Here is a 115343-nt window from a genome sequence, read left to right on the forward strand (position 1 = left end):
GGTTCCAACTCCGCACGCACCTCGTCCGGGACGTTGGCCAGGGTCTGGGAGATCGCCCGAGCCTGAGCCAGATCGATGCGCCCGGCCGCGAAGGCTTCCAGAGTGGCCGGACAGCGGTTGTTCAGATCCAGACCGAGATTGATCAGCAGATCCGCCGAACGCTGCGACATCTTCAGCGCGATCCCGATCTCGGTGGCGGCATCCTCCCCGGCGTGCAGGTAGGCGACGCCGAGGTCGAGCTGTTCCTCGCGGCGCAGGGTGTAGAGCGCGGTCATCAACGCCATCTGCTTGGCTTCCAACACAGCTATTTCCGAGTGCACGACACGCAGCTCCTCGATCACCGCACGGGCGGCGAACAGGTCAGCTGCGGTTTCGGTCATACATTCGATCATAGTTTCGAATCAAGCGACACGACAGCATGATCGAAGCAACACGCCTGGAAAACTATTGGCAAATCTAGTAATTCGCTCTCCAATGCCTATGCTTCGCGACATGGGTGGACTGGATCATTCGGATATCGCTGACCTCCCGCCGATTCCGGCACTGGAGCAGCCGCACGCGGTGTTCGTCGCGCGCCCCGGGACGGCCGAGGCGATCGGTGCGGCGGTTGCGCGGAGGTCGGTGCGGAACCGGTGGCTGTGGATGAAGCTGGTCGCGATCTGGATCCCGTTCGTAGCGTTCATGGGGTTCCTGCTGGGCGGGTTCGGAATCGGGGTCGGGGCGGTCACGATCGCGGTGACCGTAGGGGTAAGGCTGCTGGGGCGAGGAGCTGTCGCGCGAAACATGAGCGCGCAGGCCGCGATGTATGCCGGGCCAGGGATGGTGATGGCTTCGCGGTTCGGTCCGGATGCGCTGGATATCGCGCAGTTCGACGGACACACCCGGCTCGCGTACGACCAGGTGCGCGGCGTCTACCCGGAACCGTCGGGTGTTGTGGTGCTGTTCTACAGCGGCATGTTCGTGGGCTTCCCCCGAGAGCTGTTTCCCGACTGGGCAATCGAGATCCTGCGGTCCGCCGCTGATAAGCGGCCGTGGGATGCCTCGAATCTCCCACCCCTGCCGCCCATTCCACGCCTGGAACAGCCGACTGTGGTCATGGTGGCGGATGCCGGTACCGCGGCAGCGATGGCTCGGGCGATTTCCCGGCAGATGCTGATTGTCCTGGTGCCGGTAATGGCTGTACTCGCAGTGGTGGGCATCCTCCAGGCCTGGGTCACACAAGGAATCCCGGGCCTGGTCACGGCTCTGGTCATCGCCACCGCGCTGTTCGGCATCGTGCTGAACGGAGCCGCACGCGGAAAGCGGCTCACGCGGGAGAAATACGCACGTCTCATGCCGCCGGGTGAGCCACTGGCGGTTCGCTTCGGTACCTACACGGTGGAGTTGCAGACCGCGACGTTCCGAGTTCGGCACCCGTACAACGTGATCCGCTCATTGCGCTTACGTGGTCCGGCGGCGCTGTTGGGTACCACCTTCGTCGCCGCCTATCCGCGTGAGCTGTTCCCAGAACATGCCATCACCCACATGCTGGGCATGAACCCTCGAATCCGCCTGAAGCGCTGAGCTTTCGGCTAGTTGCAAGCGGCGATGCGTTGGAGTAGGTGGAGGTCTGCCACTGTGCCGAGGTCGCGGAATTTGCCGCTGGCGAGGGCGCGGGTGTGGAGGGGCTCGTTGTCGGCGATCGCCAGCAGTCCGCCGCCTGCGATCCAGTGGACCCAGTCGTCGTAGGCGTCGCCTGCCGCGGCAGCATCCGGAATGCTGAGCAGCAGCAGGCGCACCGGGCTCCGCCAGGTTCGGACCATGTCCCGATAACCGTTGGAATCCGCCGTGTCGAGCCCGGTGGCGACTTCCAGCACGAGTCCGTCGCCAATGTATGGCCGTGCTGTTTCCGCTATTTGCTCTCCGAGTGCCGGCAATTCGCGCACAGCGGCGGACAGCACCGGAGTCGTCATTCGAAAGCCTTTCTCACGCGCCTTCATTCATGCGGTTCGCGTATACCGCGAGTTGCTCGGCGGGCCGAGTCATAGTAGCATCCGGACACGTGTCTGATCCCGTTTCTGCCCGCTCAGCGGTGAGCATGGAGGCCACTCGGCGGCGGCTCACCGAGAAGCAGGCCGATACCGTGGAGAAGCTGACGCGGGCTGCCTTGGACGTGCTGCGGCGCGAGGGGTTCGCCGGGCTCACCGTCCGTATGGTGGCGGCGCAGGCCGGGGTGGGTACGGCTACCGCGTACACCTACTTCAGCTCGAAGGAACACCTGGTCGCGGAGATGTTCTGGCGACGCCTGGCGGCGACCGAGGCCCCCGGGGACGGCGAACCGGATTCCACGAAGCGGGTGCTGGCGGTGCTGCGCCAGATCGCCATGCTGGTCGCCGACGAGCCCACGCTCGCGGGCGCGGTGACCTCCGCGCTGCTCGGCACCGATCCCGATGTGGCGCATCTGCGTTTGCGGATCGGCAGCGAGATCCGGACCCGGTTGATCGACGCCCTCGGCGCCGACAACGATCTCGAACTCGTGGAAACGCTCGAAATGATCTACGCGGGCGCATTGGTCCGCGCGGGCATGGGCTATGCGTCCTATGCCGAGGTTGCCGAGCGTATGGAGAAAGCCGCGCTGCAAGTCCTGCGCGGCTGATATTCCGCTTTCGAGCAACCATTCTCGAAATTTCTCGCGATCCGCGAGATCCCTTGCCGTGCAATCGCTTCCGTAGTACCGTCTGGACAGGTGTCTACCCGGGAGGTCACAGATGACCCTGGTCAAACCGCGCGCGGTATCCGGTGGCGAGCATGAGCACGGCCACCTCGAGGAGTTCCGCACCGATCCCATCGCCCTGATGGCACGGGTTCGCGAGGAATGCGGTGATATCGGCTCGTTCCGATTGGCGGATCGCGACGTCATCCTGCTGACCGGCGCGCAGGCCAACGAGTTCTTCTTCCGAGCGAGCGACGACGAGCTGGATCAGGCCGCCGCGTATCCGTTCATGAAGCCCATCTTCGGCGAGGGCGTGGTCTTCGACGCACCGCCCGAGCGCCGCAAGGAGATGCTGCACAACACCGCCCTGCGCGCCGAGCAGATGCGCGGCCACGCCACCACGATCGCCCGCGAGGTCGATCGCATGCTGGCCCGCTGGGGCGACGAAGGCGAGATCGATCTGCTCGAATTCTTCGCCGAACTCACCATTTACACGTCCTCGGCGTGCCTGATCGGCACCAAGTTCCGCGAGGAACTCGACGACCGCTTCGCGCACCTGTACCACGAACTGGAGCGCGGCACCGACGCCTACTGCTACGTCGACCCGTACGCGCCCATCGAGAGCTTCCGGCGTCGCGACGAGGCGCGGTGGGAACTGGTGAAATTGGTGCGGCACATCATGGCCGGACGGCTCGCGAATCCGCCGACGGGCAAGGACGATCGCGACATGCTGGACGTGCTGGTGTCGGTCCAGGACGAGCAGGGGCGGCCACGCTTCTCGGCCAGCGAGATCACCGGGATCTTCATCTCGATGATGTTCGCGGGGCACCATACGACCTCGGGCACGGCGGCGTGGACGATCATCGAATTGCTCAGGCACCCCGAGGTTCTGGAGCAGGTGGTCACCGAGCTGGATACCCTGTACGCCGACGGCTCGGACGTGAGTTTCCATGCCCTGCGCCAGATTCCGCATCTGGAGGCGGTGCTCAAGGAAGCCCTGCGCCTGCACCCGCCGCTGATCATTCTCATGCGGGTGGCCCGCGAGGAGTTCGAGGTGTGCGGCCACCGCATCGATCCCGGCGACCTGGTGGCCGCGAGTCCCGCTGTCTCCAACCGGATTCCGGAGTCGTTCCCCGATCCCGAGCGCTTCGACCCGAGCCGCTATCTCGATCCGAACCAGGAGGATCTGGCCAACCGCTGGACCTGGATCCCCTTCGGCGCGGGCCGCCACCGCTGCGTGGGCGCGGCGTTCGCGCTGATGCAGCTCAAGGCTATTTTCTCGATTTTGTTGCGGGACTGGGAATTCGAGCTGGCGCAGCCGTCGGACAGCTACCGCAACGACCATTCGAAGATGGTGGTGCAGCTGCAGCAGCCGTGTGCGGTGCGGTATCGCAGGCGCACACGGCCGGCAAGCAGCTGATTTACAGTGCGGCCTCGATCGCGGCGGTAACCGCCGGATCCTTCGGCTCGGTCCGCGGGCGGAAACGACCCAGGACCGAGCCATCCCGCCCGATCAGGAACTTCTCGAAGTTCCACTGGATGTCTCCGGCTTCGCCGGAGGCATCGGGCGTGGCCGCCAGCTCCGTGTACAGCGGAATCCGGCCCTCGCCGTTCACGTCGCTCTTCTCCAGCAGCGGGAAGTCCACTCCGTAAGTGGTGGAACAGAATTCGGCGATTTCCTCCGCCGTGCCCGGCTCCTGCCCCATGAACTGGTTGCACGGCACGCCGACCACGGTGAATCCCTGCGGCCCGTAGGTCTGCTGCAGTTCGACCAGGCCGGAGTACTGCGGGGTGAGCCCGCACTTGGAGGCGACGTTGACCAGCAGCACGACCTTGTCGCCGGCCAGTTCGGCCAGCGTCGTCGGCTTGTCGGTCAGAGTGCGCAGCGAAATCTCGCGAAGATTGGTCACAAACACGAATCCTAGAACGGGTTCGAGGGGCTCACCGGTTCAGGAGTAGCTCACCTGCCAGTGTTTGATCCCGTTGATCCACCCCGACCGCAGCCGCTGCGGCGGCGCGACCTCGGCGATGTCGGGCATGGCATCGGCAATGGCGTTGAAGATGAGATCGATCTCGAGCCGCGCCAGATTCGCGCCGACGCAGAAGTGGTTCCCGGTACCGCCGAATCCGACATGCGGATTGGGATCGCGCAGGACATTGAAAGAGAACGGGTCGTCGAACACTTCCTCGTCGAAATTGGCGGAGCTGTAGAACAATCCGACGCGCTGACCCTCCCGAATCGACTGCCCGCCGATTTCGGTGTCGCGCATGGCGGTGCGCTGAAACGCCACCACCGGCGTCGCCCACCGCACGATTTCGTCGGGTGCGGTGCGCGGCCGCAGTTCCCGGTACAGCTTCCACTGGTCCGGATTGTCGACGAGCGCCTTCATGCCGTGGCTGATGGCATTGCGCGTGGTCTCGTTGCCCGCCACCGACAAGAGGATGACGAAGAATCCGAACTCGTCGGAACCCAGCGCCTCGCCATCCACATCGGCGTTCACCAGCTGGCTGACGATATCGTCGGCCGGGCATGCTCGCCGTTGCTCGGCCATGTTGTAGGCGTATCCGAGCAATTCGGCGTTGGCGGTCATATTGTTGCCCGCGAATTCCGGATCGTCGTAGTTCAAGAGCTGATTCGACCAGGTGAACAGCTTGTGCCGGTCCTGCTGCGGGACGCCGAGCAGTTCCGCGATGGCCTGCAGCGGCAATTCGCACGCCACCTGTTCGACGAAATCTCCACCACCGGTGGCCTTCGCCTCGCGCACAATCTTCGCCGCGCGGTCGGTGAGTGCCGCGCGCAATCCCTCGATGGCCCGCGGGGTGAAGCCCTTGGAGACGATGCGCCGAATCTTGGTGTGCTTGGGCGGGTCCATATTCACCAGCAGCGCTTCACGGCCGAGTTCGATCTGTTCGGGCGCGGAGTCGGCGGGCATTTTGATGATGGAGCCCTTGCGATTCGAGGACCAGAGTTCCGGTTTTCGGGATATCTCCTTCACGTCCTCGTGCCGGGTAATGACCCAATAGCCGTCGTCGTCCATGGGCGCCGCCTGCGCGGGAGTTTGAGCATTCCACCAGACCGGCGCGGTGCGGCGGAGCAGCGCGAACTCCTCGGTCGGGCTATGGTCGGCCCAGAGCGCGGGATCGGTGAAATCGAAGCCGGCCGGTAATGACGGAACAGACACTGTTCCTCCTCGGGCAAGGTGCCGCTATGATCACGAAATTGGAACGTGTTTCATGCCGATTCAACCATGTCGACCTGCGGCTCGCAGGGTTTCCAGCCACTTGATCTTGAGACTGGACATGATGTCCACTGTGTCGGCAGACTAGAACTTGTTCTACAGTGATGCCAGGCACACTCGAAGATGAGGTAACTGATATGACCGCTTCCCCGGGCTCCGCGAACGAGGCCGATTACGTCGTCGTAGGCGCGGGTAGCGCCGGTGCCGTGCTGGCCGGGCGGCTGGCGCAGGCCGGCGCGAGCGTGATCCTGTTGGAGGCCGGACGCAAGGACAACACCCAGCTGGTCACCCGCCCCGGCATGATCTCGGTGGTCCACACGGTCCCGCAGCTGAAGAAGCTGGTGACCTGGAAGCAGTACTCGGTCCCGCAGAAGCACGCCAACAACCGCGAGATCCCCTTCACCCGCGGCAAGGTGCTCGGCGGATCCAGCTCCGTCAACGGCATGCTCTACGTGCGCGGCAACCGCGCCAACTTCGACTCCTGGGCCGCCGAGGGCAACAAGGGCTGGAGCTACGACGAGATCCTGCCCGCCTACAAGCGGCTGGAGAACTGGGTCGACGGCGCGGACGACTACCGCGGCACCGGCGGCCCGATCGAGGTGACCCGCCCGCGCGAGATCACCCCGATCGCCGAGGAATTCATGACCGCCGCGTCCGAGACCCTCGGCGCGCCGATCATCAAGGACTACAACGGCGAGTCGCAGGAAGGTCTCTCGGTCTTCCAGCAGAGCGTGAAGGACGGGCTGCGGTACAGCTCTTCGCGCGGGTTCATCACGAACATGCCGAACTCGCACCTGACCGTGCTGACGCATGTGCACGCGACGCGGGTCGTCATCGAGAACGGGCGCGCGATCGGTGTCGAGATCGCGGAGAAGAACGGGTCGCGCCGGATCGTGCGCGCGGCCAAGGAGGTCATCGTCTCCGGTGGCGTGATCGGTTCGCCGCAGCTGCTCATGCTGTCCGGTATCGGTCCGGCCGGCCAGCTGCGTGAGCACGGCATCGAGGTGGTCGCGGACCTGCCGGTCGGCCAGAACCTGCACGACCACCTGTTCGTGCCGATGACCTTCGTGTCCAAGAAGGCCATCCACCGCGGCATTCCGACCTACTTCGCGCGCGGCATCCTCAAGGAGATGCGCAACCCGGGCAGCTCGTTCATGGGCCGCACCGTCTTCGAGGCCGCGGGCTTCGTCAAGACCAAGTTCGCCGAGGGCGACCACCCGGACATGCAGATCCACACCCTGCCGTGGAGCTACCCGACCCCCAACCAGGACGAGGACAAGCTGCACCTGGTGGACCGTCGTCCGGCGCTGACCGTCATGCCGTCGCTCATCTACCCGAAGAGCCGCGGCGAGGTGAAGCTGGCCTCGGCGGACCCGTTCGCCGCGCCGCTCATCGACCCGGCCTACCTGACCGATCCGTGGGACACCGAGTTCCTGATCGAGGGCATCAAGATGATCCGGGAAGTCATGTCGCACAAGAGCATCGCGGGCGACATCACCGAGAACTTCTTCCCCGGCCAGGAGTGGGCCGACGAGACCGCGCTGCGGCGCGAACTGCCCAACCGCGTGCACTCGATCTACCACCCGGTCGGCACCTGCCGCATGGGTGTGGACGAGCGCGCGGTCGTCGACCCGGAGCTGAAGGTGCGCGGCATCGAGGGGCTGCGCGTCGCGGACGCCTCGATCATGCCGAGCATCACCGGCGGCAACACCAACGCGCCGAGCTACATGATCGGCGAGAAGGCCGCGGAGCTCATCAACGGATAGGCCCCACTCTCGGGGGCTCCGGCCTCCGAACCCTCAATACGACGGAGCGTGCAGCTACTTCCCTGGTGGCGCCTCCGTGCGGGTCGGCGGCTACGACCACCGCCGATCCGGAACAGCCCCGGGCCTACTACCTCTCGGCCCGGGGCTGTTGTATCTCTACCCGGAGGAGATCAAGTGGCCCTGCCCGTCGATATCTGGCTGAACGCGCCGCTGGCCGAATCCGCTTCTCGTGCGGCGGAATTGCGTGCGCTCGGCGTGGACGGCGTCTTCACCTTCGAAGGTGCGCACGATGTGTTCATGCCTTTGACGCTGGCCGCGACGGCCGACGTCGACCTCATGACCAATGTGGCCATGGCGTTCCCGCGCAGTCCGATGCATCTCGCGCACACGGCGTGGGATCTGCAGTCGTTGTCCGGCGGGCGATTCCGGCTCGGGCTCGGGAGCCAGATCCGGCCGCACATCGAGCGTCGGTACGGCAGTGTCTGGTCGGAGCCGGTCGAGCGGATGCGGGACACCGTGCTGGCGGTGCAGGCGATCCTGCGGGCGTGGCAGCACGGGGAGCGACTGGATTATCGGGGCAGGTTCTGGCAGCACACGCTGATGACGCCGCAGTTCGATCCGGGGCCGAATCCCTGTGGCGTGCCGCCGGTTCTGGTCGGGGCGCTGGGACCGCGGATGACCGAGATGGCGGCTGAGGTGGCGGACGGACTGCTGGTCATGCCGTTCAATACCGAGCGGCACTTCCGGGAGCGGACGCTGGCGGCGGTGGACAAAGGGCTCGCGGGGTCGGAACGGCCGTTCGAGATCATCGTGGAAGCGATTGTGGCCATGGGCGATTCGGAGGAGAGGGTGGCCGGCGCGCGGCTCGCCGTGCGAAACCTGTTGGCGTTCTACGGTTCCACGCCTGCCTATCGCCCGGTGCTGGAGGTCGAGGGGTGGGCGGATCTGCAGCCCGAGCTCAACTCGTTGTCCAAACAGGGGCGCTGGCGGGACATGGCCGGGCTGATCGACGACTCCATGGTCGATGCGCTGACCGTCAGCGGCTCGCCCGCGGACTGCGCCCGCCGGATCCGAACCCGGTTCGGCGACAGCGTCTCTCGCGTCTGCTGCTATTTCCCGGGCTACCAGGTCGCCGATGCCGAGATCGCCGGCCTGGTAGCCGCGCTGCACTCCTGACTCAGCCGACCGTGATCGGACGGTCGAGTTCGAACAGGCTCTGATGGCCGGTCATATCGGTGACCACCAGTCGCGGCAGGTTCGGGCCGCGGTCGTTGTAGGCGTGGGAGGTCGAGCTGTCGGTGGTGGTCTCGTGCGAGCCGTCGCCGAAGTACCAGTCGTACTGGCGGATCGCGCTGCCCGCCTTGGCGGCGTCGAACGCGATCGGGGTGCCCTGATGCGTGGTCGTCCGGGAGGCGGTGAAACCCTCGCCGGTCGGTTCGCCGCCGCCGAACCATTCGGCGATGCGGCCGTTCATCAGGAAAGCCTCGACGTACTTGCGGGCGCCGTCGAGATCGGCCTGGGCCGCCACCGGGACGGTCAGGCACTGCGGCAGGGCGCCGGGCTGGGCGCAGGCCAGCTGGCGCAGTGAAACCGCCTCGTCGCCCAGGGGATTCATGGCCGGTCTGCGATCACCGGTCGGCATGGCGTCCTGGGTGAACAAACCGTCCGCGGCGGCGGCGAAGACCTCGCCCGCGGCGGCGTTGGCGTCGGTGGCGGCCTGCCGGAACGCCTCCGAGGACAGCCGCACGAATTCCGACCAGCGCTGGGTCAGACCCTGCGGCACGCGGCCGGCGTCGTAGCCGTGGAAGTAGTCGCCCACCAGCACCTTCGGCGCACCGGGCAGATCGTGGGCGGCCTGCATGGCCTCGCGGATACCGCGGCCGCCGTAGCCGAGCTTGGCGCCGCTGAAGTAGGGGACGTCGGCAGCCGGATTCACCGATTCGGCACCCACGCCGCCACATTCGCGGCGGACGGCCGCGGCCAGGTCCTGGGTGCCGGGGGTGACGCCGACCGGAATGCCGAAGAAGGGGTCCAGGTCGTTGAGACAGCCGTCCAGCAGGACCAGATCGATCCGGTAGCCGTTCGCGGTGGCGTCGGCGGCGGCCTGCTCGAGCTGACAGAAGACATCGAGGGTGGTGTCGTCGGAGTTCGGGCAGTTCGGGTGCAGAGACGGAGAGTCCAAGGTCGCGCCAGAGGCGGTGTAGTCGTGCAGTTTCGCCCCCCGCCCGGTCCGGGTTCCGAGCGTCTCGGCGAACAGGTCCGCGAAGGTGCGGTTCTTTTCCAGGCTCTGGCCCCACAGCACCGAGTCGCCGACCGAGACCACGTGCAGGGGGCGGCATTCCCGGCTCACCCGGAAGTTCCACGGTTTGCCGTAGTCGCCGATGTCGCCGCCGGGGACGCGGGCGCGGGCGTCCACGCGTAGGAGTCCGTCCGGGGGTAGCTCATCGCGGCGGATATCGAAACCGACGGTCATCACGTCGTTCTGCACCACCGTGATACCGCTGCGAATCGGCTGGCCACCGCCCAGGATTCGCCATTCCACCTCGGCGTGGGCAGGCACGCCCGGCGGGAAGTAGACGGCGGTGGTGCCGTGTAGCGGGCCGTTGCAGGGCCCGTCGTGCGGAGTGCTGACATCGAGAATCAGAGGTAGGTCTGCCAGTGGGTCGGCCTGGGCCTCGGCCATGGTTCCGGCCACCGCGATCACACCCGCCAAGGTCGGCAGCAACGCCGCCCGACACTGCCGGGATCGCCACAACTTCACATGCTCCTCCTGGGAGTTCCGCAATCTGACAGCAGACATGGTGCGGAACGGACGGCAGGGGTCCGCGAGGCGCGCCGAAATGGCCGAATTTAGTCCGTTCTACCTGCGTATCTGTTAGACAAAGGGGATGAACGCGAGAAATCTAACACTCGCTACACTCGCCTTCGCCCTCACCTTCTGGGCGTGGAATCTGATTGGTCCGCTATCGAGCAGCTATACCAAGCAGCTGCACCTGTCGCCGGGCCAACAGTCCCTACTGGTCGCCACCCCCGTGCTCGTCGGATCGCTGGGGCGGATCCCGGTCGGCGTGCTCACCGACAAGATCGGCGGGCGGCTCATGTTCACCATCATCGCCTTCGTCTCGATCATCCCGGTGCTCCTGGTCGGCTGGTCGAACTCCTTTGCGGCGCTGATCATCTGGGGATTCTTCCTGGGCATCCCCGGCACCTCCTTCGCCGTCGGCATCCCGTTCGTGAACGCCTGGTTCGAACCGGCCCGGCGCGGATTCGCCACCGGCATGTTCGGTCTCGGCATGGGCGGCACGGCGCTCTCGGCCCTGTTCACCCCGCGCCTGGTCGACCATCTCGGCCGCGCGCAGACGCATGTGCTGATGGCCGTCGCGCTGGCCGTGCTGGGCGTGGTCATGTGGCTGTTCAGCCGCGATTCCCCGCAGTGGAAGCCGGCCACCGAACCGGCGCTGCCGCGGATCATGGACGCGCTCAAGCTCAAGGCGACCTGGGAGGGCGCGATCCTGTACGCGCTGGCCTTCGGCGGATTCGTCGCGTTCTCCACCTACCTGCCGACCGTGCTCAAGAACGTCTACGAGTTCTCCCAGTCCGACGCCGGACTGCGCACCGCGGGCTTCTCCATCGCGGGCGTGCTGGCCCGCCCGCTGGGCGGCACTCTGTCCGACAAGCTGGGGCCGATCAAGGTGCTGATCATTTCCTTCGCGGGCGCGGCGATCATGGCGGTGGTGCTGGCCTTCGAGCCGGCGCCCGAGATTCCGGCCGGAGCGAGCCTGGTGCTCATGGCCTTCTTCCTCGGCCTCGGTACCGGCGGTGTCTTCGCTCTCATCGCCAAGCTGGTGGAACCCGCGCGGGTCGGCACGGTGACGGGTCTGGTCGGCGCGGCGGGCGGGCTCGGCGGCTACTTCCCGCCGTTGGTCATGGGCGTGGTCTACAGCGCGACCGATGAATACACCATCGGTTACATCCTGCTGGCTCTGACCGCGGTGGCGGTGCTGCTCTACACCCTGAGGATCGGCCGCGAGCTGCGGCCCGCGACACCGGATGACGCGCCGATATCGCAACGCTCGCAGAACATTTCGTGAAGGTGCTCGGCTGATCTCGGAATGCCGGACGCCGGTGCGTGTTTCCGCACCGGCGTCCGTTCTGCGTCAGTGCCGCCGCCGATGCGGCGACCGCTCGAAAATAGGGCGCTGCCAGCGACTTTCACTATTACAAGATCTTGTTAAGGCCGTGCCAAGCGCGGCTGGGCATCGTTTGTGTCAACGCCGGAACATCCGGTGGAACCAACGAGCCACCATCCGGGGGTGGGGACGCTGGGGCCGGCCCGTCTACGAGGGGTGGCGGGTCGGCCACAGCAAACCAACCAATCGGTACTCGTAATGAGCCCTGGCCTGCCGCGAAGGGGGTGGTAGGCCAGCGCAGAACCCGCTCTATCCATCCACGAGGGGTGTTGGGTAGAGCGGGTTTTCTGTGTTCCAGGTTACCGTTCAGCGATCTTGTTGCCCGATATGTGGCCTCCCACGCCCGGCGCACGGCATCATGGAAGGCAAGAGCGCCAAGAAGATTGGGATTGACGATGGAAACCGTGGTCGTCTTCGTGCTGGCCTGCCTGATCTATTGGTGGGGCCTACTCTGACGTGGAGGTTTGCGCGACCGCGTACAGCGCGCCGGCGATTCGGCGGCTGAAGTGGTCGGCATCCTCGGTGCCGTGCGTGAGGGCGCGCATGAGGGTCGCGCCGCGCAGGAATTCGAAGATCGCCTCGACATCGCAATCGGGCGCCGCCTGGCCGGATTCGGCCGCGTCGGTGAGCAGTTCGCGCAACGCCTGAATCGTCGGACGCTCACCGCCGTCGAGCAGGCGGCGGTAGCTCTCCCGATCGTCGTGATACTCCGAGAGCAGGCCGGGGATGGCCGAACGGGCCGCGGGGTGCGCGGCCGCGGCCAGGAACAGGCGCGTCCAGGCCAGTAGGTCGGCGCGCAGGTCGCCGGTTCGCGCCGGATGGTTCTGGGTGTCGAGGGCGAAGACGGCGTCCTCGACCAGGGCCCGTTTGCCGGGCCAGCGGCGGTAGATCGACGTGGTGACGACGCCGGCGCGACGGGCCACCGCGGCAATGGTGGTGGCCTGATAGCCGTCACGGACCAGGAGTTCCTGGGTGGCCTTCAGCACCTGGGCATCCAGCTGCGGATCGCGTGGGCGGCCGGGGCCGGGGCGGGCGGTGTCTGCCGCTGCGGTCACGGGGCTCCCTCTCACTCGGGTCGGTGGCAATTTCTGAAACAGGTTACATCGTGGCCCGATTTGAAATACGCTGCGGCCCGTATTCTAATTCAGGAGGCACCCATGCTGACCCCGCAGGACGAACTGCTCGCCCACCAGCTCGCCACCACCTTCGACCATGTGCAGCAGAGCGATCTGCGCTGGACCGAGCGCGTCGTCATGTACGGCTTCGACACCACCGGCGAGATCAGCGTCATGACCGGAATGGCCCGCTACCCCAACCGGAACGTGCTCGACGCCTACGCCATGGTCACCATCGGCAACAAGACCGCCCACGTGGTCCGGCTCTCCCGCGAGATCGGGGGCCGGTACGACGGCATCGCGGACTGGACCGTCGGACCGTTCACCTACGAGATCGTCGAACCGCTGCGCAAGGTGCGCGCCACCCTCGGCGACAACGAGCACGGTGTGCGACTGCACCTCGACTTCGACGGCCGATTCCCCGCCTACGAACAGGAACCCGCGTTCTTCCGCAGCCGCGGGCGGGTCCGCGAGGACGCCCGGCGGTACTACCAGAACGGGCGCATCAGCGGCTGGCTCGAGGTCGAGGGCAAACGCATCGAGATCGACCCGGAGACCTGGTGGTTCGGGCGCGATCACTCCTGGGGCACCCGGCACGGCGGGGGCGGCGGCAGCCTCGGCGAGGGCGACGGGCTGCAGCCGGGCGAGATCCCGGACGGCGTCCTCTACTACATGGGCATCTTCCAATTCGAGGACGAGCTGGTGCATTTCGCGCAGCGCGAGACCGCCGACGGACAACGCTGGCACTTCGAGGGGACGGTGCTGCCACCGCTGGGCTCCGGGCGGCAGCCGGTGCCGATCGTCACCACCGAGCACGCGCTGACCTTCCGCGACGACTTCCGGATCGTCAGCGGCGGGAGCTTCACGGTGCGTTCGGCCGACGGCCGCGACCGTGAATTCACCATCACCCCGGTCTCCGACTTCTGGCCCGGGATAGCCGGATACGACCATTACCGCGGGTACGCCTCCGGACTGTGGAAGGGCCCGGACTGGAGTGACGGATTCACCGCCGACCTCACCGACACCGCGGATCTGCGGCAGGCCAGCATGCTCAGCGAGACCTTCTGCCGCATCGAGACCGACGGCAAGGTCGGCTATGGGCTGGTCGAAATGGTGTTCATGGGCCGCAATGCGCGGTACGGGTACGAAGGGTTCTGAGCTTGAGCACCACCCGAATTCCCGCCGAGGACCTCGGAGCGGCACTGGAACCGGCGGTGCGCGAGCACCTACCGGGCTCCGGAAAGGCGAAGGTGCGCAATCTTTTACGCACCGAGCGCGGATTCGCCACCGAGACCTACCTTTTCGAGGTCGAAGACGACTACGGCAGCGTCCCACTCGTCGTGCGGCGACCACCGGACATGTCGCTGTTCCCGGACTACGACCTGCTCCGTCAGGTGCTGGTCATGAAGCGGCTGGCCGGGACCGGTCTCCCCGTGCCCACCGTGACCTGGCTCGAGCGCGGCGACAACCCGCTCGGCAGTCCATATTTCGTCATGAACCGGCTGGAGGGCCGAGCGCCGAGCGACTATCCGTCGTATCACACCGCCGGGAACTACTTCGAGGCCACGCCCGAGGGACGGGCCCGCATGTGGTGGGGGTGCGTCGACACCATCGCCGAGATCAATCAGCTGGACTGGCGGGCACTGCGATTGGACTTCCTGGCCTTCCCGCAGCACGGCGACGGCGTGATCGAGCAGGGGGTGAACTATCTCGAGGCCGCGCTGAACTGGGCCTGCGAGGGCGATCCGCCCGAGACCTACCGGCGGGCCGTCGCGCATCTGCGGGAGCACCGCTACGAGCCGGAACGGATCAGCCTCTGCTGGGGCGACGCTCGGATGTCGAACATCCTGTACGACGAGGACTTCCGGGTTCGCGGCGTACTGGATTGGGAGATAGCCCATCTCGGCGCACCGGAGTCGGATCTGGCGTGGATGTTGTTCCTGGACTGGGCGTGCAGTGAATACGAAGGCCATGCTCCACTGCCGGGGACGCCGTCGCGCGAGGAGACCGTCTCCTATTACGAGAAGCGCACCGGGCACGAGGTTCGCCACCTCGAGTATCAGGAGATCTTCTCGGCCGCGCTCTTGTCGATTCCCTTGCTGCGCATGACACATCGCGTGCGGCTCCCGCCGGACATGAACATCACGGGATTCTGTACCGCGCGCATCGAACAGCTGCTCGGCTGAACGACGAAGTCCGCCCCGGCGTGATGCCGGGGCGGACTTCCGATTCGGCGGTGACTACTTGGCCTCGACCAATTCGGCCTCGGCCGGAATCCCCTCCGGCGCGGCCGCCTTCGCACCTTTCATGAGGAAGAAGGCGATCACCGTGGCGGCGAGGACCGCCGCGCCGCCCGCCAGGAAGGTGTTCGACATGGCGTGGGTGAAAGCGTCACGGGCAGCGCCGATCAGCTCGGTCCGGCCGCTGGCGAAGGCGCCGGCGATACCCTCGCGGGCCGCGGCCGGAGCCGAGGCCGGCATGCGATCGGTGTAGGTGCCGGCCAGCACCGCGCCGAGCACCGCGACACCCAGCGCACCACCGGTCTGCTGAATGGTGTCGTTCAGCGCCGAACCGACACCGGCCTGCTCCGGCGGGATCGCGCCCATCAGCGCACCGATCGCGGCCGGCATCGCCAGACCCGCACCGGCGCCGACCAGCGACATGGCCGCGGCGGGCAGCCAGAAGCCGGAGTCCGCGGTCAGCGCGGCCAGAGCGCCGAAACCACCGGCCAGCACCAGCATTCCGATCAGGGCGACGGGACGCACGCCCAGCTTCTGCACCAGTCCGGCACCCATGCCGTTGAACACCAGGGCGGTCAGCGCGAACGGGGTGAAGGCGAGCGCGGTCTTGATGGGCGAGTAGCCGAGCACGAACTGCAGGTACTGGGTCAGCACCAGGGTCAGACCGGCATTGGCGAAGGTGACCAGCACCAGCGAGAAGCTGGATCCGGTGAACACACGATTGCGGAACAGGTGCAGCGGAACCATCGGGTGCTCGGCCTTCAGCTCGCGAATCACGAAGGCCACCAACACGACCGCGGCCAGGATCATGGTCGGCCAGGTGCCGTCGAGGCCCTTGCTCGGGAACTCGATGATGGACCACACCAGCAACACCATGCCGATGATCGACAGCGCCATGCCCGGCAGATCGATCGGGCGGGCCGGGCCCTTGGACTCCGGCATCAGGACGAAGGCGGCGGCCACGGCCAGCGCCGCGATCGGCACGTTCAGCAGGAACACCGAGCCCCACCAGAAGTGGTTGAGCAGCACGCCACCCAGTACCGGGCCACCGACCATGCCCAGCACCGACACACCGGTCCAGGCGGCGATCGCCTTGGGCCGCTCCTGCTCGTCGAACACGTTGATCAGGATGGACAGCGTGCTCGGCATGATGAGCGCGCCGCCGATACCCATGACCACGCGACCGGAGATCAGCATGCCCGCACTGGTCGCGTAGGCGGCGATCAGTGAGGCCGCCCCGAAGAGCGCCAGACCGAGCACCATGATCAGGCGGCGGCCGAAGCGGTCGGACAGGCTGCCGGTGGTGAGCAGCAGGCCCGCGAAAACCAGGATGTAGGAGTCGATCACCCACTGCAGGGCCTGGGACCCGGCGCGCAGGTCGATCGCGATCTGCGGCAGGGCGACGGTGAGGACCATGTTGTCGATCACCAGCACCAGCGTGGACAGGCAGAGCACGGTCAGGATCAGCCAGCGTTTCGGATTGCGCTGGGAGACAGAAGCACTCAGCGCTTCGGTCACATCTTTGGCAGTAATTTCGGTTCCCCTTCGAGAAGCTCGTCCGCACACTGTGCGGCGTTGTCGAACACTGTACGGTCTCCGTACACTGTTCGCAATAGGGAACGGTGTACGGCCAAACGAACGGCGTTCTAGCTGGAGTTATGCTGTTCCACGGACGAAGGAGGAAAGCCATGGCGGCCAAGACGCAGGAGTTCTCGTCGGTGTGGACCCGACCGGAACGACAGCGGCGCGATCAGCCCGCACTGAGCCGGGAACAGATCGTGGCCGAGGCGCTCGCCCTGCTCGATACCGAGGGTTACGAAGCTCTGAGCATGCGCAAGCTCGGCACCCGCCTCAATGCCGGAGCCACCTCGCTGTACACGCACGTCACCAACAAGGACGAGATCCTCGAGCTGGCGATCGACGAAGCCTTCCGCGACATCCGGATGCCCGACGCCGACACGCCGGAGAACTGGCGCGACGAGCTGCTCAGGCTGGGCACAGATGTGCGCTCGGCCATCCTGTCACACCCGTGGATCAGCACCGCCATGACCGGAGCCGGCTTGGCCTACCTCGGCCCCAATCTCATGCGCATCTCGAATGCCATGCTCGGCCTGCTCGACGCGGCCGGCTTCGACGACAGGACCGCGGACCGCGGGGCGAATGTGTTCTGGTCCTACATTATTGGCGCCACCAGCGGCGAAACCGCCATGCTCATCACCATCGCCCGTAGCGGTGCGACCGAGAAGGAATGGTTCACCCAGTTCATGGCGACGGCCGACCAGGCGACACGGCCCTATCCGCACGTCGCCAAACGCCATGACGTGTACCGGAATCTGGACACCACGCAGTCGAGGGAAGACTTCTTCGGCGACGAGCTCCGGCTCATCCTGGACGGGCTGGAACTGCGACGCAGTCGCGCGGCCGGGAAATAGCCTGCGGGAGAAGGCGACTCAGCCCATTTCCGCCGAGCGGCGGCGCTGGGCGGGAGTCTCCGCGACGACCGAGCCGATCACCAGCACGGCCAGCACGGTGAGCAGCGCGGCCACCGGAATGCGCGTGGCCACCGGCAGCAGGGCCGCCACCGGCACGGCGGTGACCAGGCGGATCACCACGACGTGCTCGCGAAGACCGGTGAAAGCGGCCCGAACCAGGGCCAGCGACACCAGATAGACGATGACGCCACCGACGATGCACGCCGCGGCGGTGGCGTCGAGGTGCGAGCCGCCGCCGGTCACCGCCATACCCATCGACGCACCGGTCAATGCCAGGGCCAGCAGCATGGGCAGATGCCCGAACGTGTAGGCGTGCAACAGTTTTCCAGGGCGCGCGAGCTCGGTGTGCGAGCCCGCGCGCATGCCGCTGCCGTTGAAGTACGACCACCACAGACCCACGGTGAGCGCGAAGGCGGCAGCCGCGGTCACCGCCGCCCAACCCGCTGTGCGCGCGGCGGCCAATCCATTGGTGAAGCCGAGGACCGACTCGCCGAGGATGACGATCGTGAAGAGCCCGAAGCGTTCTCGCAGATGCTCGGTCTCCTGGGTGACCCCGTCCAGGCGGCGGCCGACCACCAGCGGCAACGCCAACTCCACGAGCATCGCGATCGCCCAGCAGCCGTAGCGAATCGGGCCCGACTCGAAGGCCAGACCGCCGAGCCAGAAGACCGCGCCGGCGGCCGAACCCGTTGTGAACGAACGGAATACGCTCCGGAGCGCCGGATTCCGCCGGGAATCCCAGGCGTAGAGGGCCGCCACGCCGGCCCGCGCCACCAGATAGCCGATCACGAATCCGGCGTCGACGCCGCGATCATGCCCGACCCCACCCGCGAAGACGGCCATGCCGACGATGCCGACCAGCCCGAAACTGGTCAGCAGCCGGTGCGCGGTCGTATCCCGATCGGCCCGATTGGCATGCACCGCGTAGAGCACCCAGGCCCACCACAGCGGCACGAACAGTCCGGCGACCGCGGCCACCGAGCCCGCATCGGGGTGCGCGCCCACCCGATGCGTGATCTGCCCGACGGCGGCGGTGAACACCAGGTCCCCGAACAGCTCGAACCAGGTGGCTCGGCGCGGTGTGGTCGATTCCGGTGCGGTGGCGGAGCTTTCGAGCATGCCCACCAAACTACTGCCTGGTCAACGGCCCGTCGCCAGGCTGGTGCCGCCGTTGGCGTCCAGCACCACGCCGGTGATGAAGCCATTGGTGGCCAGCATGTGGATGGCGCGGGCGATGTCCTCGGGACGGCCGACGCGGCCGACCGGGGTGGTGGCGACCAGGCCGTCGAACAGGGCGGTGCGCTGTTCGGCGGGAACCCGGTCCCACCAAGGGGTGTCGATGACGCCCGGGGAGACGGCATTGATCCGCAGCGGGGCGAGTTCGACGGCCAGCGGCGGGACCATGGCGTCGAGCGCGCCGTTGATGGCGGCCAGGCCCGCGGTGCCGGGGAAGGCGGAGCGGGACGAGCCCGCGGTCACCAGGGTGACCGAACCCTGCGAATCCAGGTGCGGCAGTGCGGCTTGCAGGATGCGCACCTGCGGCCAGAACTTGCCGTCGAAGCCGGCCGCCAGCTGGTCCAGGTCGAGTTCGGCGAAGGGGCCGCTGCCGGCCGAGCCGCTCACCGAGATGATCAGGTGGTCGATGGTTCCGGACTGCGCGAAGAACGCGGCGATCTCGTCCTTGCTGGTGGCATCGAGCGCGTAGCCGGTGGTCTTGCCGCCGATGCGCGCGATGGCCGCGTCCAGCTTGTCCTGCGAGCGCCCGGTGATGACGACCTCGGCGCCGTCGGCCGCGAAGGCGGTGGCGGTGGCCTCGCCGATGCCGGAGCTGCCACCCATGACGACGACGCGCGGTGTTGTGGTCATTGTCGAAAACCTCTCTGTCGCTGTCCGTCTATTCTTACGGAACTGACAGTCTCGACAACGCTGTAATCGAGACTTTTAGTCTCGACAAATCGGTGATGTGCGACACAGGAGGCGGCGGTGACACCCGAACGACCCCATACCGGACGCAGACGCAACGAAGCGACCCACCAGGCCATCCTGGACACGGCCCTGCGGCTGCTCGGCACCTCCGAGGGGGCGGCCGTCACCATCGACGCCATCGCCCGCGCCGCCGGGGTCGGCAAGCAGACCGTCTACCGGTGGTGGCCGTCCAAGGGCGCGCTGCTGCTCGACGCGCTCACCGAGCGGTCGTCACTGCAGGTGCCCACACCCGACACCGGCTCGGTGCGGACCGACCTGCGGACCATCGTCGAGTCGACTTTCCGTGGCGCACAGGATCCTTTGACCGCGCCCGCACTGCGCACCCTGGTACGCGAGTCCGCGCAGGATCCGCATCTCGCCGACCTGCTGCGGACCTTCACCGCACGGCGGCGCGACGCTCTCCACGCGGTGCTCACCCGCGGGCAGCAGCGCGGCGAAATCCCGGCCGACGCCGATCTGAATCTCATGGTCGACGAGTTCTACGGGGTGTTCTGGTACCGCTTCATCCTGGGCCACGCACCCCTCGACGACACCGTAGCCGCGCGCCTCACCGATTCGATCCTGGCTCGGCACTGAAGAATTCGGCCGAGCGATCGGTCTGCGCGAGATGACGCAGCGCGCTGATCAATTCGTCCCCGAGCACGTTTCCGACCACGACGGTCTCGGCCATGCTGTCGATGTCGGGGCGCGAGGCCAGCACGGCCATATCCAATTCGGCGACCGGTTTCAGGGCGCGGGCGTAGTCCTCGAGGCGGTCGGCGATGTCCCCATGTCCGAGTTGGCGTAGCGCGCCGACCACCTCGGCGGCGGCGTGCACAGCCGGATTGTCGGGTCCGACCCGCCAGCCCAGGCGCTCCAGCATGGCACGCACCTCCGTCAGGGCCACCCGCTTCGACTCCTCGTCGCAGAACGCGATGCCGCGGGCGGCGGTGTGCTGGGCGACGCCGAGGATCTTGTGCGTGCCGAGATTCGAATCGTCCAGGGCCGCAATCACATCGCGAGCCGAGGCGATGGAGAGGCCGCCGACCTCGATGAGCGCGCGGATCAGCCGGAGCCGGCGCAGGTGCGAATCGTCGTACTGGGCCTGGTTGTGGCCGGTCGCCTCACCCTTGGGCAGCAGGCCCTCGCGCAGGTAGAACTTGATCGACGGGGTCGATACGCCACTGGCCTTGCTCAGCTCGCCGATTCGCATCGAACCTCCTTGTCGCCGGTCCCCCATCATAGATAGCCGCGTTATCCGCTGGAGATGCGACAAGGCCCGCACCATGGAACATGGTGCGGGCCTTGGATGATCGTGTTACTTGGCGAGCTGCTCGCGCACGCCCACCTCGATGCGCTTGCCGAGATCGGCGTCGACGCTCTTCCAGTAGTCGAACACGCGGCTCAGGATCGGCTCGCGGACGCCGCCGAGGATGTGGCCGACGACGTTGGAGACCAGGCGGTCCCGCTGGGCGTCGTCCATGACCTCGCGGACCAGGGTGCCGGCCTGCGCGAAGTCATTGTCCTCGCGGTGCTGGATGTAGCCGGCCCGGACCATGGTCGGGTCGAACGCCCAGGCGCCGTCGTCGATGGCGCGCTCGGGGTCGGCGTGCGGGCCGCCGAAGGAGTTGGGCGCGTACACCGGAACGCTGGAGGCGTTGTGCTGAAACCGCATCGCGCCGTCCTGCGAGTACGAGTTCACCTGCGCGGCCTTGGCGCGGTTCGGCGGCAGCTGCGCGTAGTTGGCGCCGATCCGGTAGCGGTGCGCGTCGGCGTAGGCGAACACGCGGCCCAGCAGCATCTTGTCCGGCGAGAAGGCAACGCCCGGAACCGTGTTCGAGGGCTCGAAGGCGGCCTGCTCGATATCCACGAAGTAGTTCGCGGGGTTGCGGTTCAGGGTCCAGCGGCCGACCTCGATGAGCGGGTAGTCCTGCTGCGACCAGACCTTGGTCAGGTCGAACGGGTTGAAGCGGTAGTTGTCCGCCTCGGCGACCGGCATGATCTGGACCTTCAGGGTCCAGCTCGGGTGGTCGCCACGCTCGATGGCCTCGTACAGGTCGCGACGGTGGTAGTCGGCGTCCTTACCGGCGATCTCGTCGGCCTCGGCCTGGGTCAGGCACTGGATGCCCTGATCGGTCTTGAAGTGGTACTTCACCCAGAAGCGTTCGCCCGCTTCGTTGATCCACTGGTAGGTGTGCGAGCCGAAGCCGTCCATGTGGCGCAGGGTGGCCGGGATGCCGCGGTCGCCCATGAGCCAGGTGACCTGGTGGGCGGTCTCCGGACGCAGGGTCCAGAAGTCCCACTGCATGTTGGCGTCGCGCAGGCCCGAGCCCGGCAGGCGCTTCTGCGAGTGGATGAAGTCGGGGAACTTGATCGGGTCCTTGATGAAGAACACCGGGGTGTTGTTGCCGACGATGTCGAGGTTGCCCTCGGTGGTGTAGAACTTCACCGCGAAACCGCGGGGGTCGCGCCAGGTGTCGGGCGAGCCCTGCTCACCGGCGACGGTGGAGAAGCGCACCAGCGACTCGGTGCGGGTGCCCGGCTGGAACACCGCGGCCTTGGTGTAGCGGCTCACATCGCCGGTGACGACGAGCTCACCGAACGCGCCCGCGCCCTTGGCGTGCACCACACGCTCCGGCACCCGCTCACGGTTGAACTGGGCCAGCTTCTCGATCAGGTAGTGGTCGTGGAGCAGGATCGGGCCCTGGGTACCCGCGGTGAGCGACTCGTTGTCGCTGGGCACAGGGGCGCCGGTGTTGGTGGTGGTCGCCTTGGTCATGGGTCCGAGCCTGCCGAGTTTTCTGGAACTAGTCAAGAAAAGGGGGCCGGGTAGCGAGTAAACAAAGGTGTATACAGTCGGCGCCGGACGCCGTTGCCCAGATCACATCGTCGGAGCCGGAATAGATCCGGCGCGACCCCCGTTGATGACCATTGCTGGCGTCGGAACAGCCCCGGGCCGCACCCTTCGTCGCTACGAGCGACCACTCGCCGAGAGGCGCTTGTTGGGCGTCAGCGTCAACTTCCCCGGTTCTGCCGGGGGTCCGCGTTAGCCTCGGGCCATGGTGCGCATGCGCAGGGGGTTGGCCGTCGCGATCGCGACGGCCCTGGTGGCGGGCAGCGTGATCATCGGAAGCGGGGTCGCCACGGCGGCACCGCTTCCGGCGCGTTGCGCCGAACCCACCGGGCGGGAATTCCAGCGGGCCGCCGCCGAGGACACGGGACTCGACTCCGGGCGGCTGGCAGCGGCACTGGATTTCGCGGCTTCCCGAAATCGCTTGAACATCCAGGTCTTCCGGCACAACTGCCTGGTCGGCGAGGGGCCGCTCAATGCCGAAACCGGCGGGGTGCCGTGGAATGTCTGGAGCGTGACCAAGAGCGTCGTCTCGCTGATCGCCGGAATAGCCTGGGATCGAGGGAAACTCGACATCGATGCGCCGCTGGACCGTTATCTGCCACCAGGGGTCGGCGATTCGGCGCATCGCGCGATCACCGTGGAGAATCTGCTCCAGGAAACCTCCGGGCTACGCGTGGGCGCGGCCACCGAGGGGATCACCGGCATCGTGCCCATCGATCCGTTCAGCGCGGTGCAGGCGCTGGGCGTGCCGTTCGACGATCCGCCGGGCAGCGCGTTTCAATACAGCCAGCGCAATGTGGATCTGCTGTCCTATGTCGTGGAATTGGCGGTGGGCGAACCCCTGCAGCAATTCGCCCAGCGAGAGCTGTTCGGCCCCATCGGAATTCAGGACTCCGACTACTACTGGGCACGCGACCGTTCCGGCCACGCCTACGGCTACGCGCATCTGTTCATCCCGCCCGACGATCTCGCGCGGCTCGGCATGCTGGTGGCCGAACACGGGAAATGGAACGGGCGCAGCATCGTTTCCGCCGACTACCTGAAACGCGCCACTACCGAATCCGACACCAACCATTGTTACGGCTACCTGTTCTGGACCGGACCCGGCTGCGCGGAGAATCCCGAATTCCTGCCCGCCGACAGCTATTCCATGTCGGGTTTCGGCCTGCAGCACGTATTCATCGTGCCCAGTCTGGATCTGATGGTGATGTGGACCGGCTTCTTCGGCGTCCACACCACGAAGGGTCCGAGCGGCCTGCTCCAATACTGGAACGAGCCACCGCACGAATTCTTCCGCCGCCTGCTGGCCGCGTTCTCCGACAACCCGATCCCGGATCCGGGCCCCTATGTGGAGGCCCCGCCGTCGGTCGACATTCGCGGATATTTCGACCCCGACATCACGCTCGCGGTCTTCGGCGTAGGCCCCGACTCCTACCCCGGCTGTACTCTGACGTCCTGTCTGAACCTCCCCCTGCGCGCACCGTTCAGCGACGCGCCACCGGGCTGCCTGCTGCTGGCATGCGTCGGGCCGGACCCGCGCACACCGGGTATTCGCTGACCGGCCGTGCCCCTACGGGGTGACCGCGGCGCGGCCCGCCAGCTCCCGTAGTTCGTCGGCCGGTCTGCGACCGGCGAACTGCAGCAGATCGCGCACCACTTCGCGGGCGCGATGATCGGTGTGCACCAGTTCGGGCGTTAGTCGCTCGGCATTGAGCAACGCGTCCAAGGCTTCCGCCGCCTGCCGCCGTTGCGCGTGCGCGCGGGCGACGTCGACCAGGAAGCGGGCCTGCCGCTCCGGGGACAGCACGGAGGCGTCCACGGTGCGCGCGGTATCGAGCGCCTCGCCGGCATCACCCAGTTCGACCGCCACCGCCACCGCGTGCACGGCGACGCCGGTCGGACCGAACTCGGTGTCGAAATCGTTGCGGCCCTCGCCCAGCCGGTCGGCCGCGGTGCGTGCTGCGGCCAGCCCGCTGCGGGCCGCCGTGCGATTTCCGTCCGTCGCCGCGATCACCGCCAGCATGAGCTGCAGAGATCCGTAGAGCGACAAGACTTCCGGCTTCGGATGCTCCGACGCCGCCTGGGCGGCCAGCGCCGCCACCGACACCCGCGCCGCCTGTTCGGCCTGTTCCAGCCGTTGCAGTCGCAGGAACGCCTGTGCCATGCGGTAGGTCCCGGCCACCACGCTGAGCGCGTCGCCGGATTCCTCGGCCGCGGACAGCGCGCGGTCGGCCGCGACCCAGGCCGCGTCGACTTCTTCCTGACGGGTGAACGCGGTCGCGGCCACCTGGTAGGCGCGCGAGAGCAGGGTCAGCACCTCGGGCCGCTGCGTGGTGGTCGACCGCGCGGCGTGCTCGAGATCCGGAATGAGTTCCAGCAGACTGCTGCCCACTTCGATCAGTCGTGATTCGTGTGCCAGCTGCCAGGCCAGGTCCACACGTTCTTGTAGCTTCGAGAGCTCGAGCGCCGCAGTGTTGGCTCCAAGACTGCGATCGTCCTCGTCTCCGAAGAGTTGTTCCAGTGCGGGATGTCCGGTGAGCAGCAGCCGCAGTTGCTCGAAAACCGCGGATCCGGGCCGATGCCCGTCGCCGCGATCGGCGGCCATGGGTTCGGCCGCCTCGGGTCTCAGGTCGCGTACCGCCACGCCGAGCACGTCCGCCAGTCTTTGCAGAACGGACAGTCGCTCAACAGGCAGGACGTCTCGCTCGACCTGCGATACCCAGCTTTCCGAGCGACGTATGGCCGCTCCCAACTCTTTTTGCGATAGCCCCCGCCTCCGGCGCAACTCCGCTACCCGTGCCCCAAGGGTACTTTCGGCCACCGGGTCAAACTCCTTCTGCCTGATCGGCTTTCCCGGCCGTCACCGCCCGCTTGTTTCGCCGATGTCTACCATGCCCTTCTCCTTCCGCCCTTTCCGTCCAGACGGGATCTGCCGACAAGGATTCCAGACCGGGCGAGCTTACGGCGCACAGTATGGAACATGGATTTTTCTTATTGCACCGCAATTTTTCTGTGTTTAACGTTTGAAGAGGACCCGTCGAACCAAACGGACGACAAGAGGTGGTCATGCCCGGCGAACTGTTCTTCTTCCTACTCGGAGCCGGAATCGGCGGCGCGGCAATGTGGTTCGCGGCGTGCGCCCTTGCGGCCACCAAGTATTCCTCCACTGCCGACGGGGCGACGGTGCAATCCATCACCGCACGCCTCGAACGCGAGGGTATCCGGAACTCGCGCGCGATGAAAGGTCAACCAGCAGCGCACCGGGCACACTCGAGATGACCGCCGCGCCCCGCACCGACGAAGTCCATGTACGGCTGAGGTTTCCCGGAGGAATGATCTTGGATTACCGCGCCGAGCGCGCAATTGCCGAACGCCTCGCAGCGCATTTGCGACCCCACCGCATAGAAGTCACCATCGACGTTCAGCCGACCGGCCTACTCCCGCCGCTCCCGTGTGCCGAACTGTGGACAGATTGACCAACTTTCGCCGGATATGACCGGGGGACCCTCGCCAATATTCGAAAACGGACCGTGCACTTTGTCGTGCACGGTCCGTTACGTATATATCTGATCAGTTGTTCAGAAGAACTTCGGCGATCTGAATCGTGTTGAGCGCCGCGCCCTTCCGAAGATTGTCACCGGAGATGAACAGCGCCAGACCACGGCCGTCCGGCACACCCGGATCCTGGCGGATGCGGCCGACCAGCGACTCGTCGATGCCGGCGGCGGCCAGCGGGGTGGGGACGTCGGTGAGCTTCACGCCCGGGGCCTTGGCCAGCAGTTCCTCGGCCCGCTCCACCGAAAGCGGCTGCGCGAACTCGGCATTGATGGACAGCGAGTGGCCGGTGAAGACCGGCACGCGCACGCAGGTGCCACTGACCAGCAGATCCGGCAGACCCAGGATCTTGCGGGACTCGTTGCGCAGCTTCTGGTCCTCGTCGGTCTCGCCGCTGCCGTCGTCCACCAGCGAACCCGCCAGCGGGATCACGTCGAAGGCGATGGGGGCCACGTACTTGTTCGGGGCCGGGAACTCCACGGCCGAACCGTCGTGCACCAGCTTCTCGGCGTCGCCGATGACGGCGCGCACCTGGCTCGCGAGTTCCTCGACCCCGGCCAGACCCGAGCCCGAAACCGCCTGGTAGCTGGACACGATCAGGCGCTGGAGGCCCGCCTCGTCGTGCAGCACCTTCAACACCGGCATGGCGGCCATGGTGGTGCAGTTCGGGTTGGCGATGATGCCCTTGACCAGGTTGCGGGTCGCCTCCGGGTTCACCTCGGAGACCACCAGCGGCACCTCGGGATCCTTGCGCCAGGCCGAGGAGTTGTCGATGACCGTGACACCGGCGGCCGCGAAACGCGGAGCCTGGACCCGGGACATGGTGGCGCCGGCCGAGAACAGCGCGATGTCCAGGCCGCTCGGGTCGGCGATCTCGGTGTCCTCGACCACGATGTCCTTGCCGCGGAACGGCAGCGTCTTGCCCGCCGAGCGCGCGGACGCGAAGAAGCGCACCTCGTCAGCCGGGAAGTTGCGCTCCTCGAGCAGCTTTCGCATGACCGCGCCGACCTGACCGGTCGCGCCGACGACGCCTACACGCACGCCCATCGCCTTACCGCCCCGTTCCGCCGTGGACCACGGCCACTTCGTCGCCGCCCAGATCGAACGCCGAGTGCAGCACCTTCACGGCCTCGTCCAGGTCGGTGTCCTTGACCAGCACCGAGATCCGGATCTCGGAGGTGGAGATGAGGTCGATGTTGATGCCGGCTTCCGCGAGCGACTCACAGAAGGTGGCGGTCACGCCCGGGTGCGACTTCATGCCCGCGCCGACCAGCGACACCTTGCCGATGTGGTCGTCGTACACGACCTGGGAGAAGCCGATCTCGCCCTGCCGCTTGGTGAGCAGCTCGACGGCGCGCGGGCCCTCCAGCTTGGGCAGGGTGAAGGTGATGTCGGTCTTGCCCGTCTCCACCTTCGAGATGTTCTGCAGCACCATGTCGATATTGATCTCGGCATCGGCGACCGCGCGGAACACCTTGGCGGCGTAGCCCGGCTCGTCCGGAATGCCGACCACGGTCACCTTGGCCTCGCTGCGGTCGTGCGCGACGCCCGTGAGGATTGCTTGCTCCAAGGGGATGTCCTCCATCGATCCGGTAATCATGGTGCCCGTCTTGTCGGTGTACGAGGACCGCACGTGGACGGGCACGTTGTAGCGGCGCGCGTACTCGACGCAGCGCAGCATGAGAACTTTCGAGCCGCAGGCGGCCATCTCCAGCATTTCCTCGTAGGAGACGGTGTCCAGCTTCTGGGCGTCGGAGACGATGCGCGGGTCGGCGGAGAAGACGCCGTCCACATCGGTGTAGATCTCGCAGACATCGGCATTGAGCGCGGCGGCCAGCGCGACGGCGGTGGTGTCGGAACCGCCGCGGCCCAGCGTGGTCACGTCCTTGCTGTCCTGACTGACGCCCTGGAAGCCCGCGACCAGCACGATGGTGCCCTCGCCGAGCGCCTGCTGCACCCGGCCCGGGGCCACGTCGATGATCTTGGCGTTGCCGTGCGTGCCGGTGGTGATGACACCGGCCTGCGAACCGGTGAATGAGCGGGCCTCGGCGCCGAGCGAATGAATGGCCATGGCGACCAGCGCATTGGAGATGCGCTCACCGGAGGTGAGGAGCATGTCCATCTCGCGGGCCGGGGCGGCGGGTGCGACCTGCTGGGCCAGATCGAGGAGTTCGTCGGTGGTGTCGCCCATGGCGGAGCACACGACGACCACATCGTGGCCCTGCTTCTTGGTCTCGATGATCCGCTCGGCGACCCGACGGATGCGCTCGGCGGTGGCGACCGAGGATCCTCCGTACTTCTGGACGACTAGAGCCACGGCGGAAATCCTCCAAGATCGACAAACTGCTGCTACCGACCCACAAGACTACCGACCGAGGTCCACGGGATTTCGGTTGCCTCCTACTGCCTGGCAAACAGAGCGTTGAACAGCCAGTGGTACTTGGTGTTCTGGAACGCGGCGACCGACCAGTCCCCATCGCGGCGGACCACCACGTAGAGGACCATCTTGGTGTTGAAGCGATTGCGCTTCTTTCTTCCCCTCACCACCGCGCCCCGCCCGTGCACCAGCGCGACATCCGGCGTCACGAAACGCACCGAGGTGATCTCGCCGTCGGTCCGGGTGCCCTTCAGATATTTCGCGAACAGCGGCGCGTGCGCGGAGTCGATGGCCTCCCGTCCGGAAAGTCGCTGGCCGAACCAGGTGACGTAATCGGCGTCGGGCGCGAAGACGGCCGCGAAGGCCGTGGCGTCGCCCGCTTCCCACGCACCGTCGGCCCGGGCCAGGAGTTCGCGGACCGCTTCCTCGTCGGTGAGCTGCTGTGTGGTCATGACATCCCCCTCGGATATCTGCTCTGATCATCAACTGAATCAGTAAGTAGTTGAATGAGTAAGATATTGTCCGAGTAAGACTAAGCTGTCAAGGGATGAGCAAGAAACACGACGAGCTGGGGGCCGCACTCACCTTCGCCGCCCAGCGCAGCGCGACCGATGCCGTGATGCTGCACGGCGCGATGGCCGACAAGCTCGGCCTGCACGTCACCGACCTGCGGTGCCTGACCATGCTGCGGGCCAGCGGACCCGCCACCGCGGGCGAACTCGCCCAGCGCACCGGCCTGACCACCGGGGCCATCACCCGGATGATCGACCGGTTACTGAAGGGCGGATTCGTTCGGCGCGAACATGATTCGACAGATCGGCGGCGGGTGATCATCACCGCGGAAGAGGACCGGATCGCCGAAATCGCGCCGCACTACGAGGTGCTGGCACGCGAATTCGGCAAGATCGCGGCCGACTATTCGAACGAACAGCTGGAACTGCTGCTCGAGATCTTCAATCGCCTGCACGAGACCTCGGTGCACGTCACCGCGCTACTGCGTGCAGGCGATTGAGCCGTACTCAGATCCGATCGAACCAGGTCACCTGGGTGCCGTTGGCGAACTCCCGGCGCTGGGCGACCTTGAAGAGGGTCGGGTCGAAGTTGCCGACGATCATCGGCTGCCCCGCGCCCGCGAGGACCGGATAGCTCTTGATGATCAGCTGATCGATCTCACCGAGCAGCTGACCGGCCAGGTCCGCACCGCCGCAGAGCCAGATGTCCAGGCCCTCTTCCTTCTTCAACCGCCGGACCAGCTCGACAGCGTCACCGGAGACGACCTCCACCTGCGGATTCTCGACGGGTGCGAGAGTGCGCGAGAAGACGTACTGCTTCAGATGGTTGAACGGGCTGTCCGTTCCGGCGGCGAGGCCGGGTTCGTAGCTGCCACGACCCATGAGCACCGTGTCGAAGTGCCGATTCGGCGTATCGATCGGCATGCCGATCATTTCCCGAACGTGGGTCGGGACGGTGTCCGGCATGGCCTCGCCGAACCAGCCCATCATGTCCTCGCCGATCGGATAGAACTCCACCTCGTCCTGCGGACCGGCGATGTAACCGTCGAGAGAGACCGCCACGTAGTAGACAAGCTTTCGCACGATTTACCGCCTTGTTCATAGTACTATGTCCGTAGTGATTACTAACGTAGTACTACACATGGAGTGGTGTCAATGGCCCGGACGAATCCGGAACGACGAAACGCGTTGATCGACGCCGGGATCGAGGTCCTGGCCCGCGACGGCGCGCGCGGACTGACCTTCCGCGCGGTCGACAAGGAGGCCGGGGTACCCGCCGGCACGGCCTCCAACTACTTCCCGAATCGGGACGAGCTGCTGATCCAGGCCGGGCATCGGTTCTACGAACGGCTGCAGCCCAGCGCCGAGACGATGGACCACCTGTTCACCGGCCCGCGCACCCGCGAGACCATCGCGGAGCTGATGACCGAGGTCGTCACGCGGATCAGCGGCTTCCGCACCGGCTACCTGGCCCTGCTGGAACTGCGGCTGGAGGCCACCCGCCGCCCCGACCTGCAGGCCATCCTCACCGAGCGGGTGCGCGCCGACATCGACTTCAACGTGCGCAACCACCTGGACTCCGGGCTGCCCGGCGACGCCGACTCGGTGCTGCTGCTCTACCTGGCCCTGAACTGGCTCATTCTCGAAAGACTCACGCTGCCCGGCGTTTTCGACGACGCGGAGGCGACGCGCCTGATCGAGATGGCGGTGCAACGCGCCATCCCGGCCTTGTGACGAGCATCACCTCGGGCGAATAATCCGAAGTATGCGAGCAAGTGTCGGTGACCACCTGGTCATTCATGGGCGCAGGGTCGACCTCCCCGACCACACCGCGGAAATCGTCGAAGTGCGCGGGGCCGACGGCGAACCGCCGTACGTCGTGCGCTTCCCCGACGGCCGGACGAGTCTGGTGTTCCCGGGCCCGGACTCGGTGGTCCGGCCCGGGTAGCCCCCGCCGGATTACGGCGATTCAGCCTGTGCCGCTCCGTTTTTCGCGACCTCGGTCTCGGCCCACGCCTGCATCACCAGCCGTTTGCGCTGGATCACCAGGCGGGTGATCAGCGCGACGACCAGCACCCGGGCGATCGCCGAGATCAGCGCGTTGACATCGACGGCGGGCCGCCAGTCGACCTTGCCGTCCTTGAGCACATAAGCCCCGACCGGTTTCGCGCCGAATCCGAATCCGACGCCCTCACCCTGCTCCCCCTCGGACGGACCACCGCCGCCCCCGCCTCCGCCACCGCCGACCGAGGCGACGGGAATCACTGTGACGCCGCCGGATTCGGTGGGCTCGCCGAAGACGCGCTTGGCGGTCATGGCGTCACGGTTCTGGGCCAGAATCTCCGCGTATTTCATCGCGGCCTCCCAAGTATTTGCGACCGCGTTCCAGTCTAGGTGGATTCCCATGTCAGGCAGGGAAAATCGGTCCAACAAGACTGACCAGTCGGTAGAAAGCGGCAGGAGGCACAGTTGACTCTCCGAGCGACGCTGGTCACAATCGGTCCCCGAATGGAAGGGTAGATATGCGCACGAAGACTGATCACCGGTTCGTCATCGACATCGATCCCGGACAGGTGATGGATGCGTTGCTCATGGTCGAGCAGATGCCCGACTGGTCCCCCTCCCATCAGGACGTCCGGGTCGCCACCCGGGACAAGGCCGGCCGTCCCAAACGCGTCTACATCTCGGCCAATCTCATGGGCCGCCCCGACCGGCAGGTCGTCGAGTACAAGTGCAGCGAGAACCGCGTCGAATGGCAGGTCTCCGAATCCAGCGCCGGCGCCGGCGGCAAGGGCTGGTTCGACCTCACCGAGACCGAGGACGGCGCCACCGAAGTCTGGTACCACTCCGAGCTCTACCTGCCGATTCCCGCGCCCGGCATGCTGCTCAAGCGCAGCGCCCGCCGCGAGGGCGACGCCATGATCAGCAACTTCGTCGCCTTCGTCGAAGCCGTCACCGGCATCGAGGGACTCGCCGAGGTGGAGGAGGCGCCCTACACCGAAGCCGCGCCCACCGAGTTCGAGCAGTCCGGCGGCAGCTATGTCCAGCCCGGCTACGCCCAGCCCGGATACGCGCAGCGTATCGACTACGGCCGTAATTTCGAGCCGGGCTTCGGTACCGCGTAGATAATTTCCGGGCAGTATGTCTCCCATGCCCGGTTCCCCACGCACCCGCATGATGCCGGTCGCCGAGGACGCTTCGGTGACCCAGCTGGAACTGTTCTTCGACCTGGTGATCGTCTTCGCCTTCACCATGGTCACCGACTTCGCCGCGCACGAGACCACCGCGGTCAATCTGCTGCGCGCCCTGCTGATCCTGACCATGCTGTGGTGGGCCTGGATCGGCTACTCCTGGCTCGGCAATGTGATCAAGGCCGACGAGGGCATAGCGCGGGTGGCCATGTTCGTGGCCATGGGCGCGGTCTTCCTCATCGCGCTCACCATTCCCGAGGCCTTCCACGATCTGCCCGGCGGCTGGTACGGGCCGCTGGTCTTCGTCATCGCGTATCTGGCCGTGCGCTTCATCCACCTGAGCGTGTTCTGGCTGGCCAGCACCCACGACGCGCAGCTGCGCCGCCAGGTGATCCGCTGGGCCGCGGGCTCTCTCAGCGTGGCCAGCGTGCTGCTGGTCATCGGCGCGATGACCTCCGGCACCGCGCAACTGGCGCTGTGGCTGGCCGCCCTGGCCTGGGACATGGGCTGGACCTTCTTCGCGGGCAACGAGTGGCGGCTCTACTCCGCCTCGCATTTCGCCGAACGGTACGGGCTGATCGTCATCATCGCGCTGGGGGAATCCATCGTGGAGATCGGCGTCGGCGTGGCCGGGCTGCCGATCTCCTGGTCCATCACCGTGGGGTCGATGCTGGGTCTGGCGGTGGCGGGCCTGCTGTGGTGGGCCTACTTCGACGTGGCCGCGCTGGTGGTGGAGCATGCGATGCATCGGGCCCAAGGCGAGCGCCGGATCCAGATCGCCCGCAACTGCTACACCTTCTGGCACTACCCGATGATCGCCGGAATCGTGGCCATGGCACTGGGTTTGAAGAAGGTGCTCAGCTACGTCGGTGGGGCGCAGGGGCATTCGCTCAGCGACGCGCTGCACGGCATCCCGCTGTTCGCGCTGTACGGCGGCGTCATCGCGTATCTGATCGCGCTGGTCGGGTTCCGGCACTACGCGACCGGCAAGCTGCTGACGCCGCGAGTGGTGGCGGTGGTGGCGCTGCTCGCCCTGATTCCGGTCGCGTGGGTGCTGCCCGCCCTGGCCGCGCTGGGCGTGCTGTGCGCGGTGCTGCTGGCGCTGATCGTGTTCGAGGTGGTGGTGTACGCCCAGCCGCGCGACGCCATCCGGCACGGGCTGAACTGAGGCTCAGGGAATGCGTGGCGCCGTGCGGTGGTCGATCGCCTCGGGCACCCGCTCCCCCGCGTGCACGGCCTCCCGGATCTGATTGATGTTCTCGCGCAGCGCGTCCGCCACCAGCTCGTCGGTGCGCGGGTCGGCCAGTACCTGGAAGACGACGCGGAAACTGGCGTCGGCGATGCCGCGGATCATCTCCTCGTGGAACGGGACGTAGCGCACCCGGCCCAATTGCGGGTCCTGCCGGATGATCTCGAGGATCATCTGGTCGATCTCGGTGCGATTCTCCTCGAGCGCGCTGGCGATGTTCCGGGTGTAGTGGCCGGTGCGCAACACCTCGGCGACCTCCTCGAGCACCGCCACGGTCACCGGGCGTTTGATCGCGTCGACGATCGCGCCCACCGAACGGTTGACCACGGCCGCGGTGATGCGGTCGCCGAAGGCGCGGTCGGCGACCCGGCCCAGCCGGACCACGATCACCACTATCCGCAGCAGCCGGAAGCCGCGGAAGAAGGGGCTGGTCACCGGGATCATGCCGAGGACCTCGTACCAGTAGACGAAGGGGAAGGTCCAGCCCCAGCCCTCGTGCCGCCAGCGCCACAGGAATTCGGCGAGGAAGACGCCGCAGATGCTGTAGTCGACGACGCGGATGATCCGGTAGTGCTGATCCGAGACCGGGAAGAACGTCACCCAGGTGACCAGCACGACCGAGACCACCGCGAGGGCCAGCATGACGAAATCGGTCCACAGCGCCGGTGGCTTGTGCGGGAATTCGTCCGCTTCCGGTGCCCCCGGCACTCCGCCGATCGCTTCGAGCGCGGCCACGGCAACCCCTTCCTCATCGAACGGTCCTGCCAGGGTAATGGGCGCGAATGACCGGCGAGGCGGCGTGGCACCGCGGTCGGGCTACCTCCCGGCGCGGAGGATGGCCTCGATATTGCGTTCGGCCACAGCGGTGATCGTGAGCGACGGGTTCACCGTGGCGGTGCTGCCGGGAATGGCCGCGCCGTCCATGACGTACAGACCGGGATGCCCGATGACGCGCCCGTTGCCGTCGGTGGCCCGCCCCAGCACCGCGCCGCCGAGCGGGTGCGCGGTGAAGAAGCCTTGCGCGTCATAGCCGATCGGCGTGTAGTCCATCATCGAGCCGCCGGCCTGGGCGACCTTGTGATCCACGGCCCGGCAGGCCGCCACCACCTGATCCTGGGCCGCCTTGGGCCAGCTCAGTCCGACGCCGTTGCTCGCGCGGTCGTAGCCGAAGCGGGCGCGGGTCGGATCCAGCACGATGCCCAGCGAGGCGATCGCGCCGGTGTCGACCGGAATGCCCGGCACATACCAGCTTTCGAGCTGCAGCGGCATGCCCGACTCGTCGAGGATGCGGCTGGCGCTGGGCACGCCGCCGCCGGTCATGGACGGGGAGCTGATGCTGCGGGCCAGCACCACATCACCGTTGGTGCCCCAGCCGTCGCCGACGTGCTCGTTGAGGTTGGGCAGGGTGCCGGTGGCCTGTGCGCGCACCAGCAGTTCGGAGGTGCCCACCGAGCCCGCGCCCAGGAACAGGCGGTCGCAGGTCAGGGTGCGGGTGCCGAGCACCTGGCCGGTGGGCGCCAGCTTGGACACCGAGACCACGTATTTGCCGCCGCCGTCCTGGCCGATCGAGTCGACCCGGTGGCCCGGGAAGATGGCCGAGCGGCCGGTGCCCTCGGCGTAGCGCAGGTAGTTCTGATTCAGGTCGAACTTGGCGCCGTTGGAGTTTCCGAGATTGCTGCGCGACGCGGTCGCCGACGCGCGGCTGCCGCCCGCCAGCTCGGAACGGATGACATCCCAGTTGAAGATCGAATCATTGGCCTGCGGGTCGTATCCCGCCGCTCGCACCTGCTGATCCCACACCCGGGAGTGGGTGAAGGGCGCGGAGTTGTACACATCAGCGGGCATGGTGGACAGCCGCAGCATCTGCCGGACCCGCGGGTAGTAGACCGAGTCCAGTTCGTCGTAGTTCACCACGCCCTGAAAGACCTGGTCGAACAGATGCTTCGGCGGCGCGACCATGGCCCCGGTGAACACGATGGAGCCGCCGCCGACGGCCGCGGCCCGCCATACGTCGATGCCCGGATACTCCGTGACGTCCAGTACGCCACCGAAATCCGAGCACGGCATGGGGACCTTGGTGACGCCGGTGAAGCTGGTGCGATGCCAGAAGCCGCGCCCGTCGGGCAGGTCGTCGCCGGTGAAGATCTCGCGCCACGGATCGTTGGGCCAGCGCGAGCCGCGCTCCAGCACCGTGTTCTGCACGCCCGCCTCGGCCAGCCGCAGCGCCGTCACCGCGGCCCCGAAACCGGAGCCGATGACAATGGCCTCGCTGTGTTCGGGCGGATCCGGTAGCGGCGCAAAGATTTCCGGTACCCACGCCTGGAACAGCGCGTCCCACAGCGGATTGGCCGACGCGGTCCCGGCGCCGCGCGTGGCGGCCCCCGTCCCGACGCCCGCCAGCAGAGCCGCCATCCCGGCAGCCTTGAGCACGGCGCGTCTACGCAACCGGCCACCTCCCTCTGTGTCCGTGACCGCGCGCGAGATTACCGGTCGGTCGGCAGTGTCTCAACAGGTTCGTCGCCCATCACAACGATCAGCCGACCCGTCTGGCGGAAATACCCGATTCGCTCAGGCCCGCAGGCGTTCGCGGCGGAGCTGATCGACTTCGGGGAGCTCCAGTGGCGGAAGCGAATCCACGCCCAGGGCGCGGCAGAGCAGATAGTCGGCCAGCTCCGGATTCCGGGCCAGGGCGGGGCCGTGCATGTAGGTGCCGAGCACCGAACCCTGGACGACGCCCTCGAGGCCGTCGCCCACACCGTTGCCGACGCCCTTGGTGACCCGTCCCAGCGGCTTGGCGTCCCCGCCGAGCTTGGTTCCGCCCCGGTGGTTTTCGAAGCCCGTGAGGGGCTGCGAGAGGCCAGGAATCAACGGCTGGGTGGCGACCTCGCCGATGGCGCGCTTGTCCTGCGGCGAGGTGGTGACGTCGAAAAGGCCGACGCCGTCGACACGTTCGCCCGAGGAGGTCTCGTACCAGTGCCCGAGCACCTGGATGGCGGCGCAGATGGCCAGCACCGGCGCACCGCGCCCGGCGGCCTCCTGCAGGCCCGGGTAGCGCTGCAGGTGGCGGGTCGCCAGGCGCTGGGCCGAGTCCTCCGCGCCGCCGAGGGTGTAGACGTCGAGCGAGTTGGGAACCGGCTCGGTCAGCGGGATTTCGACGATCTCGGCGTCGTGGCCGCGCATGCGGGCACGCTGGCGCAGCACGACGGCATTGCCGCCGTCGCCGTAGGTGCCCATGACATCGGGCAGGACGAGGCCGATGCGGATGGTCGATTCGCTCACTTGGTGCCCGCCTCCAGGTCGCGGTTCAGGTCGCGGAACGCGGTGTAGTTGGCCAGCACCTCGACGCGGCCCGGCGGGCAGGACGCGATGGCGCGCAAGGGATCCGCCACGGTGGTGTGCTCGACGCCGGCGTAGGTCAGGCGCACCGCGAGATCGGTGGCGCGCTCGCCTGCGGCCACCACCTGGGTGCCCTCGAAGTGCTCGAAGCGCACGTCCCACAGCCAGGACAGATCCTCGCCGTCGGGCACCTGGCCGTTGACCGCGATCACCAGACCCGTTGCGGCCGGGTCGATCATGGACAGCGCCTCCTGCCAGCCGGCGGGATTCTTGGCCAGCAGCATGCGGGTGCTGCGGCCGTCCACGTCGACGCTGCGGTAGCGGCCCGCGATCTCGCGGACGGTGCCGGTGGCCTGCGCCGCCCGCACCGGATCGGCTCCCAGCGCGACCGCGGCCGCCACGGCCTGCGCGGCATTGCCACGGTTGGCGCGTCCCGGAAGCGCAAGGGACAGCGGGATTTCCAGGCCGTCGGGGCCGTGCAGCCCCTGCTCGTCGACCCGCCACTGCGGTTCGGGACGTTGGAAATCCGCTCCCGTGCTGTACCAGTGCTCGCCCTCCCACACGATGGGCTCGCCGCTGCGCGGGCAGCTGGTGGCGTCCACCGACCAGCCGCTGCCGGCCGACACCCACACCACATTCGGATGGTCGTAGGCGATGGAGGTCACCAGCACGTCGTCGCAGTTGGCGACGAGCACGGCCGCGGGATGCCGGGCCATGCCCTCGCGCAGGCGGCGCTCGATCATATTGATCTCGCCGACCCGGTCGAGCTGGTCGCGGGACAGGTTCAGCAACACCACGACCGACGGGTTGAGCGCGTCGGCCACGTGCGGCAGGTGCAGCTCGTCGACCTCGATGGCCGCCAGCGGCGCGGCGCGGTGCGCGGTGAGCGCGGCCACGATCCCGGCATCCATGTTCGCGCCGTCGGCCTGGGTGGCGACCCGGCCGAGGGTCTGGAGCGCGGCGGTGGTCATCCGGGTGGTGGTGGATTTGCCATTGGTGCCGGTGATCAGCACCGTGCGCTTGCCGCGACCCAGCTGCGCCATGAGCGAGGGGTCGATCTTCAGCGCGATCAGCCCGCCGATCATGGAGCCGTTGCCGCGCCCGGCCCGCCGGGAGGCCCACGACGCGGCCGTCGCCGCCCGCAGCGCCAGCTGTCCGCGCATCGAGATGTCTGCCACGACGCGAGTTTATGGGGACCGCGAGTGCGGCGTGCGGGCGGCATCGCGGCCGACGGGGTGATTCCCGCCGCAATCAGCTCTTGTAGAGCATCTTTTCGTAGTTGGCGGGCGCGTAGTACTCCTCCAGCTGCTCCACCGTCTCGGTCATGGCGGCGGGCATCACGTCCTTGGCCATCCGGGCCGCGCTGGGCAGCGTGTCCTCGGGCCACCGCTCGGGATCCCACAGCGAGCTGCGCATGAAGGCCTTGGCGCAGTGGAAGAAGATCTGATCGATGGCGACCTCGATGGCCAGGATCGGGCGATGCCCCTTGACCGTCATGTCCTCGAAGTAGGGAGCGTCGCGGACCAGGCGGGCCCGGCCGTTGATGCGCAGGGTGTCGCCGCGGCGCGGAATCATGAACAGCACGCCGACGTGCGGGTTGCTCAAGATATTGAAATAGCCGTCGGCACGCCGGTTTCCGGGCCGCTCGGGGATGGCGATGGTCTTGTCGTCCAGCACCTTCACGAAGCCGGCCGGATCGCCCTTGGGCGAGGCGTCGCAGTTTCCGTCCGCGTCGCTGGTGGCCACGACCACGAACGGCGTAGCCGCGATCCACTCGCGATCGTGGGCGTGCAGGGAGTCACGGACCTTGTTCTTCGGTCGCCAGGCGACCTCGCCCAGCAGTTCGCGCAGTTCGACGGGGTCCGTGATCTCACTCATGCCTTCGATTCAACGTGAAATCGCGCTAGGCGTCGAACATATTTGGTTGTCCCGCCGCGTAGCGGGCCGCGTCCAGCTGCCGGAACGGCTCCAGGACCTCGCTGCGGTAGAGGGTGAACAGCTTGCAGCGCGGGGCATCCGAACCGGTCACATCCAGCAGCTTGTTCACCGCGGTGCGGGCCGCCTCGGACGCGCCCTCCATGGTGGCCAGATCCACATTGGTGCGCACGTAATCGCCGGCCAGATACAGGTTCGGGAGCGAATCGGCATGCGATTCCGGGCGCAGCGCCCAGGAGCCCGCTGTATTGATCAGCAGCGGGTCGGCATTGGTGTTGCGCTGCTGCGCGGCGTCCCAGGCGATTCCGGTGTCGAGGAACCAGGAGTGCAGGTCACCGTCGCGCAGCAGGTCCGCGCGATCGTTGAGGTGCGCCTTCAGCTGCGCCCACACCTCGCGGGCGATCTCGTCGGGGCTGCATTCCTTGGCGGTTTTGCCGTAGAGCATGCCGGGGGTGTTCCAGTCGGAGATGTCGACCGAGAGGCAGTCCTGCACGGTGCCGTCGCCCAGGCCGGTGACCGGGGTGCGATTCCAGAACTGGCCCTGCGCAATGGAAGTCAGCGACCACGGGGAGTCGACGTAGGCCACATGGCCGCGCGCGATATCGGTGCGGCTGCGCAGGAAGAACTGGATGCCGGTCATCCAGTCCACCGTCAGCTGGTTCATGCCCGCCAATTCCGGTCGCAGCGACAGGATTTCGGGCGTCCACAGGGTGCGGGCCACCTCCACCGGCATGGCGCTCACGAAATGGTCGGCGGCGACCGTCTGGGCCGCGCCGGTCGAATCCACCACCCGGGCACCGGAAATCCGGGCCCCGTCCAGGTCCAGACCGCGAACCTCGGCGTTGACGAAGGTGACGCCGAGATCCTTCAGCCGGTTGACCCACGGGTCGATCCAGGCCTCGTTGGTGGCCCCGTTCAATAGTCGGTCCAGGGCGCCGTCATTGCCGACCTCGAGCGGGTTGCCCAGGAACTGCTCGCCCATGGTGCCGATGGTGAGCGTGCTGGCCTTGTCCTCCTTGGCGGCCACCAGCAGTGTGGTGAGCGTGCGGGAGAGCAGCATGCGAAATTCGTTGGAGCGCTTGCCCGCACCCACGTAGTCGCGCCAGGAGACGTGGTCCCACTGGCCGTAGCGGCGGGCGTCGCAGCTGGAGTTGAAGACCAGCAGGCGCTGGGCGAAGTAGAAGGCGTCCGCCATGCCCATATTGGTGGAGGTCGCGATGGCCGAGCCGACCGTCTCCCGGAAGTCGTCCGGGGTGGACCAGATCTTGCCGAACTTGCCCATCGGGATGATGGTGTCGTCCGCGCCCGTGCGCGAGAATCGCGCCTCCGGGGCGGCGACCAGGTTGTCCCACACACCGTTGGCGTTGCCCGCGAACGGGATTCGCCGCATGGTGTCGGGAATGTGGCGGTAGAAACCGGGGAAGAACCGGAATCCGTGCTCACCCCACAGTTCCGGTCGCCCGTCCTTGCCGCTGCCCGGCACCGCGATGCTGCGGGCCTTGCCGCCCAGGGCCCGCCGTTCGTAGACGGTCACCTCGAAGCCGCGTTCGGCCAGTTCGTGGGCCGCGGTGAGTCCCGCGACACCGCCGCCCAGCACCGCCACCCGACGTCCGGTGTCGGCCCGGGCCGCGGTCGGCGTGGCGGCCCCCGCCGCCACCGCCCCCGCCATCGCCCCGGCCGCCACCGCTCCACGCAGCACTGAGCGCCGCGTGACGGACAAACGTTGTCCTGCCATACCCGTTACCTCCCACGCCTGGTCCGCATCCTAAGGAGCTGTCGCAGACAGATGGTCGGTTGGGGTGGAAATTTCTATGCCGAGGACCCGATTTCTGGCCTAACTCCAGCAAATCGGGTTCTTCGGCTAGGCGTCGACGAGATCAGAGTCCTTTTCGACCCGGCGTGTCGTCTCGGCGGGTCGAGCGATGCGACGGCCGGGCGACGTCGCAGTGAACGCGCCGGCGAGCACGATCGCGGCCCCGATCAGGGACAGCGCGGTCGGGGTCTCGTGCAGGAAGACCCACGAGGCGGGGATACCCACCACCGGCACGGCCAGCGACAGCGGAGCCACCATGCCCGCCGGGTACCGGGCCATCAGGTAGGTCCACAGGCCCGAACCGGCGATGGTGCCCAGCAGCACGATGTAGGCGAGGGCCGCGAAGGCGGGCCAGCCGGTGGACGAGAAGGACGAGATCAGGTCGTTCCATCCCGTCGTGGGGCCCTCGGTCAGCACGGACAGCGTGAACATGGGGATCGGCGGCACCACGGCCATCCACAGCGTGAGGTGCAGCGGGTTCACGTTCTCCGATTGCGCTGCGGCCAAACGGGATCCGATATTGCCGAAGGCCCAGCCCAGGCCGCCGAGCAGGGTCAGCAGCACCGGCAGCAGGGCCGCGTGATGCGAACGGTCCCAACCGATCACGGCCACCCCCGCGATGGCCACCGCGATGCCCGCCAGCTGAATGCCGCGCAGCCGCTCCCGCAGGAAGATCGCACCCAGCAGCACGGTGAACGGCGCGGACGACTGCAGCACCAGCGAGGACAGTCCCGTCGGCATGCCCGCCCGCATGGCGGTGAACAGGAACGCGAACTGCAGAATCCCGAAACCCAGCCCGTACAGCAGCAGCCACTTCCACGGCACCCGCGGCCGCGGCACGAACAGCAGCACCGGAATCGCGATCACGACGAAGCGCAGGCCCGCGAAGAAGAACGGCGGGAAGTGCTCCAGGCCGATATGAATGGCCAGGAAGTTCAGGCCCCACAGCACCACGACGGCCAGGCCGATCAGTCGATCACGATTGGTCATGCCGAAAATCTTGCGTTGGCTAATAGGTAAGCACAATCGAATAATTCTGCAACAACAATGTAGTACAACTGAACAGTGCCACAGCCCGACCCGCCCCGACCCATCCCACCCCCACGCCGCGTCCACCGTGGCACACCGGGCGAATCCACGCAGGAGCCCGCGACGCCGACCGGGAAACACGAACCCATAGTTGTGAGCGATGGCCCGACCCGAGTCCGGACCGGCACCCCGCCGAGCACCCCGACTCGCGCGAGGCGAGTGGTATCGACCCCGCGGACCGCGGTCACCCCGGACAACTCGGGCGGCGGCTCCGGCGGTGCGGACAGCACCGATCCGGCTGCCGAGAATAGCGGCCCCGCAACGCCTTCGGCGCCGTCGGTGGCCGCCCGCGACACCTCTGCCCGGGTGAGGCGCGTGGGCACACCCCGGGCGGCCGGGGCGGAATCCACCACTGCGGATGACGATCCCGGGCCCGCGGGAGCCAGCGCGTCGGCCCGTCCGGACTCCGGCCGGGCCGAGGGACCCCTCATGTCTCTCGAACGGTTGCGCGTGCTCCGCGAACTGGCCGATCGCGGGACGGTTGCCGCGGTGGCCGAGGCGTTGTCGATGACTCCTTCGGCCGTGTCGCAGCAACTCAAGGCGCTGGCCCGGGAGGCCGGGGTCGCGCTGCTCGAACCGGACGGGCGGCGGGTGCGGCTCACCGATGCGGGCCGGGCGTTGGTGGTGCGGGCCGACGAGGTGCTCGAAGCCATGGAACGCGCGGTCACGGAGATGGCCGAGTACCGCGGATCACCGCGCGGGCGGGTGCGGGTGGCACTGTTCCCGTCGGGTGCGGCCCTGCTGCTGCCGCATGTGCTCGCGGAACTCGAGGACAGTGGCGTGGAGGTGATCGCCAGCGACGAGGACGTGCCCTCCAGCGAGGTGCCGCGGTTGCTGGCCGATTACGACGTGGTGCTCACGCATCGCGACGAACGCGCGCCCTCGCTCGGCGGACCGCGCGTGGCGTCCCGGATCCTCATGCGTGAACCGATCGACGTGGTGGTCGCCCCCGACCACCGCCTGGCCCGCCAGGGCGCGGTCGTGCCCGCCGAACTCGCCGACGAGACCTGGATCAGCGTCCGCACCGGCTTCCCCGTCGACGACGTCCTGCGCTCCATCGCCACGGTGACCGGCGTCCAACCGCGAATCGCTCAGCGCCTCAACGAATTCGCCGTGATCGAGGCCCTCGTCGCCACCGGCTACGCGGTCGCCCTCATGCCCCGCTACGCCGTGCGCCACCCCCACCTGGTCATGCTGCGTCTGGCCGGGGTCCGGGCCGCCCGCGTCTACGACCTCGCCATCCGCCCGCACGCCGACAAGCGGCCCGCCGTGGCCATGGTCATCGCCGCCTTCCAGGCCGCGGCCCGCCGGGCGACCGGTGCCGAATAATCACCTGTTGACTTGGAGTGCACTCCAAGTTCTAGCGTTTGCGGCATGAGCATTCGACTCGGGTATCAGATGCCGAACTTCAGCTACGGGGTCGCTCCTCGGGATCTCTTCCCGGCGGTGGCGGCGCAGGCGCGCGAGGCCGAGGCGGCCGGTTTCGACGCGGCCTTCGTGATGGACCACTTCTATCAGCTGCCGCTGCTGGGCGCGCCCGAGGAGCCGATGCTGGAGGCGTACAGCGCGCTGTCCGGGCTGGCCGCGTCGACCGAGCGAATCCAGTTGTCCGCCTTGGTGACCGGCAACACCTACCGGAATCCCGCGCTGACCGCGAAGACGGTCACCACGCTGGACGTGGTGAGCCGGGGACGGGCCGTGCTGGGCATCGGGGCCGGGTGGTTCGAGCTCGAGCACAAGGCCTACGGGTACGACTTCGGGACGTTCACCGAGCGGTTCGAGAAGCTCGAGGAGGCCCTCGAGATCATCACGCCGATGCTGCGCGGGCAGCACTCCACCTTCGACGGCAAGTGGTACCGCACCGAGAACGCCATGAACGAGCCGCGGGTGCGCGACGATCTGCCGATCATGCTCGGCGGCGGCGGTGAGAAGAAGACGTTCGCGCTGGCGGCCCGCTTCGCCGATCACCTCAACATCATCTGCAATGCCTCGGAGCTCCCGCGCAAGCTCGACGCGCTGCACGCCCGGCTGGACGAGGCGGGCCGCGATCCGAAGACCCTCGAGACCAGCTTCCTGGCCTTCGTCATCGTCGACGAGGACGGCGACCGGGCCCGCAAGACCCAGGCCGAACTGCTCGCCCGCATGGGTATCGCCGACCTGTCCGCGCTGCCGGCCGAGGCGCTGCGCAACACCCCCGCCGACCGCCAGTTCGTCGGGACACCCGACGAGGTCGCCGAGCAGATCCAGGCCCGCGTGCTGGACCACGGCATCGACGGCATCATCGTCAACATGGTCACCAACGGCCACGAGGCGGGCGCGGTCGAGCTGGCCGGTCGCGCGCTGGCCCCGCTGGTCCACGCCTGACCCACGACGAACTATGCCCCGCGGTTCGGTTGAACCGCGGGGCATTTCGCTGTTCGCAGGTCAGCCCTGCGGGTGGAAGCCGTCGCCCTGCGGCGGGTAGCCACCGCCCTGCGGCGGCTGGAATCCGCCCTGCGGCGGCTGCTGCTGGAAGCCGCCCTGGGGCGGGAAGCCTTGCTGGGCAGCGTGATAGCCGAAGTCGTCGGCGACCATGGCGGCCAGTTCCAGCAGGGCGCGCCGGGTGGGCTTGCCGACCAGTTCGAGGTCGATCTCCGCGCCCTCGGCCAGGTGATCGTCGAAGGGCACCACCTGCACCGCGCGGGTGCGGTCGAGGAACAGCTTGCGCAGCTGGTCCAGGTCCACCGTGGAGGAACCCTTGCGAGAAGCGTTGACCACCACCACCGTTCGCTCCACCAGCTTGTGGTAGCCGTGGTGGTCGAGCCAGTCCAGGGTGGCCGAGGCGCTGCGCGCGCCGTCGATGGCCGGGGACGTGACCAGCACCAGCGAGCTCGCCATATCCAGCACGCCGGACATGGCCGAGTGCATCAGGCCGGTGCCGCAGTCGGTGAGGATGATGTTGTAGAACTGCTGCAGGATGCCGATGGCCTTGCGGTAGTCCGCCTCCGAGAACGCCTCCGACACCGCCGGATCCTGCTCGGACGCAAGCACTTCCAGGCGGCTGGGCGCCTGCGAGGTGTGCGCCCGGACATCGGAGTACCGGCTGATGTGCCCGTCCTCCAACAGGTTTCGCACCGTGGAGCGGGTCTGCCGGGGCACGCGGTGGGCCAGCGTCCCGAGGTCGGGGTTGGCGTCGATGGCGATCACCCGGTCACCGCGCAGCGAGGCGAAGGTGGAGCCGAGACCGACCGTGGTGGTGGTCTTTCCGACGCCGCCCTTGAGCGACAGGATGGCGATCCGGTAGTCCCCGCGCACCGGCTGGTTCACCCGGTCCACCAGCTGCCGGTACACCACATCCGCGGCCGACTCGCCGGGGTTGATGGCACCGCCGGAGGCCTTGTGCACGGCGCGCCGCCACCCGCTGCGCGGCGCGCGCTTGGCCCGCTTCAACAGGTTCAGGTCGTTGACCGAATGCCCGGGCGGCATCGGCTGCTGGCCGTACTGCTGACCGAACCCGCCCTGCGGCGGCTGGGGTTGCTGCGGAAAACCCTGCTGCTGCTGGGGATTCCAGCCCGGCTGGAAGCCCACCTGCGGTTGCGGCGGCTGAGTGTGCTGCGGCGGCGCGGCCGGGGGCGGCGACCAGCTGTAGATCGGCCCGCCCGGTTGGTCATTGGACGGCGCGAACTGGCCCGGCTGGCCCGGTCCGCCGAAATGTCCCGGCTCCCCGGGATTCTCGCCGTCGCCGGAGGGACCCGGCTGCTCGGGGAACACCCGCCGCACCATGCCGTCGCTGCCGATCTCCTGCCGGATCTCGCCGTAGGGCGTGTGGTCCACGACCTCGCCCAGCGGTGCGGGCGGCGGGAAGCCGTTGTGCGCACCGGGATTCGGCGGGGGCGCGAACTGACCGGCGTCCGGCGGCGGGAAGCCGCCGCCCGGCGCGAAGCCCGGCGCACCGTAGGGTCCGGGCCCACCGGGCGCGAAGGGATTGCCGCCGTCGGGCGCACCCGGACCGTAGGGCCCGGGGAACTGCCCCGGCCCACCGGCCAGGTGAACGGTGTGGTCGATCGAATCCGGCACCGGCGGGAAGAACCCGGCCGCCTGCTCCTCGGAGTCGGTCCCGGATTCCTTCACCTCGGCGGACTCGTCCGGCTCGGACGCCTTGACGGCGTCGTCGACGTCCTCGGCCTCCGCGGGCTTCGAGGTCGAATTCTGATCTTTCGTGGTCACGTGTCCCCCATCTGCTCGACAGCTCGAACAGAGAGCTCGGCGCTATTGCGTCCCAACGCTAGCATTCTCGAGCCCTCCAGACGCGGCGAGCCCGCCTCGACGAAGTCGAGACGGGCTCTCCTACCTGCGCTTTCACTCAGCCCTTGCGGGCGGCGCGGTTGACCGCCGAAACGACCGCGCGCAGCGAGGCGGTCGTGATCGAGGTGGCGATGCCCACGCCCCAGGTGACCTGGTCCCCGATGGCGACCTCGACATAGGCCGCGGCCTGGGCGTCGTCGCCGGAGGACATGGCGTGCTCGCTGTAGTCCAGCACTCGCACGTCGTAGTCGATGGTGGCCAGCGCGTCGACGAAGGCGGCCAGCGGGCCGTTGCCCTCACCGGAGATGGCGTGCTCGACGCCGTCCACCTTGACCACGGCCTCGATGTGGTCGACGCCGCCGTCGGTCTCCGACGCGGTGACCTTCTGCCGGATGCGCTCCAGCGGCAGGATCGGGGTCAGGTACTCCTCGGAGAAGACGTCCCACATCTCCTTCGGGGTGACCTCGCCGCCCTCGCCGTCGGTGATCTTCTGCACGGCCTGCGAGAACTCGATCTGCAGGCGGCGCGGCAGCACCAACCCGTGATCGGTCTTCATGATGTAGGCCACGCCGCCCTTGCCGGACTGCGAGTTCACCCGGATGACGGCCTCGTAGGTGCGGCCCACGTCCTTCGGGTCGATGGGCAGGTACGGGACCTCCCACACGATGTCGTCCACGTCGGCGCCCTGCGCGTCGGCGGCGGCCTTCATGGCGTCCAGGCCCTTGTTGATGGCGTCCTGGTGCGAGCCGGAGAAGGCGGTGTAGACCAGGTCGCCGCCGTAGGGGTGGCGCTCGGCGACGGGCAGCTGGTTGCAGTACTCGACCGTGCGGCGGATCTCGTCGATGTCGGAGAAGTCGATCTGCGGATCCACCCCGCGGGAGAACATGTTCATGCCCAGCGTGACCAGGCAGACGTTGCCGGTGCGCTCGCCGTTGCCGAACAGGCAGCCCTCGATGCGGTCCGCGCCGGCCTGGTAGCCCAGTTCGGCGGCGGCGACGGCGGTGCCGCGGTCGTTGTGCGGGTGCAGCGACAGCACGATGGAGTCGCGGCGAGCCAGGTTGCGGCTCATCCACTCGATGGAGTCGGCGTAGACGTTCGGGGTCGCCATCTCCACGGTCGCGGGCAGGTTGATGATCAGCGGCTTCTCGGGGGTCGGCGCGATGATCTCGGAGACCGCGTCGCACACCTCGCGGGCGTAGTCCAGCTCGGTGCCGGTGTAGGACTCGGGGCTGTACTCGTAGCGCCAGTTGGTGTCCGGGTAGCGCTTCTCGATCTCCAGGCACAGGGTCGCGGCGTCGGTGGCGATCTTCTTGACCGCGGCCCGGTCCGCGCGGAACACCACGCGGCGCTGCAGGATCGAGGTCGAGTTGTAGAAGTGCACGATCACGTTCGGCGCGCCGTCGCAGGCCTCGAAGGTGCGCTCGATCAGCTCGGCGCGGCACTGGGTCAGCACCTGGATGGTGACGTCGTCCGGAATCGCACCGTCTTCGATGATCTCGCGGACGAAGTCGAAGTCGGTCTGCGACGCGGACGGGAAGCCGACCTCGATCTCCTTGTAGCCCATGCGCACCAGCAGGTCGAACATGCGGCGCTTGCGGGCGGGGCTCATCGGATCGATCAGCGCCTGGTTGCCGTCGCGCAGGTCCACGGCGCACCAGCCGGGCGCGCGGTCGATGATCTTGTCCGGCCAGGTGCGGTCGGGCAGCGCGATCGGCTCGACCTCTTCGGCGAAGGGCCGGTACCGGAAGACCGGCATGGAGGAGTTCTTCTGCGCATTCCAGGCGGGCTGGTCGGCGGGCGCGGGCTTGGAGGGCGGGGTGATGTTGCGCGTGCCGGATACGAAGGCGTCAGCGGGGGACATGGCGATTTATCTCCGAGGGTGTGGCTGGATCCCAGGTATGGGTAGACCGGCGCGGCAAATCCCCGCGACGGGAGCCGGTCCGTATCAGAACCCGTCGCGGCGGCCGAGGAGAAGAAGGGCCCGCTGCATGGTGATCACGAGTTTACATGCGGGCGATAGAAGCCCGGAAGGCGGGGAGGCGGGGGCCACACCGAAGGTAGGAGCCGACACGGTCCGAGTGTGTCACCCCTGCGCGGCCGCCACGCAGAGTTCGTGAATGAAGCGCATTTTGCGCAGCACCGGGTCCGCCAGCACGAAGGGATACGGATCCCGGTGGCCCATGGCGCGATTCATCATATTGAGGGCCCAGACCAGGGGCAGCCAGAGTTCGATGATGCGGTCGAACGCGGCGTCGCCGATCGGCGGGCGGTCGAGAGCGGCTGCGGCCGGGGCGAAGCCGAAGGCGGCCGCGGTGTCGAGGGTGTCGCGGATGTGCAGGTAGTGGGCGAAGGTTTCGGCCCAGTCCTCGGCGGGATGCATGGCCGCGTAGGCGGAGACGTGGGTGTCCTCCCAGCCGGGCGGGGCGCCCTCGGCGTAGTGGCGATCGAGGGCGGCCTGATAGTCGGCGAAGGGGTCGCCGAACAGTTCGCGGAAGCGGTCCAGATCGTCCTCGGCGACGATCACCTCGAAGTAGTAGTGGCCGATCTCGTGGCGCAGGTGGCCGAGCAGGGTGCGGTAGGGCTCGTCCATTTCCAGGCGCAGCCGTTCGCGGTGCAGGACGTCGCCCTCGGCCAGGTCGAGGGTGATGACGCCGTGCTCGTGGCCGGTGGTGACGGTCTCGTCCGCGCTGGAGAGCAGATCGAAGGCCAGGCCGTGGTCGGGGTCGGCGGTGCGGTCGGTCAGGGGCAGCCCCAGTTCGGTCAGCTCCAGAACCAGGCGGCGCTTGGCGGCCTCGGCGGCGGCGAAGGCCTCGAGCCACTTGTCCTCCTGTTCGCCGGGGCGGACGCGGGTCAGGCGGCAGGAGGCGCAGAGTTCGGGGGCGAGGCCGGGGGGCGGGGCCGGGACCAGCCAGTTGCATTGGGCCACATATTGGTTCGCGCACATGGCGGAGGTCTCGGGATCGACGGGGAGCAGGGCCCGGGCGTCGAGGCTGAAGCCGAGGTCGCTGCCGCAGCCCAGGCAGACGGTGTTCTCGAAGGCCAGTTGCTGACCGCAGCGGGGACAGGTGAAATCGCGCATCGGCTAGACCTCTATCGGGGCGACATCCACCGAAACAGTGATGGTGGATTCCTTGGCGTCGGTGTAGATGATGCCGCGCAGGGGCGGGACGTCGGCGTAGTCGCGGCCCCAGGCGACGGTCACGTAGCGGTCGTCGGCGAACTGGTTGTTGGTGGGGTCGAAGCCGATCCAGCGGGCCGCCCCACCGTTCTCGCCGGGGAGCCGGACGTCGGCCCAGGCGTGGGTGGCGTCCGCGCCGACCATGCGTTCCTTGCCCGGGGGCGGGTCGGTGGACAGGTAGCCGGAGACGTAGCGGGCGGCCAGGCCGCGGGAGCGCAGGCAGGCGATGGCGAGGCGGGCGAAGTCCTGGCAGACGCCGCGCCGCTCGGCGAAGACGTCGGCGACGCTGGTGCTGACGGTGGTGGAGCCGGACTCGTAGGTGAAGTCGGTATGGATGCGGGTGGTCAGTTCCCGCACCGCCTCCAGCAGCGGGCGGCCGGGCGGGAAGGATTCCGCGGCGTAGGCGGCGACCTCGGCGGTGATCTCGGGCGGGGTGAGGTCGAGGGTGAATTCGACTGCGAGCGGGCCGTTTCCGACATCGGGGCGGGCCCGCTCCCAGGGTGTTCGCACGCCGTCGCCGTCCGGCGGATCGACCTCGACCAGGGATTCGCCGGTCACCTCGAGGCGGCGGTGCTCGGCGGTGACGTGGAAGTAGAGGGTGGTGTTGTCGTAGACGTCGGTGCCGACGGACCGGTCCGAGGGCACCGGGTCGACCCGGATGTCGTGGGTGAGCAGGCGCTGCCCGGGAAAGTCGCGCGGTGTGAGATAGGCACGCCCGTAAGAGCTGGTGACCACATCGGAGTACACGTAGACGGTGCGGTGCAGCACCCGGTAGCGGCGCATCAGCCCACCACCCGGGTGGAGCCCCACAGGGGCTGGATCTCGCGCGGCACCGAGAGCCGGGTGGCCTCGAAGGATTCGGAGAGCTTGCGCAGGCGCAGATGGACGCCGTCGAGCAGTTCGGCCAGTTCGGTGCGGCGGCCCTCGGCGTCGGTGGCCTCGAGGTCGGCGGGGTCGAGGCGGCGCAGCATGCGCTGGGCGTCGGACAGGAGCCGTTGCGGGCGTGAGGATCCGGAGGCGGCGGGCAGGGCCAAGAAGTCGTCGTCCAGGCGCTCCAGCTGATAGGCCAGCGAGCGCGGATTGTGTTCGTCGAACAGCAGCAGCCCGGCGACGGCGGCGATGCGAACCGAATCCCGGTGGCGGCGGCGGTAACTCACCGCGGAGACGGTGGCCTGCAGCACGGCGTCGGTCACCACCCGGCCGACCTCGGGCGGATAGGTGTCGGTGAGCGCGGAGTTCAGCAGCGCCGACAGCGTCAGGGCGCGCTCGATGCGGCGGCCGATGTCCAGGACGTGCCAACCGGTGTCGCGCACCGTCGATTCCGCGTCGATGCCGGTGAGCGCGAGCAGACCGGACAGGGCGCGGGAATGCACGGTGGAGAGCGCGGCGCCGCGATCGCCGTGGGTGCCACGGTATTCGGACAGGGCGCGGTCGATGGAGCCGAGCACCATCCAGGTGTCGGGTGAGAGTTGATCGCGGACGGCGCGTGCGGCTTTCGCGTAGCGCTCCACGGAGTAGGCGACGGAACCGGCGAGCTCGCGGTCGACGGTGAGCGAGACCAGATAGTCGTGATCCCGCCGGGACGCGCCGGGCAGGGCGATCGGCACGGTCGGCTCGTCGGAGTACTCGCGGCGACGCGACGGCTGCGCCCCGGTCTGGGTCTGGGACTGGGTTCCGGAGCGGTCCTGCGACTGCGACTGCCTCTGCCGGGTGCGCCGGCGCTCGGCGGTATCGCGCTGTCCGGCAGGCCGTCTCGGTGCGGGCGGGGCGCTGCCGGTCATGCGGCCGAGGGCGGCCATGAGCACGGGCATGGCCTCCGCCCCCTCCATCCAGGGCCGGTAGCGGTAGTCCTGGTGGCGGTCGTGGATGGCGCTGAGCAGGCGCAGGGTGACCTCGGCGCGCTCGCCGTAGCGGCCCAGCCAGAACAGGTCGTTGAGCACGCGCGGGGAGCTGACCACATCCACGACTCCGGCGAAGGCCACCCGGCGCTCGCGTTCCTCGGGCACTTCGGGTGCGGGCACCTCGACGGCCGGCACGGCCGGGACGGCGGCGGGGGCCGCGCGCACCCAGACATCCTTGGCGGCGGCCTCACCGATCATGCCGTCGGGTCCGCCGCGCTGGTGCAGTTGCCCCAGACCGCCCTGCATGACGCGGTATCCGACCCGTCCGGCCAGGGAGAACAGCCGGACGGCCACGGGTGCGGCGGCCAGCCCGCCGGAGCCGTCGACGGCGGGTGCGATCGAGAAGCGCGCCGGTTCCTGCCCGACCCATTTCCAGCCCTCGGTCTCGATGCGGGCCCGCCATTCCGCGCGCTGCACGGCGGTGAGGAGGGGGCCGAAGACCGTGGTGTCGTCCACCGCGGAGCGCAGGATCAGGCGATGCAGGTTGGCGGAAAGCTTGGTCCGCTCGGAATCGTCCCCACCCCAATAGGATTCGATGCTGGGCACTTCGAGGTCCTCGTCCAGCAGCCGCCGCGACAGCCGGGGCAGGAAGGTGGCCAGCGCCGGGTTCTCCAGCAGCCCGCTGCCCAGGGTGTTGACGACCGTGACCGCGCCCCGGCGCAGCACCTCCACCAGGCCGACCACGCCCAGCCGTGAATCCGGGCGCAGGTCCAGGGGATCGGAGAATTCGGCGTCCACGCGGCGCAGCACCACGTCGACCCGTTCCAGGGTGCCCAGCGACCGCATCCACAAGTGGCCGTCCCGCACCACCAGGTCGGCGCTCTCCACCAGCGGGAAACCCAGGACCGACGCCAGATATGCCTGATCGAAAGCGGTTTCGGAGTGCACGCCCGGGCTCAGCACCACCACGGTCGGATCCTCGTCGGCGGCCCGCGGGGCGGCCTCGATGAGCATCAGCCGCATGGCGCGCACGAAGGGGGTTAGCGGGCGCGGGCTGGCCAGTTCGAACGCCTCCGGGATGGCGGCGGAGACCACGCGGCGGTCGGCCAGCGCGTAGCCCGCGCCCGACGGGGCCTGCGCCCAGTCGGCGAGTACCCGGAAACCGCCGTCGCCCCAACGGCTCACATCGCAGGCGTGCAGGAACAGCTGATGTGCTCCGGGCAGCGAAATACCGTGGGCCGCACGCACATACCCACGATGCGCGAAGACGATCCGCGGCGGGAGCAGGCCCTCGGTGAGGGTGCGGCGCGGGCCGTACACGTCGGCCAGGACCGCGTCGAGCAGCCGGGAGCGTTGCACGACACCGGATTCCAGCTCGGCCCAGTCGGTGTCGGAGAGCAGCAGCGGGATCGGGTCCAGCCGCCAGGGCGACGGGGCGGCGGGCTCCTCGGAGGTGGTGAGCTCGGTGTAGGTGATGCCGTCGTCCTCGATGAGCCGCCGGACCCGTTCGTCGATGCGGTGCAGACCCTCGCGGCCCTGGTCGAGGAGGTCGGCGGACAGATCGGCCCACATGCCGCGCAGGCGGCCGCCGCGATCCACCAGTTCGTCGTAGAAGCCGCCGGTGGGCAGCCCGCACGCGTCCCGGGCACCGGTATCGGCCGCGGCGGCACGGTAATTCGCGAATTCCTCGAGCACCTCGCGCCGCGCGGCCAGGGCGGTCCACCGGTCCGGTTCGTCGGGCGTGGCGTCCCCGGGCGGCACCGCGTCGAGCACTGTCACCGCTACCACTTCCCCGGGTATGCCTATCGATCGCCGACGATGCCCCACACGGTCCGCGCCCTCCGCAGATCGAGTATTCCGGGCGCGCCGACATCTGTCGCCTGTATGGCCATTTTGGCACGCAAATCCGCGATATCCACCCGGCCCGGGGTATGCCCGGTGGATTCGAATCGCCGATTGCGCCGGGATTGCGCCACCACCGAATTCACCGGCGGCCCGGCATAGAACATGCCGCCGGGATGGCTCACGTGATAGGTGCAGCCGCCGCGGGACAGACCGCTCTCCAGTTCGATGACATCGAAGACCAGGGGCGCGTCGACGGTGATCGTCGGATGCAGCGATTCCGGCGGCTGCCACGCGCGATAGCGCACGCCCGCCACCTGCACATCCGCCCGCCCGGCCGCGACCAGCGGCAGCGGGAAACCGTTGCAGGTCACCACATAGCGATCCCGATCGGCCCCGGTCACCCGGACCTGCAGCCGCTCGACGGAGGAATCGACGTAGCGTGCGGTTCCGGAGGCGGTCGTCTGTTCACCGAGGGTGTTCCACGGTTCGATCGCCCCGCGCAGTTCCACTTCCATATCTCCGAGTACCACCGTGCCGAACCTGGGAAAACGAAACTCGAAGAACGGATCGAGCCAACTGGTATCGAATTCGATACCGTGCGAACGCAGATCGGCCGCGACGTCGGCGATATCGGCCTGCAGGAAATGCGGTAGCAGATAGCGGCCGTGCAGGTTGGCCCCGTGCCGGATGAGCGGCGCGGTGTAGGGATGTTCCCAGAACCGCAGCACCAGCGCCCGCACCAGCAGCGACTGCACCATGGCCATGCGGAAGTGCGGCGGCATCTCGAAACCGCGCAGCTCCACCAGCCCGAGGCGACCGCGTACCGAGTCGGGGCTGTAGAGCTTGTCGATGCAGAACTCGGCCCGATGGGTATTGCCGGTGAGGTCGGTGAGCAGATGCCGCAGCGCCCGATCGATCGCCCACGGCGGAGCGACGGGTTCGCCCGAATCCTCGCCCCCGGCAGCCCGGCTCAGCCGGGCGATCTCCGCGAACGCGATCTCGAGTTCGTAGAGCGAGTCCTCGCGGCCCTCGTCCACCCGGGGCGCCTGCGAGGTCGGGCCGATGAATCGTCCCGAGAACAGATAGGACAGCGCGGGATGCCGCTGCCAGTAGGTGAGCATCGAGACCAGCAGATCGGGCCGGCGCAGCAGCGGTGACCGCGCCGGGGTGCGGCCGCCGAGCGTGATGTGATTGCCGCCGCCGGTCCCCCGGTCGGTGCCGTCCACATCGAAGGACTCGGTGCTGAGCCGGGCCAGCCGGGCCTGCTCGTAGAGGGTGTCCAGCAGTCGCGACTGTTCCTCGAAACTCGAAGTGGGCTGGACGTTCACCTCGATCACACCCGGGTCGGGGGCCAGGGACAAGGTGTGCAGCCTGCCGTCCACCGGCGGCGGATAGCCCTCCAGCACCACCGGCTGCCCGGCCGCGGCCACCGCCTCCTCCACCCGCCGCACCAGATCGCAGTACGCGCCGAATTCGCCGATGGGCGGCAGGAATACGTGCAGGTGGCCGTCGCGGACCTCGGCGACCACCGCGGTGATCGGCGCGCGTTCGGCGGACTCCACCACGGCGGGCGGTTCGTCCGGAGCCAGCGGCGGACGCGGCGCGAAGGGATCGGCCTCGGGGCGCGGCGGCGGCGCGTTCCAGGCGACCGACTGCAGCGGCAGCCGCAACCCCGCCGGGGAATCCCCCTCCGTCAACATGATTCGGCCCCGGCGCAGCTTCCAATCCGCGCTCGCCCAGCCGGCCTCGTCATCTCTGCGGTACAGCGACAGCACATAGGCGGCGGGCCGGCCGACAGCGGTATCCAGCCGCGCCAGCAGGGTCCTTCGCGTCGCCAGCGAATCCGCTCCGGTCGCCAGATCCTCCTCGGCCGGAACCGGATCGCCGTGTGGCACGGCGGCTTTCGCCGCCAACCGCAGCAGTGGGTCTTCGTAGGCGGGACGCACCTGACTGTCCGGGAGACCCAATCCGTGGGCCAGATGGGCGATTACGTCCCGGGCCACCCGAGAATCGGGACCGGGCGACAGCTCGGCCACGGCGGGAGCGGGCCGTCGTGACGAATGCTCCGCCCCGAGTACCGTCGATCGGTGCTCACCCGGGCCCGCCGGTACGCCGGGCGGTCCCGGCTCATCGCCGACACCCGGGGAGCTCGATCCGCCGCCAACACCATGAGAACCTGCCCGATCGCCCGAGGCGCGCGGCCCCGGCGTATCGATCCAGCGCCCCGGTATTTCGCTCCCGGTGCGGTGCCCGTCGAACTCGCGGGGCTCGCCGTCGCCGGGCGCGATCGTATTGCCGCCGAGGCCGCTCTCGCCCTGCGCGGCACCATTGTTCAGGCCCACGCCATTGCCCTGCGCCGTTCCATGGCCCTGCGCCGCAGCCTCACCGGACGTCGTCGCCGGGCCCCGCGTCGCGCTTTCATCCGGTATATACGTTTCGTCCTGCTTCGTCCCCTTGGTGCGCGCCGCGGAAAGGTCCTGCGTGGTGGCGAAGCCCGCAGCGGGTTTGCGCTCCTCGACCACCGCCGTGGCTCGCGCCCCGGTCATTACCTTGCTTTCGCCGCCTGCGCTGTCCGACAGGCCCTTTCGGGCGTTCGGGTTTGTCGGAGGCGGATCGGCCGGAGGCAGCCACGGGTGCGCGAGCAGGCTCGGGTTCCGCCACAGCGGCTCGCCGTCGTCGCGCCACAGCATGGCGATTTCCCAGCGCGGCAACGGCTCCCCCGGGTACCACTTGCCCTGGCGGTACTGCATCAGGCCGGTCGGCGCGTAGATGCGGCGCAGGCGTTCGGCGAGGTCAGCGGCGCGTTCCCGTTTGGCTGGGCCGTCGGCCTCGGTGGTCCACTCCGGGCCGGTCTGGTCGTCGAGGGAGACGAAGGTGGGCTCGCCGCCGAGGGTCAGGCCGATTCCCGCGGCCTCGGTGCGGGCGTCCACGGCCGCGCCCGCGGCGCGGATGCGTTCCCACTGAGTATTGCTGTAGGGCAGGGTGACTCGCGGGTCCTCGTGGATCCGGCGGACGGTGTTGGAGAAGTCGAGGGTGGAGCTGACCGGGTCGGTGGAGCCGGTGATGGGGGCCGAGGAGACCGGGTGCGGGGTGGCGGCCAGCGGGATGTGCCCCTCCCCCGCGAACAGGCCCGAGGTGGGGTCCAGGCCGACCCAGCCCGCGCCGGGGAGGTAGACCTCGGTCCAGGCGTGCAGGTCGGTGAAGTCGGCGGGCGGACCGGAGGGTCCGTCCAGAGACGGCACGTCCTGGGCCAATTGGATGAGGTAGCCCGAGACGAAGCGGGCGGCCAGCCCGAATTCCCGCAGGATCGAGACCAGCAGCCACGCCGAATCCCGGCACGAGCCCAGCGCGGTGCGCAGGGTGTGATCCGGCGTCTGCACGCCCGGCTCCATCCGGATGGTGTAGGCGACATCGTTGCGCAGCGCCTGGTTCACGGAGATCAGGAATTCGATGGTGCGCGGCCGATCGTGCGGGGTGTGGGCGCGCACCCATTCGCGCACCGATCGCCCTGGGCCGGAACCGGATTCCCCCTCGTCGACGGGCCGCAGATACGGTTCCAAATCGGCCAGCAGCTGCGGCGAGTATTCGAAGGGGAATTGCTCGGCCTGCTCCTCCACGAAGAAGTCGAACGGATTGATGGCGTCCATATCGGCGATCAATCCGACCACGATGGACAGTTCCGACGTGGGCTCGTGGAAGATCAAGCGCGCCAGGAAGTTCCCGAACGCGTCCTGCTGCCAGTTCACCCAGTGGTTCCCCGGGGTGACCCGCATCGAGTACGCCTCGATGGCGGTGCGCGTGTGCGGGGCCGGTCGCAGCCGGACCACGTGCGGATGCACGCGCACGGGGCGGTCGAAGGAATAGGTGGTGCGATGCTCGAGGGAAACCTTGATCCCCATCTGTCCAGTGCACCACGAAAACGGCCCGCCACGCTGGCGTTTTTCCGACAGATCGGACGACACGCGGTGACCTCCCGCAGATGTCGCACCCGGGTGATATCACCGTAACGAAAGGCGAAGGAGGCAGCGGTGCATCCAACCGGTTGCTCACTGTGTGAATCGGCCCTCGATCACTGTCACGGGACGCTGATCGTGCACGCCGCGGGTTCGGTGGAGTGCACCGAATCCGACTGTTTCGACACCGGCCGGGCACGGCATCTGTTCGTGGCCGACTGCGCCGATGTGGCGGGCGGCTGCTCGTGCGTCGGCGCGGCGATGGAGACCGGTCGGCATACCCGCGCGGGCTAGCAACTAGCCTGGCCGGGTGAGTTACGACCTGGTTCTGCTGCCCTCCGGCGCCGCCGCGTCCCCCGAAGCGGTGGACGCGTACCTGACCGCGCAGGACGGTCGGCCCGCCGTCGAGGCCGTCGGCGAGATCGCGGCCGAGCTGGACAAACGCAATGCCGGGCTGCCCGAGGCGGACGCCTTCCTGGGTGCGCCGGCGGTCGACGGCGTGCTCGGTGACGCGCTGTTCGTGTCCACGCCCTACGACTCGCTCGGGTTCACCCGGAACCTGTTGTTCGAGCTGGGAACTCCGCGCGGTTACGCGGTGTGGGATCCGCAGCTGGCCTGGCTGATGGATCCGGCGGGCTCGATCGCGGCGGCCGTCACGCACGGCGGCGCGGGCGAGTTCCCTTATCTGACACGGCAACTCGTCGACGAGTGGATTCCGGAGCTCGGCCAGCCGGGTCCGTACCTGATCGTGGAGACCGGGGATCAGGTCTACATCCAGACCTATCGGCATCCGGACGGGCATTACGACCTCGAATACCGCGAGGGCTCACCCGATAAGCATTTCGCCGCCACCGCGAACGATCCGCGAATTGTCGCCGATCTGATCTGGGGATGGACCACCGGAGATCGTTCCGGATTCACGGCACTCGATTGGCAGAAGCTCACCTTCTGACCCTCGAATAACGGAGAGATTCCAATTTCGGCTCGCCCGACCCGGCAATGAAGCCTGCGCGCATGAAGGAAAGCTAATCTTCAGCTAATTGCATGCGGTGTATTCAGGCTTGTTCGCATTACCACCGAGGCGAGGAGCGAAGGATGAAGCTACGTCCGACCATGAGCGCGGGGACCTTGCGTAAAGGCTTGGCCGTCGTGGCCGGATTAGCGGCTACCTTCGCCATCGCCGTCGCTTTACACGCCAGCGGGGCCGGAGCCGATATTCCGCGCAACGTTCAGCACATTCCCTGCCCCCACCCGGCGGCGCTCCCCGCGCCGCCGACCTGGACTTAGCCGCTATAGCGCCCGACGGCCGGAAAGGGCCCGGCCCAGGGTCAATTCGTCGGCGAATTCGAGATCGCCGCCCATCGGCAGGCCCGAGGCGAGTCGAGTCACGCTCAATCCCGGGAAGTCCCGCAGCATGCGGACCAGATAGGTCGCCGTCGCCTCGCCCTCGGTATTGGGGTCGGTGGCGATGATGACCTCGGTGACGTCCACGCCGTCGTCCTGATTTCCGATGCGGGTCAGCAACTCCCGAATGCGCAGCTGGTCGGGGCCGATGCCCGACAGCGGGTCGAGCGCGCCGCCGAGCACGTGATAGCGGCCGCGGAATTCGCGGGTGCGCTCGATGGCCTGCACGTCCTTGGGCTCCTCGACCACGCAGATCATGGTGCGGTCGCGGCGCGGGTCGGCGCAGATGCGGCAGAGCTCACCGTCGGAGACCGTGCCGCAGACGGCACAGAAGCGCACGCCGTCGCGCACCTTCTGCAGCGCCGCCTGCAGGCGGTCGATCTCCGGTGGCTCCACCGAGAGGAGATGAAAAGCGATGCGCTGCGCGCTCTTCGGACCGACGCCGGGCAGCTTGCCCAGCTCGTCGATCAGATCCTGAACCGGACCCTCGTACACCTACGCCGTCCTCCGCTCAGAATCCGGGCAGCGCGCCGCCGCCGAGGCCGCCCGCCAGCGGGCCCAGCCGCTCGGCGGCCAGGTTCTGGGCGGCCTCCATGGCGTTGTTGAGCGCGCCGATGACGAGGTCCTGCAGGGTCTCGACGTCCTCCGGGTCGACCACCTTGGGGTCGATGGTCAGCGCCAGCACCTCGCCGGTGGCCTTGATCTTGGCGCGCACCAGGCCGCCGCCCGCCTCGCCCTCGACCTCGGACTCCGCGATCTCCTGCTGCGCGGCCATGACCGCCTGCTGCATCTGCTGGGCCTGGGCCATCAGGGCCTGCATGTCGAAACCTTCACCGGGCTGCACGGCGCGTCCTTCCTGAGGGATGGTGATCGCTGCCCAGCCTAGTCGCCGACGCGCGGCGATCTTCTTGACTCTCCCCTCACCGGAGGGTGTTCGCTAAGGGCATGACGGCAACGGTTCCGATCGGCGAGTTCTCCCGGCTCACCTACCTGACCATCAAGACGCTGCGGCACTACCACGAGATCGCGCTGCTGGAGCCGGTGTCGGTGGATCCGGACTCGGGGTATCGGTACTACTCGACCGAGCAGGTGGATCAGGCGCACCTGATCAAGCGGCTGCGCGAGCTGAACATGGCGCTGCCGCAGATCAAAGCGGTCATGGCCGCACCGGATCAGGCGGCGCGCGACACCGCGATCCGGGCGCACCTCGAGCGCATGGAGGCCGAGCTGGTGCGCACCCGCGACGTGGTGGCCTCACTGCGGGCGTTGCTGCTGCCCTCGGCCGCGATCGATATCGAATATCGTTCCGTCGCAAGCTATCCGGCGCTGGCCATGCGCGCGGAGGTGGCGCGCGAGGACTGCGACGTGTGGTGCGAGCACAGCTACGGAACCATGTACGGGCAACTGGCCGCCGCGAACCTCGCACCCGCGGGTCCGGGCGGGGCGACCTATGCCACCGAGTTCTTCGAATACGACCGCGGCGAGGTCGTCACCTTCGTGCCGATCGAGGACCGGCACCGCGACCGCTTCGACCCCGAATCCATGCTCGACCTGCCCGCGCGCCGGTTCGCCATCGCCGTGCACGCCGGGCCGTTCACCGAATTCGACCGCACCTACGGCGCGCTGGGCAGCCATGTGGCCGAACACGACAGCGCGCTGGCCGAACCCGTGCGCGAGATCTACCTGGTCGGACCCGGTGACGCCGAGCCCGAGGACTACCGCACCGAAGTCTGCTGGCCGATCGGCCGGCTCTGAAAAAGGAGAGAACCCATGGCACTGACCCTCGGCAATATCGTCTTCGACTGCCACGATGCGGCCGCGCTGGCGGGCTTCTACGCGCAGCTGCTCGACCGTCCGATCGACGAGGGCGCGAACGAGCACTTCGCGACCATCGACAATGCCGCCGCCACACCGACATTCATGTTCGTGGCGGTCCCGGACAAGAACCCGGGCAAGAACGTCGTGCACCTGGATCTGGGCGCGGGCGACGGGCTGACCGCCGAGATCGAACGCGCGGTCGCCCTCGGGGCCAAGCACATCGCGGACTTCGACGAATACGGCGTGAAGTGGGCGACGATGGCCGACCCGGAGGGCAACCTGTTCGATATCGGCGGCGAATGAGCCTGAGTCAGGCCAGTTCGCGCTTCAGGTTCTCGAGCACCTCGGCCTGGATCTTCTTCAGGCCGATCGGTGCGAAGATGCCCTCGAAGATGCCGCCGATGCCGCCGGCTCCCTTCCAGGTGGTGCGCACGGTCACCAGCGAGCCGGCGCCCTGCGGCGTCACGGTCCAGGCGGTGACCATGGAGGAGTTCGAATCCCGTTCCGTCACCATGGAATCCGAGACCGACACGGCGGCGCGCACATTGCGCTGGCGGCTCTCGGTGGCCTGCAGCGTCCACTCCGCGACGGTGCCCGCGCCCTGCCCGCCCTCGACCACCTTGTAGTCGCGGTAGTGCGAGGAGAGGATCTTCGGCCGCACGGTCTCGTAGTCCGCGATCGCGTCGAGGGTGCGCTTCGGATCCGCCGCGACGACGATCGAACTGGAGGCGCTGACCTGTCCCACCATGTGCTCCTTTGTGATTACGCGGGCCGCGACAACCCTGTGACTGCTCCGCAGTGTGCCCTGTTACCGATCGGTCATGCTACGCCGGATCGGGGCGGGACCGGGGCACCGGATTCCGGGTGTGGGCGAGCTCTCGCGCCCCTATCCTGGGGGCACATCCCGGGGGAGGCGGCGCCGATGACGCGATTCGTGACATGGGTCAGGCTCAATATCGACGGGGTCGTGGCGCTGATCGTCGCGGTCACCGCCGTCGGGCTGGAGTTCCTCGACAAGATCAATGCCCTCAATGCCGATCAGAGCTTCGTCAACGGCGCCATCCTGCTGGTCCTGAGCCTGCTCGTGCTGAGCATCCTGCGGGATCGGCACCGGATGGCGCGGCTGGTCCGGGAGAGCGCGGCGGTGCAGCTGCTGTACGGGGCGGAGATCGATCAGGCCCATGCGCTGGCCCGCCGCGAGACCGACAGCTGGATCTACAAGGGCGGCACCGGAACCTATCTGCGGGAGGTGACGCTGCCGTACTTCCTGGGCCGGGTTCGCGCGGAACAGCAGCTGTTGAGCCTGCGGGTCGAGATCCTGGACCCGAGCGACGAGCGGCTGTGCGAGGTCGAGGCGCAGCATCGCAACTCGCTGCGACCCGATGGCGACGCGAACGGCAGGCCGTGGACCACCGACCGGATCCGCAAGCAATGCTTCGCCTCCGTGCTGGCGTGCTCCTGGTACCGGACCCAGTCCGAACTGCTGACCATCGAGCTGGCGCTGTCGCCCGTCGTCTCGACCTATCGGTGGGATATGTCCGACAGCGTCGTCATCGTGAATCAGCGCGGATCGAACACCCCGGCCCTGCTCTTCGAACGGGGACGGACCCAATATTCGGATCTGACCCGCGAATTGGCCCTGAGCTTCAAGCAGGCCCGCAATGTTCCGCTGGGCCGCGACAGCGAGCTGCGCCCGCCCGCCGAGCCGACCATCGTGCAGGTGCGCAGGCAGCTGGAACGGCTCGACCTGCCGCTGCCCGCCGTGTACACCGATGAGGACGTGCTCGAGATCGTGGAATACGCACTGCGCCCGACGAATACGTTCTAGCCGGTGAGCAGCAGTCCCGCCGTGGCGGCGACGGTCGCGGCGGCGGCCAGCACCAGCCCGGTCAGCACGAACCGTCGCATGGGCACCCTCACCTCGTGGCTGCGGCAGAACTCCAGGCACAGCAGCGTGGCCAGCGAGGCCCACGGTGTCACCAGCGGACCCACATTGGTGCCGATCAGCAAGGCCAGCAGCTGATTTCGATCACCGGCGGAGATCACGGCTTCCCCCGCGGTGTATGCGGGCAGGTTGTTGACGATATTGGACAGGGCCGCCCCCGCCCCCGCCGCGCGAAACACCCCCGGACCACTGGTGTCCCGACCGATCAGGTGGTCCATGATCCACGAGAGCCCGTGCAGCGACAGCGTCGGCACCACCAGAAACAGCCCCGACACGAAAACCAGTAGCTGCCAGGGGAACAGCGACCATCGCAATGCCGACCGATCGCAGACGGCGAAGGCTGCCACCGCGATCGCCGCGGCCACCGCGGCCGCGATCCCGATCCGATTCCCCACAAACGGAATCGCCGCCACGAACAGCACGCACGCGCCGCCGGACGCGTACAGCAGCACGCGTTCACGCATATCCGCCGGTCGGATCGCCTCCGGCACCACATACCGATCGGCCCCGCGCTGCGACCGCCGCCAGTACCACCACCACAGGCACACCATGGTCACCGCGATCGAAAGCAATTGTGGCAGCCACATTCTCGCCGCGAATCCGGTAGCATTCAACGCCACCCGATCCGCCGCCAGCAGGTTCGTCAGATTCGACACCGGCAACAACAGACTCGCCGTATTCGCCAACCACAACGTCGTCATGGCCAACGGCAGCGGCGGAATCCGCGCCGGTATCGCCAGCGCGAGCATGACCGGCGTCAACAGCACCGCCGTGGTGTCGAGATTGAGCACGATCGTGGTGATCGACGCGAACAGCACACAGAGCAGGAACAATCCCACGTAGTTGCCGCCCGCCACGATTGCCAGCCGATGCGCGATCACGTCGAAAACCTTGGCCCGTCGAGCAAGATTGGCCAGCACGATCACGCTGCCCAGGAACAGGAGCAATGGCGCGATCCGCCGCATGTTGTCGGCCGCTTCCGCCTTCGGCAGCAGTCCCGTTGCCACACAGATCAACCCGACTACCAGCAGACCAATTCGGATGCAATCCAACACGGACGGCCGCCAAACCAGCCGCGCGACGCCATGCGCAGCCGCCCGCCTACGCACGAGGAAGCACCTGGCCTCCGCGCCACACGATATGGCGCGTCCCGACCAGCGCCGGTAGCGCTTTTGAGATCGCCGTGCGCTGCTCGGGATTCGTGCCACGCGTCGCGATCCAAACGATCGCGACCTTGGCAGCCGCCGTCATAATCTGCGCGAATAAGGCCACATATAGGGCGAGTTGCGCGGCGTTCACTTGAGCCGACCCAGCTTCTCGAGCATTGAAAAATGATCGCAGGCCGAGACCGGGCGCGGGATACTGGACGGCGTGACGCTTTGGGGGCGGTCGCGGATGCTCTTCACGAGCTACTCCCCGGCCGATGAGCGGTGGGCGATCTGGCTGGCCTGGCAATTGGAGCATGGCGAGGCGCGGTATCGAACCGTGCTGTCGTCGTGGGATTTCGATCCCGCCACGAATTACGGCGACTTCGTACAGCGCGGGGTGCGGGAGTCGGATCTGGTCGTCGCGGTGCTCACGCAGAACTATGTGTCCTCGCGGCACGCGAATCGGGAGTGGCAGGCGGCGCTCGACGTGGATCCGGCGAAGCTGCTGGCGGTCCGGGTCAGCGCGTGTCCACTGGAGTGGTTGCCGTCGGGGGTCGGGTGCCTGGATCTGCTGGGGATCGACGACGCGGGCGAGATGCGGCGGCTGGTGCTGGACCGCGTGGAGCGGATGCTGTCGGAGCGGTGGACGCCGCGGCGGGCGGACCCGCGGGCGGACGACCTCTGGTCTTCGACCGGGGATTCCCCGGCGGTGCGCCGCCGCCCGCTGTCGGCACCGGACTTTCCCGGCGACGCGATGGCGAACCGCGCACAGGCCGGGCTGTCGATCCTGCACGTTTCCGGACCGCGGTTCGGGCGCGGGCTGCCGGCCACGGATATCCCCACCGATCCGGAGGGCCTGCAGTCCCACATCTGGGGCGCGGTGACCGAACTGGTCGATCGGCAGGCCCCGCCACCGGAGTTGATCGTGGTGTCCGGCGATCTCACCGAGTCCGCCCATCCGACCGAGATCCGCAAGGCCACTTCGTTTCTCACCGGGCTGCGGGTGCTGCTCAAGCTGGAGCCCGACCGGCTGGTCATCGTGCCGGGCAATCACGACATCTCCAAGCTGGCCTGCGCGGCCCACTTCCTCGAATGCGAGGCCAACGACCGTCTGCCCCGCGCGCCGTACTTCGCGAAGCTGCGCTTGTTCGAGCAGATGTTCAACACCCTCTATCGCGGGCTCGACCACCTCCTGTTCGACGTGGGCCAGCCCTGGACGCTGTTCCCCATCCCCGAATTACGGCTGGTGGTCGCGGGTTTGAACTCGACCATGGCCGCCACCCATCGCACCGAGGACGACTACGGCTGGGTGGGCACCGAGCAGAAGGACTGGTTCGCCGAGCAGCTGCGCGGCTACGAGGCCCGCGGCTGGTTCCGCCTCGGCGTCCTCCGCCACGATCCCGCACCCGGCCCGGGCACCTCCCCTTACGACCCGGGCGTGCTGCGCGACGCCGAGCGCACCTTCCGGCGGCTGGGCCCGCGGCTGAACCTGCTGCTGCGCGGCCCCGGCCGGGCGGGCCGGTCGCTCGCGCATCCGGGCGGCACCCTGCCCGTCCTGGCCGCGCCCGCGCCGGGGCAGGCCGAACTCCTCCACATCACCGCCACCGGACTGACCCGCTATCGCCCCGACGACTCGGCCGAAGCACCGATCCCGCAGCCGCTCGCCTGGACCAATTCGGTAGCCGCCCTGGAACGCCGGGCCGCCGCGCCGGAACTCCAGGCGCCGCCTGTCCCCACCCCGCGTCCCGCCCTCGAAGCGGGCACGACGTCGCGGCCGCACGATCTGCTGCTGGAGCAGGTCGCCGAGGTCTGCGAGGTCCGCTTCCCCGGCGCGCGCATCCGCCGCATCGCCTCCGACCCGCCGTACCTGCTGGTCACCGTGAAATCCGATCCGGTGATCGAGCAACTGATCATCGGTGCGCACGTGGGCGAGGTGACAGCGCAGGTCCTCGACGAATTCCTCGGCCCCGAACCGAAACCCGGCTCCCAGCTCATCTACCTGGGCCCCGCGCCCGGCCGCGAACTGCGTGACCGCGCCGCCGCCGAGGGCGTCCGCATCCGCAGCTTCGCCGACTTCCAGGGCCTCGCGGATCTGGGCGACTATGTGCGCAAACAGTCGGCCCGCCTGCGCGACGATCCCGCGTACGCGGCCGAACTGTATGTGCCGCAACGCTTCCGCATGCTCGCCCCGCGCGGGCGCGAGGTGCAGAACGATCTGCTCGCCGAGCTCATGAGCCTGGTGACCGCCGAGGACGGCCGATTCGTCCTGCTGCTCGGCGATTTCGGACTGGGCAAGACCTTCGCGCTGCGCGAGCTGACCCGCCGCCTCACCGACACCGCCACCGATTTCGTCCCCATCCTCATCGAGCTGCGAAACCTGGACCGCACCAGCTCCCTCGACACCCTGCTGGCCGCGCACCTGGCCAACAACGGCGAATCCCGCATCGACCTGCGCGCGCTGCGCTACATGCTCGAACAGGGCCGGGTGGTGCTGCTGTTCGACGGCTTCGACGAACTGCTGACCCGCCTCAACTACGACACCGCCGCCGAGCACATGGCGACCCTGCTGCAGGCCGCGCGCGGCCGGGCCAAGGTGGTGGTCGCGGGCCGCACCCAGCACTTCAAGTCCTACGACCAGATCGCGACGGCGCTGGAGACGCAGGAGGATCCGCATCCGGATCGCTACATCCTCGGCGTCGAGAACTTCACCCACGAACAGGTGCACGCCTTCCTGGTGAACCGCTACGGCACCACCGGGCCCTCGGCGGACGCCCGCATGCGGCTGCTGCGCGGCATCCCCGATCTGCTGGAACTGGCCCGCAATCCGCGCATGCTGAGCTTCATCGCCGATCTGGACGAGCACCGGCTGCGCACCGCGGCGGGCGCGCAGCAGATCATCGGCCCGACCCGGCTCTACCGGGAGATCCTCACCGCCTGGCTGACCTTCGAGGTGGAACGCTCGCCCGAGCGCGCGGGCACCCACCCCACGCTGCGCATCGACGAACTGTGGCTGGCCGTCACGTATTTCGCGCTGCGGGTCTGGGAGACCGGCCGTCCCTACCTGAGCCTGACCGAGCTGACCGAGGTCGCGCACGCGGCCGTCGAACGCATCGACGCGACCCGGCTCAATGTCGCGCAGTTCGTGCACACCCTCGGTTCCCGCAGCCTCATCGTGCGCGGCGAGGACAACCAGTTCGGGTTCATCCACTCCTCGGTGCGGGATTGGCTGGTGGCCGAGCACATCGCCCGGCAGCTGGGTGCGGACATCGCCGCCCCGGCGGCGCTGACCCAGGCCCAGCTGGAACCGCTGGCCGTCGAATTCCTGTGCGACCTGGCCGATGTCGAGCGCCTGCGCGCCTGGGTCGGACGCACCCAGGCGGATCCGGCCGCGCACGAGATCACCCGCACCAATGCCGCCCGCCTCGCGGCCCGGCTGCGCATCTCCCCGCACGAGGACCTGCGCGGCCTGGACCTGTCCCGGGAGGACCTGTCCTTCCGCAATCTGCAGCGTCTCGACTTCACCGGCGCGAACATGACCGAAACCCGGCTCTCGGGCGCGGTATTGGACAATGCGATCCTGCGCGGCGTGCGGCTGGTGGATGCTCAGCTCGACCAGGCTTCACTGGTCGGCGCGGATCTTCGGGGAGCGGATATGACCGGGGTTCAGTTGGTCAGCGCGAATCTCCAGAACGCCGACCTGCGCGGGGCTCGGCTACAGCGTGCGCAACTGGACCAGGCCAACCTGGTCCATGCCAACCTGGGCCGCGCCGACCTGACCGCGGCCCGCCTGGCCCGCACCGATCTGACCGGAGCGCGCGGGGAGGGCAGTCGCTGGTCCCGGGCGGCCCTGCTCGACGTGGTCGGCACCCCGATCGGCACCGACCTGGCCGGATCGGGCCGGGTGCCCGGCACCCCGCCACTGACCGAATTCGCCCCGGCCGCAATCGGTGTCAAACACGGCGTCGACACCCAGAGCGGTCGGCTGCCCCGGGCGCTGGCCTTCAGCCCCGACGGCGGCACCGTCGCGGTCGGCTGCGATTCGGGCAGCGTGGTGATCTACGGGGCGGACACCGGACGCACCCTGCGCACCCTGCACGGGCACCGCGCCCGCACCTTCGCCGTCGCCTACACCGAGAAGGTGCTCGTCACCGGCTCCGCCGACGGCACCGTCCGCATCTGGGACGCCGCCAGCGGCGCGGTCCGAAAGATCCTGTCCGGCCACCGGAACTGGCCGTGGCCGCTCGAAACCGATACCGCCGGAACGCTGCTCGCGACCGGTGACGCCGCGGGCACGCTGCGGTTGTGGTTGCTCCCCGACGGCGAGCCGCTGCACGAATTCCCCGCGCCCGGCGGTGTGCCGCGACGCGTCTACTGCGTCGCGTTCCACCGGGACCGGGTGGCCGCCGCGTATCACGATGGCACCGTGCGCATCTGGCAGACGACCACCGGAGCCGAGATCGGCGGCTTCCGGGGCGCGGACGGTCCGGTCCGCCGCATCTGCTGGAATCCGATGGGCGCGCTGCTGGCGGCCGGGGGCGCGGACGGCAGGCTGGGCCTGTGGGATCCGGCCACCGGGGAGCTGGTCCACGACCTGCCCGGCCACCGCGACATCGTGTACACCGTGGCGTTCCATCCGGTCGAGCCGATCCTGGCCAGTGGCGACCTCTGCGGTGCGATCCGGCTGTGGGACACCGGCACCGGCACGCTGCTGCACAGCCGCGACGAGCACGGTAGCGCGCGCATCCACTGGCTCGACTTCGATCCCTCCGGCGACATGCTGGCCACCGGCGACACCGCGGGCGCGGTGTACGTGCGCGACGGCCGCACCGGCGCCCCGCTGCACAAGCTCACCGGCCACACCGGATCCATCTGGCCCTTCGCCTTCCGGCCCGACGGCACCCAGCTGGCCGTGGCGGACGACCAATTCGCGCTGCGCATCTGGGATCCCGCCACCGGCGCGAGCCTGCACGCGCTCAACGGCCACGGCCGCCACGTGCGCGCGGTCTCCTTCAATGCCGACGGCACGCTGCTGGCCGGATGCGGCAACGACGGCAGCGTCCGGCTGTGGGACGCCGCGACGGGACGCCTCGCCCAACGCCTGCAGGGCAGCCCGGACGGACTCATCACCCTCGAATCGGGCGCGTTCAGCCCGGTCGATCCCGCCCAGCTGGTGACCGTGGGCAATGCCGGGCGGCTGCGGGTCTTCGATATCGAGGCCGCCACCGCCGAACGCGACATCACCGTCGACTCCGCCCCGGTCTGGGCCATCGCCTACGACCCGACCGCCCGCTTCATCGCCACCGCCAACGACGACGACACCGTCACGCTCTGGACCCGGGAGACCGGCGGCGAGCACGCGGTCTGCGCCGAGCACCGGGGGCGGGTGCGGTCCATCGCCTTCGATATCGACGGGATCCGCATGGCGACGGGCTGCGACGACGGCCATATCCGGGTCTGGGAGGTGGAGTCGGGCGAGCTGATCGCGACGCTCTCCGATCCGGAGCCCTCCGGGCGCACGGGCGGGCATCGGGTGTACGGGGTGGCCTTCCACGGCGATCGGCTGGCCGGCATCTCCTGGGACGGCACCGTCCGGATCTGGAGTCCGGCGGGCGGTCCGCCGCTGCACCGGCTGGATCTGCATCGTGGCCGGCTCTGGTGCGCGGCCGTGGATCCGGTCTCGGGCACGCTGGCCACCGCGGGCGACGATCTGGTGATCCACCTGTGGGACATCGCCTCCGGCCGGCATCTGCACACCCTGCACGGGCATCGAAACCGGGTGCGCTCCTTGGCTTTCGCCCCCTCCGGCCGACTGCTGGCCAGCGGCGGCAACGACGGTTCGATCATGCTGTGGTCGCTCGGGGCGCACGGTTCCGCGCCGGAATCGCGGGCCACCATGCTCGGGTTGCCCGAGGGCTGGGTGACCTTCACCCCGGACGGCCGCTACAAGACCGAGGGCCTGACCGCCGGGCAGTTCTGGCACGTGATCGGCATGTGCCGCTTCGAGCCGGGCGAATTGGACCCCTACCTGCCCCAAATCTGCCAGGTCGAGCTGGACGAGCCGCTGTGATGGTCTTCGGCACAGCGTAATTCAATCGTTAGCGGGAGTAAGAATCATCACGACGCCTTGGGGAATACACTCGCTGGAAGGCTGGTAAGGCCTACCGACACGCATGCAAACTATGCGTGAAAACCCGCCCCGCCGGTGCTCCCCTGCTGGCCGTACCGGTCGGTGCACGCTAGGTTTCCGAGGGTGGCAGTGAGTCTGTTGGGGAAGGCCGGCCGCGCACCGGCCGCACAGGAATCAGGTTTCGCCGCGCATCAGGCTGGAGTGAATCGCCTGCTGGCGTCCTACCGGGCGATCCCGCCCGATGCGAACGTGCGCCTGGCCAAGAAGACGTCCAACCTCTTCCGGGCCCGGGCGCGCACCAACGCGCCGGGACTGGACGTGTCCGGATTGACGCAGGTCATCGCGGTCGATCCGGAGGCCCGCACCGCCGACGTGGCGGGCATGACCACCTACGAGGACCTGGTCGCCACCACCCTGCGCTACGGACTCGCCCCGCTCGTGGTGCCGCAGCTGAAGACCATCACCCTGGGCGGGGCGGTCACCGGGCTGGGCATCGAGTCCACCTCCTTCCGCAACGGGCTGCCGCACGAATCGGTGCTGGAGATCGACGTGCTCACCGGGGCCGGGGACATCGTCACCGCGACCCGCGACGGCGAGCATTCCGATCTTTTCCGCGGCTTCCCCAATTCGTACGGCACGCTCGGTTATTCGACGCGGCTCGAGATCGAGCTGGAAAAAGTCGAGCCCTATGTCGCGCTGCGGCACATCAGGTTTCACGACCTGCGGGAACTGGAAGCCGCCATGGTCGCGATCATCGCGGACCGCGCCTGGGACGGCGAGCGGGTCGACTACCTCGACGGCGTGGTCTTCACCGCCGACGAGAGCTACCTGACGGTGGGCCGCCAGACCGACGAACCCGGCCCGGTCAGCGACTACACCGATATGGACATCTACTACCGGTCCATCCAGCACGATGCGAAGCAGCCCAAGCGGGATCGGCTGACCATCCACGACTACCTGTGGCGCTGGGACACCGACTGGTTCTGGTGCTCACGGGCTTTCGGCGCGCAGAACCCGACGATCCGGCGTTTCTGGCCCAAGCAGTACCGGCGCTCGAGCTTCTACTGGAAGCTCATCGCGCTGGACCACAAGTACGCGATCGGCGACAAGATCGAGGCGCGGCACGGGAATCCGCCGCGCGAGCGGGTGGTGCAGGACATCGAGGTGCCCGTCGAGCGCACCGCGGACTTCGTGGAGTGGTTCCTGCGCGAGATCCCGATCGAGCCGATCTGGCTGTGCCCCTTGCGGTTGCGCGATGCGGAGGGTGAACGGCCCTGGCCGCTGTATCCGCTGGAGCCCGGCCGCACCTACGTCAATGTCGGCTTCTGGTCGGCGGTGCCGACCGTCCCCGGGCAGCCCGAGGGCGCGGCCAACCGCGCGATCGAGCACAAAGTCTCCGAACTGGACGGTCATAAATCCCTGTATTCGGACGCCTACTACGACCAGGATGAGTTCGCCGCGCTCTACTACGGCGGCGGCACCTACTCCTCCCTCAAGAAACGCTACGACCCGGATTCTCGTCTACTGGATCTGTATTCGAAGGCGGTGCAACGCAAATGACCACGTTCAAGGACCGTTCCGACGTATTCGCCGAGCTCGGAACCAAACTCAGCATTGCCGAGATCTTCGAGACTCTGCTCGACGGCCCCGTGCCCATCAGGCTGACCTGCTACGACGGCAGCAGCGCCGGGCCGCAGGACTCGGAGTTCGGGCTCGAGATCAAGACACCGCGCGGGGTCAACTACATCGCCACCGCGCCCGGCGATCTCGGCATGGCCCGCGCCTACATCGCCGGTGACCTGGAGGCCACCGGCGTGCACCCCGGCGACCCCTACGAGCTGCTGAAGGCCATGGGCGGGTTGAAGTTCCGCCGTCCCACCGCCCTGCAGCTGGTCGTCATCGCCCGCTCGCTGGGCTGGGAGCTGCTCAAGCCGATCGCCCCGCCGCCGCAGGAGACCCTGCCGCGCTGGCGGCGCATCGCCCTGGAAGGGCTGCGGCACAGCAAGACTCGCGACGCCGAGGCCATCCACCACCACTACGACGTCTCCAACACGTTCTACGAGTACGTGCTGGGCCCGTCCATGACCTACACCTGCGCGGCCTACGAGGACCCGGCCTGGACCCTCGAGCAGGCGCAGGAGAACAAGTACCGCCTGGTCTTCGAGAAGCTGAACCTGAAGGCGGGCGACCGGCTGCTCGACATCGGCTGCGGCTGGGGCGGCATGGTGCGCTACGCCGCCAAGCGCGGGGTCAAGGTCATCGGCGCGACCCTGTCGGCCGAGCAGGCCGAGTGGGCGCAGGCCAAGATCGCCGAGGAGGGCCTGTCCGACCTCGCCGAGGTGCGGCACTCCGACTACCGCGACGTGCGCGAGGGCGACTTCGACGCGGTGTCCTCCATCGGGCTCACCGAGCACATCGGAGTGCACAACTACCCGGCCTACTTCGAATTCATCAAGTCGAAGCTGAGGGTCGGCGGGCTGTTCCTGAACCACTCCATCACCCGGCCCGACAACACCCGCATCACCAAGGCGGGCGACTTCATCGACCGCTATGTCTTCCCCGACGGCGAGCTCGCGGGCTCGGGCCGCATCATCACCGAGGTCCAGAACGTGGGCCTCGAGGTGCTGCACGAGGAGAACCTGCGTCAGCACTACGCGCTCACGCTGGCCGAGTGGTGCGACAACCTGGTGAAGAACTGGGACGACGCGGTCGCCGAGGTCGGCGAGGGCACGGCCAAGGTGTGGGGTCTGTACATGGCGGGCTGTCAGCTGGGCTTCGAGAAGAACGTCGTTCAGCTGCACCAGGTTCTGGGCGTCAAGCTCGGGGCCGACCAGGCGTGGACGGTGCCGCTGCGCCCGTGGTGGAAGGCATAACTCCCAGGGGCTCTCAGGGGTGAACCGAAGCGGGCGTGCGGACATGTTCCGCACGCCCGCTTCGGTTCACGACGAGATACCCGCCACCGGGATACCCAGGCGCGCGGTCATCCACGGGAATGACGAGGTGAACGCCGCCGCCGCGAACTGCCAGGTGTGCCCGCCCTCGGTGGTGTGCACCGTGCAGTTGATGTTCACCTTCTGCCCCTGGCTGCACAGCTCCTCGGCCGCGCCGACCTCGCCGGTGTCGAACACGCCGTCCTTGCCGCCCATGCCGACCTTGCTCTCGTCGACCTGTTGCTGCTGCCGCATGTAAGCCTGCACCCGGGGGTCGGAGGCCATCTTCTTCTGCGACGCGGGCGGCGTCAGATCGTCGAACAGGCCGACGGTGTCGGGGTACGCGCCGTGCTTGCGCATCACCGTGACGGGATCGAAGGCCGCCCAGGCGTTCTCGTCGCCGCCGAAGAGCCGCTTGATCGACTGCTCCTTGTTGCCCGCCGCCGGACCCAGATCGCCCGCGATGTCCACGAAGGTGCCGAACTGCTCCGGATGCATGACCGCCAGGTCGACCGCGCAGGTGCCGCCCATGGACCAGCCGACGATGCCCCACTTCGCCGGGTCCGCGGACGCGTCGAAGGTCGATTCCACATAGGCGGGCACGTCCTTGGTGAGGTGGTCCGCCGCGTCGCCGCGGGGGCCGTTCACGCACTCGGTGTCGTTGTTGAAGGCGCCGCCGGAGTCCACGAAGACCAGAATCGGCGTCAGGCCGTTGTTGGACTTCGCGAAATCGTCCACGCTCTGCATGATCTGACCGCTGTTCACCCAGTCCTTGGGTGTGTTGAACTCACCGCCGATCATCATGACCACCGGCAGGGTGGGCGGCTTGTCGCCCTGGAACCAGGCGGGCGGCAGGTACACGTATTCGGTGCGGTGCTTGAAGTGGCTGCCCGACTCCGGAATGTCCACCGGCACGATCCGGCCGGTGCCCACATCCGTGTTCCGCAGCGACGCCAGCGATTCCAGATCGGTCTGATGCGGCAGCGGCTCGGCGGTCAGGGCGGCCCAGGCCGCGTTCGCGGTCGGGTAGTAGCCCACCCACTGGTTCAGGACGACGCCGACGTTCAGCAGCGTGGCGGGGATCGCCAGAAAGGCCACGATCCGCTGCCACCAGCTGCCGCTGCGAATGCCGACCACGGCGGCCCCGAGCGCCGCGCCCGCCAACCCGACCGCGATCCACAGCAGCTTCGGCGCCGGATCCGAGGCCAGACCCTCGTCATTGGTGTACGTCCACGAGGCCCACACCACCGCGAGCGCGAACACGGCGACGATCGGCATGATCCACAACCACCAGCGGCGGGTGAACCGCGCCAGCGCGACGATGAGCAGGAAGACCGCCACGAAGGTGATCACCTGGGGCAGCCAGCCGTGCAACAGCGAAACCCCGTGGTGGAAGCCCGGATATCCGACCTGGGTGTGGGTGGGCATCTGGGGTGCGGGCGGCACGGCGGGTGGCGATTGCAGCATCGGCGTTACGGGCACGTCGCGATTGTGTATGGCGTTCCTCGAGAAACGCTGTGAATACCCTCCGCGAACTCTGCCGAGCCCTGGCCCAGCGAGCCCCGCGCTACAGCAGCGAGTCCAGGAAGCGGCGCGGTACCTCCGGCCCTTCCCCGTCACCGCTACCCAACGGCATCTCGTGGCGCAGCGTGCGCAATATATTGAGCACCCCGGGCCCCGCGTCCAGCAACGGCCGCGGCCAACCCAATTCGGCGCAGCGGATCACCACCGGCGTGAGCACCGCGATGGACTCGCCGAGCCAGCCGGAGGCCGAGAGGCATTCGGCCAGCAGCAGGGCCGAGTCGAGTTCGGCCCGGGGGCGATGCTGTTCCCGGATGCGCGAGTGCAGGGCGCGGGCGCGCTTGACCGCGGTGTCGTCGGTGCCGAGCGGAGCCAGATCGTCGGTCGCCCGGTCCTCGCCGCGATAGTGCCGGGCCAGCAGCGCGCGAACGGTCGCGATCTCCTCGGCCTCGGCGGCCAGGGCGGCCGCACCCGTCGCGTGACGCAGAGAACGGACCATCGGGTCGGTGACCAGTCCGGCGGTCAGCGGATCGGCGGGCAGCCCCAGCCGCATGCGCTCGGCGCGGACATGGGCGGCCAACCGCGTGAGCTTGCGTTCGGCGGCGATGCGCGCGCCCTCGTCCAGGCGGGCCGTGGCGGTTTCCAGATCGCCGCGCACCGCCTTGACCCGGGCGCCGCTCACGAAGATGGTGACCAGGAAATCGACCGGACCCACCCGGGCGGTGAGCTCGTGACTCTGATCCAGCAGCCGCTCGGCGCTGTCCAGATCACCACGGCGGTAGGCCACCTCGCCCAGCAGCGCGGCCGCCACCCGCACCGAATGCGAGCGCGAACCCGCGCGATCCCGGGCGGTCTGCCACGCCTGCTCGAAACAGCGGGTGGCCGCCTCGATATCGAGCTGCTCATACGCCGCGTCGCCCTGCGCGCACAGGCCGAACACCTCGCCCAGCGGGTCGGCCGAGCGCGCGTGATACGGCGCGGCCCACTCCTGCATACCGCGCGCGCCCTCGAAGTCGAAGTCGCACAGGCGCACGAAAGAAGCCAGGTTCGCGGCCGTGGACACCGTCCACGGTGGGAGTTCGTCGGCCAGCTTCAGACATTCGGCGATCTTGTCGAGCACCCCGTCGGTGCGGTCGCGCGCCACCTGATCGGCCGCCGCCAGCACCGCGGCCTGGCAGCGCTGATGCACCGCCTCGGTGTCGTCGGTCCCGCTGCGCGCCAGCATGTTCGACAGCCGGCCCAGCGCGGTGCGCGCGGCGCCCGACTGCTGCAGGTTCACATTGGCGCGGGCCAGCGCCATCAGCAGCTTCGAGCGCGAGGCCACCTGCTGCACCGGCAGTTTCGACACCGTCCCGAACAGGGTCGCCAGCCGGGAACTGTCGATCAGGTCCATCCCGCCCTTCTCGACCAGGTCCAGCGCGTAGTTCAGGTCGGTGGCGGCCAGTGCGTGATCCACCGACTGGCGGATCAGATTGTGCGCGGCGAACCAGCGGGAAGCCTTGCCGTGCAATTTCTTCAACGCTCCCGGATGGGTTCGATCCAGGCGGGCGCGCAGCTGCTCGGCCATGATCGGCTGCATGCGGTACCAGGTCGGATCCTCGGCGACCCGATGCACGAACAACTCTCGCCGTTCGGCCTGGTCCAGCAGCTCGGCCGCGTCCTTCGCACCGGTCAACGCCTCGGCGAGGGAGGCGTTCACCCGCTCGGGAACCGAGATGGCGCTGAGGAATTCGAGCATGCGCGGCTCGATGGTGTCGAACACGTTCTCGGTGAGGTATTCGCGAATCGCCTTGTTGTCACCGGAAAGCCCGGCGATGAGCCGATCCACGTCGTGCTCCGCCGAGCGCAACGAGAGTCCGGCCAGCTGGATCGCCGCGGGCCAGCCGTCGGTGGCGGTGTGAATCTGCTCGACCTGGCGGTCGCTCAATTCCAGCCCCATGCGCGTGACCAGGATCTGACGGGTCTCGTCCTGGGTCAGCCGCAGCTCCTGACAACCGATCTCCACCAGTTCGTCGGCGACCTGCATCCGGCTCAACGGGAGTCCGGCCCGCTCGCGGCTGGTGATCACGAAACGCAGATGGTGCGAACAGTTGTCGAGCAGCGACTCCATGGCTCGCTGCGCGCCGGCGTCGGTGATGCGATGCCAGCCGTCCACCACCACGACCACGGGACTGTCGCTCGCGGCCACCTCGTCGATGAGCGCCGACACCGCGTATGGCACCGCCTCGGCGGGCCGCTCCTCCAGCAGCTGCTCGAGCCCCGCGCCGATCTCCGGACGCACCTTGCGGATCGCGGCGATGACGTGGGCCAGCAGCCACACCTCGTTGTCGTCGTCGCGGTCGATGCCGATCCAGGCCACCGTCACCCCGCGGTCGGTGAGCTCGGCGCACCACTGCGCGGCCAGCGTGGACTTGCCGAATCCGGCCGGGCCGTGGATCACCGCCAACCGGCGACGACCGCCCGCGCGCAGCTCCTCCATCAGCCGGGGGCGCGGAATCGGTTCGCGCGCCGGGGACGGCGGCAGGAATTTCGTCGCGGCCGTGGGCGGCAGCGTGTTTCCGGTGGACGTGAACCGGGCGCTCGGGGAGCCCGGGGGCCGCAGGGTCAGCGACGGACTGCGCGGCGCGGTCACCACCGTGTGCGTCCGCTGGCGCGTATACGCCTGCGTCGCTTCGGAATCCGAGCCGTCGCCCGTTCCTTCCTCGCCCTCGAGCAGCGCCATCTCGTCGGGCACCTGCCCGTTCTCGCCCTGCACCGTCCGCAGCAGGTCACCGAATTCCACCGCGGTGCCCGGCCGATCACCCGGATTCGGCGACATGGCGGCCTCGATGGCCGCGGCCACGTTCGGGGGGATCTCCAGCTCTCGCAGATCCGGAACCGGCTGGCTGGTGATGCGCAGGAATTGCGCGATGACTTTCTCCCCCGCCTGCCGCTCGTACGCGGCGTGACCGGTCAGCAGGGCGAACAGGGTGGAGCCGAGGCCGTAGACGTCGGAGGCCACCGTCGGCTCATCGCCCTTGAGCACCTCCGGGGCCGTGAAGGCGGGCGAGCCGGTGATCAAGCTCGTCGAGGTGCGGAAACCGCCTGGGATGCGGGCGATTCCGAAATCGGTGAGCTGCGGTTCCCCATAGCGGCTCAACAGCACATTGGCCGGTTTCACATCCCGGTGCAGTACTTCGGCGCGGTGCGCGGTCTCGATGGCCCCGGCCAGCTTCACCCCGACGCGCAGCGAGTCGATCCACGACAGCGGCCCGCTGTCGCGCACCACCTGCTCGAGCGATCCCCTTGTCGCATAGGGCATCACGATGTACGGCAGCCCGCTGGGCGTCACGTCCACCTGCAGGATGTCGACGATATTCGGGTGCCCCGAGAGCCGGCCCATGGCGTGTTCCTCGCGCAGGAAGCGCTCCAGCCCATCGTCGTCGATCTCGGTGGACAGCACCTTGACCGCCACCACCCGATCCAGGGATCGCTGGGCACAGCGGTACACCACCCCGAAACCGCCCCGCCCGATCTCCTCCGCGTCGAACAGCCCCATGGCCTCGAGCTCATCGGTGATCGTCATGGGAAGGTAGGCCTGCGTGGAGTTTTCGGGAGGGGTCTGTTCATTCCGGGGGTCCCCCGGACGCGCCTGTGGATTCATCGCGACCACCTCGAACTACCACTGCTCCCCCGCCTCCCCGCGACTTCAGCGGACAAGCGAGAGCCGTTGCCGGTTTCGTACCCGTTCGACGGTCGGGTACCGAACCGATTTTAGACGTACCCGACGAGTTACCCGGGTCGCAACGAGATCACTTGTCCCGTTGGGCTACGTTTCATTCCCTTCATATCTGGTAAATCGCCGAGACCCGGGTCGCGTATTTCGCGACCCGGGTCTCGGGTTCTACCGACTCAGCGGGGCAACCGCTTCAGCCTTACTTGCGCAGCGAAGCCGGAACCTCGAAGCGGTTGCCGAACTTGGCGGCCAGCTCGTCGGCGCGGGCCACGAAGGCCTCCTGGCCGCCCGGGTAGCCCACGATGAACTGGTGGGTGCCACCGGTCCAGGCCGGGAAGCCGATGCCGAAGATCGAGCCGATGTTGGCGTCGGCGGTCGAGGTCAGCACGTTCTCGTCGAAGCACTTCTGGGTCTCGATGGCCTCGGCGAACAGCATGCGGTCCTTGAGATCCTGCAGCGTGACGCCCGCGGGAAGAGCGGTCGAGGTGCCGAAGGTAGAACGCAGCTCCGACCACAGGCCGGTGGCCTTGCCGTCGACGTAGTCGTAGAAGCCCGCGCCGCCGGCCTTGCCCTTGCGGTCGAACTCGCCCACCATCTTGTCGAGGATCTTCGCGGTCGCGCCCGAGGCGGCGTCGATCTCGCCACCGGCGGCCACGATGGCCTCGGCGGTCTCCTTGTAGATCTTCTGCATGGTGGTGAAGTTCAGCTCGTCCGACAGCTTCAGCGGCGCCGCCGGGTAGCCCGCCTGCAGACCGGCCTGCTCGATGGTCTGCGGGTCGACGCCCTCACCGAGCATCATGATGGCCTCGTTGATGAACTTGCCGATCACGCGCGAGGTGTAGAAGCCGCGCGAGTCGTTCACCACGATCGGGGTCTTGCGGATGGCGAGGGTGTAGTCGTACACCCGGGCCAGCGCCTCGTCGGAGGTCTTCTCGCCCTTGATGATCTCGACCAGCGGCATCTTGTCGACCGGGGAGAAGAAGTGGATGCCGATGAAGTCCTCGGCCCGCTTCACGCCATTGGCCAGCAGGGTGATGGGCAGGGTCGAGGTGTTGGAGCCGAGCAGCGCGTCGGCGTCCACGATGTCCTCGATCTCGCCGAAGACCTTCGCCTTGAGCTCCGGGTTCTCGAACACGGCCTCGATGACGAAGTCCACACCCGCGAAGTCGGCCGCGTCGGCGGTCGGCTTGATGCGGTCGAGCAGGGTCTTGGACTTCTCCTCGGTGGTCTTGCCGCGGGAGAGCGCCTTCTCCTCGAGCTTGACCGAGTAGTCCTTGCCCTTGTTGGCGGCCTCGATGGTGACGTCCTTGAGGACGACGTCGATGCCGGCCTTGGCGGTGACGTACGCGATGCCCGCGCCCATCATGCCCGCGCCGATCACGCCGACCTTCTTGATCTCACGCTTCGGCACGTCCTTGGGACGCGAACCGCCGTTGTTGATGTGCTGCAGGTCGAAGAAGAACGCCTGGATCATGTTCTTCGCGACCGGGCCGGTCAGCAGCGAGACGAAGTAGCGCGACTCGATGAGCGAGGCGTTGTCGAAGTCGACCTGCGCGCCCTCGACCGCGGCGGCCATGATGGCCTGCGGCGCCGGCATGTTCTGGCCCTTGAGCTGCTTGCGCAGGTTGGCCGGGAAGGCCGGGAGGTTCGCGGCCAGCGCGGGGCTGGACGGGGTGCCGCCCGGGATCTTGTAGCCCTTGACGTCCCACGGCTGCACGCCGCCCTCGGGGTTGGCCTTGATCCACGCCTTGGCGGCCGGGACCAGCTCCTCGACGGTGGCGACGGTCTCGTGGATGAGACCGGTGGCCTTGGCCTTCTGCGCGTTGAACTTGGTGCCCTGCAGCAGGACACCCATCAGGCCGTTGGCGATGCCGAGCATGCGGGTGATGCGGGTGACGCCGCCACCGGCCGGGAGCAGGCCGAGGGAGACCTCGGGCAGGCCCAGCTGCACGGCCTTGATGTCGGCCGCGATGCGGTGGTGGGTGGCCAGGGCGATCTCCAGGCCGCCGCCCAGGGCCGCACCGTTGATGGCCGAAACCACCGGCTTGCCAAGGGTTTCCAGACGACGCAGGTCGTCCTTGATGAAGGTCAGCTCTTCCATGATGGCCGCGGCGTCCGCCGGGGTGGTCTGCATCATGTTCTTGAGGTCACCGCCGGCGAAGAAGGTCTTCTTCGCGGAGGTGATGACGACACCGGTGATGTCGTCCTTCTCGGCGACCAGGCGGTCCACGGTGGCCCGCATGGAGTCCTTGTAGAGCTGGTTCATGGTGTTGGCGCCCTGGTTCGGGTCGTCCATGGTCAGCACGACGATGCCGTCGGCGTCCTTTTCCCAGCCGATCATGTTCTCGGTCATAATGTTTGGTCTCTCCCTTGAGAAAAGTCTCTGTCGAATTCGGCGCGAGCGGGGCCCTGCGTGGTTACGCAGGCTGCCGCCTCCGGGCCCCGACGCTCGCGCCGGCTGGGCGTCAGACGCGCTCGATGATGGTGGCGACACCCATGCCGCCGCCGATGCACAGGGTGATGAGCGCGTAGCGCGCGTTGCGACGGTGCAGCTCGTCGACCATGGTGCCGGTGATCATGGCGCCGGTGGCGCCCAGCGGGTGGCCCATGGCGATGGCGCCGCCGTTGACGTTGAGCTTCTCGTCCGGGATCTGCAGATCCTTCTGGAACTTCAGCACGACGGAGGCGAAGGCCTCGTTGATCTCGTAGAGGTCGATGTCCTCACGCTTCAGACCGGCCTTGGCCAGCGCCTTCTCGGCGGCCGGGGTCGGACCGGTGAGCATGATGGTGGCGTCGGCGCCGGAGGTGGCGGTGGCGACGATGCGGGCGCGCGGGGTCAGACCCGACGCGGCGCCGGCCTCTTCGGAGCCGACCAGCACCATGGCGGCGCCGTCGACGATGCCGGAGGAGTTACCGCCGGTGTGGACGTGGTCGATGGCCTCGACGAAGTGGTAGCGCTGCAGGGCGACGGCGTCGAAGCCACCCATGTCGCCGATGCCGGCGAAGGCGGACTTCAGCTTGCCCAGGTCGGCGGCGGTGGTGCCGCGGCGCATGTGCTCATCGTTGTCCAGGACGGTCAGGCCGTTGATGTCCTTGACCGGGACGACCGAGCGGGAGAAGTAGCCGTTGTCCCAGGCCTTGGCGGACAGCTCCTGCGAGCGGACGGCGTAGGCGTCCACGTCGTCGCGGGTGAAGCCCTCGATGGTCGCGATGAGGTCGGCCGAGATGCCCTGCGGGACAATGTAGGCGTCGTAGCTGGTCTTCGGGTCCATGAACATGGCGCCGCCGTCGGAGCCCATCGGCACGCGGGACATGGACTCCACGCCACCGGCGAGAACCAGGTCGTCGAAGCCGGAGCGGACCTTCTGGGCGGCCAGGTTGACGGCCTCGAGGCCGGAGGCGCAGAAGCGGTTGAGCTGGAAGCCGCCGACGGTGTCGGGCAGGCCCGCGGTCAGCACGGTGGTGCGGGCGATGTCCGCGCCCTGGTCACCGACCGGCGAGACGACACCCAGGATGATGTCCGAGATGCGGTCCTCGTCCAGGTTGGGGAAGCGGTTCCGCAGCTCCTGGACCAGACCGGTGGTCAGGTCGATCGGCTTGACCGAGTGCAGCGCCCCGCCACGGTTCTTGCCGCGCGGGGTGCGGATGGCCTCGTAAATGTAGGCCTCTGTGGTCATATCGGAGTTTTCCTCTCTTGGGTGCGCCGTCACCGCGTTGTGCGGGCAGTGCCATGGCCTTCAACTTCGCCGACCGGCCTCACGACCGACCGCCTGACGGTGTACAAACACCGTCCCGAGCAGGTTTGTTGACGCTCCAGTAACCCGTACGCCTGGGCATACCTTAGAACCTCGCGAAACCGATACTCACGGCCACCCGATCATAGTACCGAACTATGCGAACTCCGGTTAACTTAATCTGCCGCCCGGGCGAACTGTCAACCCTCGAGAGGTGTGGCGCCCAACTCCGACCGCAGTAGCGCAAGCGCCACCTCATCCGGGTCGCGGCGCTCTTCCGGAGGCACCGGCTTGGCCGACTCCTCCAGCATCTCGCGCTCCTCCTCCGGCGTAGTAGCAGGTGGGACGCCGTCATAACCTACCGACGAGTAGTCCCCCGGCCCCGGATCATCCGGAAGGTCCGGCCCGTCAGGCAGCGGAATATCGTCCTCCGGCGGCGCGAAACGAGCACTGTTCGGTTCGGCCCGATCCCCGCCCGGCGGCGTCGGCGCGGCGGGCGGCGCGGTGACCGGGGCCGCCGGCGCGGCCGGGCTCCCCCACCCACTCGCCGCCGCGGGCTCGGCCACGGGCGCCACGGCGGCCTTGGCCTGACTCGGCCGGGAGAACGTCTGCGCGGTCTTCTTCGGCGCGGCGGCGGGCGCGCTCGCCGGACCCGCCGGTCCCCGGCCCGCTGCGGCCGAGGCCGCCGACCCGCCCGATCCGGCTCCCCCGACTTCCCACTTCACCCCGTGCTCGCGACCCAGCACCGCCTTGACCGCCGACTGCACCGCCTCCAGGTACTGCGGCTGCGACAGTCGCTGCGCCAACGGCGCGTGCTGATGCGCGAACACGATCGTCTCACCCTCGACCCGAGCCACACTCGCCCCGGACAACAGCGCGTGCACCGCCGCCCCGAACTCCCGCACCTTGGCGCGAATATCGGCCCACGCCGCCTCGATCTCCGCCAGCACCGTGTCACCGACGGGTGCGGCGGCCTCGGCGGCCGGTTCCGGAGCAGCTGCCGGAATGGGCTCCGGCACAGCTGACGCAACAGGTTCCGACACAAGTGCCGCGACAGATTCCGACCCAGGTGCCGCGACGGGCTCCGGCGCAAGTGTCGGGAGAGCCTCAGCCATGGGGGTTGTCATGGGCACCGGCGCGGGTGCCGCAACCGGCTCCGGGGCGGGTGCCGCCACGGGCTCGGGGGCGGGCTCCGAGACGGGGGCGGGAGCTGCGGCGACCGCCTCGGACGGCGCGGAAACCGGCTGCGCCGCAACAGGTTCGGACGGCTCCGGAACCGGAGCGGGAGCCACCGGCTCGGCGGCAGGGGCGGCGGCTTCCGGAGCGGGCGCCGACTCCGGAGCCGCCGGAGCAGTCGAAATCTGTTGCGCCGCCGCCCGTTCCGCCGGGTGCGGCGCGGTCACGGGCTCCGCGGCGACCGGCGGAGCGGCGACTGCGGGCGGGGCGGCGGCCGGAGCGGGTTCCGTTGCGGCGGGAGTCGCCGGGCCACCGGACTTTTCGGCGCGCATCGCGGCGAGAGCGGCGGCACCGCGGCGGCCCTGGGGCGCGGCGGCGGCCGCGGTGGCGGCCGGTGTCGCGGGGGCCGTCTGCTGCGGCGCCGACGCCGCCGACTGCGGTGCCGCCTGGGGCTGGGCGGCGGGCATTGCGCCGCTTGCCATTCGGCGTTCCAGCTGTTCGAGGCGCTGGAGGGTGGCGGTTTCGGCGCCGGAGGCGGCCGGGAGGAGCATGCGGGCGGCGATGACCTCGAGCAGGAGACGGGGGTTGGTCGCGCCGCGCATGTCGCCGAGGCCCTCGTGCAGGAGTTCGGCGTGGCGGGAGAGGGTGGCGGGGCCGAGGCGGTCGGCCTGGGAGCGCATGCGGTCGATGACGTCGCCGGGGCCGGTGACCAGATTGCGGTCGGTGGCGTCGGGGACGGCGCGCAGCAGGATGAGGTCACGAAGACGTTCGAGGAGGTCGGTGGCGAAGCGGCGGGGGTCGTGGCCCGCCTCGACCACGCGGTCGATGGTGCCGAACAGGGCCGCACCGTCGGAGACCGCGAGCGCCTCGATCGCGTCGTCGATGAGGGCGACGTCGGTGACGCCGAGCAGGGAGACCGCGCGGGGGTAGGTGACACCCTCGGGGCCCGCGCCCGCGAGCAGCTGGTCGAGCACGCTGAGACTGTCGCGCGGGGAACCGCCGCCGGCGCGAATCACCAAGGGGTACACCGACTCTTCGACCTGCACGCCCTCTTGGTCGCAGATCTTGCCCAGCAGCCCGCGCATGGTGGCGGGCGGGAGCAGCCGGAAGGGGTAGTGGTGGGTGCGCGAGCGGATGGTGGGCAGCACCTTGTCCGGCTCGGTGGTGGCGAAGACGAAGATCAGGTGGGCGGGCGGCTCCTCGACGATCTTGAGCAGCGCGTTGAAGCCCGCGGTGGTGACCATGTGCGCCTCGTCGACGATGAAGACGCGGTACCGGGATTCGGCCGGGGCGTAGAAGGCGCGGTCGCGCAGTTCGCGGGTGTCGTCCACACCACCGTGGCTGGCGGCGTCGAGCTCGATGACATCGAGGTTGCCGGACCCGCCCGGACCCAGCGCGACGCAGGACGAGCAGACCCCGCACGGCTTCGAGGTCGGCCCCTGCACACAGTTCAGCGAGCGCGCCAGAATGCGCGCGGAGGAGGTCTTGCCACATCCGCGCGGTCCCGAGAACAGGTACGCATGACTGATCCGCCCGGTGTCGAGCGCCGTACTCAGGGGATCGGTGACGTGCTCCTGCCCCACCACTTCAGCGAACGTTGCCGGTCGGTACTTCCGGTACAGAGCCACGGGGAGAGGTTACCGGCCCCTACCGACACGGAGCGATTCGCTGCCGAGCCCACTCGACTGTGATGCAAATCACATGCATTCTCGCGGGTGGTAGATACCGACCGGACTGGACCCGGAATCCTGCCGAAGTTCCCAGCAAATTCTCAGCGCGTTTTTAGACAGGAATTGCCGGACACCGCTTACCTGCTACGTCACCAGATACAGACTTGCGTTCTGTTTCAACTCCACAGAGCGGACATAACGATCCGGCCAATCGATGCGGCAAGATCGCAATCGTTTGGCTACCGTGGACATCGGCAACTTCGGTAGCCAAACCTTCATCAGGTTGGTTGCCCCGGCCGGTCCCTCATCCCGACCGGGGCACAACCAAATCTCCCGGAGGAAATGCCAAGTGCCGTCGATCGACGACATCGCCACAGCCTGGCTCTCCAGTACCGAATTCGCGGGCGACACCGCCGCCGTCGGTCTGCTCAGTCGAGCCATCAGCCCGCACGATTACGACATCAAGCGTGATTCGCTACCGGTGTCGGCCGCCGCTGATCCGGCCACCGCGGGCGCGATCCTGGAACTGCTGCAGCGCGGTCAGGTTCCGACCATGGCCGCCATCCGCACCCTCATCGTGCAGAACGACATGCGCGCCGAGGCCGAGCGGATCGAGCGGCTGGGCCGGCGGGCGCAGCGCAGCATCGACGACTTCGGGCGGGTGCTGGCCAAACTCACCGACGAGTACTGGACCGCGCACGGCACCGGCCCGACCCGGCGCGACATTCTGCTGACCGAACCGGTGATCGCGCTGATCCGCGAGCGGGTGGGCGAGATCCCGCCGACCGCCATCAAGCATCTGTGGCTGATCGAGCGCGCCCAGCGCGCGGGCTGGATCGCCTACGACGCCAGCCCCCGATCCCTGTGCGCCGGAAGGCGTTTCCACGCCGCCCGCTACGGGAACCGGGTGTCGCTGCGGCCCGTGAACGCCATCGGCACGCTGGTCGCGGCCTATCTGCGCGATCAGGTCGCCGAGCACGGGCGGCCGCCGCGCTGGTCGGTGCTGGCCTACGAACTGCGCGACGACCGGGGACGGCGGGTGTTCAACGACACAGCCGACGCCCGGGCCCAGCAGCAGTGGCTGGTGACCGCCGAATGGATGGCGCTCGAAGACGGAAATCCGGTGCCCGGCCCGCGCGGATTGCGCGCCTTGGCCAAAAAGGTCAAGGATCGCCGCAGCTAGACGGTGTTACGGGCGGGTTTCCGAACCTCGATATTTGTAACAGCGCCTTAACGTGAGGATTCGGTAACTTCCACGAAACGCGACCCGCGTTGCGTGGAAGGAGTTACCGCATGACCCACCTCGACCCGGCGGCAACAGCCTGGCTGTTGGCCGCCACGGCACTGGTGCTGCTGATGACGCCGGGACTGGCGATCTTCTACGGCGGCATGGTGCGGTCCAGCGGTGTGCTCAACATGCTGATGATGAGCTTCATCTCGATTCCGCTGGTGACGGTGGTGTGGCTGCTGGGCGGGTACAGCCTGGCCTTCGGCGATGACGCGGGCGGCGGAATCATCGGCGACCTCGGGCATTTCGGGCTCGCAGGGATCAATCCGGGCACGTTGCACGAGGTGGACCCGACCACCCACGCGGCGGTGCCCGAGCTGTTGTTCGTCACCTTCCAGCTCACCTTCGCGATTCTCACCGTGGCGCTGATCAGTGGCGCGATCGCCGATCGCGCCAAGTTCTCGGCGTGGATGATCTTCGTACCGGTGTGGGCGCTGATCGTGTACGCGCCCATCGCGCACTGGGTGTGGACGCCGAACGGCTGGCTACAGAAGCTGGGGGCGCTGGACTACGCGGGCGGCTTGGTGGTCGAGATCGCCTCGGGCGCTTCGGCGCTGGCCATGGCGCTGGTACTGGGTCCGCGCGTGGGCTTCAAGGTGGACGCCATGCGGCCGCACAATCTGCCGTTCGTACTGCTGGGCGCGGGTCTGCTGTGGTTCGGCTGGTTCGGGTTCAATGCCGGTTCGGCCCTGGCCGCCAATGGGACCGCCGCGGCGGTGTTCCTGAACACGCTGGTGGCGGGCTGCCTGGGCATGCTGGGCTGGCTGGTGGTCGAGGCGCGCCGCGACGGCAAGCCGACCACCTTCGGCGCGGCCTCGGGTGCGGTGGCCGGTCTGGTGGCCATCACGCCGTCCTGCGGATACATCAACACGCTGGGCGCGGTGGTCGTGGGCCTGGCCGCGGGCGTGGTGTGTTCGTTCGCGGTGAGCTGGAAGTTCAAGGGCAACTACGACGATTCGCTCGATGTCGTGGGTGTGCACTTCGTGGGCGGCATCGTGGGCACGCTGCTGATCGGCTTCCTGGCCGCGGGCGTGATGACCGATCAGACCGCGCCCGGTCACCGCGGACTGTTCTTCTCCGGCGGGCTCGCGCAGCTGGGCAAGCAGGCGCTGGGCGTGATCGTGGTGGCCGCCTTCGCCTTCGGGGTGACGTTCCTGCTGGGCAAGGTGCTGGACAAGACGATCGGCTTCCGGGTCAGCCGGGAGCACGAGGTGGCCGGCGTCGACTTCGCGCTGCACGCGGAGACCGCGTACGCCGAAGGCGTGCACGGGCATTCGCCGAGCCGGATCGGCAAGCCGACCGGACACTGACTCGGGTCAGTTGACCTTGCTGGCGGGCACGCTGAAGGTGTTGCACTGCATGGCGCGGTCCTTGTCGTAGCCGGTCTCCCACCAGCCGCCCATGTTCTGCGCGGTGCCGTGATCACGCATATCGCCGGGCGCGTCGCCGCGGTGGTAGGCGTCGTTGCGGGCCACGCCGATCTGAGCGCTGGTCAACGAGCCGCCGTTGTTCGACGAGGACAGGTACATGCCGTCGAAGCACTGGGCCTGCAGTTCGGTGCGGCGTGACAGTTCCAGGCCGAGGTCGCTTTTCGCGCCCGCGTCCCGGCGCTGGGAGTGCACCTTGCCCAGGATGCCCGCCTGGGCCTGGACGTGATGGCCGTACTCGTGGGCGAAGACCGACAGGTAGACCACCCAGTTGTTGCCGAACAGGTCGGTCTGCAGCTGACTGATCGGCATGTAGATGGTCATGTCCGCCGAGCAGTAGAAGGCCGCGAAGTTGTTGCTGTTGCCGGTGCACAGGGTGGTGATGCCGCTGGTGTCGGCCGAGACGTTCAGCTTGGGCTGTTCGAACGGCAGATTCATCTTGTCGAACAACGGTTTCCACGCCGAGTACAGGCAGTCCTCGGCGGTCTGGAAGAACTTCTTGGCGACCTCGACCTGCGTACTCCACTGTGTGTAGGCACATTTGGCCGGGATCAGGGTGTAGTCGGCATTGGTGAGCAACGGATTGTCCGACGTCGCCAGGACACCGTGGTTCTCGCCGGAATCACCCGAGTAGGTGGTTTTGACGGTCGAACCCGCGTTGATGGAGTGCAGACCGGTGGTGAGGGCGGTGCGCAGCAGCACACCGGTGACCACCAGCACGAGGATCACCAGCAGGGCGCCGATCCGGCCGCGGCGCGGCGGTGCGGGCCGGTTCACGGGGATGGCGCCGGTGGGCGGAGCGGCGGCGGGCGGCGGCATGGGAGCGCGATAGCCGGGCGTGGGCTGGCCGTAGGGCGGGCGGCCGTAGCCGGGCTGCTGCGGAAAACCTTGCTGCTGTGGATAACCCGGCCGGGGCGGGATCGGGCCGGGTTGCGGGCCGTAACCCGGGCGCGGCGGCATGCCGGGATGCTGTGGATAACCCGGAACCTGTGGATAACCGGGCGGCGGGACGGGTCGTCCCGGCGGCTGCTGTGGATTACCTTGCGGCCGTGGGAATCCGGGCGGCGTATTGGGGCGGCCGGACTGCGGCGGGACCGCGGGGAACTGCTGGGGCACGCGACGCGGATCGCCGGGCCCGTGATCGGACGGTGGGCGAGTCATCCCCCGCACCCCCTCGTTCCTCAGAGATAACCTGCCGGCTCCATGGTCCTGCGCCTTGCCGCTGAGGAAGGATAGCAAGCTGGCTAGAGTACTCGGTCATGCAGATTTTTCGGGGGGCCGCCCTCGTCGCGCTGCTGCTCGCGGTGGCGGGCGTGGCGGCGCCGGCCGCGTGGGCGCAGACGGCCGGCGTGGATATCACCGCCGAGATCAATCTGGGCGACGACGGTCTGCTGCGGGTCACCGAAACCGTGAAAGTGCCGGAGGGCGGCGAGTTTCGGCAGGTGCTGCCGCTGCGGGTGCAGACGGGCGCGGCGGTGCAGCGCAAGTTCGAGGTGACCGAGGTGTCCGCCGAGGGGGACGGCGAGGCGAATGTCGCCAACGACCAGTTCACCATCGCGGCGCGGCCGGGTTCGGCCACCTTCAAGTACACGGTCCACAACACCGTCAGTGACGCTTCGGGCGCGCAGGTGTTCCAGTGGACCGGAGTGCTCAATACCGATGTGGCGTCGATCGATGCGACGGTGTCGAGCCCGAGTTTCCGCATGGGCGTCACCAAGTGCACGATCGGCCCGCCCGGAAATCCCCAGAACTGCGCGGATATTCACGTGGAACCGGACGGTTTCGCGCATCTGGAGAAGACGGACCTGCACAAGGGCGACATCCTGGATGTGACCCTGCAGCTGCCGCCGAACACGGTGAAGGCCAATGCCGATGTCCGCGACGACAATGCGCCCAACGCCTTCTCGCTGACCGGCCCGGTGCTGGCCGCCTTCGGTGTGCTGCTGGCGGCGCTGGCCGCGGCGGCCGGATACGTGCTGTGGGCGCGGCGTTCGGCGCCGGCCGGCAGCGAGGTGCTGGATCCGCTGGTGCACGCCGGCGACCACGTCGAGTTCGCCTCCCCGGACGCCATGCTGCCGAGTACGGCCGGGCTGCTGCTCGACGGCCACGCCGATGTGCCGGACATGGCGGCCACGGTGGTGGACCTGGCGGTGCGCAATTACCTGTGGGTGAGCGCGGTCGGCGATTCGGATTGGCGCTTCTCCCGGGTGAATCCGCCCGACGCGCAGCTGACCGGTTACGAGCGCGCGGTCTACGCGGCACTGCTTCCGGAGGGCACCGATTCGGTCCTGCTCTCCGAGCGCGGCGGCCGGGTCGACGCGAAGGCGGTGCGGGCCGCGCTGATCGACGACGCGGTGGCCGCCGGGGTGTTCGTGGACCGCACCCGACGCGGTATCGAATTCTGGCTCGGGGCGGGGTTGATCGCGCTGGGTGTCATCGCGGCCGTGGTGCTCGCGGTGGGCCCGCAGCGCCACGCGCTGGTGGGCGCGGCCATCGCGCTGGGCGGAGTGGCGGCGCTGCTGCTGCCCCGCTACCTGCCGTCCCGCACGGCGCTGGGCCGGGACCTGACCGGGCAGGTGCAGGCCATGCTGCGGGGCTTGGACGCGATTGCGCCGCAGCGCATTCCGGCCGGTGACCAGGAGTTGGTGTTCTCGCGGGCGCTGCCGTTCCTGGTGGCCGCGCGCCGCGGCGACCAGTGGGTGCGCACCTTCCGCGACCTGGATCCGACCGCGGACGGGAGTCCGGGCCTGTACTGGTTCGGGGGCTTCGAGGACGATCGCCGGCTGCATCGTTTCGGTGCGCACTTCCCGTATTTCATCACCGCCGTCGAGGGTCTGTTCCGAACCGCCGACCAGCGCTGACACGCCGTATCGACCGATACACCAACCGATGTACCAGGGCTCGGAATTCGCTATTGTCGCGCCGTGAGCAATTCATCAGCAATATTGCTGGCCACACCGGTCGAACTCACAGTTCGATGACCGAACGCCATATCGCGCTGAATATCCAGGATTTGAGTTATCCATCCGCTATTCGCAATACGGATGCGGGTTTCGGTCGAGCCGTGCGAGTGCGGACCAATGCGCTGCGCGCGGAATTCCTGGCACAGCATCCACAGGCGGTGCTCGCCGACGTGGCCTGGTGTTCGCGTGCCATCGCCGGTTATCTCAGCCTGGACGATCCGCGAGGTGATTCGGCCGCACTGCGTCGCGCGGTCGCGGATTCGGCCGCGGCGCAGGCGGCCCGGCTGCGCTCGGTCGCACGGCCCGCGGGGGCGGACCCGGTCGAGGTGACCCTCGCCGAAACCGTGTGGTCGGTGCCGGCCGGTGGTGGCCTGATCGCACCGCCGACGGTGGCGGACCTGCTGAACGGGTTGTGGCCCGCGGTCATCGGACGCGACCGTGAGCTGCTCGCGATGCTGCTGGGCGCGCCCGGCAGCCCGGGCTACCCCTTGTCCGCAACCGGTCGCACCGGGCACCCGGGCGAGCACTGCCTGTATCTCTGGGCCGACGCCTGGCAGCGGGTGTGGACCGGCGATCCGGCCGCGGAGACGGTCATCGTGGACGGCATCGAGGCCGCGGTGGACGCCCAGGCCGCGGCCGCCGACGACTACGCGCTCACTATCGCCTACTCCTCGCTGTGCCTGCTCGACTCCGTATCACGTGGCGAGGCCGCCGAATTCGACACCGCACTGGTCGAGGGCCTCGAATTCCACCGCCGCTTCTGGGACTCCCCGCAGCGCCGGCTGGATCCCGAGGGCTTCATCGCCTGGCCGCTGCTGGCGGTCGCCTGCCTGGCGGTGGATCGCGGTATGCGCCCGGGCATCGCCACCGACTATCTGCCCCCGGGACTGCTCTACCCGCAGCCGGGTTAGTCGCTCCGGCCGAGTTTCGATCACGGTGATCGAAAGGCTCTGCACCAGGGCTGATGCGGCTTCGGCTTCCGCTGGGCGTAATCGGAATGATACTTTGATCCCATGTCTGCCAGTCGCCCTCTCTCCGCGCCGCGGGTCACCTACGTGACCGTCGCGCTGGGCGTTCGGCTGCCGCGGCAACGGGAACTGTGTTGTCCCTGCCGTCCCGCAGCCGAGTTCTGAGCCCGATCACTTCCCCGGTCGATCCGGGTTCCTCGCTGCACCGCTGATACCTCCATGTAGGCATTTCGTCCCCCTGTCGGCAGGTGGGACCGCAGCAAGGATTCCGAAACGTGTCCAGCCCCATCCTTGAACGTCCCCACAGTTCCGCCTCCGCGACCGCGCGGCTGGCTCCGGCGCGTCCGGCGGTACCGCCGGAACTGCGCGTCACCGACAATCCGGCGGCCGCCGTCCTGCGCACCGCCACCCGCGGACCGGTGTTCCGCGATGTCGCCGCCCAGGCCACCGGTCTCAGCATCGCCACCGTGAATCGTCAAGTGTCCGCGCTGCTTTCGGCCGGGCTGCTGCGCGAGCGCGCCGACCTGACCGCGTCCGGCGCGGTAGGTCGTCCGCGCGTGCCGTTCGAGGTCGACACCGACTCGTACGTGACGCTGGGTGTGCATATCGGCTTCACCGTCACCCGCATCGTGGCCGCCGACCTGTCCGGCCGCATTCTGGGCGGACTCGAAATCGCCACGCCCCAAACGGGTCAGGACGCGGCGCTGACCATAGTGGCCCGCAGCGCCAAGGCGTTCCTGGATCGGCTGCCGCGGCGGCGTCCGCTGTGGACCGGCGTGGCGCTGGCGGGCCGGGTGGATCCGGCCGCCGGCGTGGTGGATCATCCGCGCCTGGGCTGGCAGGCCGCACCGGTGGCGGCGGTTTTCAGCAGTGTGCTGGATCTGCCGGTTTCGGTGTCCGCGCACGTCGAGGCGATGGCGGCGGCCGAGCTGCTGCTCACCCGGGAGCCGGGCGAGGAGACCCGACCGGGCAGCAGCCTGTTCGTGTACGCCCGCGAAACCGCCGGTGTCGCAGTGACTTTGCACGATCGGGTGCATACCCCCGCCAATGGCCCGGGCTCGATCGCGCATCTGCCGACCGGCTCGGAGGTGGAATGCACCTGCGGCCGGCGCGGCTGCTTGGAGGCCGCCATCGGTGAGCGCGCCCTGCTGGAGCGCGCGGTGCGCAAGGGCGTGCTGCCCAAACCGGAGGCCCCGCGCCGACCGGCGGTCACCGATCTCTACCGGGCGGCCGACTCCGGCAATGCCGCCGCCCGCGAGCTGCTCATCGAGCGTGCCGAAATCCTGGGCCGCACAGCGGCTCTGGTGCGCGACATGTTCAATCCGGATCGGGTGGTGCTGGGCGGTCAAGCCTTCACCGGCTGGCGGCCCGGCATGGAGCGGGTGGCCAAGGCCTTCGCGGAGTCGACCACACTGCCCGCGGCCGATCTGCGGATCAGCCGTTTCGGCGGCCGGGTGCAGGAATTCGCGGCGGCGGTGACCTCGGTGAGCGTGTTCTACGCCGACCCGCTGTCCGCGATGCGCCGGGCCACCCGCACGGCGCGCTAGTCGCACGGAACGACGAGAAACCCCGCCGGGATTGCCCGGCGGGGTTTTTCGTCGATTGGGGTCGAGCCGAACGGTCCACGGACCGGCTCGACCCCGGTCCCGCACCCGCGCGAGGCCCTGCGCACGGTGCGGGGAACCGTCGCCCGCCCCGGAGTCCCCTTCCGGGCGGGCGGCGGTGGTCTCAGGCGGCGCGCACCTGCGGGGTCAGCCCCCACTCGCGGGCCAGCAGACGGTGCGAGTTGATCCGGTCCTCATGGTCGAAAGCCACACTGGTGATGACGATTTCATCCGCACCGGTGAGCCTGCGCAGGGCGCGCAGGCGCTCGGCGACGGTGGTCGGGGAGCCGACGAACTGGGTGGTGACGCGGTCGTCGACGAGGCGGCGCTGTTGATCCGACAGCGGTGGCGCGGTATCGGGGTCGAGGTACTCGGCGGCTCCGGCCCCGCTGCGAATGCTGTAGACCCAGTGGCCGTAGCTGGAGGCGAGATGCTGGGCGGTGGCATCGTCCTCGGCGACGACCACATCGGCGGAGACCACCAGATACGGTCGCGGGAATCGGGCCGACGGGCGGAAGGTCGCGCGATAGGCCTCCACGGTCTCCACGATGGTGCCGGGCGAGACGTGATAGTTCGCCGCGAACGGCAGCCCCAATCGTCCGGCCAGCTGGGCGCTCTCACCGCCGCTGCTGCCGAACAACCAGGGCTGGATGTCCGCGCCCTCGCCCGGAACCGCGTGCAATTCGACGCCTTCGGGGCTGACGTAGGTGCCGTCCAGCAAGGCCAGGATGTCCTCGACCTGGTCGGCGTAGGGCAGCGGTTGCGCGCCGGGCAGGTGCAAGGCACCCAAACCGGCCTTCACCCTGGAGAAGTCGAGCAGCTGACCCGGGAAGAAGGGCGGCGGGATCACCACACCGTCACGAACCTCGGTGGGCCGGTCCGGCGCGGGCACGGGCGGCACACCCGCCGAGCGCACCTGCTCGCCACGGTGACCCGAGCGGCCCAACCCCAGATCGAGGCGGCCCGGATACAGCGCGTCGATGGTGCCGAACGCTTCCACGACCGAGATGGAGGTGTGGTGCCCCAGCTGGACGGCCGCGGAGCCGACCCGGATGGATTCGGTTGCCGCCGCGATCAATCCGATGAGCGTGGTCGGTGCGGCGCTGGCGACGTGTGCGAAGTGGTGCTCGGCGACCCAGAAGCGCCGGTAGCCCAGGCGTTCCGCGTTCTCGGCCAGGTCGATGCTGTTGCGCAGTGCCTGCTGCGGCGTCGAACCGGCGCTGATCGGGGCCAGGTCCAGGACCGAGAGTGGGATGGTCATGCTGCTTCCTTTCTCGCACGCCCGAGGGGCCGTCCGTGGTTACGCAAGCTGCCGCCTCCGGGCCTTGACTCGGTCATGCGGTGTGCTCCTTGCGCGGATCCTGTTCGCCCGCTTCGACGGCCAGCGGCAGCCGGTTCTCGGCCGGCGCGAGGGGGCAGGTGGCGTTGTCGGTGAACGCGCAGGGCAGGTTGACCGCGCGATTGAAGTCGAGGACGACGGCGCCGTCGGCGGCGGGCCGGGACAGGTCCAGGCGGCGCGCTCCGCCGAAGGTGGTGACGCCGCTCGTGGCGTCCGCGAACAACACGTGCAGGCCCGGGGCCTGGTTGCCGAAGACGATCAACCGGCGTTGCTCACCGTCGAGCTCGAAAGTGACGGTGCCGGTGGCGGTGTGGTGGTGTTCCAGGCCCGCCACCACCGCGCCCGTGGTCACGACGCGGGCCACCTCGAAGGGCTCGAAGTGACCGGTGACGATCCACTTCGGATTCGGCTGGTACACCGGGATTTCCACGAAGGCGGCCAGGGTCGGGGCGGCCGGATCGTGAACACGCAGGGCGAACAGACCGTTCCGGCGGATCACCTCGATGAGCCGATCGCCGGTGCGGACCTCGATGCCGGGCGCGCCCTCGGCCGGCGTGAGCACGGTCGATCCGGTGATGGTCTCGCCCGCCAGGCGCAGCTCATCCGCGCCCGATTCCACTGTCACATGGACGTTCTCACCGTCGGCGCGCCAACGGCCGGGCAGTCCCTCGATGGTCTCGTCCTGCTCCCCCAGCCAGTGCAGGCCGGTCAGGCTGAGCCAGCCCAGCGGTTGCCGCGCCCAGGCGGCGCGTTCGGCGCGGAAGGCGGCCCACTGCTGGTCGAACTCGGTGGCGGTGGCGGTCATCAGGCTGTCCTTTCGAGCGGGATGGGCGGCTCGGGCACGGTCGCCCGGGGTGCGGCCGCGAGCAGCTCGCGGGTGTAGTCGTGTTGCGGATTGTCGAAAAGCGCCGCGGTGGTGGCCGTCTCGACCACGCAGCCCTGGCGCATGACGGCCACGCGGTCGGCCAGGCGACGGACCACGGCCAGATCGTGGGAGATGAACAGGTAGGCCAGATCCAACTCAGCCTGCAACTGTTCGAACAGCTCCAGGATCTGCGCCTGCACCGAGACGTCCAGGGCCGAGACCGGTTCGTCGAGAACCAGCAGTTCCGGGCGCAGGGCGATGGCGCGGGCGATGGCGACACGCTGGCGCTGGCCGCCGGAAAGCTCGGCCGGGCGGCGATCCAGGTAGTCCGTCGGCAACGCGACCTGGTCCAAGAGCTCGGCCACCGCCGCGCGGCGGGTGCGCCGGTCACCGATTCCGAACGCCTGCAAGGGTTCGGCCACGATGCGGCCGATGGTGAGTTTGGGATTCATTGAGACGTACGGGTTCTGGTAGACGACCTGGATGCGGCGACGCAGCGCCCGCAGTCCGGCTCCGCGCAGGGCGGTGATGTCTTGCCCGTCGAAAGTGACGGTGCCCGCGTCGGGTGCGGTCAACCGGGCGATGATGCGGGCCGTGGTGGACTTGCCCGAACCGGATTCGCCCACGATGGCGAGGGTTTCGCCGCGATTGATCTCGAGGGATACGTCGTCCACGGCGGTCAGGGTGAAATCTCGCGCGATGCGGAAGGATTTGCGCAGGCCGGTCGCCGATAGCAGCGGGGCCGGTTGCTCGCGGACGCGCCGCGGAGGCCGCTCGTGTTCCAGGCTCGGCGCAGCGGCGATCAGGCGGGCCGTGTATTCGTGCTGCGGATCGGCGAGTATCTGGGCCGCCGTGCCGGTTTCGACGATCTCGCCGTTCCGCATGACCGCGATGCGATCGGCGCGCTCGGCGGCCAGCGCCAGATCGTGGGTGATGAGCAGGACGGCCGTGCCCGATTCCGCGGTGCGCTCGGCCAGATGATCGAGAATGCGACGCTGCACGGTGACGTCGAGGGCACTGGTCGGCTCGTCGGCGATCACCAACTCCGGACCGCAGGCCAGCGCGATGCCGATCAGCACGCGCTGGCGCTGGCCGCCGGACAGATCCTGGGGATACTGCCGGGCTCGCAGTTCGGCCCGATCCAGCCCGGCCTGTTCGAGAATGCGGACGGCTTCGATTCCGGCGGTTCGGCGATCGGCGCGGCCGTGGATGCGCAGCACCTCACCCACCTGCTGACCGATGCGCAGCACCGGATTCAGGGAGCTGCCCGGATCCTGCGGCACCAATCCGATACGCGCGCCGCGTATTCCCTGCAGCACCCGCGGGGATACTCGCTCGATGCGCTCGCCCGCGAAGGTGATCGCGCCGCCGGTGATCACGCCGCCGTTCAACAGCCCGATCACCGAGTGCGCGAGAGTCGACTTCCCGGAACCGGATTCACCCACCAGCGCCACGGTCTCGCCACGCCGCACCTCGAGCGACGCGCCCCGCACCGCGGCGGTGGTTCCGGTGCCGCCCCGGTACTCGACCTGCAGCCCCTCAATTCTCAACAGCAGCTCGGTCATCGGACACCGTCCTTCTGGAGGGCACGCGCAATGCGCTGTGTGGACAGCACGAGGATCACGATCACCACGCCCGGCAGCGTGGTCATCCACCACGCCGTGGCCAGGAAGCCGCGTCCTTCCGAAACCAGCGATCCCCATTCGGGTGTGGGAGGCACCGCGCCGTAGCCGAGGAAGCTCAGCGAGGCCACGAACAGCGTCACCACGCCGAAGTCGACGGCCGCGAGCGCGGCCACCGGCCCGTAGGCATTACGCAGGATGTGCCGGAACAGCACGGTGTGCCACCGGACCCCGGACGCGTGGGCGGCCTCGACATAGGGCGCGTTCCGCACCCGCAACACCTCGCCGCGCATGACCCGGGCGAAACGTGCGATCAATGAAATACCCACCGCGATGGCGATATTGCGGGTACCGAGTCCGAGCACCGTGATGGTGGTGAGCGCCAGCAGCATGTCCGGAATGGACAGCAGCACGTCCACGAGCCGCATCACCGCCGTATCCACGACACCCCCGGCCGCACCCGCCACCGATCCGATCAGTGAGCCGACCACCAGCCCCAGGAGCACCGCGAAGACGGTGGCGCTCAACGAGAGCGCCGCGCCGTGCACCACGCGGGTGTACAGGTCCCGCCCGAGATTGTCGGTGCCGAACCAATGCCGCACGCTGGGGGCGCGCAGCTTCTGGGCGGGCGTACCGTGCAATGGGTCACCGCCGGCGAACAGCGACGGCGCGATCGCCCAGCCCAGCACCAGCAGCACGACGGCGCCCGCGGCGAGCAGGCCGAGATCGCGGCGTGCCCGTGCCGCCACGCGTCGCACCGGCTCGGCCCGCAGCCGATCGGTTCGGCGCCGGACATCCGTCGGCTCGGCCGGGTTCGCCCGCCCGGCGTCGAGCACCACCGAAGTCGCAGCCACGGATTCCGGCGGGGCGAGTGCCTCAGCCACGATCCACCTCCGCGCGGGAGCCGCGCCCGGACCTCGGGTCAGACATCGTATTGCTCATCGTCGGTGGCCCAGTAGGCGTAGCCGGGGTCGAGCAGCGGGTGGGTCAGCGTGATGATGCGCAGGGTCGAACGCGGGCCGGACCGGACCCGCAGGCGCGCCCGCAGGTTCGCGATCACGTGCCGGGGCGAAAGCGGCTGGTCAGGCATGGGCGCGTTCCTTCCTCGAATGCTCCCGCACCACACGGGGGTCCAGGAGCGGGTAGGCGAGATCCACGAGCAGATTGACGGTGACGAAGGCCAGCGCGGCGAACACGACGATGCCCTGCACCACCGGAATGTCCTCGTGCAGCACGGATTCCTGCGCGAGGCGGCCGACGCCCGGCCGGGAGAACACGGTCTCGGTCACCACGACGCCCGCGAGCACGCTGCCCACCCACAGGCCAGCGACCGTGAAGGCCGGCGCGGCGGCCGGGCGCAGCACGTGGCGCGACTGCACCCACCAGCGCGACGCGCCCTTGGCGAGGGCGACGGCGACGAACGGCTGCCGCCAGGTCCGGACGAGGCTCGCGTAGAGCACCTGGGCAATCACCGCGCCCACCGGGATGGCGACCGTTATCGCGGGCAGAACGGTCGCGCCGAACCCGCTGCCGCCGAATGCGGGCACCAGCCGCAATCGGAACGAGAACACTTGCAGCAGAATCAATCCCACCCAGAAGCCCGGAATGGAGGCCCCGATCGGCGGCAGCGCGGTGAGCAGGCCGCGCAGCCACGGGCGTTCGGTGTAGGCGGCGGCGAGAGCTAGCGCCACCCCGCCCAGCAGGGCGAGCAGCAGGCCCGCTCCCGCCAGCGCCAGCGTCGACGGCAGGGCCTCACCCAACGCGGCGGTGACGGTCTGGCCGGTCGAGATCGAATGGCCGAAATCGCCGCGCACCGCGTGGCCCAGCGCGGTCCAGTACTGCGTCCACAGTGGTTGGTCCAGGCCGTATCTGGCTCGCATCTCCGCCGCGGCCGCGGCATCTACGGGGGTGCCGGTGGCGGCGTTGGTCGCCATGTCCACCGGGTCGCCCGGCAGCAGGTACAGCCCGGCGAAGGACAGCGTGAACGCCGCCCACAGCACGCCCACCGCCTGCAGCACCCGTCCGATCAGATAGCGGCCCATACGATTACCGCTGCAGCCAGGTGTCGTGGAACTGGAGCCGGGCCGACGCCTCGAACTTCACCCCGGCGATGTTCCTGCCGACGCCGATCGCCTGGGACAGCTCGATGGTCGGAATCCACAGCCCCTGGTCGAGCACCGCGGACTGGGCGTCGCCGATGAGCTTGGCGCGCGCGGCCGGGTCGGTGACCGAAAGCTGCTGGGACAGCAGCGTATCCAGCGGTTCGGCGGGGCCGCGCGCGTTCAGGTTGCGCTGATCCACCGCGAAGGTGGTGCGCAGGATGTCGCCGTCGGCGCGAGTGGAGTTGTAATAGTCGAAATCGAAGTCCTTGTTGTTCTGGCGCACATTCGATTCCGCCACCGACAGCGGCTCCAGGCGCAGGTCGAAGCCGACGGCCCGCAATTGCTGCTGGGTCAGTTCGAGAATCGCCTGATTGCCCGCGAACACCGGGGCGAAGATGACGCTCGCCGACAGGCGCTGACCGTCCTTGACCCGGATGCCGTCCGCACCCGGTACCCAGCCCGACTGGTCGAGCAGCTTCCTCGCGGCGTCCGGGTCGTACTTCACGCGCGCCGAAAGATCCACGTAACCAGGCGTTTTGGAAGCCAAGACGCTGGTGGCGACCTTGAACTGCGGCCCCAGCACGGTGTCCACCAGTTCCTTGCGGTCGATGGCCGGCACCAGCGCCGCCCGCACCGCCGGGTCGCGCAGCGGGCCGCGGGTCACATTGACCTGCAACCCGAACGGGACGCCCGGATTCGGGGTGAACCGCACGCGCGCGCCGCCCGCCTCGATCTGCGAGATGTCCTGGGGCAGCGCGTCACTGATGGCGTCGAGCTGGCCGGAGGCGAGGCTGCCGGTGCGGACCCCGGACTCGGGGACCACGGTGAACACGATCTTGTCCAGATACGCCTCGCCCGGGTTCGCGAAAACCGCCGAACCCCACTTGTATCCGGCGCGCTTGGCCAGCGTCGCCGAGGCGTTCTGCTTCCATTCGGTGTAGGTGAACGGCCCGCTGCCGATATTCGCGCCCAGGCAGCGCTCATCGGCGGACTTCGCGACGGTGGCGTCGGCCTGGATGCCCAGCTGCGGCGTCGAAGTCGCCTGCAGGAACTGCGCATTCGGTGCGGCGAAGTCCACCCGGACGGTATGCGGATCGACCACGGTGCTGCCGGTGTAGCCGACCAGATAGCTCGCGCCGAGCGGGGCCTTGGCGCCACCGAGGGCGACGATCGAGTCGAAGTTCTTGCGCACCGAATCGGCCGTGAGCGGGGTGCCGTCGCTGAAGGTGACGCCGTCCTTCAGATGGAAGGTGAAGGACCTCGCATCCGGGGAGACGGACCAGCTGTCGGCCAGCCATGGCTTCACCTCACCGGTGCCCGGGTCCTGATCAACCAGGGAGTCGACGATCTGACGGGCCACGTAGATCGTCTGATTCGTGGCCGACTGGGCCGGATCCGAGCAGGACGGCGCGCCGGACAGACCGTAGCGCAGGGTGCCACCCGCCTGCGGCGGACCGGACGGCTCGGCATTGCCGCCGCCGGTATCACCGCCACCGCCACAGGCGGCGAGGGCGAACGCGGCGGCGACCGCACCGCCCAGTGCGACAACTCTTCTCATGACAGGTCTCCGCTTCGGGGATCTCCGGAGGGGTAGCGCTCGGCGCCGAGCGGACGGCTCGGAACGCGGCGGCGCAGGTCAGGGGCGACCTCGGCCTGGAACAGCTCGAGGCTGTCGTAGTGCTGGGCCTCGGTGCGGCCGTCGGCGTCCGCGCTCAGGTGGATCACCTCGTGGCCGAACCGCTCGTGGTAGCGGCTCACCTTGTCCAGCACCTGCGCCGGGCTGCCGATCAGGGCGGAGGAACGCTCGGCGAAATCCTCGACCGAGTCGAACACGATGGGCACGTTGAACTTTCGCGCGATGGTCTGCCGCGCCTCGAAGATCGGCCGGTAGATGTCCAGGGCCTCCTGGGAGGTGCCGGTCACCAGGAAGCCCGCCGTGCCCGCGCCCACCAGCGCCTCGGCCGGATCGTGACCGTAGGCGGCCCAGCGCTCCCGGTAGTGGTCGATCAGCTCGGCGTACGGCTCGATCGGGTAGGTGACATTGGCGGAGAACAGCGGATCACCTTGCTGTGCTGCGTAATCCGCCGACTCACGGCTGGTCGCGCTGCCGTGCCAGATGCGCAGTCGCGGCTGCAGCGGGCGGGGCAGCGCCTTGGCCTCGGTCAGCGCCGGCCGGAATCGGCCCTCCCAGGTGACGCTGTCGCTGTCCCAGAGCTTGCGGAACAGCTCATAGCCCTCGCGATTGCGGTCCCACTGGTCGTCGGTGGTGACGTGGAAGAGCTTGGCCTGCGCCGCGCCGTTGCCCTTGCCGATGATCAGTTCCAGCCGGCCGTCGGAGAGGTTGTCCAGGGTGGAGTAGTCCTCGAAGGCGCGCACCGGATCCAGCAGGCTCAGCGTGGTGACACCGGTGAACAGGGCCAGCCGCGAGGTGACCGCGGCGAGGTGACTCAGCACCACCGGCGGGGCGGCGGAGATGAACGGATCCTCGTGCCGTTCCCCGACCGCGAAACCGTCGTAGCCGAGATCCTCGGCCAGCCGGGCGCTGTCGACCACCCGGCGCAGGCGCTGCCGGGGCGACTCGGTGGCGCCCGTGACAGCGTCCGGGGTGTGTGTGATCAGGGTCAGGAGCAGGAATTTCATGCCGGGACCGCCTGCGCGTCCTCGTCGACGACGAGCCGCTTCTCGAAGGGATGCACGTAGCCGACCTGCTCTTTCACGTCGCGCGGCAGGGCCGTGTATCCCGCAGCCGTGTACAGGGCGACCGCTTCGGGCTGCCGCGGTCCCGTGGTGAGGTAGACGCGCCGATATCCGCGCCGCGCGATCTCGGCCTCCAGCTGTTCGAGCACGAAGCGGCCCAGCCCTTGGCGCCGATGCTCGCTGGAGGTCCAGATTCGCTTCAGCTCCGCGGTTTCCGCGTCGAAGCGCTGGAACGCGCCGCCCGCGACGGGTTCACCGTTCTCCACAACGATCAACAGGTCCCCGTGCGGCGGTGCGAAGTGCTCGGGCGAGTACCCGAGCAGATCCGCGTGCACCTCACCCGGGGTGCCGCCGTAGCGGCTGCTGTACTCGATGGCCAGCTCAGCCAGCAGCGGCGCGGCCAGCGGATCGTGCTGCCCGACATGGAATACGCTGCGCGACATGCTCATCCCTTCTTCTTCGGTAGTCCGGGCGGGTTGATCCGCGACTGCCGCACGGCCTCGCCACCGAGGCCCCAGCGGTCGAGGACCTGCTTGTAGGTGCCGTGATCGATGGCGTACTGGATGGCCTGCTGGACCGGGCCGATCAGCCCGTTGTCCTTGCGGGTCATGGCGGCGATCTCGGCCTGCAGGGCGTCACCCGCGCCGGACCAGGTGGTCAGCACCTTGGTGCCGGTGGTCGCGGAGTGGTACTGCGCCGACGGGTTGGGTCCCACGTATCCGTCGATGCGGTGCGAGGACAGCGCCAGGTAGTAGTCGGAAGGCTGCTGGTAGTAGGCCAATTCCAGCTTGGGCAGGCCCTCGGCCACGTTCTGCTCGTTCCAGCCCACCAGCAGCTGCTCCTGATTGGTGCCGGAGGTGACGCCGATCTTCTTGCCCGCCAGCGACTTCCGTTCCTGATAGGTCCAGGTCGAGTCGCCGGGCACCTCGAGAGCGATATTGTCCAGGCGGTAGGTGGCGAAGTCGTACTTCTCCTTCCGCTCCTCGGTCACCGTGGCGTTGGAGACGAACAGGTCCGCCTCACCGGAGTCGATCTTCACGAAGTTCTGGGCCCAGTCACCGTTGCGGCGCTCCAGCTTCAGCCCCAGGATGTCTGCGATCACGCTGGACACGTCCACCTCGGAGCCGATCATGGTGCGGTCGTCGGTCGCGTAGAAGCCCAGCGGCGGGGTCGCGCCGATCGTGCCGGTCACCACCAGCGTGCCGCGGTCACGAATGGCCTGCGGCACCTGTGCGGCAATGGAATCCACCTTGTCGGCGTGGACGCGCCCGGCCTGCGCCGGCGTCAGGTCGTAGGTCAGACCGTTCACGCTGCGGGTATCGGAGGCGCCGCCGTCACCCTTGCCACAGCCGCCGACCAACAGGCTCAGCAGGGTGACGGCAATCAAGGCGCTGGTCCGTCTGCGACGGCTCGCCAGGGACATGGGCGGATTCCTTACCTAGTGGGGATGACGTCAGAGGACGTGTGCGAGAAAGGCTTTGGCGCGGGGATGCTCCGGGTTGTCCAGTACCCGAGCGGGCGGTCCCTGCTCGACGATGCGGCCCGCGTCCATCAGCACCACGGTGTCGGCGACCTCGCGGGCGAAGCCGATCTCATGGGTGACGACGACCAGGGTCGAACCGCCGCGCGCGAGATCTTTGATGACGTCGAGGACCTCGCCGACCAGCTCCGGATCCAGGGCGGAGGTCGGTTCGTCGAACAGCACCACCTCCGGGCGCAGGGCCAGCGCCCGCGCGATGGCGACACGCTGCCGCTGACCACCGGAGAGCCGAGTCGGATACTCATCGGCCTTGTCCGCCAGCCCGACCCGCGCCAGCAGCTCCAGCGCCTCGGCGTTCACCTCGGCCTTGGACCGGCGCTGGGTGGCGACCGGCGCGAGCGCCACGTTCTCCCGGACCGTCAGGTGCGGAAAGAGATTGAAGTTCTGGAAGACGAAGCCGATGCGGGCGCGCTGCCGCAGGATCTCGCGCTCGTGCAGTTCGTAGAGCTTGTCACCCTTGCGGCGGTAGCCGACCAGCTCGCCGCCGACCCGCACGGTGCCGCCGTCCACCTGCTCGAGATGGTTGATGGTGCGCAGCAGCGTGGACTTGCCCGAACCGGACGGACCCAGGATCACGGTCACCTCACCCGGGCGGACCGTCAGATCGATGCCCGAGAGAACCTGATGTTTGCCGAAAGACTTTCGAATGCCGCGTAATTCGATAGCGAATTCACTCATCGGTGCCCCTTCGAGAAGTGCCGCTCGATGTAGAACTGAATGACGCTCAGCACACTGGTGAGCAGGATGTACCAAACCGTCGCCACCATGAGCAGCGGCACCACCCGGCCATTGCGGCCGTAGATCACCTGCACCTGATAGAACAACTCGGCGATCGCCATGACCGACACGATCGAAGTGCCCTTGAACAGGCTGATCACCTCATTGGCGGCGTTCGGCAGAATTCCGCGCATGGCCTGCGGGACCACGATGGTGAAGAACTGCCGCCGCCACGGCAGCCCCAGCGACCGGGCGGCCTCCCACTGACCCTGATCCACCGAAATGATGCCGGCCCGGATGATCTCCGCCGAATACGCGGCCTGGTGCAGCGCCAAACCGATGACGGCAGCGGTGAATCCGCTGATCACGCCATTGGTCCGAAAGTGCGCGAATTCGGGTCCGAACGGAATACCCAGAGACAGCGTCTTGTAGAGGTAGGCCAGGTTGAACCAGAACAGCAGCTGCACGATCAGCGGGATCGAGCGGAAGGCCCAGATATAGGTCCACGAAATCGTCCGCAGCACGGGGCTTTTCGAGAGCCGGCCCACGGCCAGCCAGCCGCCGAGGAAGAAGCCCAGCAGCGTGCCCCAGAACGTGAGCTCCAGCGTCACCTTCAGCGCCGACACCACCGACGCGGCCGTGAAGTACTGGGCGAAGGTGCTCCAGTCCCAGCCCGGATTGCTGATCAGCCCGTGCGCGAACTGGGCGACCACCACCAGCGCGATCGCCGCCGTGGCCCAGCGCCACGGGTGGCGGGTCCGGACGATCGGCAGGCCGCCGTCATCGTGCTCGTGCGCCGCCTCCGGCTGCGCCGATACCACCAGGGTGCTCATACATCCGACGATACGAACCCGCCACTCCCGTGTCGCCGGTCACGATCAGGCTGAATTCAATTGACCGACAGTGGATTTCCCGTCCAGAGCGCGGAAACCGCTACGGTGGAAGACCAGCGGTTCCGACTCCGGTCGCACGCTCACCCGATGCACCCGCAGCAACACCACCGCGTGATCCCCCGCCGGAACCTGTTCGTGCACGGAGGTCTCCAGCCACGCCGTGGCCCCGCCCACGAACGCCGCGTTCCCGTTCCCGGTGTGCAGCTCCACATTCCGGAACCGGTCCCCCCGCCGCGAACTCAACCCCCGCGCCGCCGGTTCCTGCTCACTGTCGAGCAGACTCAGGCCCAGTCGGCTGGCCTGCTCCAATCGCGGCCACGTCTCCGAGGTGTACTGAATGCAGATCGACACCAACGGCGGATCCAGCGACACCGGCACGAAAGTGCTGGCCACCAACCCGTAGGGGGTCCCTCCGATGCGCGCGCACACTGCAACCACCCCACTGGGGAAGTTCGCGAAGGTGCGCCGCAGATCGGCTCCGTCGACGGCGGAAAGCGCGGTGGCCGCGCCGTGAATCGAGGTCAGCTCGCCCATTGATCCAGTGCAGCACCGGAACACGGGCCTCGACAGGGTTCCGATCACGCCGATTGCAAGACGAACCCCCGTCCACCGAGGGCGGACGGGGGTCGGGTCCCCAGCTCTCTCGAGCGGAATTACTTCGGCGCGGTGATGTGCGGCTGGTTGATCGTCACGAAGTAGTTGACGGCGGCCGCGATGGCGACCGGGGCGGTGATCAGGATGTTGCCGGCGATGACGCCGACGAAGCCGAGGGCGCTCGCGCCGACCAGGCAGCCGACGAGCGGGCCCGCACCGAACATCAGGGCCAGCGGGCCGGTGGCGATACCGGCGGTGACGCCACCGATGGCGCAGCCGACCGCGGCGGCGCCGAGGCCACCGACCAGGGACGCGACGGTCGCACCCAGGGCGATGGTGTCCTTCATGCGGTTCCAGGCGGCCTGCTCACGGTCGTAGTCCGACTTCCACGGAGCCTGATCCTCGTACGGCAGGTTGACGTCCTGGGCCTGGGCGACCGGCTTGTAGGTCGCGTGGTCCATGTCGTACTGCGGGGTCAGCGTCGCGGTGTGGTCGGAGATGTCCGCCGCGATCGGGAACTCGAAATCGTTGACCTGGAACTTCAGCGGCATACCGGCCACGACATTGCCGTTGGCCTTGAGCTCCAGGTTGCCGTTCTCCACGACCAGCGAGCCACCATCGGTGCGCAGCACGGTGTTGGTGTCGTTCTGAGTGATCGTGTAGTTGATGCTCGCGTTGTCGTCGGCGGCCGGCGCGGCGTTCACGGTGCCGGCGGTGACGCCCATGGCAGCGGCCACCAGTGCCGCGGTCGCGGCAACATTCTTGAAGCGCATTTCTCGTTTTCCTCATCAGGCAGTCCGCAGGAATGGACTGCCTGATCGAAACGGTTCGGCGAGAACGAAAAATGTCTTACGGGTTCCCAAATGGTGAACTCTTCAGAATTGGGAACCCGCCCGGTCGAACGACCGAGCGGGCTGTAGATCGGTCTACTTGGCGGGGGCGAAAGGCTGATTGATCGTCGTGAAGTATTGCACCGCAGCGGCGATCGCGACCGGGGCGGTGACGAATACCTGGCCGGCGATGGTGCCCAGGAAGCCGACGGTGGAAGCGCCGATCAAGCAGCCCGCCACCGGGCCGACACCGAACATGGTGGCCAGCGGCAGTGTCGCGGTGGCGAAGACGACGCCGCCGATGACGCAGCCCAGTGCCGCGCCGCCGAGGCCGCCGACCAGGGTGCCGACGGTCGCGCCGAGGCCGATGGTGTCGCGCAGGCGGTTCCACGCGGCCTGTTCGCGGTCGTACCGGGTCTTCCATGGGGCCTGGTCCTCGTACGGGAGCGCGACCGGCCGGTAGACCGCGTGCGCCTCGTCGTACTGCGGGGTCAGGGTGGCCGTGCGGTCGGAGATCCGAGCCGCGATCGGGAACTCGAAATCGTCGACGCGGAACTTCAATTCCGTCCCCGCGACGGTGGTTCCATTGGCCGCCTTGATCTTCAGCGCGCCGTCCTCGACCACCAGCGAACCGGCGTCCGTCCGGATCACCGCGCCGGTGTCGGTGGCCTGCTCGGTGTAATTGATGACATCGGATTCGGCGCGGTCCGGTCCGGCATAGGCGGTACCGGCCGTGACGCCGGTAGCCGCGATAACCAATGCCGCGATTCCGGCGAATTTCCTCATCTGCATTCTGGTACTGCTTCCCACTGCCGCTAACGTGAACTGTCGGCGGCAAGCATCAAGCAACCTCCGAGATTTCTGGAGGTTAAAAACCAGCTTGATTCGATCCGGGCGAACCGGGCGCGGACTTACTTCACCTTGGCGGCGGCTTTCGCCTGCTTCTTGAATTCCCGCACCTGCGTGAGGGATTCGGCGTCGGTGACGTCGGCGACCGAGCGGCGTGAGCCGTCCTCGCCGTAGGCGCCCGCGGCCTCACGCCAGCCCGGGGCCCGCAAGCCGCGTTGTTTACCCAAGAGCGCCAAGAAGATTCGCGCCTTCTGGTCGCCGAAGCCGGGCAGCTTCTTGAGCCGCTTCAACACTTCCTTGCCGTCCGGATCGCCATCGGTCCACAAACCGGCGGTATTGCCGTCGTAGTTCTCGACAATGTATCGAGCCAGTTCCTGGACCCGGCGTCCCATGGAACGCCCGTAGCGGTGGATGGCCGGCGGCGTGGCGGCCAGCTCCTCGAATTCCTCGGGATCGGCGGCGGCGATCTTGTGGATATCGAAGCCGCCCATTCGATCGGCGAGTTTCCACGGTCCGCGGAATGCGTGCTCCATGGGAAACTGCTGATCCAGCATCATTCCGACCAACAGGGCGAAATCATCGGTCGAAAGCAGCTCGTCGGCATCGGATTCCTGGGCAATACACAGCGTGCGGCTCACCATGCGTCGATCATCCCATTCATCTTGCGTTGCGGTGACACGGGTCACGGTTAGGGTGAGGTCATGCCCGACATCATGGCTAATTCTTCAGTACGAACCGCGTCGCAACCTGGCGCTGGGTCCGGACTGCGACCGGACCGTTTCGACCGCGATGGCCAAGACCAGCTCGTCGACGTCAACGATCTACAGGCAGCGCTGCCGGGTATCCGGCGCCTGCGGGCCTGGGCCCACGACGCCCTGGCCACCCAGCCCGGCGAGAGCGCCGTCGATATCGGATCCGGCACCGGTTCGGAGGTGCTGACCCTGGCCGACAAGGTCGGGCCCACCGGCATCGCACTCGGCGTGGAACCCGATCCGGACCTGCTGTTCGCCGCCGAACGCCGCGCCACCCAGGCCGGATCCACCGCCAAATTCGTCAGCGGCGACGCCTACGGCCTGCCCGTGGCCAGCGAGAGCTTCGATGTGGCGCTGTGCGAGCGCGTCTTCGGGCACCTCACCTCGCCCGCCCGCGCGGCCGGGGAGATCGCCCGGGTGCTGCGCCCCGGCGGGCGCGTGGTCGTCATGGACTCCGACTGGGGCACGGCCATCGTGCATCCCGGCGACCGGCACGTGGTGCACGAGGTCATCGAGACCATGATCGCGGGCACCACCAACCCCTTCGCGGGCCGTCGCCTCTCCGGTCAGCTCACCCAGGCCGGACTCGTCGTCGACGACATCGCCTCGCACGCCCTGATCCAGGACGGCAGCGTCGGCGCCGGCGCACTGGTTGCGCGCATCGCCGATCGCGCGGTCGCCCGCGGTTCGATCACCGAACGCCAGCGCGAGCAGTTGCTGGCCGATCTGGAGGCCGGTGCGGCCAGCGGTGACATCCACTTGTCGGTGACCATCTTCGCAGTGCTGGCGCACAAGCCGAACTGACGCGAAAACGCAAGAGGCGCGCACCGTTTCGGGGTGCGCGCCTCTTATTTCGTTGTGGCCCTTACAGGCTCATCAGTTTCTCGGAGGCGGCGAGCAGCACGCAGGTGGCCAGGCCGTCCATCGCCTTCTCCAGCTCACCCGTGGACGGGAAGCTCGGCGCGATGCGAATGTTCTTGTCCTCCGGGTCCTTTCCGTACGGAAAGGAAGCCCCCGCGGGGGTCAGCGCGATACCGGCGTCCTTGGCCAGCGCCACCACCTTGCTGGCCGTGCCCTCCAGCACGTCCAGGCTGATGAAGTAGCCGCCCTTGGGCTCGGTCCAGGACGCCACCTTGGACGCGCCGAGGCGGTCCTCCAGAATCCGCAGCACCAGCTTGAACTTGGGCTCCAGGATGGCGCGGTGCTTCTGCATGTGCGCCCGCACGCCCTCGGCGTCCCCGAAGAAGCGCAGGTGCCGCAGCTGGTTCACCTTGTCCGGGCCGATCGTCTTCTTGCCCAGGTGCTTCAGGTACCACTCCAGGTTGGCGGTGGAGGAGCCGAAGAAGCTCACGCCCGCGCCCGCGAAGGTGATCTTCGAGGTGGAGGCCAGCACGAACGGGCGGTTCGGGTGCCCGGCCTGCTCGGCCATGCCGAGCACGTCCAGCACCTTGTCGGCGGTGTCGGTGAGCGGGTGCACCGCGTAGGCGTTGTCCCAGACGAGGCGGAAGTCCGGCGCGGCCGTGGGCATCGAAACCAGTTCCCGGGTAACGGCTTCGGAGAACGTGATGCCGGTCGGGTTGGAGTAGTTGGGCACCGCCCACATGCCCTTGATGCTGGGATCGGACGCCACCAGCTCCGCGATCAGATGGGTGTCGGGGCCGTCGCCCCTCATCGGGATCGGGATCATCTCGAAGCCGAGCGCCTCGGTGATGGCGAAGTGGCGGTCGTAACCCGGTACCGGGCACAGGAACTTGAGCACCGGCTCGTCGGCCCAGCGGCGCACCGAATCCACGGTGCCGTGCAGCATGGCGAAGACCAGCAGGTCGTTCATGATCTCCAGGCTGGCGTTGTTGCCGGCCACCAGATTCGACACCGGAATGCCGAGCAGCTCGCCGAAGATGGCGCGCAGCTCCGGCAGGCCGTGCAGCCCACCGTAATTGCGCACGTCGGTGCCGTTGGCGTCACGGTAGTCGGCGGCGCCCGGCAGCTCGAGGAGGGCCTGCGAGAGGTCCAGCTGCTCGGGCGAGGGCTTACCCCTCGTAATGTCCAGCGTCAGCTTCTCGGTCTTGAGCTTCGCGTAGTTCGCGGTCTGCGTCTCGTGTTCCGTCGCGAGTTCCGCATGGCTCATCAAACCGAATTGCGTCTGCCGAGGCATCTGACAGCCTTTCCAATGGCGTGGGGTGTGTGTCCAGGGTTGCGCGCGGCGCGAACCCAACCGCTCACGTTACTAGGAGCCCTCGCGGATTCGGCAGCGATATATACACTTCCGCCGCCCACGCAAACCGGTCCAACCGTGACCCCCGCAAAACGAAAGGGGACCCAGCGCACCCGGCAGAGCCCGTTGACCCTTGCTGCCTTCCGGCCCTGGGGGAGTTCACAGGATGCGCGCCGCGCTGGATCCGTCGGCCAGTGTAGCGGCTCACCGAGACCCGCGCCGCCCGGGGTCGATACGATGCCAGCGATACGCGGACACCCGCTCATTTCCGGAGGGGAAAGAATCAGATGACGAGTTCCGATCCAGGACCGGGCGGGCAACACGACCCGGCGAAGGCCCAGGAGACCGCTCAGTGGTGGGCCACCCCGCCCACCGGCACCGATCCCGGCCAGCCGGTGCAGGGCGCGGACCCGACCATGTTGAACTACGCGGCCGGCGGCGGAATGGCCTACACACCGCCCGCCCAGGCCGTTCCGCAGATGCCGTCCGATGCCGGATACCCGCAGCAGCAGCCGATGACCGGCGGCGGCTACCCGCAGCCGATGTCCGGCGGCTACCCGCAGCAGCAGTACGCGGCGCCGCAACAGCAGTACGCGGCTCCCCAGCAGCAGTACGCCCCCGTCCCGCCGGTCGCGCCCGCCTACGGCTACGCCGCGCCGCCGCCCAAGGGCGGCAACAAGACCGGCTGGATCATCGGCGGTGTCGTCGGCCTGGTGGTGATCGTCGGCGCGGTCATCGGCATCGTCGCGCTCTCCAGCGGCTCCGGGCCGCTGAACAGCGACAAGAAGAACGCCGGCAAGTACACGATGGACAATGTCTCCAACGGCTGCAGCGTGATCGACACCTCGGCGCTCAGCAAGTTCGCCGCCAATTCCAAGGGCACCCCCGAGCACTCCGAGACCAAGGCCACCGACTACTCGGGCGGCCGCTTCGAATGCCGCGCGGGCAACGAGGAGACCACCAAGCCCGACAAGTACGGCTCCACCAACACCAACACCGCCGACCTGACCCTCGACGTGTCCTTCCTGAGCGGTACCTCCAGCGCGTACAACCGCCCGGAATACGACATCTGGAAGACCTCCGACACCGGCACCACCGGCAGCGGCCGCACCTCGGGTGACCTCGGCGGCATCGGCGAGGCGGGCTACTGGGTGTCCAAGTCCGACGACTACACCTACTTCACCACCACCGACTACACCTGCGCGGTCAAGGACGACAACGCCTCGGTCAAGATCAACATCCGCACCACCATGTACAAGGGCAAGGACGTCAGCAGGGACGATCTGGCCCAGGTCTGCAAGGACCAGACCCGCAAAGCGCTCGACAATGTGAAGAAGAAGTAGCCGCCGACCACTGCATTTGCTTCGACCAGGGGTGCACCCGGTATATTGCTCGGCGGAGGATTCGCCTAGTGGCCTATGGCGCTCGCCTGGAACGCGGGTTGGGTTAACAGCCCTCAGGGGTTCAAATCCCCTATCCTCCGCGCACGAAGGCCCCGGCCGGACTCAGTCCGGCCGGGGCCTTCCGCATTCCCGGGCCCGCGCCCGTCCGGCTGACCGGTGGCCTCGGGTTCCCGCAATGCGCAGGCAACCTCGTTCAGGGCCGATTCCAGCAGCCCCGCGTACCGGTCGGGATCAGGGATTACGGCTGGGTCGGCGTGGACCGAGATGGTGACGGTGTCGCCGAGGCCGTGTACGCCGTGGGTGAGGTGCATGACCGCGCCCAGGGCCGGGAAGCCCGCCGTGAAAAGGACCGCGCCGCCGCCGAACTCGAGATCCGCGGGCCCGCGGTCGACGCTGGAGACCACGGTGTGAGCCGAAACTCGTTCGGGGAGTGCGTCGATCGGGGCGTGAGCTACGTCACGGTAGAGCAGCGGGGCGGGGAGGACCGCGGTCACCGCGTCCTGGGCGCCCTGCAGCGGATGCGTGGCGCGCACCTTGCGCGCGGCGAGCTCGGCGGCGATGCGGTCGGCTCGGAGGCGGGGCAGGGGCTCGGCGAGGGCCAGATCCACCGACAGGTCGCGATAGCCGTTGCGGGCGTCGGCGGCGATCGCCATCGGCACCTGGGCGCGCAGGGCGGGGGCGGGCGCGCCGAGGTAGCGCTCCAGTGCCAGCGAGACCGCGGTGAGCGCCACAACCGTCACAGAGTGGTCCGGGACCCGCAGTCGATGTTTGTCGCACACCAGCATTCGCACGACATGCGAAACGGGGACCGCGCCGCCACCGTTCAGGGCGGCCGGTTCGACATCGGGTGCGGGCGGCGGGAGTGCTCCGGCCGTCGTCAGCTCGGCCAGCCGTTGCCGGGCGCGGCCGGCGGCCAACCCGCGAACGACGGTGCGGGCCATAGCGATCGGAAGCGCCGGCAGGGCGAGGGTTGCGGCGAGGGAGCTCAGCGCGGCCTCCCGGATCCGGTCCGGCAGCAGTCGGCGTGAGAGCGGCGCGGACGATCGCACACCCCGCGCTGCCGGTAATTCGCTGCGGCCGAACAACGCCCGCGCGATGACCGCGGCGCGGCGGCCGTCGGCCAGGGCGTGGGATAGCTGGAGCACCGCTACGAGCGCGGACTCACCGGTAGCGAATCCCGGGACTTCCCGGACATTCCGGAAGACGTGCAGCCGCCAGGGCCGATCGTTCGCACGCAGACCGGTGCCGAGCAGACCGCCGACCGCGGCGGTGACATTCGCCCACGTCGCCTCGGTGAGATCGGACTCGACGAACTGATCATTCGTGAATTCGCAAGCCGCCCAAATGGGATACGCAATGTTTGCAGGAGTATCCAGCACGTGTATCAGCAAATCCGGAATACCGGCGACCCGGTTCGCGACGGCCGCCCGCAGCCGCTCGGCGTCGCATCCGGTATCGGCGAAGCAGTAGAGCAGGAACAGATCGTTGCGGGTGCGCGCGGACAGCCAGTACATGGTGGCGTCCCGGGCGGCCAGGGAATTCACCCGATGACCCTAGCGAAAGCCCATACGACGCACCGGCTCTGGGTGCTACCGTTTGTAGTAGAAGCCTTTTCACTGTCCCGGGGGCGGGGTGACCGCAATGGCAACCACGGCACATCGATCCAAGACCGCCACTCGAGTGGCGGCACAAGCCGATGAGATGGACCAGCGGTACCGAGGTGCCGCATTCCTGAAAAGATCGATCAACAAGGTCTTTCCGACTCACTGGTCGTTCCTGCTCGGCGAAATAGCGCTCTACAGCTTCATCATTCTGCTGCTCTCCGGCGTCTATTTGACCTTGTATTTCGATCCGTCCATGCAGGACGTGACCTATAACGGGTCCTATCAGCCGCTGCGCGGGGTCACCATGTCCCGCGCCTACGAGACCGCGCTCAATATCTCCTTCGACGTGCGCGGCGGACTGTTCGTGCGGCAGGTACACCATTGGGCCGCACTGCTTTTCACGGCGTCCATGATCATCCACATGTGCCGGGTCTTCTTCACCGGCGCGTTCCGCAAGCCCCGCGAGGCCAACTGGGTGATCGGCGCGCTGCTGTTCATCATGGCCATGTTCGAGGGCTTCTTCGGCTATTCGCTGCCCGACGACCTGCTCTCCGGCACCGGCCTGCGCGCCGCCTTCGCGGGCATCACGCTCGGCAGCCCGGTCATCGGCACCTGGCTGCACTGGCTCATGTTCGGCGGGGACTTCCCCGGCACCATCATCATTCCGCGGCTCTACATCGCCCACGTCCTGCTGCTGCCCGGAATCATGCTGGCGCTCATCGGCGTCCACATCGCCCTGGTCTGGTACCAGAAGCACACCCAGTACCCGGGTCCCGGACGCAGCGAGAAGAACGTCGTCGGCACCCGCATCGTGCCGGTGTTCTCGCTGGACCAGGGCGCGTACTTCGCCTTCACCCTGGGCGTGCTGGCCATCATGGGCGGGATATTGCAGATCAATCCGATCTGGAATCTGGGGCCCTACAACCCCTCCCAGGTCTCCGCCGGCACCCAGCCCGACTTCTACATGATGTGGACCGACGGGTTCCTGCGCCTGTTCCCGGCCTGGGAGATGTACCCGTTCGGGCATACCGTCCCGGGGGCGTTCTCGGTGGCGCTGTTCATGCCGCTGATCTTCACGCTGATCATCGCCTACCCGTGGATCGAGAAACGGCTCACCGGCGACCGGGCCCGGCACAACCTGCTGCAGCGGCCGCGTGACGTGCCGGTGCGCACCTCGATCGGGGCCATGTCGCTGAGCTTCTATCTGATCCTCACGCTGGCCTGCGTCAACGACATCATCGCCTACAAGTTCGACATCTCCCTCAATGCCACCACCTGGGCCTTCCGGATCGGGCTGCTGACCGTGCCGCCGCTGGCGTACACCATCGCCTACCGGCTGTGCCTGGGCCTGCAGCGCGGCGACCGCGCCGTGCTCGAGCACGGCATCGAAACCGGTGTGGTGCGACGGCTTCCGCACGGCGAGTACATCGAGGTGCATCAACCGCTGGGACCGGTGGACGAGCACGGTCATCCGATTCCCCTGGAGTACCAGGGCGCCCGCGTGCCCCGGAAGATGAACGAGCTGGGCGTCGCCGGGCGTCCCGGAACGGGCGCGTTCTTCCGCGCGGACCCGCAGCAGGAGCGAGAGGTCAACGCCGCCAACGATCGCGAGGCCGAGCACGCGCAGCTGGCGGTGCTGCGCGCCGCACAGGAGAGCGCCGCGGGCAACGGGTCCGGCAACGGGCATCGGCCCGCCTAGTCACCGCACAGAGTGAAGCCCCGAGTCTCCGGGACTCGGGGCTTCTCTTTTTCCCGGTGGGGGCTGTTCAGGCCCGCTTGAACTCTCCGTCGGAGACGCCGGCTACGAAGGCGTCCCATTCGCCGGGGGTGAAGGCCAGGATCGGGCCGCGGCCGTGATCCTTGGTGTCGCGGACCGCGACATTGCCGTCGCCGAGAAATGCGACCTCCACGCAGTTGCCGTTGGGGCCGCTGTGTTTGCTCTTGCGCCAAACTGCGCCTGTGTAATCCACGTTCACGGTACTAGCTCCTTTGCTGCGTCAAGCACGAGATCTTGCTGGCAATGATCTTGGTGACCTAGGGATCCATCGAGAATCACGAATCCCTCGAGCGTCACGGGCCGCACGCAAACGCTCCGTACAACCTGTTCTCTGCACTTCGCGATGGGAATGCACCCCCGATGGCCGTTCCCGCGCTAAACACTAGCAGGGTTCGTCATAAGGAGATCGCATTCTTTCGTTTTCAATCAGCAAATATACGGCAAGGTTAGCCAGCAAATTATTTGCACGAAATTAGCCGCAATTTGAGGCTTTTGAATTTCAGAAGTCCGAATTCCGTTGCCTCGCCATTCGCGCACCCGCAGGCAAACTCCCCGCGCGGCGGCGGACCCGCCATGGGGAATCATGGAGGGCATGCCCACTGACTCCCAGGATGCCGCCGGGCGGGATCGCGACGACTCGGGACGCGCCCGGAATGCCCGTCCTCGTGACCGATTTGGGCGGCCCCTCCCCTTCGGCAGCACGGGCGTTCCCCGCATACCCGATGATCTCGACCTACCCCCGGCCGAAACCCTCGACTATGCCCAGCGCCTGCTCGATGACGGCCTCGCATTCAACGCGCACGAGGTACTCGAGGCCGCCTGGAAGAACGGTCCGTTCGCGGAGAAGTCGCTGTGGCAGGGCCTCGCGCAATTTGCCGTTGGACTGACCCACATTCAGCGGGGAAATTCGAAAGGGGCTCGCACCCTGCTGGAACGCGCGGTACAGCGCCTCACCGCCTACGGTCCCGCCCCCTACGGCATCGACTCGCCCGGCCTACTGGCCTGCGCCGACACCCTGCTCACCGCAATTGACCAGGGAAAACCCGTTTCCGAGAACGATCTTCGGCCACGGCTCACAATCCCGCACTGAATTCGCAATCCGACTGCTGACCGACACTCGGTGTGTACACCCGCAATAATGCGAAGGATCGGCGGCACTGCGAAGTGTGCGAACTACCATCGACAGACGTGCCCACCGACCCCCCCACAGCAACGCCCGACCGGGCCGCAGGAAAACCCGGGAACGGCCGCTTCGCGCCCAGCCCCTCGGGCGACCTGCACCTGGGGAATCTGCGCACCGGGCTGCTGGCTTGGCTGTTCGCCCGCTCCACCGGGCGCGGATTCCTGATGCGCGTCGAGGATCTGGACCGGGTGCGGCCGGGCGCGGCCGAACGG

General features: G+C 68.2%; 95 protein-coding genes, 1 tRNA gene, 1 other RNA gene and 2 pseudogenes (1 of these 99 running past the window's edge). 38 read left to right on the plus strand and 61 right to left on the minus strand.

The window, feature by feature from the left end; genetic code table 11:
• Positions 1 to 380, minus strand: a 380-nt coding sequence (locus tag GPX89_RS20200) for a DUF222 domain-containing protein (protein WP_198347516.1), incomplete at its 3' end; no start/stop codon positions are given.
• Between the two features lie 181 nt (positions 381 to 561).
• Between GPX89_RS20200 and GPX89_RS20205 the strand changes: the two genes are divergently transcribed.
• Entirely contained in the window at positions 562 to 1563 is a 1002-nt protein-coding gene (locus GPX89_RS20205; protein ID WP_157389258.1) for a YcxB family protein, read from the plus strand.
• A gap of 8 nt (positions 1564 to 1571) precedes the next feature.
• On the opposite strand, the gene GPX89_RS20210 is transcribed toward GPX89_RS20205, so the two are convergent.
• The gene (locus GPX89_RS20210; protein ID WP_157389259.1) at positions 1572 to 1952 is read right to left on the minus strand and encodes a hypothetical protein; all 381 of its coding nucleotides are present in this window, start codon (positions 1950 to 1952) and stop codon (positions 1572 to 1574) included.
• Between the two features lie 125 nt (positions 1953 to 2077).
• On the opposite strand from GPX89_RS20210, the gene GPX89_RS20215 reads away from it, so the two are divergent.
• Both GPX89_RS20215 and GPX89_RS20220 read left to right on the plus strand, forming a co-directional pair.
• Positions 2078 to 2635 carry a TetR/AcrR family transcriptional regulator gene (locus tag GPX89_RS20215; RefSeq protein WP_157389781.1) on the plus strand — a complete coding sequence of 186 codons (558 nt, stop codon included), beginning with the start codon at positions 2078 to 2080 and terminating at the stop codon, positions 2633 to 2635.
• Positions 2636 to 2747: 112 nt separating this feature from the next.
• The gene (locus tag GPX89_RS20220; RefSeq protein ID WP_157389260.1) at positions 2748 to 4112 is read left to right on the plus strand and encodes a cytochrome P450; all 1365 of its coding nucleotides are present in this window, start codon (positions 2748 to 2750) and stop codon (positions 4110 to 4112) included.
• Between the two features lies 1 nt (position 4113).
• Here the strand turns inward: GPX89_RS20220 and GPX89_RS20225 are convergent, their stop codons facing one another.
• Positions 4114 to 4578 (minus strand): glutathione peroxidase, encoded by a 465-nt coding sequence (locus tag GPX89_RS20225; RefSeq protein WP_157389782.1) that lies wholly within the window; start codon positions 4576 to 4578, stop codon positions 4114 to 4116.
• A 63-nt stretch (positions 4579 to 4641) separates the two neighbouring features.
• Positions 4642 to 5874: a cytochrome P450 gene (locus GPX89_RS20230; RefSeq protein ID WP_328602075.1), complete on the minus strand. Its 1233-nt coding sequence runs from the start codon at positions 5872 to 5874 to the stop codon at positions 4642 to 4644.
• Between the two features lie 194 nt (positions 5875 to 6068).
• Here GPX89_RS20230 and GPX89_RS20235 point away from each other — a divergent pair, with 194 nt between their 5' ends.
• Together GPX89_RS20235 and GPX89_RS20240 are read left to right on the plus strand one after the other, a co-directional pair.
• The gene (locus GPX89_RS20235) at positions 6069 to 7697 is read left to right on the plus strand and encodes a GMC family oxidoreductase (RefSeq protein WP_157389261.1); all 1629 of its coding nucleotides are present in this window, start codon (positions 6069 to 6071) and stop codon (positions 7695 to 7697) included.
• Between the two features lie 180 nt (positions 7698 to 7877).
• Complete coding sequence (locus GPX89_RS20240) at positions 7878 to 8873, plus strand: TIGR03617 family F420-dependent LLM class oxidoreductase (protein WP_157389784.1); 996 nt, start codon at positions 7878 to 7880, stop codon at positions 8871 to 8873.
• A gap of 1 nt (position 8874) precedes the next feature.
• Here the strand turns inward: GPX89_RS20240 and GPX89_RS20245 are convergent, their stop codons facing one another.
• Positions 8875 to 10458: a PKD domain-containing protein gene (locus GPX89_RS20245; protein ID WP_157389262.1), complete on the minus strand. Its 1584-nt coding sequence runs from the start codon at positions 10456 to 10458 to the stop codon at positions 8875 to 8877.
• A gap of 127 nt (positions 10459 to 10585) precedes the next feature.
• Here GPX89_RS20245 and GPX89_RS20250 point away from each other — a divergent pair, with 127 nt between their 5' ends.
• On the plus strand, positions 10586 to 11788 hold the full coding sequence (locus GPX89_RS20250) for an MFS transporter (protein ID WP_157389263.1): 1203 nt from the start codon (positions 10586 to 10588) through the stop codon (positions 11786 to 11788).
• A 545-nt stretch (positions 11789 to 12333) separates the two neighbouring features.
• On the opposite strand, the gene GPX89_RS20255 is transcribed toward GPX89_RS20250, so the two are convergent.
• Positions 12334 to 12942, minus strand: a complete 609-nt coding sequence (locus GPX89_RS20255) for a TetR/AcrR family transcriptional regulator (protein ID WP_328602076.1) — start codon at positions 12940 to 12942, stop codon at positions 12334 to 12336.
• Positions 12943 to 13044: 102 nt separating this feature from the next.
• On the opposite strand from GPX89_RS20255, the gene GPX89_RS20260 reads away from it, so the two are divergent.
• Both GPX89_RS20260 and GPX89_RS20265 read left to right on the plus strand, forming a co-directional pair.
• The gene (locus GPX89_RS20260) at positions 13045 to 14160 is read left to right on the plus strand and encodes a hypothetical protein (protein WP_157389265.1); all 1116 of its coding nucleotides are present in this window, start codon (positions 13045 to 13047) and stop codon (positions 14158 to 14160) included.
• 2 nt (positions 14161 to 14162) lie between these two features.
• Complete coding sequence (locus GPX89_RS20265; protein ID WP_198347518.1) at positions 14163 to 15188, plus strand: phosphotransferase family protein; 1026 nt, start codon at positions 14163 to 14165, stop codon at positions 15186 to 15188.
• Positions 15189 to 15242: 54 nt separating this feature from the next.
• Here the strand turns inward: GPX89_RS20265 and GPX89_RS20270 are convergent, their stop codons facing one another.
• A complete protein-coding gene (locus GPX89_RS20270) occupies positions 15243 to 16760 on the minus strand; it encodes an MFS transporter (RefSeq protein ID WP_328602077.1) in 1518 nt (505 codons plus the stop codon).
• A 170-nt stretch (positions 16761 to 16930) separates the two neighbouring features.
• Here GPX89_RS20270 and GPX89_RS20275 point away from each other — a divergent pair, with 170 nt between their 5' ends.
• Positions 16931 to 17674: a TetR/AcrR family transcriptional regulator gene (locus GPX89_RS20275; RefSeq protein WP_198347519.1), complete on the plus strand. Its 744-nt coding sequence runs from the start codon at positions 16931 to 16933 to the stop codon at positions 17672 to 17674.
• 18 nt (positions 17675 to 17692) lie between these two features.
• On the opposite strand, the gene GPX89_RS20280 is transcribed toward GPX89_RS20275, so the two are convergent.
• On the minus strand, positions 17693 to 18853 hold the full coding sequence (locus GPX89_RS20280) for a low temperature requirement protein A (protein ID WP_157389267.1): 1161 nt from the start codon (positions 18851 to 18853) through the stop codon (positions 17693 to 17695).
• A gap of 21 nt (positions 18854 to 18874) precedes the next feature.
• Complete coding sequence (locus GPX89_RS20285) at positions 18875 to 19600, minus strand: SDR family oxidoreductase (protein WP_198347520.1); 726 nt, start codon at positions 19598 to 19600, stop codon at positions 18875 to 18877.
• Between the two features lie 117 nt (positions 19601 to 19717).
• Between GPX89_RS20285 and GPX89_RS20290 the strand changes: the two genes are divergently transcribed.
• Positions 19718 to 20296 (plus strand): TetR/AcrR family transcriptional regulator, encoded by a 579-nt coding sequence (locus GPX89_RS20290; RefSeq protein ID WP_198347521.1) that lies wholly within the window; start codon positions 19718 to 19720, stop codon positions 20294 to 20296.
• On the opposite strand, the gene GPX89_RS20295 is transcribed toward GPX89_RS20290, so the two are convergent.
• Both GPX89_RS20295 and GPX89_RS20300 read right to left on the minus strand, forming a co-directional pair.
• Positions 20268 to 20912 carry a MerR family transcriptional regulator gene (locus GPX89_RS20295; RefSeq protein ID WP_157389268.1) on the minus strand — a complete coding sequence of 215 codons (645 nt, stop codon included), beginning with the start codon at positions 20910 to 20912 and terminating at the stop codon, positions 20268 to 20270. The genes GPX89_RS20290 and GPX89_RS20295 overlap by 29 nt on opposite strands.
• Before the next feature lie 105 nt (positions 20913 to 21017).
• Positions 21018 to 22478 (minus strand): catalase, encoded by a 1461-nt coding sequence (locus tag GPX89_RS20300; RefSeq protein WP_157389269.1) that lies wholly within the window; start codon positions 22476 to 22478, stop codon positions 21018 to 21020.
• Positions 22479 to 22758: 280 nt separating this feature from the next.
• On the opposite strand from GPX89_RS20300, the gene GPX89_RS20305 reads away from it, so the two are divergent.
• Entirely contained in the window at positions 22759 to 24111 is a 1353-nt protein-coding gene (locus GPX89_RS20305; protein ID WP_235947705.1) for a serine hydrolase domain-containing protein, read from the plus strand.
• Positions 24112 to 24123: 12 nt separating this feature from the next.
• Here GPX89_RS20305 and GPX89_RS20310 read toward each other — a convergent pair whose 3' ends face one another.
• The 4 genes from GPX89_RS20310 to GPX89_RS20325 form a co-directional block, all read right to left on the minus strand.
• A complete protein-coding gene (locus GPX89_RS20310) occupies positions 24124 to 25374 on the minus strand; it encodes a helix-turn-helix domain-containing protein (RefSeq protein WP_198347522.1) in 1251 nt (416 codons plus the stop codon).
• A gap of 749 nt (positions 25375 to 26123) precedes the next feature.
• Positions 26124 to 27155, minus strand: coding sequence for an aspartate-semialdehyde dehydrogenase (locus tag GPX89_RS20315; protein WP_157389270.1), 1032 nt, complete (start codon positions 27153 to 27155; stop codon positions 26124 to 26126).
• A gap of 4 nt (positions 27156 to 27159) precedes the next feature.
• Positions 27160 to 28425, minus strand: coding sequence for an aspartate kinase (locus GPX89_RS20320; protein WP_328602078.1), 1266 nt, complete (start codon positions 28423 to 28425; stop codon positions 27160 to 27162).
• Between the two features lie 83 nt (positions 28426 to 28508).
• Complete coding sequence (locus GPX89_RS20325; RefSeq protein WP_157389271.1) at positions 28509 to 28937, minus strand: SgcJ/EcaC family oxidoreductase; 429 nt, start codon at positions 28935 to 28937, stop codon at positions 28509 to 28511.
• A gap of 95 nt (positions 28938 to 29032) precedes the next feature.
• Between GPX89_RS20325 and GPX89_RS20330 the strand changes: the two genes are divergently transcribed.
• On the plus strand, positions 29033 to 29497 hold the full coding sequence (locus GPX89_RS20330) for a MarR family winged helix-turn-helix transcriptional regulator (protein ID WP_157389272.1): 465 nt from the start codon (positions 29033 to 29035) through the stop codon (positions 29495 to 29497).
• A gap of 7 nt (positions 29498 to 29504) precedes the next feature.
• Here GPX89_RS20330 and GPX89_RS20335 read toward each other — a convergent pair whose 3' ends face one another.
• Entirely contained in the window at positions 29505 to 30080 is a 576-nt protein-coding gene (locus tag GPX89_RS20335) for a dihydrofolate reductase family protein (protein WP_328602079.1), read from the minus strand.
• 72 nt (positions 30081 to 30152) lie between these two features.
• Here GPX89_RS20335 and GPX89_RS20340 point away from each other — a divergent pair, with 72 nt between their 5' ends.
• Both GPX89_RS20340 and GPX89_RS20345 read left to right on the plus strand, forming a co-directional pair.
• Entirely contained in the window at positions 30153 to 30731 is a 579-nt protein-coding gene (locus GPX89_RS20340; protein WP_157389273.1) for a TetR/AcrR family transcriptional regulator, read from the plus strand.
• A gap of 31 nt (positions 30732 to 30762) precedes the next feature.
• Positions 30763 to 30945: a DUF1918 domain-containing protein gene (locus GPX89_RS20345; RefSeq protein ID WP_157389274.1), complete on the plus strand. Its 183-nt coding sequence runs from the start codon at positions 30763 to 30765 to the stop codon at positions 30943 to 30945.
• Between the two features lie 11 nt (positions 30946 to 30956).
• Here the strand turns inward: GPX89_RS20345 and GPX89_RS20350 are convergent, their stop codons facing one another.
• Entirely contained in the window at positions 30957 to 31352 is a 396-nt protein-coding gene (locus GPX89_RS20350) for a spore germination protein GerW family protein (RefSeq protein WP_235947712.1), read from the minus strand.
• Between the two features lie 167 nt (positions 31353 to 31519).
• On the opposite strand from GPX89_RS20350, the gene GPX89_RS20355 reads away from it, so the two are divergent.
• Together GPX89_RS20355 and GPX89_RS20360 are read left to right on the plus strand one after the other, a co-directional pair.
• Entirely contained in the window at positions 31520 to 32122 is a 603-nt protein-coding gene (locus GPX89_RS20355) for an SRPBCC family protein (protein WP_157389275.1), read from the plus strand.
• Positions 32123 to 32147: 25 nt separating this feature from the next.
• Positions 32148 to 33356 carry a low temperature requirement protein A gene (locus GPX89_RS20360; RefSeq protein ID WP_157389276.1) on the plus strand — a complete coding sequence of 403 codons (1209 nt, stop codon included), beginning with the start codon at positions 32148 to 32150 and terminating at the stop codon, positions 33354 to 33356.
• Between the two features lie 3 nt (positions 33357 to 33359).
• Here GPX89_RS20360 and GPX89_RS20365 read toward each other — a convergent pair whose 3' ends face one another.
• The 7 genes from GPX89_RS20365 to GPX89_RS20395 all read right to left on the minus strand — a co-directional run bounded on the left by GPX89_RS20365 (position 33360) and on the right by GPX89_RS20395 (position 41511).
• A complete protein-coding gene (locus tag GPX89_RS20365; RefSeq protein ID WP_328602080.1) occupies positions 33360 to 34172 on the minus strand; it encodes an ion transporter in 813 nt (270 codons plus the stop codon).
• Positions 34173 to 34253: 81 nt separating this feature from the next.
• A complete protein-coding gene (locus GPX89_RS20370) occupies positions 34254 to 35882 on the minus strand; it encodes a GMC oxidoreductase (RefSeq protein WP_157389277.1) in 1629 nt (542 codons plus the stop codon).
• A 123-nt stretch (positions 35883 to 36005) separates the two neighbouring features.
• Positions 36006 to 36716: a type 1 glutamine amidotransferase gene (locus GPX89_RS20375; RefSeq protein ID WP_328602081.1), complete on the minus strand. Its 711-nt coding sequence runs from the start codon at positions 36714 to 36716 to the stop codon at positions 36006 to 36008.
• Positions 36713 to 37936: a Mur ligase family protein gene (locus GPX89_RS20380; protein WP_157389792.1), complete on the minus strand. Its 1224-nt coding sequence runs from the start codon at positions 37934 to 37936 to the stop codon at positions 36713 to 36715. Before GPX89_RS20380 ends, GPX89_RS20375 begins: the two co-directional genes overlap by 4 nt.
• Positions 37937 to 38024: 88 nt before the next feature.
• The gene (locus tag GPX89_RS20385) at positions 38025 to 38651 is read right to left on the minus strand and encodes a pyridoxamine 5'-phosphate oxidase family protein (RefSeq protein ID WP_157389278.1); all 627 of its coding nucleotides are present in this window, start codon (positions 38649 to 38651) and stop codon (positions 38025 to 38027) included.
• A gap of 25 nt (positions 38652 to 38676) precedes the next feature.
• Entirely contained in the window at positions 38677 to 40443 is a 1767-nt protein-coding gene (locus GPX89_RS20390; protein ID WP_157389279.1) for a hydroxysqualene dehydroxylase, read from the minus strand.
• Between the two features lie 126 nt (positions 40444 to 40569).
• Entirely contained in the window at positions 40570 to 41511 is a 942-nt protein-coding gene (locus GPX89_RS20395; protein WP_157389280.1) for an EamA family transporter, read from the minus strand.
• Positions 41512 to 42039: 528 nt separating this feature from the next.
• Between GPX89_RS20395 and GPX89_RS20400 the strand changes: the two genes are divergently transcribed.
• Positions 42040 to 42939, plus strand: a complete 900-nt coding sequence (locus GPX89_RS20400) for a LysR family transcriptional regulator (RefSeq protein WP_157389793.1) — start codon at positions 42040 to 42042, stop codon at positions 42937 to 42939.
• 45 nt (positions 42940 to 42984) lie between these two features.
• Entirely contained in the window at positions 42985 to 43974 is a 990-nt protein-coding gene (locus GPX89_RS20405) for an LLM class F420-dependent oxidoreductase (RefSeq protein WP_157389281.1), read from the plus strand.
• 60 nt (positions 43975 to 44034) lie between these two features.
• Here the strand turns inward: GPX89_RS20405 and GPX89_RS20410 are convergent, their stop codons facing one another.
• From GPX89_RS20410 to GPX89_RS46265, 7 genes and pseudogenes are all read right to left on the minus strand, one after another.
• A complete protein-coding gene (locus GPX89_RS20410; protein ID WP_328602082.1) occupies positions 44035 to 45816 on the minus strand; it encodes a MinD/ParA family ATP-binding protein in 1782 nt (593 codons plus the stop codon).
• 136 nt (positions 45817 to 45952) lie between these two features.
• Positions 45953 to 47755 (minus strand): 2-isopropylmalate synthase, encoded by a 1803-nt coding sequence (gene leuA / locus GPX89_RS20415; protein ID WP_157389282.1) that lies wholly within the window; start codon positions 47753 to 47755, stop codon positions 45953 to 45955.
• 222 nt (positions 47756 to 47977) lie between these two features.
• Positions 47978 to 48973: a zinc-binding metallopeptidase family protein gene (locus GPX89_RS20420; RefSeq protein ID WP_157389283.1), complete on the minus strand. Its 996-nt coding sequence runs from the start codon at positions 48971 to 48973 to the stop codon at positions 47978 to 47980.
• Positions 48974 to 48976: 3 nt separating this feature from the next.
• Positions 48977 to 49855: a transglutaminase family protein gene (locus GPX89_RS20425; protein ID WP_157389284.1), complete on the minus strand. Its 879-nt coding sequence runs from the start codon at positions 49853 to 49855 to the stop codon at positions 48977 to 48979.
• Positions 49855 to 52692: a circularly permuted type 2 ATP-grasp protein gene (locus GPX89_RS20430; RefSeq protein WP_328602083.1), complete on the minus strand. Its 2838-nt coding sequence runs from the start codon at positions 52690 to 52692 to the stop codon at positions 49855 to 49857. The genes GPX89_RS20425 and GPX89_RS20430 overlap by 1 nt, the downstream gene beginning before the upstream one ends.
• A gap of 23 nt (positions 52693 to 52715) precedes the next feature.
• A pseudogene (locus GPX89_RS46260) lies at positions 52716 to 56216 on the minus strand (transglutaminase family protein); the annotation flags it as partial.
• Between the two features lie 258 nt (positions 56217 to 56474).
• Positions 56475 to 56657, minus strand: a pseudogene (locus GPX89_RS46265) (transglutaminase N-terminal domain-containing protein); the annotation flags it as partial.
• A gap of 129 nt (positions 56658 to 56786) precedes the next feature.
• Here GPX89_RS46265 and GPX89_RS20440 point away from each other — a divergent pair.
• The 3 genes from GPX89_RS20440 to GPX89_RS20450 all read left to right on the plus strand — a co-directional run bounded on the left by GPX89_RS20440 (position 56787) and on the right by GPX89_RS20450 (position 57998).
• Positions 56787 to 57005 carry a hypothetical protein gene (locus GPX89_RS20440; protein ID WP_328602084.1) on the plus strand — a complete coding sequence of 73 codons (219 nt, stop codon included), beginning with the start codon at positions 56787 to 56789 and terminating at the stop codon, positions 57003 to 57005.
• A gap of 16 nt (positions 57006 to 57021) precedes the next feature.
• A complete protein-coding gene (locus GPX89_RS20445) occupies positions 57022 to 57663 on the plus strand; it encodes a hypothetical protein (RefSeq protein ID WP_328602085.1) in 642 nt (213 codons plus the stop codon).
• Between the two features lie 143 nt (positions 57664 to 57806).
• On the plus strand, positions 57807 to 57998 hold the full coding sequence (locus tag GPX89_RS20450; RefSeq protein ID WP_157389286.1) for a hypothetical protein: 192 nt from the start codon (positions 57807 to 57809) through the stop codon (positions 57996 to 57998).
• 3 nt (positions 57999 to 58001) lie between these two features.
• Here the strand turns inward: GPX89_RS20450 and recR are convergent, their stop codons facing one another.
• Entirely contained in the window at positions 58002 to 58610 is a 609-nt protein-coding gene (recR, locus tag GPX89_RS20455) for a recombination mediator RecR (RefSeq protein WP_033090831.1), read from the minus strand.
• Positions 58611 to 58626: 16 nt separating this feature from the next.
• Positions 58627 to 58959, minus strand: a complete 333-nt coding sequence (locus GPX89_RS20460; RefSeq protein ID WP_328602086.1) for a YbaB/EbfC family nucleoid-associated protein — start codon at positions 58957 to 58959, stop codon at positions 58627 to 58629.
• A gap of 101 nt (positions 58960 to 59060) precedes the next feature.
• Between GPX89_RS20460 and GPX89_RS20465 the strand changes: the two genes are divergently transcribed.
• Complete coding sequence (locus GPX89_RS20465) at positions 59061 to 59870, plus strand: MerR family transcriptional regulator (protein ID WP_157389287.1); 810 nt, start codon at positions 59061 to 59063, stop codon at positions 59868 to 59870.
• Between the two features lie 15 nt (positions 59871 to 59885).
• The gene (locus GPX89_RS20470; protein WP_157389288.1) at positions 59886 to 60236 is read left to right on the plus strand and encodes a VOC family protein; all 351 of its coding nucleotides are present in this window, start codon (positions 59886 to 59888) and stop codon (positions 60234 to 60236) included.
• Between the two features lie 7 nt (positions 60237 to 60243).
• On the opposite strand, the gene GPX89_RS20475 is transcribed toward GPX89_RS20470, so the two are convergent.
• Positions 60244 to 60678, minus strand: coding sequence for an SRPBCC family protein (locus GPX89_RS20475; protein ID WP_328602087.1), 435 nt, complete (start codon positions 60676 to 60678; stop codon positions 60244 to 60246).
• 177 nt (positions 60679 to 60855) lie between these two features.
• On the opposite strand from GPX89_RS20475, the gene GPX89_RS20480 reads away from it, so the two are divergent.
• Positions 60856 to 61761, plus strand: coding sequence for a hypothetical protein (locus GPX89_RS20480; RefSeq protein WP_157389290.1), 906 nt, complete (start codon positions 60856 to 60858; stop codon positions 61759 to 61761).
• Here the strand turns inward: GPX89_RS20480 and GPX89_RS20485 are convergent.
• The gene (locus tag GPX89_RS20485) at positions 61758 to 62987 is read right to left on the minus strand and encodes an ArsB/NhaD family transporter (RefSeq protein WP_407939431.1); all 1230 of its coding nucleotides are present in this window, start codon (positions 62985 to 62987) and stop codon (positions 61758 to 61760) included. The two genes, GPX89_RS20480 and GPX89_RS20485, sit on opposite strands and share 4 nt — an antisense overlap.
• A 262-nt stretch (positions 62988 to 63249) precedes the next feature.
• On the opposite strand from GPX89_RS20485, the gene GPX89_RS20490 reads away from it, so the two are divergent.
• From GPX89_RS20490 to GPX89_RS20500, 3 genes are all read left to right on the plus strand, one after another.
• The gene (locus GPX89_RS20490) at positions 63250 to 69093 is read left to right on the plus strand and encodes a WD40 domain-containing protein (RefSeq protein WP_328602089.1); all 5844 of its coding nucleotides are present in this window, start codon (positions 63250 to 63252) and stop codon (positions 69091 to 69093) included.
• A gap of 189 nt (positions 69094 to 69282) precedes the next feature.
• The gene (locus tag GPX89_RS20495) at positions 69283 to 70713 is read left to right on the plus strand and encodes an FAD-binding oxidoreductase (RefSeq protein ID WP_328602229.1); all 1431 of its coding nucleotides are present in this window, start codon (positions 69283 to 69285) and stop codon (positions 70711 to 70713) included.
• Positions 70710 to 72026: a class I SAM-dependent methyltransferase gene (locus tag GPX89_RS20500; RefSeq protein WP_157389291.1), complete on the plus strand. Its 1317-nt coding sequence runs from the start codon at positions 70710 to 70712 to the stop codon at positions 72024 to 72026. The genes GPX89_RS20495 and GPX89_RS20500 overlap by 4 nt, the downstream gene beginning before the upstream one ends.
• 66 nt (positions 72027 to 72092) lie before the next feature.
• Here the strand turns inward: GPX89_RS20500 and GPX89_RS20505 are convergent, their stop codons facing one another.
• From GPX89_RS20505 to GPX89_RS20525, 5 genes are all read right to left on the minus strand, one after another.
• The gene (locus GPX89_RS20505; RefSeq protein ID WP_407939474.1) at positions 72093 to 73511 is read right to left on the minus strand and encodes an alpha/beta hydrolase; all 1419 of its coding nucleotides are present in this window, start codon (positions 73509 to 73511) and stop codon (positions 72093 to 72095) included.
• A 139-nt stretch (positions 73512 to 73650) separates the two neighbouring features.
• On the minus strand, positions 73651 to 77169 hold the full coding sequence (locus tag GPX89_RS20510; RefSeq protein ID WP_235947715.1) for a serine/threonine-protein kinase: 3519 nt from the start codon (positions 77167 to 77169) through the stop codon (positions 73651 to 73653).
• Between the two features lie 349 nt (positions 77170 to 77518).
• Positions 77519 to 79672, minus strand: a complete 2154-nt coding sequence (locus GPX89_RS20515; RefSeq protein ID WP_157389293.1) for a 3-hydroxyacyl-CoA dehydrogenase NAD-binding domain-containing protein — start codon at positions 79670 to 79672, stop codon at positions 77519 to 77521.
• A 112-nt stretch (positions 79673 to 79784) separates the two neighbouring features.
• Positions 79785 to 80996 carry an acetyl-CoA C-acetyltransferase gene (locus GPX89_RS20520; RefSeq protein ID WP_157389294.1) on the minus strand — a complete coding sequence of 404 codons (1212 nt, stop codon included), beginning with the start codon at positions 80994 to 80996 and terminating at the stop codon, positions 79785 to 79787.
• A gap of 257 nt (positions 80997 to 81253) precedes the next feature.
• Positions 81254 to 83857 carry a DNA polymerase III subunit gamma and tau gene (locus GPX89_RS20525; protein WP_328602090.1) on the minus strand — a complete coding sequence of 868 codons (2604 nt, stop codon included), beginning with the start codon at positions 83855 to 83857 and terminating at the stop codon, positions 81254 to 81256.
• Between the two features lie 391 nt (positions 83858 to 84248).
• On the opposite strand from GPX89_RS20525, the gene GPX89_RS20530 reads away from it, so the two are divergent.
• The gene (locus GPX89_RS20530) at positions 84249 to 85082 is read left to right on the plus strand and encodes a hypothetical protein (protein WP_235947718.1); all 834 of its coding nucleotides are present in this window, start codon (positions 84249 to 84251) and stop codon (positions 85080 to 85082) included.
• A gap of 110 nt (positions 85083 to 85192) precedes the next feature.
• Entirely contained in the window at positions 85193 to 86497 is a 1305-nt protein-coding gene (locus GPX89_RS20535; RefSeq protein ID WP_157389295.1) for an ammonium transporter, read from the plus strand.
• A 6-nt stretch (positions 86498 to 86503) separates the two neighbouring features.
• On the opposite strand, the gene GPX89_RS45500 is transcribed toward GPX89_RS20535, so the two are convergent.
• Positions 86504 to 87775: a neutral zinc metallopeptidase gene (locus tag GPX89_RS45500; RefSeq protein ID WP_268893337.1), complete on the minus strand. Its 1272-nt coding sequence runs from the start codon at positions 87773 to 87775 to the stop codon at positions 86504 to 86506.
• Positions 87776 to 87873: 98 nt separating this feature from the next.
• Between GPX89_RS45500 and GPX89_RS20550 the strand changes: the two genes are divergently transcribed.
• The 3 genes from GPX89_RS20550 to GPX89_RS20560 all read left to right on the plus strand — a co-directional run bounded on the left by GPX89_RS20550 (position 87874) and on the right by GPX89_RS20560 (position 92092).
• Positions 87874 to 89475, plus strand: a complete 1602-nt coding sequence (locus GPX89_RS20550) for a DUF2207 family protein (RefSeq protein WP_157389296.1) — start codon at positions 87874 to 87876, stop codon at positions 89473 to 89475.
• A 203-nt stretch (positions 89476 to 89678) separates the two neighbouring features.
• Complete coding sequence (locus tag GPX89_RS20555; protein ID WP_157389297.1) at positions 89679 to 90488, plus strand: immunity 49 family protein; 810 nt, start codon at positions 89679 to 89681, stop codon at positions 90486 to 90488.
• A gap of 332 nt (positions 90489 to 90820) precedes the next feature.
• On the plus strand, positions 90821 to 92092 hold the full coding sequence (locus tag GPX89_RS20560; RefSeq protein ID WP_328602091.1) for an ROK family protein: 1272 nt from the start codon (positions 90821 to 90823) through the stop codon (positions 92090 to 92092).
• A gap of 181 nt (positions 92093 to 92273) precedes the next feature.
• On the opposite strand, the gene GPX89_RS20565 is transcribed toward GPX89_RS20560, so the two are convergent.
• From GPX89_RS20565 to GPX89_RS20640, 16 genes are all read right to left on the minus strand, one after another.
• Positions 92274 to 93410, minus strand: coding sequence for an LLM class flavin-dependent oxidoreductase (locus tag GPX89_RS20565; protein WP_157389298.1), 1137 nt, complete (start codon positions 93408 to 93410; stop codon positions 92274 to 92276).
• Between the two features lie 73 nt (positions 93411 to 93483).
• Positions 93484 to 94293 (minus strand): DUF1684 domain-containing protein, encoded by an 810-nt coding sequence (locus GPX89_RS20570; RefSeq protein ID WP_157389299.1) that lies wholly within the window; start codon positions 94291 to 94293, stop codon positions 93484 to 93486.
• The gene (locus GPX89_RS20575; RefSeq protein WP_157389300.1) at positions 94293 to 95918 is read right to left on the minus strand and encodes a dipeptide ABC transporter ATP-binding protein; all 1626 of its coding nucleotides are present in this window, start codon (positions 95916 to 95918) and stop codon (positions 94293 to 94295) included. The genes GPX89_RS20570 and GPX89_RS20575 overlap by 1 nt, the downstream gene beginning before the upstream one ends.
• Positions 95915 to 96829, minus strand: coding sequence for an ABC transporter permease (locus tag GPX89_RS20580; protein WP_407939475.1), 915 nt, complete (start codon positions 96827 to 96829; stop codon positions 95915 to 95917). The genes GPX89_RS20575 and GPX89_RS20580 overlap by 4 nt, the downstream gene beginning before the upstream one ends.
• Before the next feature lie 68 nt (positions 96830 to 96897).
• On the minus strand, positions 96898 to 97065 hold the full coding sequence (locus tag GPX89_RS20585) for a hypothetical protein (RefSeq protein WP_157389301.1): 168 nt from the start codon (positions 97063 to 97065) through the stop codon (positions 96898 to 96900).
• On the minus strand, positions 97058 to 98017 hold the full coding sequence (locus GPX89_RS20590; protein ID WP_157389302.1) for an ABC transporter permease: 960 nt from the start codon (positions 98015 to 98017) through the stop codon (positions 97058 to 97060). Before GPX89_RS20590 ends, GPX89_RS20585 begins: the two co-directional genes overlap by 8 nt.
• Positions 98018 to 98021: 4 nt before the next feature.
• Positions 98022 to 99635, minus strand: coding sequence for an ABC transporter substrate-binding protein (locus GPX89_RS20595; protein WP_157389303.1), 1614 nt, complete (start codon positions 99633 to 99635; stop codon positions 98022 to 98024).
• Positions 99632 to 100717, minus strand: coding sequence for an LLM class flavin-dependent oxidoreductase (locus GPX89_RS20600; protein ID WP_157389304.1), 1086 nt, complete (start codon positions 100715 to 100717; stop codon positions 99632 to 99634). Before GPX89_RS20600 ends, GPX89_RS20595 begins: the two co-directional genes overlap by 4 nt.
• Complete coding sequence (locus GPX89_RS20605; protein ID WP_157389305.1) at positions 100714 to 101223, minus strand: GNAT family N-acetyltransferase; 510 nt, start codon at positions 101221 to 101223, stop codon at positions 100714 to 100716. The genes GPX89_RS20600 and GPX89_RS20605 overlap by 4 nt, the downstream gene beginning before the upstream one ends.
• Positions 101220 to 102197, minus strand: coding sequence for a transporter substrate-binding domain-containing protein (locus tag GPX89_RS20610; RefSeq protein WP_198347523.1), 978 nt, complete (start codon positions 102195 to 102197; stop codon positions 101220 to 101222). The genes GPX89_RS20605 and GPX89_RS20610 overlap by 4 nt, the downstream gene beginning before the upstream one ends.
• 30 nt (positions 102198 to 102227) lie before the next feature.
• On the minus strand, positions 102228 to 102992 hold the full coding sequence (locus GPX89_RS20615; protein WP_157389306.1) for an amino acid ABC transporter ATP-binding protein: 765 nt from the start codon (positions 102990 to 102992) through the stop codon (positions 102228 to 102230).
• Positions 102989 to 103864: an amino acid ABC transporter permease gene (locus GPX89_RS20620; RefSeq protein ID WP_157389307.1), complete on the minus strand. Its 876-nt coding sequence runs from the start codon at positions 103862 to 103864 to the stop codon at positions 102989 to 102991. Before GPX89_RS20620 ends, GPX89_RS20615 begins: the two co-directional genes overlap by 4 nt.
• Before the next feature lie 45 nt (positions 103865 to 103909).
• Positions 103910 to 104458, minus strand: coding sequence for a flavin reductase family protein (locus GPX89_RS20625; RefSeq protein WP_157389308.1), 549 nt, complete (start codon positions 104456 to 104458; stop codon positions 103910 to 103912).
• Positions 104459 to 104577: 119 nt separating this feature from the next.
• Complete coding sequence (locus GPX89_RS20630; protein ID WP_157389309.1) at positions 104578 to 105291, minus strand: hypothetical protein; 714 nt, start codon at positions 105289 to 105291, stop codon at positions 104578 to 104580.
• Between the two features lie 153 nt (positions 105292 to 105444).
• Entirely contained in the window at positions 105445 to 106140 is a 696-nt protein-coding gene (locus tag GPX89_RS20635) for a hypothetical protein (protein ID WP_157389310.1), read from the minus strand.
• A gap of 119 nt (positions 106141 to 106259) precedes the next feature.
• A complete protein-coding gene (locus GPX89_RS20640; protein WP_157389311.1) occupies positions 106260 to 106838 on the minus strand; it encodes an HhH-GPD-type base excision DNA repair protein in 579 nt (192 codons plus the stop codon).
• A 60-nt stretch (positions 106839 to 106898) separates the two neighbouring features.
• Here GPX89_RS20640 and GPX89_RS20645 point away from each other — a divergent pair, with 60 nt between their 5' ends.
• On the plus strand, positions 106899 to 107753 hold the full coding sequence (locus GPX89_RS20645) for a methyltransferase domain-containing protein (protein ID WP_235947723.1): 855 nt from the start codon (positions 106899 to 106901) through the stop codon (positions 107751 to 107753).
• 61 nt (positions 107754 to 107814) lie between these two features.
• Here the strand turns inward: GPX89_RS20645 and GPX89_RS20650 are convergent, their stop codons facing one another.
• Together GPX89_RS20650 and ffs are read right to left on the minus strand one after the other, a co-directional pair.
• Positions 107815 to 109104: an aminotransferase class I/II-fold pyridoxal phosphate-dependent enzyme gene (locus GPX89_RS20650; RefSeq protein ID WP_157389312.1), complete on the minus strand. Its 1290-nt coding sequence runs from the start codon at positions 109102 to 109104 to the stop codon at positions 107815 to 107817.
• A gap of 154 nt (positions 109105 to 109258) precedes the next feature.
• An RNA gene (gene ffs / locus GPX89_RS20655) (signal recognition particle sRNA small type) lies at positions 109259 to 109353 on the minus strand.
• Positions 109354 to 109451: 98 nt separating this feature from the next.
• Between ffs and GPX89_RS20660 the strand changes: the two genes are divergently transcribed.
• On the plus strand, positions 109452 to 110507 hold the full coding sequence (locus GPX89_RS20660; RefSeq protein WP_157389313.1) for a hypothetical protein: 1056 nt from the start codon (positions 109452 to 109454) through the stop codon (positions 110505 to 110507).
• A 54-nt stretch (positions 110508 to 110561) separates the two neighbouring features.
• Positions 110562 to 110647, plus strand: a tRNA-Ser gene (locus tag GPX89_RS20665).
• Here GPX89_RS20665 and GPX89_RS20670 read toward each other — a convergent pair.
• Positions 110621 to 112111, minus strand: coding sequence for a WS/DGAT domain-containing protein (locus GPX89_RS20670; RefSeq protein WP_157389314.1), 1491 nt, complete (start codon positions 112109 to 112111; stop codon positions 110621 to 110623). The two genes, GPX89_RS20665 and GPX89_RS20670, sit on opposite strands and share 27 nt — an antisense overlap.
• Before the next feature lie 97 nt (positions 112112 to 112208).
• Between GPX89_RS20670 and qcrB the strand changes: the two genes are divergently transcribed.
• Positions 112209 to 113870, plus strand: a complete 1662-nt coding sequence (gene qcrB / locus GPX89_RS20675; RefSeq protein WP_157389315.1) for a cytochrome bc1 complex cytochrome b subunit — start codon at positions 112209 to 112211, stop codon at positions 113868 to 113870.
• A gap of 67 nt (positions 113871 to 113937) precedes the next feature.
• Here qcrB and GPX89_RS20680 read toward each other — a convergent pair whose 3' ends face one another.
• Complete coding sequence (locus tag GPX89_RS20680; protein WP_328602092.1) at positions 113938 to 114147, minus strand: DUF397 domain-containing protein; 210 nt, start codon at positions 114145 to 114147, stop codon at positions 113938 to 113940.
• Between the two features lie 393 nt (positions 114148 to 114540).
• On the opposite strand from GPX89_RS20680, the gene GPX89_RS20685 reads away from it, so the two are divergent.
• Together GPX89_RS20685 and gluQRS are read left to right on the plus strand one after the other, a co-directional pair.
• Positions 114541 to 115038, plus strand: a complete 498-nt coding sequence (locus GPX89_RS20685) for a DUF309 domain-containing protein (RefSeq protein WP_157389316.1) — start codon at positions 114541 to 114543, stop codon at positions 115036 to 115038.
• A gap of 98 nt (positions 115039 to 115136) precedes the next feature.
• On the plus strand, positions 115137 to 115343 hold the 5' end (the start) of the coding sequence (gluQRS, locus tag GPX89_RS20690; RefSeq protein WP_328602093.1) for a tRNA glutamyl-Q(34) synthetase GluQRS. Its footprint extends 744 nt past the window's final position; 207 of the gene's 951 nt are visible here — the first part of the coding sequence; it begins with the start codon at positions 115137 to 115139; its stop codon lies beyond the right edge, outside the window.

The organism is Nocardia terrae (assembly GCF_009760405.1).
GTDB classification, from domain to species: Bacteria; Actinomycetota; Actinomycetes; order Mycobacteriales; family Mycobacteriaceae; genus Nocardia; species Nocardia terrae.

Bases quoted from the DNA above. Each gene is read 5' to 3' on its own strand.
- GPX89_RS20210 (WP_157389259.1), bottom strand. From the start codon at position 1,952: ATGACGACTCCGGTGCTGTCCGCCGCTGTGCGCGAATTGCCGGCACTC.
- GPX89_RS20215 (WP_157389781.1), top strand. From the start codon at position 2,078: ATGGAGGCCACTCGGCGGCGGCTCACCGAGAAGCAGGCCGATACCGTG.
- GPX89_RS20220 (WP_157389260.1), top strand. From the start codon at position 2,748: ATGACCCTGGTCAAACCGCGCGCGGTATCCGGTGGCGAGCATGAGCAC.
- GPX89_RS20235 (WP_157389261.1), top strand. From the start codon at position 6,069: ATGACCGCTTCCCCGGGCTCCGCGAACGAGGCCGATTACGTCGTCGTA.
- GPX89_RS20250 (WP_157389263.1), top strand. From the start codon at position 10,586: ATGAACGCGAGAAATCTAACACTCGCTACACTCGCCTTCGCCCTCACC.
- GPX89_RS20260 (WP_157389265.1), top strand. From the start codon at position 13,045: ATGCTGACCCCGCAGGACGAACTGCTCGCCCACCAGCTCGCCACCACC.
- GPX89_RS20275 (WP_198347519.1), top strand. From the start codon at position 16,931: ATGGCGGCCAAGACGCAGGAGTTCTCGTCGGTGTGGACCCGACCGGAA.
- GPX89_RS20280 (WP_157389267.1), bottom strand. From the start codon at position 18,853: ATGCTCGAAAGCTCCGCCACCGCACCGGAATCGACCACACCGCGCCGA.
- GPX89_RS20285 (WP_198347520.1), bottom strand. From the start codon at position 19,600: ATGACCACAACACCGCGCGTCGTCGTCATGGGTGGCAGCTCCGGCATC.
- GPX89_RS20295 (WP_157389268.1), bottom strand. From the start codon at position 20,912: ATGCGAATCGGCGAGCTGAGCAAGGCCAGTGGCGTATCGACCCCGTCG.
- GPX89_RS20300 (WP_157389269.1), bottom strand. From the start codon at position 22,478: ATGACCAAGGCGACCACCACCAACACCGGCGCCCCTGTGCCCAGCGAC.
- GPX89_RS20305 (WP_235947705.1), top strand. From the start codon at position 22,759: ATGGTGCGCATGCGCAGGGGGTTGGCCGTCGCGATCGCGACGGCCCTG.
- GPX89_RS20315 (WP_157389270.1), bottom strand. From the start codon at position 27,155: ATGGGCGTGCGTGTAGGCGTCGTCGGCGCGACCGGTCAGGTCGGCGCG.
- GPX89_RS20325 (WP_157389271.1), bottom strand. From the start codon at position 28,937: ATGACCACACAGCAGCTCACCGACGAGGAAGCGGTCCGCGAACTCCTG.
- GPX89_RS20330 (WP_157389272.1), top strand. From the start codon at position 29,033: ATGAGCAAGAAACACGACGAGCTGGGGGCCGCACTCACCTTCGCCGCC.
- GPX89_RS20340 (WP_157389273.1), top strand. From the start codon at position 30,153: ATGGCCCGGACGAATCCGGAACGACGAAACGCGTTGATCGACGCCGGG.
- GPX89_RS20345 (WP_157389274.1), top strand. From the start codon at position 30,763: ATGCGAGCAAGTGTCGGTGACCACCTGGTCATTCATGGGCGCAGGGTC.
- GPX89_RS20350 (WP_235947712.1), bottom strand. From the start codon at position 31,352: ATGAAATACGCGGAGATTCTGGCCCAGAACCGTGACGCCATGACCGCC.
- GPX89_RS20355 (WP_157389275.1), top strand. From the start codon at position 31,520: ATGCGCACGAAGACTGATCACCGGTTCGTCATCGACATCGATCCCGGA.
- GPX89_RS20360 (WP_157389276.1), top strand. From the start codon at position 32,148: ATGCCCGGTTCCCCACGCACCCGCATGATGCCGGTCGCCGAGGACGCT.
- GPX89_RS20380 (WP_157389792.1), bottom strand. From the start codon at position 37,936: ATGCGCGGACAGCTGGCGCTGCGGGCGGCGACGGCCGCGTCGTGGGCC.
- GPX89_RS20385 (WP_157389278.1), bottom strand. From the start codon at position 38,651: ATGAGTGAGATCACGGACCCCGTCGAACTGCGCGAACTGCTGGGCGAG.
- GPX89_RS20390 (WP_157389279.1), bottom strand. From the start codon at position 40,443: ATGGCAGGACAACGTTTGTCCGTCACGCGGCGCTCAGTGCTGCGTGGA.
- GPX89_RS20395 (WP_157389280.1), bottom strand. From the start codon at position 41,511: ATGACCAATCGTGATCGACTGATCGGCCTGGCCGTCGTGGTGCTGTGG.
- GPX89_RS20400 (WP_157389793.1), top strand. From the start codon at position 42,040: ATGTCTCTCGAACGGTTGCGCGTGCTCCGCGAACTGGCCGATCGCGGG.
- GPX89_RS20405 (WP_157389281.1), top strand. From the start codon at position 42,985: ATGAGCATTCGACTCGGGTATCAGATGCCGAACTTCAGCTACGGGGTC.
- leuA (WP_157389282.1), bottom strand. From the start codon at position 47,755: ATGTCCCCCGCTGACGCCTTCGTATCCGGCACGCGCAACATCACCCCG.
- GPX89_RS20420 (WP_157389283.1), bottom strand. From the start codon at position 48,973: ATGCGCGATTTCACCTGTCCCCGCTGCGGTCAGCAACTGGCCTTCGAG.
- GPX89_RS20425 (WP_157389284.1), bottom strand. From the start codon at position 49,855: ATGCGCCGCTACCGGGTGCTGCACCGCACCGTCTACGTGTACTCCGAT.
- GPX89_RS20450 (WP_157389286.1), top strand. From the start codon at position 57,807: ATGAAGCTACGTCCGACCATGAGCGCGGGGACCTTGCGTAAAGGCTTG.
- GPX89_RS20465 (WP_157389287.1), top strand. From the start codon at position 59,061: ATGACGGCAACGGTTCCGATCGGCGAGTTCTCCCGGCTCACCTACCTG.
- GPX89_RS20470 (WP_157389288.1), top strand. From the start codon at position 59,886: ATGGCACTGACCCTCGGCAATATCGTCTTCGACTGCCACGATGCGGCC.
- GPX89_RS20480 (WP_157389290.1), top strand. From the start codon at position 60,856: ATGACGCGATTCGTGACATGGGTCAGGCTCAATATCGACGGGGTCGTG.
- GPX89_RS20500 (WP_157389291.1), top strand. From the start codon at position 70,710: ATGACCACGTTCAAGGACCGTTCCGACGTATTCGCCGAGCTCGGAACC.
- GPX89_RS20505 (WP_407939474.1), bottom strand. From the start codon at position 73,511: ATGCCCACCCACACCCAGGTCGGATATCCGGGCTTCCACCACGGGGTT.
- GPX89_RS20510 (WP_235947715.1), bottom strand. From the start codon at position 77,169: ATGACGATCACCGATGAGCTCGAGGCCATGGGGCTGTTCGACGCGGAG.
- GPX89_RS20515 (WP_157389293.1), bottom strand. From the start codon at position 79,672: ATGACCGAGAACATGATCGGCTGGGAAAAGGACGCCGACGGCATCGTC.
- GPX89_RS20520 (WP_157389294.1), bottom strand. From the start codon at position 80,996: ATGACCACAGAGGCCTACATTTACGAGGCCATCCGCACCCCGCGCGGC.
- GPX89_RS20535 (WP_157389295.1), top strand. From the start codon at position 85,193: ATGACCCACCTCGACCCGGCGGCAACAGCCTGGCTGTTGGCCGCCACG.
- GPX89_RS45500 (WP_268893337.1), bottom strand. From the start codon at position 87,775: ATGACTCGCCCACCGTCCGATCACGGGCCCGGCGATCCGCGTCGCGTG.
- GPX89_RS20550 (WP_157389296.1), top strand. From the start codon at position 87,874: ATGCAGATTTTTCGGGGGGCCGCCCTCGTCGCGCTGCTGCTCGCGGTG.
- GPX89_RS20565 (WP_157389298.1), bottom strand. From the start codon at position 93,410: ATGACCATCCCACTCTCGGTCCTGGACCTGGCCCCGATCAGCGCCGGT.
- GPX89_RS20570 (WP_157389299.1), bottom strand. From the start codon at position 94,293: ATGACCGCCACCGCCACCGAGTTCGACCAGCAGTGGGCCGCCTTCCGC.
- GPX89_RS20575 (WP_157389300.1), bottom strand. From the start codon at position 95,918: ATGACCGAGCTGCTGTTGAGAATTGAGGGGCTGCAGGTCGAGTACCGG.
- GPX89_RS20585 (WP_157389301.1), bottom strand. From the start codon at position 97,065: ATGCCTGACCAGCCGCTTTCGCCCCGGCACGTGATCGCGAACCTGCGG.
- GPX89_RS20590 (WP_157389302.1), bottom strand. From the start codon at position 98,017: ATGGGCCGCTATCTGATCGGACGGGTGCTGCAGGCGGTGGGCGTGCTG.
- GPX89_RS20595 (WP_157389303.1), bottom strand. From the start codon at position 99,635: ATGAGAAGAGTTGTCGCACTGGGCGGTGCGGTCGCCGCCGCGTTCGCC.
- GPX89_RS20600 (WP_157389304.1), bottom strand. From the start codon at position 100,717: ATGAAATTCCTGCTCCTGACCCTGATCACACACACCCCGGACGCTGTC.
- GPX89_RS20605 (WP_157389305.1), bottom strand. From the start codon at position 101,223: ATGAGCATGTCGCGCAGCGTATTCCATGTCGGGCAGCACGATCCGCTG.
- GPX89_RS20610 (WP_198347523.1), bottom strand. From the start codon at position 102,197: ATGTCCCTGGCGAGCCGTCGCAGACGGACCAGCGCCTTGATTGCCGTC.
- GPX89_RS20615 (WP_157389306.1), bottom strand. From the start codon at position 102,992: ATGAGTGAATTCGCTATCGAATTACGCGGCATTCGAAAGTCTTTCGGC.
- GPX89_RS20620 (WP_157389307.1), bottom strand. From the start codon at position 103,864: ATGAGCACCCTGGTGGTATCGGCGCAGCCGGAGGCGGCGCACGAGCAC.
- GPX89_RS20625 (WP_157389308.1), bottom strand. From the start codon at position 104,458: ATGGGCGAGCTGACCTCGATTCACGGCGCGGCCACCGCGCTTTCCGCC.
- GPX89_RS20630 (WP_157389309.1), bottom strand. From the start codon at position 105,291: ATGCGCTTCAAGAATGTTGCCGCGACCGCGGCACTGGTGGCCGCTGCC.
- GPX89_RS20635 (WP_157389310.1), bottom strand. From the start codon at position 106,140: ATGCAGATGAGGAAATTCGCCGGAATCGCGGCATTGGTTATCGCGGCT.
- GPX89_RS20640 (WP_157389311.1), bottom strand. From the start codon at position 106,838: ATGGTGAGCCGCACGCTGTGTATTGCCCAGGAATCCGATGCCGACGAG.
- GPX89_RS20645 (WP_235947723.1), top strand. From the start codon at position 106,899: ATGCCCGACATCATGGCTAATTCTTCAGTACGAACCGCGTCGCAACCT.
- GPX89_RS20650 (WP_157389312.1), bottom strand. From the start codon at position 109,104: ATGCCTCGGCAGACGCAATTCGGTTTGATGAGCCATGCGGAACTCGCG.
- GPX89_RS20660 (WP_157389313.1), top strand. From the start codon at position 109,452: ATGACGAGTTCCGATCCAGGACCGGGCGGGCAACACGACCCGGCGAAG.
- qcrB (WP_157389315.1), top strand. From the start codon at position 112,209: ATGGCAACCACGGCACATCGATCCAAGACCGCCACTCGAGTGGCGGCA.
- GPX89_RS20685 (WP_157389316.1), top strand. From the start codon at position 114,541: ATGCCCACTGACTCCCAGGATGCCGCCGGGCGGGATCGCGACGACTCG.